The organism is Lelliottia wanjuensis (assembly GCF_030238365.1).
GTDB classification, from domain to species: Bacteria; Pseudomonadota; Gammaproteobacteria; order Enterobacterales; family Enterobacteriaceae; genus Enterobacter; species Enterobacter wanjuensis.
In genome coordinates this window covers 55213-170555 of the sequence record NZ_JASSOT010000055.1, presented here as the reverse complement: position 1 = coordinate 170555, position 115343 = coordinate 55213, and the positions used below count along the sequence as shown (strand labels likewise).

Annotated in this window: 96 protein-coding genes and 32 pseudogenes (1 of these 128 running past the window's edge); 57 read left to right on the top strand and 71 right to left on the bottom strand. The window is 49.2% G+C overall.

Features of this window, described 5'->3' with window-relative positions; genetic code table 11:
* The first annotated feature begins 699 nt into the window (after positions 1-699).
* The 3 genes and pseudogenes from QQF33_RS25770 to tnpC (QQF33_RS09535) all read left to right on the top strand — a co-directional run bounded on the left by QQF33_RS25770 (position 700) and on the right by tnpC (QQF33_RS09535) (position 3086).
* A pseudogene (locus tag QQF33_RS25770) lies at positions 700-1174 on the top strand (transposase).
* Positions 1113-1463, top strand: coding sequence for an IS66 family insertion sequence element accessory protein TnpB (gene tnpB / locus QQF33_RS09540; protein WP_285149588.1), 351 nt, complete (start codon positions 1113-1115; stop codon positions 1461-1463). The pseudogene QQF33_RS25770 and the gene tnpB (QQF33_RS09540) overlap by 62 nt, the downstream one beginning before the upstream one ends.
* A 30-nt stretch (positions 1464-1493) precedes the next feature.
* A complete protein-coding gene (gene tnpC, locus QQF33_RS09535; protein ID WP_285157723.1) occupies positions 1494-3086 on the top strand; it encodes an IS66 family transposase in 1593 nt (530 codons plus the stop codon).
* 364 nt (positions 3087-3450) lie between these two features.
* Here the strand turns inward: tnpC (QQF33_RS09535) and QQF33_RS09530 are convergent, their stop codons facing one another.
* From QQF33_RS09530 to QQF33_RS09420, 23 genes are all read right to left on the bottom strand, one after another.
* The gene (locus tag QQF33_RS09530; protein WP_285157722.1) at positions 3451-4887 is read right to left on the bottom strand and encodes an FKBP-type peptidyl-prolyl cis-trans isomerase; all 1437 of its coding nucleotides are present in this window, start codon (positions 4885-4887) and stop codon (positions 3451-3453) included.
* Positions 4874-5344: a hypothetical protein gene (locus tag QQF33_RS09525; RefSeq protein ID WP_285157721.1), complete on the bottom strand. Its 471-nt coding sequence runs from the start codon at positions 5342-5344 to the stop codon at positions 4874-4876. Before QQF33_RS09525 ends, QQF33_RS09530 begins: the two co-directional genes overlap by 14 nt.
* Before the next feature lie 48 nt (positions 5345-5392).
* Positions 5393-5815 carry a hypothetical protein gene (locus QQF33_RS09520; RefSeq protein ID WP_285149592.1) on the bottom strand — a complete coding sequence of 141 codons (423 nt, stop codon included), beginning with the start codon at positions 5813-5815 and terminating at the stop codon, positions 5393-5395.
* Complete coding sequence (locus QQF33_RS09515) at positions 5808-6446, bottom strand: HAD family hydrolase (protein WP_285149593.1); 639 nt, start codon at positions 6444-6446, stop codon at positions 5808-5810. The genes QQF33_RS09520 and QQF33_RS09515 overlap by 8 nt, the downstream gene beginning before the upstream one ends.
* Complete coding sequence (locus QQF33_RS09510) at positions 6443-7075, bottom strand: PI-PLC domain-containing protein (RefSeq protein WP_285149594.1); 633 nt, start codon at positions 7073-7075, stop codon at positions 6443-6445. Before QQF33_RS09510 ends, QQF33_RS09515 begins: the two co-directional genes overlap by 4 nt.
* Positions 7076-7090: 15 nt before the next feature.
* Positions 7091-7816, bottom strand: coding sequence for an ABC transporter ATP-binding protein (locus QQF33_RS09505; protein ID WP_285149595.1), 726 nt, complete (start codon positions 7814-7816; stop codon positions 7091-7093).
* A complete protein-coding gene (locus QQF33_RS09500; RefSeq protein ID WP_285149596.1) occupies positions 7813-8634 on the bottom strand; it encodes an ABC transporter permease in 822 nt (273 codons plus the stop codon). The genes QQF33_RS09505 and QQF33_RS09500 overlap by 4 nt, the downstream gene beginning before the upstream one ends.
* Positions 8635-8648: 14 nt before the next feature.
* A complete protein-coding gene (locus QQF33_RS09495; RefSeq protein WP_285149597.1) occupies positions 8649-9656 on the bottom strand; it encodes a WavE lipopolysaccharide synthesis family protein in 1008 nt (335 codons plus the stop codon).
* A 429-nt stretch (positions 9657-10085) separates the two neighbouring features.
* On the bottom strand, positions 10086-11816 hold the full coding sequence (locus QQF33_RS09490) for a hypothetical protein (protein WP_285149598.1): 1731 nt from the start codon (positions 11814-11816) through the stop codon (positions 10086-10088).
* On the bottom strand, positions 11813-12583 hold the full coding sequence (locus QQF33_RS09485) for a glycosyltransferase family 2 protein (protein WP_285149599.1): 771 nt from the start codon (positions 12581-12583) through the stop codon (positions 11813-11815). The genes QQF33_RS09490 and QQF33_RS09485 overlap by 4 nt, the downstream gene beginning before the upstream one ends.
* The gene (locus tag QQF33_RS09480) at positions 12577-12924 is read right to left on the bottom strand and encodes a cupin domain-containing protein (RefSeq protein WP_285149600.1); all 348 of its coding nucleotides are present in this window, start codon (positions 12922-12924) and stop codon (positions 12577-12579) included. Before QQF33_RS09480 ends, QQF33_RS09485 begins: the two co-directional genes overlap by 7 nt.
* Positions 12917-14635, bottom strand: a complete 1719-nt coding sequence (locus QQF33_RS09475) for a PglL family O-oligosaccharyltransferase (RefSeq protein ID WP_285149601.1) — start codon at positions 14633-14635, stop codon at positions 12917-12919. The genes QQF33_RS09480 and QQF33_RS09475 overlap by 8 nt, the downstream gene beginning before the upstream one ends.
* A gap of 123 nt (positions 14636-14758) precedes the next feature.
* Positions 14759-16393, bottom strand: a complete 1635-nt coding sequence (locus QQF33_RS09470; protein WP_285157720.1) for a PglL family O-oligosaccharyltransferase — start codon at positions 16391-16393, stop codon at positions 14759-14761.
* 33 nt (positions 16394-16426) lie between these two features.
* On the bottom strand, positions 16427-16717 hold the full coding sequence (locus QQF33_RS09465; protein WP_285157719.1) for a hypothetical protein: 291 nt from the start codon (positions 16715-16717) through the stop codon (positions 16427-16429).
* A gap of 16 nt (positions 16718-16733) precedes the next feature.
* Complete coding sequence (locus QQF33_RS09460; protein ID WP_285157718.1) at positions 16734-17213, bottom strand: hypothetical protein; 480 nt, start codon at positions 17211-17213, stop codon at positions 16734-16736.
* A gap of 10 nt (positions 17214-17223) precedes the next feature.
* The gene (locus QQF33_RS09455; protein WP_285149605.1) at positions 17224-17748 is read right to left on the bottom strand and encodes a fimbrial protein; all 525 of its coding nucleotides are present in this window, start codon (positions 17746-17748) and stop codon (positions 17224-17226) included.
* A 134-nt stretch (positions 17749-17882) separates the two neighbouring features.
* Positions 17883-18350, bottom strand: a complete 468-nt coding sequence (locus QQF33_RS09450) for a fimbrial protein (RefSeq protein WP_285157717.1) — start codon at positions 18348-18350, stop codon at positions 17883-17885.
* Positions 18347-18856 (bottom strand): fimbrial protein, encoded by a 510-nt coding sequence (locus QQF33_RS09445; RefSeq protein WP_285157716.1) that lies wholly within the window; start codon positions 18854-18856, stop codon positions 18347-18349. Before QQF33_RS09445 ends, QQF33_RS09450 begins: the two co-directional genes overlap by 4 nt.
* Before the next feature lie 15 nt (positions 18857-18871).
* Positions 18872-19360: a fimbrial protein gene (locus tag QQF33_RS09440; RefSeq protein WP_285157715.1), complete on the bottom strand. Its 489-nt coding sequence runs from the start codon at positions 19358-19360 to the stop codon at positions 18872-18874.
* Between the two features lie 24 nt (positions 19361-19384).
* Positions 19385-20134: a fimbria/pilus periplasmic chaperone gene (locus QQF33_RS09435; protein WP_285149756.1), complete on the bottom strand. Its 750-nt coding sequence runs from the start codon at positions 20132-20134 to the stop codon at positions 19385-19387.
* A gap of 47 nt (positions 20135-20181) precedes the next feature.
* Positions 20182-22701 carry an outer membrane usher protein gene (locus QQF33_RS09430; RefSeq protein ID WP_285157714.1) on the bottom strand — a complete coding sequence of 840 codons (2520 nt, stop codon included), beginning with the start codon at positions 22699-22701 and terminating at the stop codon, positions 20182-20184.
* 44 nt (positions 22702-22745) lie between these two features.
* Positions 22746-23183 (bottom strand): fimbrial protein, encoded by a 438-nt coding sequence (locus QQF33_RS09425; RefSeq protein WP_285149610.1) that lies wholly within the window; start codon positions 23181-23183, stop codon positions 22746-22748.
* 167 nt (positions 23184-23350) lie between these two features.
* Positions 23351-23878, bottom strand: coding sequence for a fimbrial protein (locus QQF33_RS09420; protein WP_285157713.1), 528 nt, complete (start codon positions 23876-23878; stop codon positions 23351-23353).
* A gap of 339 nt (positions 23879-24217) precedes the next feature.
* Here QQF33_RS09420 and QQF33_RS09415 point away from each other — a divergent pair, with 339 nt between their 5' ends.
* Positions 24218-25117 carry a helix-turn-helix domain-containing protein gene (locus tag QQF33_RS09415; RefSeq protein ID WP_285149613.1) on the top strand — a complete coding sequence of 300 codons (900 nt, stop codon included), beginning with the start codon at positions 24218-24220 and terminating at the stop codon, positions 25115-25117.
* Between the two features lie 611 nt (positions 25118-25728).
* Here the strand turns inward: QQF33_RS09415 and QQF33_RS09410 are convergent.
* Entirely contained in the window at positions 25729-26538 is an 810-nt protein-coding gene (locus QQF33_RS09410; RefSeq protein ID WP_285157712.1) for a hypothetical protein, read from the bottom strand.
* A gap of 188 nt (positions 26539-26726) precedes the next feature.
* Between QQF33_RS09410 and QQF33_RS09405 the strand changes: the two are divergent.
* From QQF33_RS09405 to QQF33_RS09385, 5 genes and pseudogenes are all read left to right on the top strand, one after another.
* A pseudogene (locus QQF33_RS09405) lies at positions 26727-27255 on the top strand (integrase core domain-containing protein); the annotation flags it as partial.
* A 74-nt stretch (positions 27256-27329) separates the two neighbouring features.
* Positions 27330-27928 (top strand): annotated as a pseudogene (locus QQF33_RS09400) (tyrosine-type recombinase/integrase); the annotation flags it as partial.
* Positions 27929-28405: 477 nt separating this feature from the next.
* Positions 28406-29278 carry a RepB family plasmid replication initiator protein gene (locus QQF33_RS09395; protein WP_390888468.1) on the top strand — a complete coding sequence of 291 codons (873 nt, stop codon included), beginning with the start codon at positions 28406-28408 and terminating at the stop codon, positions 29276-29278.
* 762 nt (positions 29279-30040) lie between these two features.
* A complete protein-coding gene (gene sopA / locus QQF33_RS09390; protein ID WP_285157711.1) occupies positions 30041-31207 on the top strand; it encodes a plasmid-partitioning protein SopA in 1167 nt (388 codons plus the stop codon).
* Positions 31207-32175, top strand: coding sequence for a ParB/RepB/Spo0J family plasmid partition protein (locus tag QQF33_RS09385; protein ID WP_285149616.1), 969 nt, complete (start codon positions 31207-31209; stop codon positions 32173-32175). Before sopA ends, QQF33_RS09385 begins: the two co-directional genes overlap by 1 nt.
* A gap of 445 nt (positions 32176-32620) precedes the next feature.
* On the opposite strand, the pseudogene QQF33_RS09380 reads toward QQF33_RS09385, so the two are convergent.
* Positions 32621-33524: pseudogene (locus tag QQF33_RS09380) on the bottom strand (DinB/UmuC family translesion DNA polymerase); the annotation flags it as partial.
* A gap of 295 nt (positions 33525-33819) precedes the next feature.
* Positions 33820-34607, bottom strand: a pseudogene (locus QQF33_RS25855) (alkyl sulfatase dimerization domain-containing protein); the annotation flags it as partial.
* On the opposite strand from QQF33_RS25855, the pseudogene QQF33_RS09365 reads away from it, so the two are divergent.
* A pseudogene (locus tag QQF33_RS09365) lies at positions 34596-35266 on the top strand (IS3 family transposase); the annotation flags it as partial. The pseudogenes QQF33_RS25855 and QQF33_RS09365 overlap by 12 nt on opposite strands.
* A 154-nt stretch (positions 35267-35420) precedes the next feature.
* On the opposite strand, the gene QQF33_RS09360 reads toward QQF33_RS09365, so the two are convergent.
* Positions 35421-35945: a rhodanese family protein gene (locus tag QQF33_RS09360; RefSeq protein ID WP_285149618.1), complete on the bottom strand. Its 525-nt coding sequence runs from the start codon at positions 35943-35945 to the stop codon at positions 35421-35423.
* The gene (locus QQF33_RS09355; RefSeq protein WP_285149619.1) at positions 35935-36252 is read right to left on the bottom strand and encodes an ArsR/SmtB family transcription factor; all 318 of its coding nucleotides are present in this window, start codon (positions 36250-36252) and stop codon (positions 35935-35937) included. Before QQF33_RS09355 ends, QQF33_RS09360 begins: the two co-directional genes overlap by 11 nt.
* A 158-nt stretch (positions 36253-36410) precedes the next feature.
* Here QQF33_RS09355 and QQF33_RS09350 point away from each other — a divergent pair, with 158 nt between their 5' ends.
* Positions 36411-36995, top strand: coding sequence for a cytochrome b/b6 domain-containing protein (locus QQF33_RS09350; RefSeq protein ID WP_285149620.1), 585 nt, complete (start codon positions 36411-36413; stop codon positions 36993-36995).
* Positions 36996-37151: 156 nt separating this feature from the next.
* Positions 37152-37517, top strand: a pseudogene (locus tag QQF33_RS09345) (ATP-binding protein); the annotation flags it as partial.
* A 603-nt stretch (positions 37518-38120) separates the two neighbouring features.
* Here the strand turns inward: QQF33_RS09345 and QQF33_RS09340 are convergent.
* On the bottom strand, positions 38121-39248 hold the full coding sequence (locus QQF33_RS09340) for a VasL domain-containing protein (protein WP_285157710.1): 1128 nt from the start codon (positions 39246-39248) through the stop codon (positions 38121-38123).
* A complete protein-coding gene (locus QQF33_RS09335) occupies positions 39245-40378 on the bottom strand; it encodes an AAA family ATPase (RefSeq protein ID WP_350319009.1) in 1134 nt (377 codons plus the stop codon). Before QQF33_RS09335 ends, QQF33_RS09340 begins: the two co-directional genes overlap by 4 nt.
* Positions 40379-40597: 219 nt before the next feature.
* On the opposite strand from QQF33_RS09335, the pseudogene istA reads away from it, so the two are divergent.
* Positions 40598-42097, top strand: a pseudogene (istA, locus tag QQF33_RS09330) (IS21 family transposase).
* Positions 42094-42836: pseudogene (istB, locus tag QQF33_RS09325) on the top strand (IS21-like element ISEc10 family helper ATPase IstB). The pseudogenes istA and istB overlap by 4 nt, the downstream one beginning before the upstream one ends.
* A gap of 609 nt (positions 42837-43445) precedes the next feature.
* On the opposite strand, the gene QQF33_RS09320 reads toward istB, so the two are convergent.
* On the bottom strand, positions 43446-44822 hold the full coding sequence (locus tag QQF33_RS09320) for an RCC1 domain-containing protein (protein WP_285157709.1): 1377 nt from the start codon (positions 44820-44822) through the stop codon (positions 43446-43448).
* 99 nt (positions 44823-44921) lie between these two features.
* Positions 44922-45065: pseudogene (locus QQF33_RS09315) on the bottom strand (IS3 family transposase); the annotation flags it as partial.
* 128 nt (positions 45066-45193) lie between these two features.
* On the opposite strand from QQF33_RS09315, the pseudogene QQF33_RS25765 reads away from it, so the two are divergent.
* Positions 45194-45969, top strand: a pseudogene (locus QQF33_RS25765) (helix-turn-helix domain-containing protein); the annotation flags it as partial.
* 243 nt (positions 45970-46212) lie between these two features.
* Here QQF33_RS25765 and QQF33_RS09305 read toward each other — a convergent pair.
* Positions 46213-47007 (bottom strand): annotated as a pseudogene (locus QQF33_RS09305) (AraC family transcriptional regulator).
* An 87-nt stretch (positions 47008-47094) separates the two neighbouring features.
* Here QQF33_RS09305 and QQF33_RS09300 point away from each other — a divergent pair.
* Positions 47095-47908, top strand: a pseudogene (locus QQF33_RS09300) (MFS transporter).
* A 77-nt stretch (positions 47909-47985) separates the two neighbouring features.
* Here the strand turns inward: QQF33_RS09300 and QQF33_RS09295 are convergent.
* Positions 47986-48918: a LysR family transcriptional regulator gene (locus QQF33_RS09295; RefSeq protein ID WP_285149625.1), complete on the bottom strand. Its 933-nt coding sequence runs from the start codon at positions 48916-48918 to the stop codon at positions 47986-47988.
* Between the two features lie 128 nt (positions 48919-49046).
* Here QQF33_RS09295 and QQF33_RS09290 point away from each other — a divergent pair, with 128 nt between their 5' ends.
* The 5 genes and pseudogenes from QQF33_RS09290 to QQF33_RS09270 all read left to right on the top strand — a co-directional run bounded on the left by QQF33_RS09290 (position 49047) and on the right by QQF33_RS09270 (position 54400).
* Positions 49047-50444: an amidohydrolase family protein gene (locus tag QQF33_RS09290; RefSeq protein WP_285149626.1), complete on the top strand. Its 1398-nt coding sequence runs from the start codon at positions 49047-49049 to the stop codon at positions 50442-50444.
* A gap of 14 nt (positions 50445-50458) precedes the next feature.
* Positions 50459-50926, top strand: coding sequence for a DMT family transporter (locus QQF33_RS09285; protein ID WP_199982051.1), 468 nt, complete (start codon positions 50459-50461; stop codon positions 50924-50926).
* A gap of 57 nt (positions 50927-50983) precedes the next feature.
* The gene (locus QQF33_RS09280) at positions 50984-51748 is read left to right on the top strand and encodes an SMP-30/gluconolactonase/LRE family protein (RefSeq protein ID WP_285157708.1); all 765 of its coding nucleotides are present in this window, start codon (positions 50984-50986) and stop codon (positions 51746-51748) included.
* 365 nt (positions 51749-52113) lie between these two features.
* Positions 52114-52721 (top strand): annotated as a pseudogene (locus QQF33_RS09275) (integrase core domain-containing protein).
* Between the two features lie 671 nt (positions 52722-53392).
* Positions 53393-54400 (top strand): acyltransferase family protein, encoded by a 1008-nt coding sequence (locus tag QQF33_RS09270; protein WP_285157707.1) that lies wholly within the window; start codon positions 53393-53395, stop codon positions 54398-54400.
* Positions 54401-54438: 38 nt separating this feature from the next.
* Here QQF33_RS09270 and QQF33_RS09265 read toward each other — a convergent pair whose 3' ends face one another.
* The 3 genes and pseudogenes from QQF33_RS09265 to QQF33_RS09255 all read right to left on the bottom strand — a co-directional run bounded on the left by QQF33_RS09265 (position 54439) and on the right by QQF33_RS09255 (position 56015).
* The gene (locus QQF33_RS09265) at positions 54439-54822 is read right to left on the bottom strand and encodes a hypothetical protein (protein WP_285149630.1); all 384 of its coding nucleotides are present in this window, start codon (positions 54820-54822) and stop codon (positions 54439-54441) included.
* A 114-nt stretch (positions 54823-54936) separates the two neighbouring features.
* Positions 54937-55852: pseudogene (locus tag QQF33_RS09260) on the bottom strand (Arm DNA-binding domain-containing protein).
* Positions 55807-56015 (bottom strand): annotated as a pseudogene (locus QQF33_RS09255) (excisionase). Before QQF33_RS09255 ends, QQF33_RS09260 begins: the two co-directional pseudogenes overlap by 46 nt.
* Positions 56016-56610: 595 nt before the next feature.
* Between QQF33_RS09255 and QQF33_RS09250 the strand changes: the two are divergent.
* Complete coding sequence (locus QQF33_RS09250) at positions 56611-56967, top strand: D-Ala-D-Ala carboxypeptidase family metallohydrolase (RefSeq protein ID WP_285157706.1); 357 nt, start codon at positions 56611-56613, stop codon at positions 56965-56967.
* Positions 56968-57035: 68 nt separating this feature from the next.
* Here QQF33_RS09250 and QQF33_RS09245 read toward each other — a convergent pair.
* Positions 57036-57227, bottom strand: a pseudogene (locus QQF33_RS09245) (IS3 family transposase); the annotation flags it as partial.
* Here QQF33_RS09245 and QQF33_RS09240 point away from each other — a divergent pair.
* The 14 genes and pseudogenes from QQF33_RS09240 to QQF33_RS09175 form a co-directional block, all read left to right on the top strand.
* Positions 57226-57420 (top strand): annotated as a pseudogene (locus tag QQF33_RS09240) (putative metallopeptidase); the annotation flags it as partial. The pseudogenes QQF33_RS09245 and QQF33_RS09240 sit on opposite strands and share 2 nt — an antisense overlap.
* A 3-nt stretch (positions 57421-57423) precedes the next feature.
* Positions 57424-57585: a DUF2280 domain-containing protein gene (locus tag QQF33_RS09235; RefSeq protein ID WP_285157705.1), complete on the top strand. Its 162-nt coding sequence runs from the start codon at positions 57424-57426 to the stop codon at positions 57583-57585.
* Between the two features lie 228 nt (positions 57586-57813).
* Positions 57814-58062: a type II toxin-antitoxin system HicA family toxin gene (locus QQF33_RS09230; protein WP_285157704.1), complete on the top strand. Its 249-nt coding sequence runs from the start codon at positions 57814-57816 to the stop codon at positions 58060-58062.
* Entirely contained in the window at positions 58055-58450 is a 396-nt protein-coding gene (locus tag QQF33_RS09225; protein ID WP_285157703.1) for a type II toxin-antitoxin system HicB family antitoxin, read from the top strand. Before QQF33_RS09230 ends, QQF33_RS09225 begins: the two co-directional genes overlap by 8 nt.
* Positions 58437-58814 (top strand): annotated as a pseudogene (locus QQF33_RS09220) (IS3 family transposase); the annotation flags it as partial. The gene QQF33_RS09225 and the pseudogene QQF33_RS09220, both read left to right, overlap by 14 nt.
* Before the next feature lie 593 nt (positions 58815-59407).
* Positions 59408-59818, top strand: coding sequence for a hypothetical protein (locus QQF33_RS09215; protein ID WP_285149636.1), 411 nt, complete (start codon positions 59408-59410; stop codon positions 59816-59818).
* Between the two features lie 129 nt (positions 59819-59947).
* Positions 59948-60189: pseudogene (locus QQF33_RS09210) on the top strand (type II toxin-antitoxin system RelE/ParE family toxin); the annotation flags it as partial.
* Positions 60179-60457 (top strand): annotated as a pseudogene (locus QQF33_RS09205) (helix-turn-helix domain-containing protein). The pseudogenes QQF33_RS09210 and QQF33_RS09205, both read left to right, overlap by 11 nt.
* A gap of 969 nt (positions 60458-61426) precedes the next feature.
* Positions 61427-62209, top strand: coding sequence for a fimbrial biogenesis chaperone (locus QQF33_RS09200; protein WP_455583679.1), 783 nt, complete (start codon positions 61427-61429; stop codon positions 62207-62209).
* A gap of 9 nt (positions 62210-62218) precedes the next feature.
* Positions 62219-64669: a fimbria/pilus outer membrane usher protein gene (locus tag QQF33_RS09195; protein WP_285157702.1), complete on the top strand. Its 2451-nt coding sequence runs from the start codon at positions 62219-62221 to the stop codon at positions 64667-64669.
* Positions 64670-64679: 10 nt separating this feature from the next.
* A complete protein-coding gene (locus QQF33_RS09190) occupies positions 64680-65654 on the top strand; it encodes a fimbrial protein (RefSeq protein ID WP_285157701.1) in 975 nt (324 codons plus the stop codon).
* Positions 65655-65740: 86 nt separating this feature from the next.
* Positions 65741-66283 (top strand): fimbrial protein, encoded by a 543-nt coding sequence (locus tag QQF33_RS09185; RefSeq protein WP_285157700.1) that lies wholly within the window; start codon positions 65741-65743, stop codon positions 66281-66283.
* 67 nt (positions 66284-66350) lie between these two features.
* Entirely contained in the window at positions 66351-66884 is a 534-nt protein-coding gene (locus QQF33_RS09180; RefSeq protein WP_285149640.1) for a fimbrial protein, read from the top strand.
* A gap of 194 nt (positions 66885-67078) precedes the next feature.
* A pseudogene (locus tag QQF33_RS09175) lies at positions 67079-67204 on the top strand (type II toxin -antitoxin system TacA 1-like antitoxin); the annotation flags it as partial.
* A gap of 459 nt (positions 67205-67663) precedes the next feature.
* Here the strand turns inward: QQF33_RS09175 and QQF33_RS09170 are convergent.
* Positions 67664-68137, bottom strand: a complete 474-nt coding sequence (locus QQF33_RS09170) for a hypothetical protein (protein ID WP_285157699.1) — start codon at positions 68135-68137, stop codon at positions 67664-67666.
* Positions 68138-68330: 193 nt separating this feature from the next.
* Here QQF33_RS09170 and QQF33_RS09165 point away from each other — a divergent pair.
* The 3 genes and pseudogenes from QQF33_RS09165 to QQF33_RS09155 form a co-directional block, all read left to right on the top strand.
* Positions 68331-68648, top strand: a pseudogene (locus QQF33_RS09165) (terminase TerL endonuclease subunit); the annotation flags it as partial.
* 156 nt (positions 68649-68804) lie between these two features.
* A complete protein-coding gene (locus QQF33_RS09160; RefSeq protein WP_285149643.1) occupies positions 68805-69092 on the top strand; it encodes a DUF3892 domain-containing protein in 288 nt (95 codons plus the stop codon).
* A gap of 119 nt (positions 69093-69211) precedes the next feature.
* Positions 69212-69590: pseudogene (locus tag QQF33_RS09155) on the top strand (IS3 family transposase); the annotation flags it as partial.
* A gap of 141 nt (positions 69591-69731) precedes the next feature.
* Here the strand turns inward: QQF33_RS09155 and QQF33_RS09150 are convergent.
* The gene (locus tag QQF33_RS09150) at positions 69732-70346 is read right to left on the bottom strand and encodes a helix-turn-helix domain-containing protein (RefSeq protein ID WP_285157698.1); all 615 of its coding nucleotides are present in this window, start codon (positions 70344-70346) and stop codon (positions 69732-69734) included.
* Between the two features lie 289 nt (positions 70347-70635).
* Positions 70636-71634 carry a tyrosine-type recombinase/integrase gene (locus tag QQF33_RS09145; RefSeq protein ID WP_285149645.1) on the bottom strand — a complete coding sequence of 333 codons (999 nt, stop codon included), beginning with the start codon at positions 71632-71634 and terminating at the stop codon, positions 70636-70638.
* Between the two features lie 240 nt (positions 71635-71874).
* Between QQF33_RS09145 and QQF33_RS09140 the strand changes: the two genes are divergently transcribed.
* The 3 genes and pseudogenes from QQF33_RS09140 to QQF33_RS09130 form a co-directional block, all read left to right on the top strand.
* The gene (locus QQF33_RS09140) at positions 71875-73026 is read left to right on the top strand and encodes a hypothetical protein (protein ID WP_285149646.1); all 1152 of its coding nucleotides are present in this window, start codon (positions 71875-71877) and stop codon (positions 73024-73026) included.
* A 528-nt stretch (positions 73027-73554) separates the two neighbouring features.
* Complete coding sequence (locus QQF33_RS25760; RefSeq protein ID WP_350318497.1) at positions 73555-73656, top strand: tlde1 domain-containing protein; 102 nt, start codon at positions 73555-73557, stop codon at positions 73654-73656.
* A gap of 129 nt (positions 73657-73785) precedes the next feature.
* A pseudogene (locus QQF33_RS09130) lies at positions 73786-74595 on the top strand (IS3 family transposase); the annotation flags it as partial.
* 75 nt (positions 74596-74670) lie between these two features.
* On the opposite strand, the gene QQF33_RS09125 reads toward QQF33_RS09130, so the two are convergent.
* Together QQF33_RS09125 and QQF33_RS09120 are read right to left on the bottom strand one after the other, a co-directional pair.
* A complete protein-coding gene (locus QQF33_RS09125; protein WP_285149647.1) occupies positions 74671-75774 on the bottom strand; it encodes a hsdR in 1104 nt (367 codons plus the stop codon).
* Positions 75775-75789: 15 nt separating this feature from the next.
* Positions 75790-76575 (bottom strand): tyrosine-type recombinase/integrase, encoded by a 786-nt coding sequence (locus tag QQF33_RS09120; RefSeq protein WP_285157697.1) that lies wholly within the window; start codon positions 76573-76575, stop codon positions 75790-75792.
* Here QQF33_RS09120 and QQF33_RS09115 point away from each other — a divergent pair.
* Positions 76546-76811, top strand: a pseudogene (locus tag QQF33_RS09115) (LysR substrate-binding domain-containing protein); the annotation flags it as partial. The gene QQF33_RS09120 and the pseudogene QQF33_RS09115 sit on opposite strands and share 30 nt — an antisense overlap.
* A 64-nt stretch (positions 76812-76875) precedes the next feature.
* On the opposite strand, the gene QQF33_RS25850 reads toward QQF33_RS09115, so the two are convergent.
* The 3 genes from QQF33_RS25850 to QQF33_RS09100 all read right to left on the bottom strand — a co-directional run bounded on the left by QQF33_RS25850 (position 76876) and on the right by QQF33_RS09100 (position 77876).
* Entirely contained in the window at positions 76876-77040 is a 165-nt protein-coding gene (locus QQF33_RS25850; RefSeq protein WP_390888467.1) for a CcdB family protein, read from the bottom strand.
* A 2-nt stretch (positions 77041-77042) separates the two neighbouring features.
* On the bottom strand, positions 77043-77306 hold the full coding sequence (locus QQF33_RS09105; protein ID WP_285149649.1) for a type II toxin-antitoxin system CcdA family antitoxin: 264 nt from the start codon (positions 77304-77306) through the stop codon (positions 77043-77045).
* A 315-nt stretch (positions 77307-77621) separates the two neighbouring features.
* Positions 77622-77876, bottom strand: coding sequence for a hypothetical protein (locus QQF33_RS09100; protein WP_285149650.1), 255 nt, complete (start codon positions 77874-77876; stop codon positions 77622-77624).
* Positions 77877-78322: 446 nt separating this feature from the next.
* On the opposite strand from QQF33_RS09100, the gene QQF33_RS09090 reads away from it, so the two are divergent.
* A complete protein-coding gene (locus tag QQF33_RS09090; RefSeq protein ID WP_285149651.1) occupies positions 78323-79207 on the top strand; it encodes a LysR family transcriptional regulator in 885 nt (294 codons plus the stop codon).
* Positions 79208-79536: 329 nt separating this feature from the next.
* Here the strand turns inward: QQF33_RS09090 and QQF33_RS09085 are convergent, their stop codons facing one another.
* Entirely contained in the window at positions 79537-79893 is a 357-nt protein-coding gene (locus tag QQF33_RS09085) for a hypothetical protein (RefSeq protein WP_285149652.1), read from the bottom strand.
* A 44-nt stretch (positions 79894-79937) separates the two neighbouring features.
* On the opposite strand from QQF33_RS09085, the pseudogene QQF33_RS09080 reads away from it, so the two are divergent.
* Positions 79938-80334, top strand: a pseudogene (locus QQF33_RS09080) (DDE-type integrase/transposase/recombinase); the annotation flags it as partial.
* Positions 80335-80591: 257 nt separating this feature from the next.
* Here the strand turns inward: QQF33_RS09080 and QQF33_RS09075 are convergent.
* Positions 80592-81917, bottom strand: coding sequence for a hypothetical protein (locus tag QQF33_RS09075; protein ID WP_285149653.1), 1326 nt, complete (start codon positions 81915-81917; stop codon positions 80592-80594).
* A 587-nt stretch (positions 81918-82504) separates the two neighbouring features.
* On the opposite strand from QQF33_RS09075, the gene tnpA (QQF33_RS09070) reads away from it, so the two are divergent.
* The 8 genes and pseudogenes from tnpA (QQF33_RS09070) (at position 82505) to QQF33_RS09035 (ending at position 90571) form a co-directional block, all read left to right on the top strand.
* Positions 82505-82882 (top strand): IS66-like element accessory protein TnpA, encoded by a 378-nt coding sequence (gene tnpA, locus QQF33_RS09070; protein ID WP_285149654.1) that lies wholly within the window; start codon positions 82505-82507, stop codon positions 82880-82882.
* Complete coding sequence (gene tnpB / locus QQF33_RS09065; RefSeq protein ID WP_285149655.1) at positions 82879-83226, top strand: IS66 family insertion sequence element accessory protein TnpB; 348 nt, start codon at positions 82879-82881, stop codon at positions 83224-83226. Before tnpA (QQF33_RS09070) ends, tnpB (QQF33_RS09065) begins: the two co-directional genes overlap by 4 nt.
* A gap of 49 nt (positions 83227-83275) precedes the next feature.
* Positions 83276-84814 (top strand): annotated as a pseudogene (gene tnpC, locus QQF33_RS09060) (IS66 family transposase).
* Between the two features lie 73 nt (positions 84815-84887).
* A pseudogene (locus tag QQF33_RS25845) lies at positions 84888-85052 on the top strand (IS110 family transposase); the annotation flags it as partial.
* Positions 85053-85649: 597 nt separating this feature from the next.
* Positions 85650-86894 (top strand): hypothetical protein, encoded by a 1245-nt coding sequence (locus tag QQF33_RS09050; protein ID WP_285157696.1) that lies wholly within the window; start codon positions 85650-85652, stop codon positions 86892-86894.
* 399 nt (positions 86895-87293) lie between these two features.
* Positions 87294-87428, top strand: a pseudogene (locus tag QQF33_RS09045) (IS3 family transposase); the annotation flags it as partial.
* Positions 87429-87499: 71 nt separating this feature from the next.
* Positions 87500-88600: pseudogene (locus tag QQF33_RS09040) on the top strand (IS3 family transposase).
* Positions 88601-88939: 339 nt separating this feature from the next.
* The gene (locus tag QQF33_RS09035; RefSeq protein WP_285149658.1) at positions 88940-90571 is read left to right on the top strand and encodes a BBE domain-containing protein; all 1632 of its coding nucleotides are present in this window, start codon (positions 88940-88942) and stop codon (positions 90569-90571) included.
* 34 nt (positions 90572-90605) lie between these two features.
* Here QQF33_RS09035 and QQF33_RS09030 read toward each other — a convergent pair whose 3' ends face one another.
* The 13 genes from QQF33_RS09030 to QQF33_RS08970 form a co-directional block, all read right to left on the bottom strand.
* Positions 90606-91370 carry a DeoR/GlpR family DNA-binding transcription regulator gene (locus QQF33_RS09030; RefSeq protein ID WP_285149659.1) on the bottom strand — a complete coding sequence of 255 codons (765 nt, stop codon included), beginning with the start codon at positions 91368-91370 and terminating at the stop codon, positions 90606-90608.
* A 1-nt stretch (position 91371) separates the two neighbouring features.
* Positions 91372-92007 (bottom strand): beta/alpha barrel domain-containing protein, encoded by a 636-nt coding sequence (locus QQF33_RS09025; protein ID WP_285149660.1) that lies wholly within the window; start codon positions 92005-92007, stop codon positions 91372-91374.
* Positions 92008-92457 carry a PTS sugar transporter subunit IIA gene (locus tag QQF33_RS09020; protein WP_390888469.1) on the bottom strand — a complete coding sequence of 150 codons (450 nt, stop codon included), beginning with the start codon at positions 92455-92457 and terminating at the stop codon, positions 92008-92010.
* Between the two features lie 110 nt (positions 92458-92567).
* Positions 92568-93374 carry a BtpA/SgcQ family protein gene (locus QQF33_RS09015; protein WP_285149662.1) on the bottom strand — a complete coding sequence of 269 codons (807 nt, stop codon included), beginning with the start codon at positions 93372-93374 and terminating at the stop codon, positions 92568-92570.
* 28 nt (positions 93375-93402) lie between these two features.
* Complete coding sequence (locus tag QQF33_RS09010) at positions 93403-94716, bottom strand: galactitol-specific PTS transporter subunit IIC (protein WP_285149664.1); 1314 nt, start codon at positions 94714-94716, stop codon at positions 93403-93405.
* Between the two features lie 16 nt (positions 94717-94732).
* A complete protein-coding gene (locus QQF33_RS09005) occupies positions 94733-95008 on the bottom strand; it encodes a PTS sugar transporter subunit IIB (protein WP_285149665.1) in 276 nt (91 codons plus the stop codon).
* A complete protein-coding gene (locus tag QQF33_RS09000; protein ID WP_285149666.1) occupies positions 95005-96114 on the bottom strand; it encodes a M42 family metallopeptidase in 1110 nt (369 codons plus the stop codon). The genes QQF33_RS09005 and QQF33_RS09000 overlap by 4 nt, the downstream gene beginning before the upstream one ends.
* Positions 96115-96391: 277 nt before the next feature.
* Positions 96392-97618 carry an amino acid deaminase gene (locus tag QQF33_RS08995; protein ID WP_285149667.1) on the bottom strand — a complete coding sequence of 409 codons (1227 nt, stop codon included), beginning with the start codon at positions 97616-97618 and terminating at the stop codon, positions 96392-96394.
* Positions 97615-99099: a sodium:solute symporter family protein gene (locus QQF33_RS08990; protein WP_285157695.1), complete on the bottom strand. Its 1485-nt coding sequence runs from the start codon at positions 99097-99099 to the stop codon at positions 97615-97617. Before QQF33_RS08990 ends, QQF33_RS08995 begins: the two co-directional genes overlap by 4 nt.
* Positions 99100-99132: 33 nt before the next feature.
* Complete coding sequence (locus QQF33_RS08985; protein ID WP_285149669.1) at positions 99133-99522, bottom strand: RidA family protein; 390 nt, start codon at positions 99520-99522, stop codon at positions 99133-99135.
* Between the two features lie 18 nt (positions 99523-99540).
* Complete coding sequence (locus tag QQF33_RS08980; RefSeq protein WP_285157694.1) at positions 99541-100977, bottom strand: N-acyl-D-amino-acid deacylase family protein; 1437 nt, start codon at positions 100975-100977, stop codon at positions 99541-99543.
* On the bottom strand, positions 100967-101617 hold the full coding sequence (locus QQF33_RS08975; RefSeq protein ID WP_285157693.1) for a 2-dehydro-3-deoxy-6-phosphogalactonate aldolase: 651 nt from the start codon (positions 101615-101617) through the stop codon (positions 100967-100969). The genes QQF33_RS08980 and QQF33_RS08975 overlap by 11 nt, the downstream gene beginning before the upstream one ends.
* Positions 101614-102645, bottom strand: a complete 1032-nt coding sequence (locus tag QQF33_RS08970) for a 2-dehydro-3-deoxygalactonokinase (protein ID WP_285157692.1) — start codon at positions 102643-102645, stop codon at positions 101614-101616. Before QQF33_RS08970 ends, QQF33_RS08975 begins: the two co-directional genes overlap by 4 nt.
* Before the next feature lie 502 nt (positions 102646-103147).
* Between QQF33_RS08970 and QQF33_RS08965 the strand changes: the two genes are divergently transcribed.
* The gene (locus tag QQF33_RS08965; protein WP_285149673.1) at positions 103148-103555 is read left to right on the top strand and encodes a helix-turn-helix domain-containing protein; all 408 of its coding nucleotides are present in this window, start codon (positions 103148-103150) and stop codon (positions 103553-103555) included.
* A gap of 19 nt (positions 103556-103574) precedes the next feature.
* Here the strand turns inward: QQF33_RS08965 and mobH are convergent, their stop codons facing one another.
* From mobH to QQF33_RS08950, 3 genes are all read right to left on the bottom strand, one after another.
* Positions 103575-105323: a MobH family relaxase gene (gene mobH / locus QQF33_RS08960; RefSeq protein ID WP_285157691.1), complete on the bottom strand. Its 1749-nt coding sequence runs from the start codon at positions 105321-105323 to the stop codon at positions 103575-103577.
* A 54-nt stretch (positions 105324-105377) separates the two neighbouring features.
* Complete coding sequence (locus QQF33_RS08955) at positions 105378-105593, bottom strand: toxin-antitoxin system HicB family antitoxin (protein WP_285149675.1); 216 nt, start codon at positions 105591-105593, stop codon at positions 105378-105380.
* Between the two features lie 67 nt (positions 105594-105660).
* On the bottom strand, positions 105661-106290 hold the full coding sequence (locus QQF33_RS08950; RefSeq protein WP_285149676.1) for a ParA family protein: 630 nt from the start codon (positions 106288-106290) through the stop codon (positions 105661-105663).
* An 894-nt stretch (positions 106291-107184) separates the two neighbouring features.
* Between QQF33_RS08950 and tnpA (QQF33_RS08945) the strand changes: the two genes are divergently transcribed.
* From tnpA (QQF33_RS08945) to tnpC (QQF33_RS08935), 3 genes and pseudogenes are all read left to right on the top strand, one after another.
* Positions 107185-107838 (top strand): IS66-like element accessory protein TnpA, encoded by a 654-nt coding sequence (gene tnpA / locus QQF33_RS08945; protein WP_285157690.1) that lies wholly within the window; start codon positions 107185-107187, stop codon positions 107836-107838.
* Positions 107835-108182 carry an IS66 family insertion sequence element accessory protein TnpB gene (tnpB, locus tag QQF33_RS08940; protein ID WP_285149678.1) on the top strand — a complete coding sequence of 116 codons (348 nt, stop codon included), beginning with the start codon at positions 107835-107837 and terminating at the stop codon, positions 108180-108182. The genes tnpA (QQF33_RS08945) and tnpB (QQF33_RS08940) overlap by 4 nt, the downstream gene beginning before the upstream one ends.
* 19 nt (positions 108183-108201) lie before the next feature.
* Positions 108202-109756, top strand: a pseudogene (tnpC, locus tag QQF33_RS08935) (IS66 family transposase).
* Between the two features lie 59 nt (positions 109757-109815).
* Here tnpC (QQF33_RS08935) and QQF33_RS08930 read toward each other — a convergent pair.
* The 7 genes from QQF33_RS08930 to QQF33_RS08900 form a co-directional block, all read right to left on the bottom strand.
* Positions 109816-110244: a DUF2913 family protein gene (locus QQF33_RS08930; protein WP_285149679.1), complete on the bottom strand. Its 429-nt coding sequence runs from the start codon at positions 110242-110244 to the stop codon at positions 109816-109818.
* Positions 110245-110579: 335 nt separating this feature from the next.
* On the bottom strand, positions 110580-111323 hold the full coding sequence (locus tag QQF33_RS08925) for a hypothetical protein (protein WP_285149680.1): 744 nt from the start codon (positions 111321-111323) through the stop codon (positions 110580-110582).
* Positions 111308-111703 carry a hypothetical protein gene (locus tag QQF33_RS08920; RefSeq protein ID WP_285149681.1) on the bottom strand — a complete coding sequence of 132 codons (396 nt, stop codon included), beginning with the start codon at positions 111701-111703 and terminating at the stop codon, positions 111308-111310. Before QQF33_RS08920 ends, QQF33_RS08925 begins: the two co-directional genes overlap by 16 nt.
* Before the next feature lie 450 nt (positions 111704-112153).
* Entirely contained in the window at positions 112154-112525 is a 372-nt protein-coding gene (locus QQF33_RS08915) for a hypothetical protein (RefSeq protein ID WP_285149682.1), read from the bottom strand.
* 203 nt (positions 112526-112728) lie between these two features.
* Complete coding sequence (locus QQF33_RS08910) at positions 112729-114243, bottom strand: conjugal transfer protein TraG N-terminal domain-containing protein (RefSeq protein WP_285149683.1); 1515 nt, start codon at positions 114241-114243, stop codon at positions 112729-112731.
* A complete protein-coding gene (locus QQF33_RS08905) occupies positions 114240-114557 on the bottom strand; it encodes a hypothetical protein (protein WP_285149684.1) in 318 nt (105 codons plus the stop codon). Before QQF33_RS08905 ends, QQF33_RS08910 begins: the two co-directional genes overlap by 4 nt.
* Positions 114558-114560: 3 nt before the next feature.
* On the bottom strand, positions 114561-115343 hold the 3' portion of the coding sequence (locus QQF33_RS08900) for an integrating conjugative element protein (RefSeq protein WP_285149685.1). 594 nt of this gene lie beyond the right edge of the window; 783 of the gene's 1377 nt are visible here — the last part of the coding sequence; its start codon lies beyond the right edge, outside the window; its stop codon occupies positions 114561-114563.

Below are 115343 nucleotides of genomic sequence, written 5' to 3'. Positions count from 1 at the left end.
TATCGATAAGAACTAATACTTTTACTATTAAGAAGTTATGTTCCAACACCAGATGTTTTAAATGATATTTACACGGTAATAATGCACATTAAATTTCACAATGAAATGTGTATTATTTTAATAATAAATCATAACTAAAATCATGCTAATCGAGATCAGGATTTTATAAAACTTGTGAAGGATGTCAAATTATGGAAAAAAGAACATGGCATGTCAGTCGACAGTAATGTAAATCCGATTTACGCTCAGCGTTAGGGCCGCGAGCCCTAAAATCATGGTAGATATAAAATCGCTTGGTTACATCAGCAAATGCATTAACAATAGATGGCAAGGCCCCAAGATTAGATATAACCTTAAGTTAGTAGTGTAGGTTGATTTTCATGGGTTCTCCCATTTCGCCAGTCCGCTTCAAATTCATCTATACCCATCGATCAGCTCAGGCTCGGCGCATCCGAGCGCAAAGTTAGAACTTACAGGTTATATGCAAGGGGAATTGGCTACAACGTTTTGTCTTCGCTTGCCCAGCAGTGATCCTTTTGCAGCGTCTATTTCAGTAATGATGGATGAAAATATAAAAAATTTCAGAGCCGGGAACAAATAAACAGTTTTATATCTCATTTTACAAGCCAATGCCGCCTGTGATCCCGGCCCCCGAATCGTTAGGTTAGAGCTCCTTCTAAACCAGATGGAGTTCTATTCATGGAAAGCATTGCTGACTGGCGAAATGAATCACGCACGGTCTATTCCAACGACTTTAAGCTTCGTATCGTTGATTTGGCTTCTCACCCCGGAGCCAATGTCGCAAAAATCGCGAGAGAAAACGGCGTCAATGATAACGTCATCTTCAAATGGCTGCGGCTCTGGCAGAATGAAGACCGCATATCGTGCCACCTTCCTGCTACCGTAATGACTTCATCACTACCAACGATATTGCCTGTTGAGGTGGTTCCTGATCCGACTCCCTCTTGGTGGGGTGAACACTGAGCAGGCTCAGTTCTCAGCGCTGAACGCCTCCTGCTGCTGCGCCGAGTTCCGCTACGGTAAAATGACGCTGGAGAACCCGTCACCAGTGTTGCTGGCTGTACTGCTACGCGAGCTGACCGGGAGAAGTAATGATATCCCTCCCGTCAGACCCCCGTATGAGGCTGGTTGCCGGCGTCACGGATATGCGTAAATCGTTCAATGGCCTGGGCGAGCTGGAACAGCACGCTCTCGATGAGAATCCGTTCTCCGGCCACCTGTTTATCTTCCGTGGTCGCAAAGGGGATACCGTAAAAATCCTCTGGGCGGATGCTGATGACCTGTGCCTGTTGACCAAACGTCTTGAAGAAGGCCAGTTCATCTGGCCTGAAGTACGCGAGGGTAAAATCGCCATCACCCGCTCACAACTTTCCATGCTCCTCCATAAGCTCGACTGGCGACAGCCAAAAACAGCACACCTTAACTCGCCGACAATGTTGTAAAAAAATAATAACCACATTATAAATAACCTTATGGGTCAGGACTATCTCGCCCGTATCGCCGCACTGGAAGAGGCGCTTCGCCAGAAAGACAACCAGCTCAGTCTCGTTGCAAAGGCTGAGTCGTTCCTGCGTTCGGCGCTGACCTGCGCCGAAGAGAAAATAGAGAACGAAGAACGCGAAATAGAGCACCTGCGGGCACAGACAGAAAAACGGCTACGGATGCTGTTCGGCACCCGCTCTGAAAAGCTTCATCAGCAGGTTGAAGAAGCTGAAGCCCTGCTGAAACAGCACGGGCAGCAAAGCGATCGCTACAACGGACAGGAAGACGATCCACAGGTACCTCGTCAGCTGCGTCAGTCCCGTCATCGTTGCCCCTTGCCGGAACACCTTCCCCGTGAGATACACCGGCTGGAGCCATCTGAAACGGGTTGTCCGAAATGCGGTGGCGATATGGCGTACCTCAGCGAAGTCAGCGCGGAGCAGCTGGAACTGGTCTCCAGCGCCCTGAAAGTAACCCGCACCGTCAGAGTGAAAAAGACCTGCGTCAGGTGCGACTGCATCGTTGAAGCCCCTGCTCCATCACGTCCCATCGATCGGGGCATCGCCGGAACGGGTCTGCTGACCCGCGTGTTAACGAGTAAGTACTGTGAACATACTCCACTGTATCGCCAGACTGAAATCCTGGCGCGTCAGGGTGTGGATCTGAGTCGGGCGCTGCTCTCCAACTGGGTGGATGCCTGTTGCCGGTTAATGGCCCCGCTGGATGAGGCCCTTTATCACTACGTGATGGACTGCCGCAAACTGCACACTGACGACAAACCAGTTCCGATGCTGACTCCGGGCAGAAAGAAGACGAAAACCGGGCGGCTCTGGACGTATGTGCGTGATGACCGGAGCGCAGGCTCGTCAGACCCACCCGCAGTGTGGTTCAGCTTCTCGCCAGACAGGCAGGGGAAGCATCCTCAGCAACATCTTCGCCACTATCATGGTGTGCTGCAGGCGGACGCCTTCGCAGGTTATGATCGGTTGTTCAGTCCGGAACGTGAAGGAGGGCCGCTGACAGAAGCCGCATGCTGGGCCCATGCGCGCAGAAAAATCCACGACGTCTATATAAGCACTCAAACAGCGACAGCAGAGGAAGCCCTGAAACGTATCGGCGAGCTGTATGTCATCGAGGAAGAAATACGCGGGCTCCCGGCAGCAGAACGGCTGGCAGCCAGGCAATCACAAAGCAAACCACTGCTGGTATCGTTGCATGAATGGCTGGTAGAAAAAAGTGCGACGCTGTCGAAAAAGTCCCGTCTTGGCGAAGCGTTCTCTTATGCCCTGAACCAGTGGGATGCCCTGTGTTACTACTGTGATGATGGTCTGGCAGAGCCTGATAATAACGCAGTCGAACGAGCTCTTCGAGCCGTCTGCCTTGGTAAGAAAAACTACATCTTCTTCGGTAGCGATCACGGTGGCGAGCGTAGTGCACTACTGTACGGTCTGATCGGTACATGCAGACTGAATGGCACCGATCCAGAAACTTACCTTCGCTATATACTGAGCGTACTCCCGGAGTGGCCGTCGAACAAAGTGGCCGAACTCCTGCCATGGAATTTAGATCTCACCAATAAATAGCCGTCAATACGGCGCTCACTTAACGCTTACTAATAACGGACTGGAGGTCGAACATTTCATTCTGCAAAGACATATTGAAAGCCAAAATCTGACTGTTTATCAAAAGTAATACAGTATCTTTAATTTAGGGCATTAATGGCTCATAAGGTGGGATTTAGTTCCACCTCTTGAGTTAAATTGGTGTATCAAGCTGTCCGTTTGATGTTTTGCTTATCTTGTACATACGGACAGCGCATGAAATGGATGCGGAAGGTGGACAGCACTGGATAATTACATTCTCTGCCGCCTACGAGTCCATTTAATAGAAATTTTATTTGATAAGACTTCATCAGATTAAACAATGATATACCGGTGACTCTTGCCGTTACCCTTTTTGAATATTAACAACTTTTATGTCATAAACCATTGTTTCATTGGGCGGAACTTTAGGTGGCCTTCCTTTTTCACCATAAGCAAGCTCAGGAGGAACAACAATACGTATTTCACCGCCATTACCCAGTAACGCCAATGAGCCCTGGAATAGAGGAGGAAATTTCGCAAATTGTAGGGTGAGTACAGTTCCCTGTGACAGCATATCACTTATCACTTCCCCATCAGGCAAGCTTTCACGCACCACGATCGATGCGGTATCACGTTTACTAATCTTTCCCTCGCCGGGTTCTATAATCAGATAATCAAACCCCAACTTCGCATGTTTAACCCCAGGATATTTTCGGAATGCTGATAGATAGTTCTTTTCAGTATCCGACGATTGCGCCCTGCCTTGATTATTGCTGTCGCTTTCAGCGTAGAGTTTTTTCAGGACGCTTGCGAGCTGTTGGTACGGCAATTTTAACTTATTATTAAACATATCAGCTGCTCCACTGAGGACCTGCTGCTGGCCGATATGATAACCGGACTGTGCTTTTTGTTTCATCATACCCATCATTTCCTGCGCCCAATATGCCCCGAGAGCATAGTCTCGAATCTCCGCTTCTGAATGCGGAGATGGCGAAAGAGTTGATGCTGTTTTCTGGGCATTCAACTGCTGCGATTTCTCATCCAGTTGCTGTTGCACTTTACTTAGCAAAGCTTCAACCTCAGCGACACGAGCAGTAGATGCCTTCAATTTCTCCTGCAACGCTGTCTGAGATGCTCTCCCAGCTGACTGATACTCACTCAACTGGGTAATCTGCTGCTCAAGCGAAGCAATGGTTTTCGCATCCTGGGTTTTGTCTTGGTTGAATTGCTGCTCTGCATGCTCATATTTAGTTAACTGTACCGCAACATTATGATTGTTGTTTTCATTATCTTTGATCATCGCAGCGGTCTTTTCTTCAAGCGTCGTCTGGGTCAGTTGGCTCTGATTGAGTTTTTCCTGTAGCTCTGCATTATGGCTATTCGCCTGGCTCAACTTTTCCGACATCGACCTGAGTGACTGCTGCATTTTTTGCATCTCTTCGCGTCCATTTTCGAGGCTATGTTTCATTAATGCGACCTGATTCATATCATCAGAAACGAGAGGTTTGCTCACTACAGACTTTACTTGGGTCCGAAGTCTCGGATGATGTATCACATTTCGGACCACTTTTTTTTTCTCAGTTAGGTCTGTCGGGTGCGTACTCACTCGTCTGATCTTCGGCAAGGCCAGGGGTGCCACAGAGAACAATGCGGGTTCTTCTGTCGCTTCTTCTACAAGCATATCCAATGAAGAAAGCTGCGACAGTGGATGTTCAGCACTTAAGGTCGGACAAGACACAGCCGTCAGTACGACAAGGCCAACCGCACTAACAATAAAAAGGGCATGATTAGTACTCGCCACGTTTGTCCTCCATGCCTATTAACCCCCTCTGCAGCGACAGCTCAATTTCGGAACATAAGTTCATCAGTTTAAATTTATAAAATGAGTCCATAATTTCCCGGGAATGAGCATTAATGCTCTGGCGTACACTCCTGTATTCGTTAGCGCTATGTAAAAGCATTTCGAATGACCTTCGTTTGGGATCATAATCACTTGGATTAATAGTTGCTAACGAAACAAGCTCTTTCTGGCAGGTTGTCGCAATACCATCATTAACCTGTTCTGCTTCAGGTTTCGCTGCCGACACAGGAAAATTTGAATGCGCAGGAGCCGTATGCACTTCTGATGTAGTTTTCTTCTTAATAAAATTTTGACATCCGGCTAAGGAAAAACATCCAGCAATAAGAATCAAGCTGATCAAGTGGTAGCTAATTATTCCTGTAGACGTATTTTTGTGGCCAGTCATAATTTTCATCATATAATCAAGGTCCTGTTTGACAACACTAATCAATATCTGCACATTCATTTAGCCAGCCACCAGACCGGATAAAATTGCCTGACACCAGCAGTTTTTGAGAGATGGAACTCCTTTCTGTGGATCATGCACGCGAATTGCGTCCATTGCACATTGTCGAAATGTTTCAAGGGTTGGAAAAAAAAGCCAACCACTGTCATTATCTATTAATCCCTGTTTTGGCTCATTGCCTTTTATTGCAAGATTACTATTACTAATGGACTGAGTTGTCAGTAAAATAGATGAAGCCATATCAAGATTGGCACATGCCAGTATTGCCCGACACAGTGGAGATATATTTTCGCCAGGGAGTACAACGGTTTCTTCTACACCTTTGATGAGCAAAGAAGATGTCTCCACGCAACGAATAATACGGGAAGAGTCATAGCCCTGCGCCGAAGCTGATTCATTTAACAGAAGTAAGAGACTATTCATTGTTTTCCTGCTGGCATTGATCAATAAAATGATGTATCGCTTGTAATGTGACATCTTGCGGGTTTTGTACTGATAAAACGTGAGCACCTGATGCTCTGGCCGCGGCAATCCCATGTGGATTGTCTTCCACAACGACACACTCATGCGGTAAGAGATTTAATCGAGAAAAAGCTTTCAAATAGATTTCGGGGCTAGGTTTCCCTTTTTGAACATCTTCATTTGATAAATAGAAATTGAGATAAGGCAACAATTGTGCCCGACCTAACATCATTTCTATACTGTCACGAATTGAATTGGAAGCTACCGCCAGTTGATACCCCTCACGTCGCAAACTGGCGAGCGCATGTTGGTGTTCAAATACTGGCCAGCAGTGCTGACCAATCAGCTGCATAGTGTATCGCTGCTTCATCTCATTAATAAAAGCGTGTAATGATGACGGCAGGCCATTACGAAGTGTTAGTCTTCGTAATTTCTCACGCGTAGGTAAACCGTCAAATTCACCAAGGTGCTCACTTCGACTGATAGTTAACCCAAACAGCATCAGAGCCTGATTCAGTGCCTGATAATGCCATTCACGCGCATCAATTAGAACACCATCCATATCAAAAATGACACCACGAATTACCGTCACTTGAAAAACTCCCTTGCCAGTTCCGGATGATCAGTACAAATCATCAGTCTCGGGCAATTAAGGAGGGCTTCAGGTAACTGTTTAAGCATCGTCCATAATATTTTCGGGTCGCGGCCATGAAGTTCTGGAGACACTAAACAGACCGATTTATTCCGGGTGAGCCAACGCATAAGATCTTTTATACTGTAAGGGAGATAATTAAAACCATCAACCCATATCATGGCCGTCTCTTTGCTCAAGATACCTTCAGGTTCCAATTCACTGATACGCGAAGCAGTAATAACTTTCTGTTTGATATAATGAAGCATATCCGGGACGGACATATCAAAGCAAAAATAATTAGATACACCATACTCTTTAAGCAGGTTATCCAGCGAAAGAGTTAAGCCGTCAGACTTGATATTTAACGCCAGGGTCGCTGTGCTTCCTATTCGCCGATAATCTTCTAATAGCGTTTTTAATAGCAGTGCATTCTTCCCCGGCATATCATGGCTAATGACAAGCTCTCCATCCAGATCACGGATATCTGTTTCAATACCGAAACCTGACTCCAGCGCTGAAAGCAGAGCTCCGCGACTATTTTTTTCGGCCGGGGAAAGCCAGATGCCTCGATGAGCGAGTATTTGCATAGTTAAACCTGTGTATTATATTGACAATGAATATTGATGCAATGCTCTGGTTAAACTTGCATCCATAATAAGTTTCCCATGCGCCATGAGTAACCCCCGCTGGCAAACGGCTTTCAGTTGAGATTCATCGTGGCTCACTAATATGAGGGTTCCGCCACAAGCATTGAAATCGCGAATTTTTTCATAACAACGAATCTGAAATTCTCTGTCGCCAACTGCCAGAGCTTCATCAATGACTAAAATATCGCTATCCAGGTGGATACCAACAGAAAAAGCAAGGCGCAAAAACATTCCCGTAGAATATTTTTTTACAGAAACATCAATAACATCATTCAAACCAGCAAAGTCAACAATAGCGTCAAATTTTTTCCTTATAACATGCTGTGGCATTCCGAGAATGGCACCCGATAAAAAGATATTCTCCCGGCCGCTCAGTTCATGATGAAATCCTGCGCCAACCTCCAATAAAGAAGAGATCCGCCCATGAACCCGAACGGTCCCACGACTAGGACGAGCGACACGCGTCAGGAGTTTCAGAAGTGTAGACTTGCCCGCACCATTAGCCCCCACAATACCGACCGACTCACCTTGTTCGATAGTAAAATTAATATCATGCAGAGCTGTAAATTCAGGTTCCGATATACTCTTTTTTTGCCTTCGGAAAGACAGTAATGCTTTAAAAGAATGACCTGTAGTCACCTGTTTGGGGTATATTTTATCAACATGTTCAAAAATAATCATTCTCTGTCCATGACCCCCGCCTCACTATAAACAAAGCAGATATAACCCACTACCGCCAGCAAAATGCAGCTAAAACTACTAAACACAACTAAACAGGCAGCAGGCCGTTCACCTCCCAAAAGGGAGTAACGAAATAATGGAAAAATCCCACTGACAGGGTTGAGCACCTGCAATCGTTCGAAAGCGGCAGGAACGCTCCCCGACGTCCAGACGACAGGGGTCAAATAAAACAATGCTTGTAAGATAAAAGGAATAAGGTGTCTGAAATCACGAAACTTTAAACGTAATACCGCAAATACACACCCTACCCCCCAGCCGCTTAGTACAACATTCGCCGCACCAAATAATGCTAGTGGAATGTAGGTCACTCTAAATTTAACATGAAAGATCAGCATCAGAGTCGCCATCCAGATTAACGCCAGAAGGAAATCGAAGATACAGGTTCCTGTTGCAGCAATCGTCAATGCGACCCTTGGGAAGTAAATTTTCTTAACCAGATGAAGGTTATTCGTTAATGATTCACTCACCACATTAAAAGTTGATGAAAAAAGCATCCATAGCATTAATCCGCTGAGCAAAACCCAGCTGTAATCACACGGATACTCCGGTGCCTGCAACCTGACCATCAATCCAAAAACAATATAATAGAGCGTCATGTTCAAAGCTGGATTAATGATAGCCCATAACCATCCCAATAATGTATGGTGATAACGCACCGAAAAATCCCTGGCCATTAATTGTCGGATGAGATACCGAGAATGCCAAAGCTCTGCAAGCGTCGAATGGCTCCGAGAATGTGAAATAAAATAATCAGCCATAATATTCTTTTTTGTTATCTATGTGAAAAAATACAAAGCGCTATACGTCTAATTGTCGTATTTCTCAGCAATCTTACCCGGAAACGGTATCCCTGCCGCCAGATAAAAATAGGCACACTGAAAGTAGCACCTAAAAGCCTCTCTCTTTTTGTGCCGAATACCTGATTGTAGCAATATCTCCAACGACGATAGTTATATGTACTAAACAATCCCCGGCAGAGGTATTTGCTCCTGTATTTCGGCCAGTGCAGTGCAAGCTGCCGAGGGTTAAATACAATAAAGTTGCTCAGAAAATAACGTTCTGACCGTTCGATCAAATCCGATGATGTCGAAAAATTCCCATCAAAAACCCATTTCCCCCGCTGTTTAAAAATTGCATTAACCCATAACCATTGTTCCGGGACATATCTCCAGGCACACCACATTCCGGATGTCGTCACAGGCGAAAAAATCGCTGTGGTTGCCAATGGCGCAGAAAAATAAAGACGAACATCCTCTGTTCTGCCTGCAATAAATATGTCACCAGGATGAAATAGATAAGGCAAGCTACCTCGAGCATCTCTGGTCACCCAGCTTGAGGTGATCAACTGCCGAGAGAACACAGCGTAGTCATGCTGACGATGCAAAACCATGTCGTCAGCAAAAAACTGATTCAGCAAGCCAATAATCGCGCGGCCAGATAAAAAACAGTCCGAACGCATTTTAATCGTTAATGGCCGCGTCACTGCCGCCAACCCGGCCTGAGTTGAAACCAGTAATCGATTAATATTATTTCGGTACTTTCCGCTACCATCCGTACATTCCAAAGGACCAGGATCGGGACTTTGAATCACCTTGATGCCCATTACTTTTAATTGCCTTTGTCGCAGCCACTCTTCATTAGGAGTAAAGCACCAAGTAGACAGAATGATTTCCGCCAGAGGAAAAAGCACACGCATTTGCCTGAGACGCTTCATGATCACTGGTATTGAACACTCGGATGTTTCAATAGGCCCCTGGATCACAATGCTCAATGCCTCCATGACCGCCTCCTGAAACGTCGTACGATAGACCGGGTTAATCGCCAGAGGCACCCATTGCTACTGGTGATAATGGTAGCAATGCTGATTAGTATTAGCCGACGAGCGGGAAGTTCACCTTCCGAAACAAACTCAAGCAAATTACACCAAGCTGCCCGTCTCTGTAGCAACATGCAGCCACAGAGGACAATAAAGGCCTCACCGGTTGCAGGTATCAGAGCACGTAACTCAGGCCAGTGACGGGCCGGATATTCCGAAGATGCCGACTGCTGCAAAATGATGACTAACGGAGCAACCGGCTCTTTTCTTCCAGAACGACGACAGTGCTGAACCTTATCGCCACACAACGAGTACCATACCTGCCGACATTCGTTGGCAGGCGGTAAACCGGCCAAAACCTGAGGTACTCCGCTTTTCCAGCAGAACAACTCATCAAGCTTTGCGTCTATTACCTTCACGGTTCACCTCCTCTGGTAGAGTTTGAATCATGCGCCATAGTTCTTTAACAGTGAGTCTGAATGCAGTATGTCGACAAAAAAACTTCAACCAGACTGCGGATATCAGGGCACCTATGCATTGCCGGCGTCGCTGTGGATTGCCACCAGAAATATCGGGAAATGGCATTGAGAAGAAATTGTTATAGAGCTGTATAATCAATGTTGGGTGACGCAATAAGAAAAGCTTCTTTTCATAGTTTGTCAGTAAAGTGTCCAGCCCCCCCTGAAGAGACTGTTGCTCTGATTCGGTAGCCGCTTCACACAAGATCCATTGATTCCAGTCCTTCACTAACGATCCCATATCGCCTTGCGCTTGCCATAATAATTGGCAAATAAGCTGATAGCGTCGATAGCCACGCAATGATTGTCTGCACATCCGTTTAACCAATGCATCGTCACCGACATATCGACGTGCAAAAAGCGTCAATCTCTGCTTCGCCTCTTGTTGGGTCAATGTGAATGACGGACGACGAGGGAACCCCCACCACTCCATTGGTGCTCGCTCCTCCACGATTTTTCCACGCACATTGGCACCAGACAAAATGCCAAAGCGATGAAGGATGCTACGATAACCCTGAGATTCAGTCAGCGCATATGGATTGATTCGCGAAGGTATCCCTGCCATTCCTGCACGGATGCCATGCTCTATATCTTCATATTCATTCCAGTAAAGCGACTCATTTTGTGGCAGGTATTGCCACAAAATGCGCTTAGAAAGGTATAAGCTTCCCGTGAGGTAATCTCTGCCAAATGAGGTCCTTTCTGGATGCTGGGCAGCAAGATTCATTCGCCCGAAATCGGCAAGATGTTCCCGACCAGGACGTTTTTTCCTAAGCAATGCAAACGGTAAGAAAGATGCAAAACCAAAATCCGAATATCGCCTTGGTACCGCACGCCATGTATCCGCAAACCAGAATGACTGAAAGCCAGTAAACGGATAATCATCGCCGAAGCGCGTGACAGCCTGCATAAAATCGTGAGGTAACAACACTCGATCGTGCAGAATACAGAGATTAGGGTAGCTTGCTGCTTGCACCAGTAGATTCTTTTTGCGGGTAATGTGGACCGCCCCTTCTGGCGACGGTTCCGCAAGGACACGAACCTGCTCCGGGTAAAGAAATCCTTCCGGTACCGTTCCGCAAAGAATAACTTCCGCATCCTCAAGCCCGAACGAAAGAATCCGCCCCACACATTGATTCAGAAACGAAGGATCTGTCCCACCTGTTGGAATGCAAAAACTCCAGCCATTCAGACCGCGATCCTGCTCTACAGGCAAACACTTCGACTTAACAAAAACACGCATCTTGTCTGTGGTAGATGCCTCTTCATAAAATGCATCACGGTAGTAGTGCCGGTTAAGAAGATCAGCAACATTTTCCGACATATGTAAATAGAGCCGTGCCCCCACCACCATCTGGTGAGTAATATCCCACAACAGATGTGCCGCCAGCGGTGTAACCTCCCAAAATGAACAAATCACATCACCGGATATATCCTGTTGCACACGATCGAACGCACTGAGTTCCTGTACGGGCACAGAGGCACGAGCAAAGGTAAAAACAGTTGTCCGCTCTGGAGATGCAACATTCATTAGCTCCGGCCTGTACACTTCACGGCATACTGGCCAGCCCAGTTTTTTTTTGTGACGATAAGCAATGACGTTCATGCAGCCACTCGTTTAACAGAAAGGGCACGCTCGAGTACCGGGTGATGCAGGAATGTTTGCAGATCAGCGGGTGTGCCAAGACCGTGCATCCCGTTTCCTTCTACGCCGATATTCTGTACGCGAATTCGATTCAGGCCCGCCTGAGCCATCAACGTGTATACCGGCGCAACATAAAATTCACCCTGGCTACGCAGATTGTTTGCTATCATCCGCCGCGCAAAGCGGCAAAAATCGGTTCCCCTGGTAAACCCATAAATACCGACAGTTGCTTCATCAGAGATGACTTCTTTTTCCACTACCTGCGTCACCCATCCATCGCTATTCAGCTGAGCATATGACCACTTTGCGTCGCTGGCTTTCATGGTCATCACTAGGCCGTCCAACTGCTCTGTGGTCAGACATTCAACAAAGGTATTAATATCGCTATCGACCCACTGATCAGAGTTCGCGATAATTAACGGTGAATCATTATCGATCCAACCCGCCGCCTGCATGACCGAGCAAAGTGCACCATCGGTCTTGCCACTAAGCCCAATCACTTCACATCCAGGTGCCAGCGTTGTCAAAGAAGAGCGGAAATCGTATCGTTGCAGATGCTCCTGCTGGCAGACAAAAATAAAACGATGATCGTAATCAGGGCGTAGATTACTAATAACTAATTCGATCATGGGCACACCAGCCACATCAATAAAGGGCTTAGGATCAGCATAACCCGCGTTCGCGAATCGACTACCTTCCCCGGCCATTGGAATCACGATATTTAACATTCGGCCACCACAAATTTGTCATCTAGTACACCAGGAAGCTTCACCACAACGGTGATACAATCTTCCAACGCTTCAAAAGCAGATATCGTTCCTGGCGGCAGCGTGACGATTTCCCCAACCTGTATCTCACGCCCTGCCATTCGGCAACGCCCGTGTAAAAGCAACGTCACTTCAGTCGCCTGACGATGGAAATGTGCAGCTTCATGGCTGCCCGCCGAAAAATGCTGTACAGCGACTTCAACACTTTGGGTACGAAAGGCGACAGGTGAAAAATCGCCGATAAACCAACCTCGAACCATGTCATCAAGCCTTGTAACAGCCAGCGTGTCGCAGTTATTCATCTGTCATTCCTCCCTTCCAGTTACAGGTGAAGCGCGGATCCTGCGGGAAACTCATACAGCCGCGCTGATTCCAGAACCCTTTTCCTGACTCATCCAGAAAAACCCCCACCTGAACCATGGTCGCAATTAAATTTGCATCGTTATGACGGCTTAACCATTTGTCAGCCTGTTGCCGGAAGTCCTGAAGCAGAGCGGGATCACGCCGAACATTGAATTGCACGAGATCGCTTATTGCACGGTCAAACCGCAATCGGTCAGGCTGTGCCCAGGGGTTACTGACCGCAGTCAGCAATTCAGGGTGGGCAAACTTCCCATGCTCAAACTGAAAGATTCGTAATGCGGATTGCAAGCCGGTTGACATAAAAATTACTGCTGCTAAACCTGCAATCAAAATGCCCATTTTGATCCCTCGGTCAACCACGGGGGGAAGCGGTTGAAAGGCTTTATCGTCGCCCTGAAACGCAGCACAAAACAATATGACCAGCATCACCGCATGCACAGCAGAGAGGTAGAATGGATACTCAGTCATCATATGCATCAACAAAGGCAGCATCAGGACAGCACTCGACGCACTTCGCCAGCTGAAAAATGGTCTGGTAAGCACAAGTAAGCAGAGCAATAGCCCAACAAATGCCAAAATCCCCCCTTCACTCCAGACGTAGAGCAGTTCGTTATGAGGATGCGCAACAGTCACGGTAAAGGGGTTACGCAAACCATGGATCGCCAGGGTCAATGGGAACTGCGATTCAAAACTACCAAGGCCAAACCCCAGCATGGGACGTTGAGCAATCATGATTAGGCTACCTGCGATCATTACCCGACGCTCTGCTCCCGAATGCTGGCGGTTCCATTCCATCCGTTCATCCGTATTGAGCGGACGATGATCGGTTACTGTTGATAACTTTCCGCCCGACGAGACAACCTGAGCAGAAGCCTTTAACTGGTCGGGGCGCAGCATTAGTACACCTTTCCCTGCAAGCACGCCAAAGAGCACCGCAAGCGTGATAAAAAAACATACACGTTTGCTGCGGCAACTGATCAGAAGGCCAATGAGGCCTATTGTGGCTCCCAACCCTCCGGTACGAGATTCAGTGATGGTCAACCCTGCAACGATCAGGATTGCACTCAACCACCACCCACTCGCATATTTACTGGCTCTGATAGCCAGCCAGAACGCACATAGCAATCCGGTAGCAAGAAATGACGCCAGAAGATTAACCTGTAAAAAACTGCCCCATGGGCGACCATTTGCCAGTACAAAGTCATATCCTGGATATATCACGGCTGAATATGCCCCCAGGATTTGCCAGGCTGCCAGTAACGTCTGAACAAGGCCAAGCAGAACAATGACGCCATAAATAGCCTCTCTTCCTGCTCCCGTAAAGGAACGTTGCATAAGCAGGAAGGCAAAAACGATCATTCCCCACAAGGCCGCCAGCCGGTAGCATGCCTGGTACAAATACGTTGCATCCGTCCAGAACGCTGGCAGCGTCATAAATAGCGCACCAGCGAGCAGCAAAATAACGGCTTGGTTTGATTTTAATTGACTACGGCGAAACTTAAATAATAAGAAAAGAGCACAACATGATGTCCATACCCAAACAAAAAGATTAACCGTTAAGGTAAGTCCTTCACCGGGAAGGGTTGGCCATGGAAATACCAACACCACGCACAAAGATATGGCGAAAAATACAAATTCATATTTTTTCATAAAACAAATTCTAGACAATTTTCAATCTCGCATTCAGGCGAGCCTGATAATAACGTTGGGAGACTAAATTATTCTATTTTTGTTTTTTTACATGAGAAAAAAAGGTTATTTATAACATATTATTTACCCACGCGGCCCCTGCTGCACAGGTGATTTGATCACGTCGTAGAGATGCTGCATTTCCTGCGCACCACGAATATCGCCTCGGTAACGCATAATCATGATCCTACTGAGCAGCACATTAGTATCGGTATTCCGTTTTATCCATTGGGCCGACCAGACCATAAAACGGCTGAGATCAGCTTCCTGGTGTGTTACGTTGTAATCAACCAGTAATGCGACCATAGAATCAAACTCAGCACGCCTCGGTTGCGTATAAAAATACCACGGTAACGTTGCCGGGAAATCGGCTAGCCCCACTCGCTCATAGTGTGTCAGTTGCGCATTGGTATAAAGACCTATAGCACTATATCCCACTAATACAACAGCTGACACAGTGGCAACCAGTGAACCGATCTTACCTGTTTTGTACCTTTCCACGCTTTCCCAATTGACTGCCGATTCCACCATGCCCAATCGGAGCAGCAAAACAAAGACACCTAAATGGAAAAAGGATTGATAAAAAGGATATTCAAGATTCAGATGTACACCTAACGGAATGATCAGCAATGAATAACCCGCAGCAAGCTTTCCCTTTTGCAAGGCCACGACCATATTTTTCAGCCATCCTAGCACCAGCAGGACCACACCGGAAAACGCTATTACTCCCCCCTGAAACCAGGCAAATAACAGTTCATTATGTGGATGGGGGATCCATCCCCCCAGATGACCCGGGTTTAGCTCAGGATGAGCAGCCATATAACGCGTGAACTGCGCCGAAAATGCGCCATACCCCCAACCCATCCACGGTTTATCCATGATCATCTGCCAGGTCACTTTCAGAATATTCATCCTGATGTGGGTTGAAGCCGAATAGTCCCGTCCCAGGGTGTAAAGCTGTCCGTCAACATTGACGGTGATGTGATGAACGACCCAGACACCTGCCAGTGCACATACCAACATTGGACTAATACTTGCCAGCACTCGAGACGGTTCCTGAAAGGTAAAAAGCAAAGCCAGCAGTATTATGATGAGAATGGCCCCCAACTGCCCAGTCCGTGACTGATTCAGCATTAATATAAATGCCATCAAACACAGCCCACATACATAGCTTCGGCGCAAGAGAGCACGTTTCTCTTGGACTAGCAATAAAAATCCACACCCCATGCCAGTCGCCAGAAAACTGCCAAACAGGTTAACCTGCTGAAAAATACCAAAGGGCCGTCCCTGATTACGCAGCCAGTTATATTCAAACCAATGTAGTGCCAGGTTGGGCAGGAAGGTTTGGATCAGACCAATCGCACACTCTACCAGAGCCAGCACAAATATCGCCTGCAGGATCTTTTTTTTACTGCCTGCGCGTATTGAGACTCGACTTAACAACCAAAGCGCCACTCCGGCCAGCAACAAAATAATCACACCAGGGCTACGTTGAACTGACACTAGCCAGGGTAAAAGCAGTAATAGATATCCCAACTTAATAAATGGCTGCGGGTTAACAACACGCCTCTTATTTGATGATCGCCACAGCATAATGATAGCGATACCATAAATACCCACCATCACCAGATTAAAAGGGAAATAAACACCCTGACCACCAGATGAGGGAATATAAAGACACAATGAAATGAAAATACTAACAAATAAAACAATTACCATCGTAACAACCTAAAATTAATAAGGCATCATAACTTAATAACTTGCCCCGGCATTAATACTTTCTGCTCTTATACCTGACAATGTTGACAGTATTGGAAGTAATGTGGAGCCTTCTGGAAGATCAATCTCGGTAACAGGTGGTTTATTATCCACCTTGATTTCAGCACGCCCGGAGGGTTCAAAAACGATGTGGTTTTGTGGTTGAATTAGGCTGAATGCTACTGTGGTTGGTGCAACACCGCTTACGCCCACGTTTTGCGTGGTGCTATTTCCATTTGTTGCTCCCATTCCCATCGTGCCATGGTCAATTAATATTGTTGACATATTAAGTTCACACCAGTCATACATAGCCAGACGAAACGGGTATGCATCCACCAGGAGAAATTACATCTGCCCAAGGAACATTGCCTGAAACGCTAGGTACAAATGCGTACGCAATACAGCTAGAAGTTTGGTTATCTAAGAGTGTCGCCGTATTCAACTGAGCACTAGGCACATCTGTATATAATCTCACAGCTGCTTCTGCATAAGTTTCATCAGTATTTGCGACTATCTTTGTACCTAAATTAGTAGTGTAAGCATACTCGTGAGACGTTCCATTACTGGTCTTGTTTATTTGTTTCGTGCCAATCGTAACCAGCCGATGGCCACCATCAACAATCTGATCAACCATACCACCCATTTCAGCCAGTTTTTGCTGATAAGTAAGGGAAATCTGACAACCCGGACACTGTGTTGATTTTAGATCAGTAATAACAGGGTGCTGAGATGCCTCAACACTCCAGCAGACAAATATAATCAAAAAGAGTATTTTATACATTCCCATTTACCTACTGATAATTTAAAACAAATGTCGAGGTCAGACTAAAGTCGCCAACGACAATCTGACGATTGACCAACGCGGATGGTTTCGCCTGAATATAAGCAGCAAATGAGTAATCATTATTACCTGGTGAAATAGTATAATATCCACCGTCTTTATTGAGTGGCAGCAAAGTCCCCTCGGATGTGGTGATACCCAGCGCAATACCTTTCGCCACACTTGTTGGATCCAACGCTAATAGCTCTGGCATTTCGCTATCTTCAGCTCCCTGGAAGGTAAACGCTACGGAATTATAAACCGTGGGGTCACAATCCGTTAAATGGATAGTAAATGGTTTACTGGCGGTGCGCTGATACTCATATAAATAGCTTTCAATAATAGTACCGAAATCAAGATGAATATTGGCATTCTCATCAGTCAATGTACAAGGTTCAGCAACCAACGCACCGGAAAAATGCACATTATCGGACACTGCATAGCATGAAAAGGCACTCCCAATCAGGCACAGTACCAGGAGAGGATATTTCATCATGTAATATTCCTGAATATTAGAGTCGGTAACAGACGATCTCTGAATGGTTAAATTATCGCCGCTCTGATGACCCTTATCTAGTATTCATTTTGACGATGAAATAAAAAGATCAGGAATTACAGCCCAGCAACAACTTACAAATAATCAGTTCTCAGCGTCATGGTGGCTGAAAATGCCCCTTCCTCCAACACCAGGCCGGGTTCCTGGACGGGAACCGCTTCCAGTAGTGGCGGAGAAAACGGATCAACAGGCACACGCCTCCCGAATTCGATGCCTTGCCCGTCAAGAAGGATACGGATACCCAATCCGGTTTTATCTGTAGCAATGGCTGAGGAGTCATACGTTGTCGGCCGAGAAGTATCTACTACCAGCGCCAGATTATTGGGGGCATAGCTATTGTCGCACTTGATGCTGTAGTCAATTGTTTTTCGATAGTTGCTGCCGTCTATTTTGGAGATCCCCAGCTCATCGCCAAATGCCACCTCAATGACTCTTCCTTCGTTAATTGTACATGGCGGTTCAACCAAGGTGCCGTGGAAAGCCATATTGTCTGCGTATCCAGGAGCTGAGAAGACCATTGCGATCAAAAGGAGTTTTTTCATTGATACGACACCGTCATGGTAGCCCCAGCGGTAAATTCCCCCGTTGGCAAGTGAGAACCTGGTGCTTGCCGCAGAATGGCTTCCAGTTCCGGTTTGTCCGTGGGGCCAGAAAGCACCAGTTTCTCATTCAGGGGAAGCTTAGTGCCATTAGCCTGAATTTCAATCCCCAACTCAGGAATAGATGCTCCCAGTAACGTATCATCAAACTCCGCCCCAGCTCCAGAAATTCCGAGTACCAGAGTTTTATCTGGATCGCTGTCACCACAGTCCAGTGTATAGTCAATGGTTTTATGCACCAGTCCAGCCGCAACATCGGTCACCACCACATTATTACCAAAATCGACGTCAATCATCCGGTTTTCATTAATAATGCATGAATCTTTAGTCACCGTAACGGTGACGTTAATAACGGCCGTGTTATTCCCTGACGCGCGAGCCTGAGGTATTACCTCCATTGCACAAACCGCGATGAAACAGAGACATAATATCCAGGGACTTAATTTCATTCTCATTTCACTATCTCACCGGTAATCCAACGCAAGCGTCATTAACACGTGTACTGTTTTATCCGGAGCCAACCCGGAGGTAGCGTCAATAGTATAGCGGATACGATTCTGCCCTGCATAAAGTGGCACATCAGCCTTACCATTCAGGATCGGGATTTCTCTTCCCTCGTTATCAAGCAGACGCAATCCAATCTCATTCATACTTCCGACCAGCGATGCTGTATAAACAGGGTTAACTTGCCCGCGAAAATAAGGCGCTATTTCAGCCTCAAAAACAGTAAGCGGCGGTTCTGGACAGTCGGTTAACATGATCAGCATAGGCGTCCTCCCCTGGCGCAAGGTTACCGCCTGCCAGGGCGATGTCATTTCGATCTGACAGGACATTTCCTGAAGCAGTCCGTGAACAAACAACGCCCCGACATCACCGCGTTCTTGCTCTTGATCCTGCGCCCGAAGAGACAGGGTAATAAGACTTAACAGACAAATCAGAGCAGTGCGCTTCATTATTTTCTCAGGCCTATGGCGTTATTAACTTTTCACCAGTTTGCCCTGGCAGGTGCTTCCCGCGCAGGTGAACTGAAGTTTCGGACGACCGCCATAGTCGTTGATATACGAAATGACAGGAGCATTGCCCAGTTCGTTTGCCGAGGCCTGAAGTTCAGCGCTACCTTTAGGGTTTACCATCATTGGGGTAAGGTGAACTGGCGTTCCTTTTACCGATGCACGACCTTCTACCACGGTAAAGAAATAAGGCGTTGGGTTGTTAACAATATATTTATCACCCTGGCGCTGAAGCGTCACTTTCTCTACCCAATCCCCCGTAGCGGCTTGTGTTTTATCCAATGCGATTGCCGCCGGGCGATAGAATAATTTAATGCGTGTCTGCAAGGCAATCTGCAAGGTATTTGGCGTCTTGCTTCGAGGCGGAATTTCACGCAAATTAAAATAGAACAGCGATTCGCGATCCTGAGGTAACCCGCTGACCGCTGGTGACGTCTGGATTTTCACCTGGCTTTTTGCCCCAGCTTCGATGCGCTGCACCGGCGGTAATACCGTCATCGGTGAGGTGATTTTGTTGTTCTGCGCATCTTCGATCCAGCCCTGAGCCAGATAAGGAAGATTTTTGTTCTGATTGCTTACCGTCATACTGACTGAGTCTGCACCACCGTTCACCACCACTCGGGTACGGTCTAACGCAATCGCCGCATTCGCTTGTTGCGCCAGCAGCAGCCCGAGCAGTGTAGCCGTGGTGATCAAACATGATTTTTTGCATTTCATTACGTACATTTTTGTTACTCAATTAAAGTTTATCTGCGCCACCCGCCTTAATGGCCGCATGGCAGTAACAGATTTCCGTTCTGATCTAATCCTGATATTTTGTCCGGGATGGTGATAACGCACTGCATCTCACCTTCCCATTGCACATTCATTTTCTCGCCACTATGAAGACCACTCAGATAGGTTTGACCATCATCATTGACGATCCCTACTTCCTGATCTGCGGCATTACGGACGCTGGCACCAAACGGAGGGAAAGAGCCGTCGGCCAGGCGAATAATAGCCATCGCTTTTTCACCGGAAATAACATCGAACTTACGGTAGCCGATCGCCCCCTCCGTTAGTGTTGCCTGTTCTACGGAACCGTGAGCCTCTGCATTTTTCGGTAGACTGTTAATATCAATACTCAGGTTGTTTTTGGTGTAATTACTGACGTCTGTGATGACCGCTTTGCCAAAGTAGTTAGTCTGAGTTGAAGAGCCAAATCCCTGAACCGGAATATCAGACGCAGCACCAGTGTCGACCATGACACGTGTCCCCCCCATACCATTCACTCGGTGTAATGCCACACCTTTCGGTGTCGCTGTAATGCCTCCACGCAGGGTCATACCAAGGGAGTTATACTCACTTTGCTGATAATCCAGATTGCCAATAATTTCACCTTCGTTACCCATGTGATCGTAATACCCACTGACGTTCGCCTCATGTTCACTGGCACCAACTGCCATCTGATAATTATCACCATTATCCAGATGGTCGAAATAGCCCAGTCGATTGGAGTTACTGCCTCCTCCTGAGGTCATGTTGTAACTGACAGTGCCGCTGTCACCCCATGGAACAGACATCGAGAGATATGCACCATCGTCCGTTCCCTGGGAAAACTCATTACGGTACGCAGTCAATGACATGTTGATGTTCTTCCAGCGGCCAATATCAAAATTACGAGATAACGACACGCTGTAGCGATCTTCTGCCGGAGCGTTCCAGTAGGTTTGATGCGAATAGTTGAGATACGCACTTAACCCCAGTTTTTTTAACTGCTGACTGAAAGAGATGGTGTACATCTCTTTACTCTGCTGGAATGAATCATCCGTTGACATGTAGTTAAGGAAATCATTGAAACTCATGAAGTTTTTTTCAGAGAAGCGATAACCCGCAAACGTCACCTGGCTATCGGTTTCATCAAAGCGTTTTGAGTAACTCAAACGGTATGACTGACCCTGCCTGTTGACCGTATCCAGTTCCGCATTGGAACGCGTAACATCCAACGCCAGCGCCCCCAGCGCTAGCAGATCGCGGCCTACCCCAATGGCGGTCGCGCGATAGTCCTTGCTTGCAACAATACCGCCATACAGAGACCAACCGTTGTTGATCCCCCATGACATTTCACTGGAGGCAAAATCCTGACCTTCAACGGAGTGTTCTGTGCCTAATGGCTTACCTCCATACAGCTTGTAACGCACGCTACCTGGTCGGGTAAGATACGGTACACTTGCCGTATTGACCTTATACTGCTGGTTCGAACCATCCTGCTCTTCAACCCGCACATCCAGTGTGCCGGAAACTGCACTATTAAGATCTTGAATTCTGAACGGCCCCGCAGCGACCTGAGATTGATAAATGATGCGACCCTGCTGCGAGATAATAACCTTCGCATTCGTTTTGGCTACGCCTGTCACTTCAGGTGCGTATCCGCGCAGGTTTGGTGGCAACATATTGTCGTCGCTCACCAGGCTTGCCCCGATAAAGCTAAAACTATCAAACAGGTCGGAGTTGAGGTAATCCTCTCCTAGCGTCAGCTTCGCGCCCATTGAAGGAATTGCGCGATACAGATATACACGGTTCCATGTCCATTCTTTCTGACCGCTATCTGTGCCATCAGCATTATTTTCATAGTTGGCCTGCCAGTCTCCTCGCAGACGCCACGCACCAAGGTTGGCCCCCATGGTACCGTTGCCAGAAATCGTTTTATCACTCCCGCTCTGATCATTATTTTTGCGGCTCGTGACATCAACGCTGTAATCCGCCAACAATCCTGGAACCCCGTTATCCCACATACTAGTAGGAACCCAGTTGTCTGAGGTATATTCCAGATAGGCTTGTGGGACGTTAACATTTAAAGTGTTTTCCCCCATATCCGGACGGATATCAACCCCCTTTAGCGAGGTGATGTCTACACACTGGTTTTTATGCCAGAGTGGAAATTGACTGAGAAACTCTTCTTTAAATCCCATTTGCTGAACAATTTCAGGTTTAAAACAGGCCAGCGTTTGCTTGCTGTCTGTATCAGAGACATAAACCGGTATAGGCTGCTCTTCCAGTTCGTTCTGGTTAACCCTGATTTTAAAGCTGTAATCCCCGGGCATGATGTAGTTGCCCTTAGAAAAACGGCTCAAATCAATATTACTTTTATCTTTAACATCCAGTATGTCAGTATTGAACTCAATACCATCGTCAGCCCTAGCACAGCCATACAAGGTGCTGTAAATACTTATTGCCAGAATAGATATTTTTAATATTCTTTTTCGACTGGAACTACTGTTTTCCTGCATTGCTAACTGCGTCATACACTCCGCCAGAGATACCGTCGAATGGCATTTAAAATTAAGATTCAGAAATAAGTAACACGATATTTAATCACGGAAGAATACTCTCCAACGCGTAAGTGATCGTGCGTTGTTTTTAGCTGCAATACATAATCCAGACGAATGCTTTTATTATCAATGCGAACATAGGACATCGGCCGCCCCGGAATGGCGCTCTCACCATATTTATTTGTGAGTTGTAACGCAATACCGCCAGCGCTTCCTGAGATATCAAATAACCCGTTGTTGCTAATACCATCAAATGTTACTTGTAGATAATGCCAAGGCTCAGAATTAGACAAACCATCCTCGAGTGAGCACTCCGTCAAATAGATTGAAAATTCTTTACGTTTTCCCTGACCTGTACGACGCATTTTTTCAATGTTTTCGCTCCCCATATTAATTGACTGGTATCGACTTTCCATCGCCAGTGTACAAGCGTTGGCCAGAATAGAACCTTCCATGTTGACCTGCCCGTCCAGGCCAATATCGTACGCATAACACGTTGAATCAATTAAAATAATAATTAGATATGAAAAAATGACAAATAACTTTTTGATGTGGCCTCCTTTGAGTCAGAGGTATTGATACGCCTGAGTAACAGGCGTATCCGGCTCAGAAAGCGTCGAACTTACTGGTATGCCATTGTGAAGTCAGCGATAGAGCTGAACTCACCAGGAACCACTTCAGAAGCGCCATCACCCTGCAGATAAGCAGAGAACATCAGTGTGTTAGAACCATCCTGCAGCATATGTTCGTTAGTCGGTTTGCCCAGAGAAATCGGATTACCGCTACCATCAGTCAGTACAATGCTGGCACCAGAGGCGGTACCGGTGATCCCCAGGTGATCAGCAACTGCACCTTCCGCACCGGTAAAGGTGGTCGTCACTGTTTTATAGGTACTGGTATCGCAGTTTTCTAATTTAATTTCAAAAGGACGAGGAGTAGAGGTACCTGTATTTCCGTTAGCATTTAATGCAACGTTAGAGATTTCACCCAGTTTAACTGTCTGACCATCTGAGTCTGGGGAAATTGAGCACGGTGCATCAATAATAGAGCCGATGAAGTTAATAGTACCATGGCCCTGATCTTTCGCCTGAGCCACAGATACAACGCAACCAGACAGCACAATTGCCGCCACAAACTTGTTCAGTTTCATTTTTTTTCCTAACACATATAAGACATCATTAATTTAAACATGGTGCCAAATAGCTATTCCAATAGCACCTGCTTGAGTTGAATTATCCAGCGGATGCATTCGATGTTCAATAGCAACGCTCGCCAATGATATAAATAGATCGTAAAACACAATTCATTAACAAACAAGGACGTAAACTTCATAACTCACACAGAATTTTTCGGTCTACCTTGATTTGTATGCAATTTATGACTACATTTAGCATTCCCAAGATTTAATATAATAAGATATAGTTATTCACTTTTTACCATTGCTCAGATCGCTTCTTATACCAGCCAGTTTCTAACCGATGAGGCTTACTTGCGCAAAACATTCATTATCGACCTGCTGCGCTGGATACACAGCAACCTCGATCGTGACATTAGCATTAGCGAAATTGTTCAACGTTCAGGTTACAGTAATGCCCAGCTGAACAGGATTTTCAAATCCGACGTAGGATGCACATTAAAAGAATATGTCACGAATTGCCGTCTTCAGCGGTGCGCCATTGTATTAAAATTTACGTCTACACCTGTCCATGAACTTGCCAGCCGTTATCACTATTCCAATCAGCAGGCATTTAGCCGTTTCTTTAAATCTTTTTATGGCGTAACCCCCCAAGAATTTCGGCAAAGCAAACACTTTGATTTTCACAATCTTTTTGCCTGGAAGCATCGCCACGAATTCGAAATAGCGGGATGTCAGGTTGAATTTATCCATTTTGAACACCTGGAGCTTGTGGGCACTTCAGCACAATACGAACTCTCAATTACTGGAATTGGCTCTCCACATACAGAAGCTCGTGCCGCCGTAGAAGCTGCATTTCAGTTATCGACTCAGAGACCTGTCGATGAAATTTACACGCTGTGCAGGCCAGTGAAACGAGGGGAAAGGAACGTTTGTTTTGATTATCATGTCGGAGTGGAAAGGGAAAAGCTCACAGCACATTGCGATTTACTTCCTTTACCGAACGTTACCGGAGACTATCTGAAATTTAGCTTTAGTAACCCCTCCTTCCGCCCCTATGAGTACAGCGCCATTGCTTACTGGGGATTCATCTCAACTAACGGGATCAAACGAAGGGATGGCTATGATGTAGAACATTTTAATTTTTCGCATTCTAATGAGGCGGGGGGTTACGCCTATACACTTTATATTCCCGTGCTCTTCGATAACAGTCTCATCGATGCATTGCTTCTTGCGCGTGAGGGATGGATCTGAGCGACATGTTTTCACGAAGAAAACACGATATGTCGTCGCGCACTGAATTTGACTACTTGAATTGAAAAATATTCAGACCGACAGTGGTAAAGCGGGTCAGTCCGAGACATAGCCATTTCTTCGCTGGCCAGACCCATTACGGTTATTTGTAAGCCACTTCATACGTAAGCGTTATGTGAGCGCCGTATTGGCGGCTGTTTTGAATCGCCACGGGTAATCTAGACACTTCCGAGCCTTTGATAATACTGGTTTTTATATTCTGCCGGTGACATCTGATCGCTAGAACCATGTCAGCGAACTGCTCCCCTGGCGCATCACACTGCCAGTTGAATAACGCATCCCTGTCAATACGGCTCTCGCTGTACGCTTACAGATTTCGGGTATGTATCTGTGCATATCATTTATCATCATGTAAAAAATAATATATGCACAGATATAATCTGTGTCGGCGTAAAGGGAAGAGGATAGGAACTTCCGGTGAGATAATATAGAAACCCTCACAGTCAAAGGTGATTTTTCACACTCCATCAGCCAACTTTTTTCAGCATATAAATATGAAAGGATTGTTAAAAGACTAATACCCATGGCAGAAACGCTATCTGAATTATATATTAAAATAACGCCATGACTAGAACTGTGCTAGCGCTGTTCACCCCTTCTGATGTAACTCCTGTGAGCTGATCGCTAATTAATAGCTCAGAATCACCGGCAGGGAGATCTATACTGCTTCCTAACGGAAGATTATTCACTTTTATTAAACTCTTACCTGATGGTTGGAGATGCAAATAGCCATCAGGATCTAATATATCAAACCTGACATTAGTCTCTGAAACACAGTTTACACTCATCATCTTTTTACTAACATGACCTTCAACCTTATCAGCGGAAAGGGTGCCATGATCTAATGTTATCTCCGGCGTTGTTATTTCACACCAGTCAGTTGATGGTGGCGCATAGACACATCCGGCAGGGTCGGAAATAACGCTACCGCTAGAGGCACCTTTTTTGTAATAATATGCAACACAAGCTTTATCAACTGGGCTTGAACCCTCAGATCCTGTATTAACAACGGTGCGATCTATATTTAATTGGTAAGCTTCATTTGCTAACTGGCTTTGAGTTTGACTGCCGTCAGAGGTGGCGCATCGACCGCCACTTACAGGGTAGTACTCATCCCAGTTAGATATATAATAATTAATGCAAACTACATAGCCTTTTGGAGCTATAGCATCAACTTCTGGGCCAACCTCAATTAATTGTTGTTTGATATATATCGTCCCATAAGTCATTGACTGTATTGTACTGGTGGGGATAATTGCAGGCCAAGTCCCCGCAAAAGATACTGAACTTGCTAAGCACAAGATGAATAATATAACATACCTAACCATTTGAATTCTCTGTATTCTATAAGAAAATGACATAAGCCACACTAATCCTGCAATCATATTATTTTTTTAATAATGAATGAATTTTATTCATCCATCATGATATTTTTAGAGCTACAATAGAAATTGCGTAACATTTAGGAAACAGTTTGTAGGATTTTAGATATCTATATCTAACAAGTGGTCTAGAGGTGGTAATTGCAGGGTGGCTAGTGATGCTGGTACGTAACCCGGCATCACTGGCCATGCCGGAACCGCTAAACCAGAGCTGATCCATCGGTTTTATGCAAGATGTGCTGGTCTGTGGCCGACGCTTCCGTACCTTCAATACGGTGGACGATTTTAACCGCGAAGCACTGACGATAGAAATCGACCTGAATATCCCGGCGCAACGGGTCATCATTGTGCTGGACAGGCTCATCGCAAACCGTGGATATCCGTTAAAGATGCGGATGGATAATGGTCCAGAATTTGTGTCTCTGACGCTTACGCAATGGGCTGAAGAGCATGGCGTGGCGCTGGAATTTATTAAGCCAGGTAAATACACAGAACGGCTCCATCGAACGGTCCTACCGGACAGAAATCCTGGATTTTTATTCGTTCAGGGCACTGAATGAAGCACAGGAAATCACGGCGCGCTGGCTGGCCGAATATAACAGCGAGCGACCTCATAAATCCCTGAATAAGCTAACGCCGGAAGAGTGCCGGCTGATAGCTGAAAAACGGCTACTCTCAAAAAGTGCGTGGAACTAAAAGAGGTATGCTTACATCATACCCTCCGCACTGTATAGCACTCATCATGAAGCACAACATTATTACCCCAACACGCCCTACTCCACTATGTGTCCGATCTGCATCGTAAGATGTTGCTGGCAACACACTGGAACACGGGCGCGCGTATTAATAAGGCGCTGGCTCTAACCCGAAGTGATTTTTCCCTTGCACAACACTCCCCGTCCGTTCAGTTTGTTACTCTCAAGCAGCGAAAGGAGAAAGCGTCCAGAACCGCTCGTCGTGCTCCCGTTGGCTGCCAGGTTCAGTGGCTGGTTCCGTTTTTGATGCGAACTTTGTCAGCCAGCTGGAGATGATGGTGGTAACGCTGAAAATACCCCTCAGGCGTCGCAGTAAGCGAAGCGCCAGAACCGGGAGAGCACGCATTTGGGGCATTGTCAGAACTTGGCTGAATGAAGCTGTGTACGCTACTGCAGCAGACGGCGTGTATTCTCCGTACTGATCAACCCCCATTCCCACTCCTACGCCATGCACATGCTATATGCAGGGATACCGCTGAAAGTGTTACAAAGCCTGATGGGGCACAAATCGGTCAGTTTGACGGAAGTCTATACGAAAGTACCTGTGCTCGCTGTGGCCGCCTGGCACTTCCATGCCGAAGGCTAAAGCTGTAGCGATACTGCAAGTCAGGTAAGTTATTTCATTATTTTGGATATCAGAGAAACGATATGGACTGGAATCAGGTCGTTCAGATTTGTGCTACATAAAAGAAATCAAGGTGCAGGGGTTTACCTGCCATATTTCACGTAGTTGGATTTTATTGGAAATTAACCAGCCCCTAATAGTTATCCACATATACAGTAGAAAGATCCAAGTTTTAAGATCCAAAATAGATCCTGATCGGATCCATACAGAACCAAACAGAACCAAACAGATCCCCGATCGCTGAGAGCCGCGTCTGGTCTGGCTTCAGTGATGGTTTAGGGGAGCTGTGGAGGGATGAAAGGGAGTTGAAACGGGATGTGAGGGAGCTATGGTGGGTGAAAAGGGAGTTGTGAAGGGAAAAAAGTGATTTGCAGAGGGATAAAAGGGAGTTAAAGTGGGAACAATAGGGAGCTGTAGTGGGAAAAAATCCTGCTCTTTTGCATATATTATTCACAAGGTGGATAAGTTGGAAAATTCTAAGAAAAACATATACTTCTTTCCTGATGCGATTCCTGATTCAGATGAGGGAGAAGGAAAAACATTAACAGTTACCAGTAATTCGAGCGTTCAACCAGCAGCCTTGATGCGTCTGGGGATCTTTGTTCCTACAAATAAAAGTGGTGATGCTGGCGATGCCATTGACGCTAGTGAGATATTGTCGTCCTTAGAGCTGTCCAGATCTGAAGGCTATACGAAGATCATCATTACCGGGCCCAGACTTAACCTCTCTACAGACTTAAAGGTTTGGATGGGAATCATCCACGCGTTCTCAAAATACGGCATTGCCAGTAATGCTATTACCCTTTCATTTCACGAATTTGCCGGCTTATGTCAGATACCGTCAAAACGACTGGATTCTAGGCTCCGCGGAAACATTCGTGACTCCCTTACGCGTATTCGAGGCAAGACCATTACGCTGAGCACTATCGGTTCAAAAGGGGCATACGTCACCGGGTTATTGAAAACCGGGCGTTTCAACTCAGACGAAGATACCATCGAACTTGAGGCTGATAGCAAGTTGTGGGAGCTGTATAGGGCGGATTATCTTACTCTATTACGTAAGAAGCCGCTGAATGCTCTACCGCGGCAGGAGGCGGCCCAGGCGCTCTACACCTATTTGGCCAGTCTTCCAGAGCGTCCTGCGGACATCTCGTTTACCAGACTGAGAGCTCGTCTAATGCTAACCAACCGAATTAGTGATCAGAACAAGGTTATCCGCGCTGCACTTGAAAAGCTGAAAAGCATTGGCTACTTGGATTATCTTCTTAAAAAAGAAGGGCGTGAAACGATGGTGCGCGTTCTTAGTAGAAACCCTGCCTTGAAACCTGGTGACCTGTAGAGGGAAAACGTGACCTGTAGAGGGAAAACGTGACCTGTAGAGGGAAAACGTGACCTGTAGAGGGAAAACGTGACCTGTAGAGGGAAAGCGTGACCTGTAGAGGGAAAGCGTGACCTGTAGAGGGTTACGAAGATATGTAAAGGGGAGCTGAAGCGGGATGTGCTTTGAAATACGTAAAAGTGACCTGAAGAGGGAGGATCCTGACGGTAAAAGGGCCTGGAGAGGGATTGGATTAGTTTCAGCTGAAGGTTTCAAATCTACAGTGACCTCCAGCGGGAGAAATTAGTCCCTGGGATCTGTAACTCCATACACATATCACCCCCTTGCCTGCTACAACTCCCTTCTTTGACCGCGCTTTCCCTTTTGGGGTCACTTTGGCTTAAGTAAGTTACCCGCTGTACGTCTCGGTAAAACTCCCGTTATAGCTCCCTTTTCACTTCCATTATTTCCCTCTACAACTCCCCCAAGCTTGGGTATACATTCCCCTCTCTAGCTCCCTTTTTGACAAGTGCATAATTCCCGCTTCAGCTCCCCTTTAAACTGTTTCTATTCTTCTGGTCATTGATCTATAACTTTCAATTCTACTCTTCCTGTACAAATGCTTATCCGTATTAGCCACTTTTGTAAGGCGTGTGGTGTGTGTAGTAAGACGTTTTTTGACCAACTTTGCAAATTTTGACACGGTTTGCGATTTCAGTGTTGCTTTGCTTAATTTTTCAAGATTTAATATAATTATGCAAAGATGACTGTAAGGAATATACGATGGGATTAATGGATACTCTTGATCAATGCATAGCCGCTGGTCATGAAATGACAAAGGCTATTGCTGTTGCTCAATTTAATGATGACAGCCCAGAGGCAAGGAAAATTACACGCCGTTGGCGCGTTGGTGAGGCTGCTGATCTGATAGGCGTTTCATCACAAGCCATTCGCGATGCAGAGAAAGCTGGTCGTCTCCCCCACCCCGATATGGAAATGCGTGGACGGGTCGAGCAGCGCGTTGGTTATACAATTGAACAAATTAATCATATGCGGGATGTGTTTGGTACACGTCTTCGCCGTCCAGGCGAAAGTGTTCCTCCCGTCATTGGCGTAGCTGCACATAAAGGTGGCGTTTATAAAACTTCTGTCTCTGTACATCTGGCTCAAGACCTAGCTTTAAAAGGGCTTCGTGTTCTTCTTGTGGAAGGTAATGATCCTCAGGGGACCGCATCGATGTACCATGGTTGGGTTCCAGATTTGCATATTCATGCCGAAGATACTTTACTCCCATTCTATCTGGGAGAGCATGACGATGCTTCATACGCTATAAAGCCTACATGCTGGCCCGGCCTCGATATTATTCCTTCTTGCCTGGCATTACATCGCATCGAAACAGAACTCATGGGGCGCTATGACGAAGGTAAATTGCCCACTGAACCTCACATGATGCTCCGCCTGGCCATCGAAACCGTTGCTCAGGATTATGATGTTGTTGTAATCGATAGCGCACCTAACCTTGGTATTGGCACGATTAATGTTGTCTGTGCGGCTGATGTATTGATCATCCCTACCCCTGCAGAGCTCTTCGATTACACTTCAGCACTACAATTTTTTGACATGCTGCGCGACCTGTTAAAAAACGTAGACCTTCAGGGATTCGAGCCTGACGTGAGAATTCTTCTTACTAAATATAGTAATAACAATGGCTCGCAATCCCCCTGGATGGAAGAACAGATTCGTGATGCCTGGGGTAGTATGGTTCTCAAAAATGTTGTTCGCGAAACAGATGAAGTGGGAAAAGGGCAGATTCGAATGCGCACAGTATTTGAACAAGCCATCGATCAGCGATCATCAACTGGAGCCTGGCGAAATGCACTCGCAATCTGGGAGCCTGTTTGTAACGAAATATTCGATCGCCTGATCAAACCTCGCTGGGAGATTCGCTAATGAAACGCGCACCAATTATACCTAAATCCTCTCCTGCACTCGTTCCAGCTGAACCAGCATCTGCGCCTGCAGCTCCGATGGTTGATTCACTTATTGCTCGAGTTGGAGCAATGGCAAAAGGGAATACCATCACCCTCCCCGTTTGTGGCCGTGATGTGAGATTTGTTCTGGAAACGATTCCGGGCAATGCAGTTGAAAAGTCGACAAGTGTCTGGGCTGGCAATGAACGTGATCAGGAGTTTCTCACTGAGGATGCACTTGATGATCTTATTCCTTCATTCCTGCTGACTGGACAACAAAATCCTGCGTTCGGAAGGAAATGCAATGGTGTAATTGAAGTTGCTGATGGAAGCCGCCGTCGTATGACGGCTATTCTGACCTCAAATGAATATCGGATTCTAGTTGGCGATCTTGATGATGAGCAGATGGATTCGTTGTGCAAGACTGGTAACGATTATCGACCTACAAGTGCATATGAGAGGGGAAAGCGTTATTCACTCCGTCTTGATAATGAGTTTAAAGGTAATATTTCTGCATTGGCTGATGCCGAAAATATCTCTCGCAAGATCATTACACGATGTATCAACACGTCCAAGCTTCCGCGCAAGTTGATCGCCCTCTTCTCACATCCTGGTGAACTTTCTGCCCGAGCCGGTGATACTCTAAGCCGTCTTTTCAATGAATATGAAGCGTCACTACTTGGCAAAATAGATGACTTAACAGAAAATCGTAAAAATGGGATCGTATTTGAAACGGAAGACATTATTCAGACATTGACTGAGGTAGTGAAAGTCTCAAAGAGCACAACCTTAGTTGCACCGATAAAACGAGAATTCGTACCCGGTGCTATCGCTCAATACAAAGGTAACAAGGTTGTGTTCAGTCTGGACCGGGCAAAGATTCCTGAACAATGTATTGAACAGATGGAAGAAATTCTAAAGCAATTAGTACAGTCAGAAGCTAGATAAGTCGGAACTGTCAACATAGTTGAATTCGACCGTGGCCCCAACCACTTAACTGGGGCCACGGCCCCAACCACTCAACTGGGACCGTGGCCCCAACCACTCAACTGGGACCGTGGCCCCAACCACTCAACTGGGACCGTGGCCCCAACCACTCAACTGGGACCGTGGTCCCAACCACTCAACTGGGACCGTGGTCCCAACCACTCAACTGGGACCGTGGTCCCAACCACTCAACTGGGACCGTGGTCCCAACCACTCAACTGGGACCGTGGTCCCAAAGAGTCAAACTAAGATAAAATGTTGGGCGCGGTGTAGAAGGAAAATTGCATGTAATCACCTTTGGTATTTCCTCGCTCACTCGCGGGATTATCCCTGTCATTCGACTGTGGCAAGCACTTTCGCCATCTTGAAAAAGGATTTACTTGATTATTACTCTGGGAATATCACCTCACTGAGTGGTGTATGACTGAGAAAGCACCTGTCGTTTTATCTTCCATTTCGGCGCTATCCCACGCCCTGCAAATCAGACTTTACCCAGTCCTGAATGGTTAATCCCGTTGAGGGCTTTCATCAGTGAATTGGTGTGCGGACGTGGCTGGGTTTATCCAACAGGTACAGCTGAGATACCCTTGCTGGAGTAAAATAGTTGAGCATAATGTCTCCTTTGGCGTAGCGATAGCCATCGAGCCAGATGCATTCAAGACTCTTCATTGCGGCAGCCACAATGTCACGAGTATCCCGCGTGGGAGTAGACAGTTCTTCGCTGGCCATGTTGCCATAATAAGGTTCGTATTGTGCAAAGGGTTACGTTTCGACAAATACTGAGATGTGGCGACAGAACTAAAGTTTTCCCGTAGTTTCTCAGCTGCACGCTCAGTGTAATGACAGACAGTCAGGTTCAACTCCTCACGCGTAGTGATCCTGTATCCAAATGATCGGGCACACACAATTTGCCGTTTAGGTGAGGGGGACTTCAAAACTGATGCAACTTTCTCCGTTAAGTTCCCGTACTGTTCTTCCCAGCACAATGCTGAAGGTTTTTCGGATAAATGAGGGATTCATATGCGGCAGCTGCCCGCCAGTTTTGATGTCCATGACAGCCAATTTTTTGATATTCTGCGGCCTACATCCCAAACTTCCTCGACCGGTTGAAGTGACCACATTTTACTGGCCCGTTCTGATTTGGCATGCGAAATGGCAAGCACACCACCAAACTGTTCATACTCCTTGCAGGCCCACTGGCAGCTCTTAGCTAGAGTCGTGGCTGGACCCATACCAACATTGCTCGGGAGAACGGTTACCGACTTAACATGCTCGCGCATCTGATGTCCAAAGTCTTCGAAATCGATACAAAGGAGAGGTGCATGTCTGTGGACAAGTTCTAAGGTCAGGTCCAGCGCTGTTCACGTTGCAATGCTATGTGTCCATAGCAAGTGGAAGCCTCTTACATATTAGACCTGATAACGTCCCTGTCCTGCTTTGAAGCATTATTCTCTCAGGGGATTTAGGGCAGGGGAGTTATGCCTCTTTTAACTCAACGGAGCATCGTGATGTTAAACCTATCGGCTAGGTCCATTTTGTGCCAATAACGGAAGTTTTTATGTGAAAACCCTGCGGGCGGTAGACTCCGAACGCAGGGTGGTGGATTTACAGTGTAACAATGTTGAACCAGAATTCGAATTTATCCATATAATCGAGCATGGCATCAAGCCTGGCACCATCACCGGTTATCTTCACGTCTCCGCTTTCTTGTGCATGTTTCAGAGTCACTTCCTTGAGGATGATTTTGTTAAGCGTATCTCGATTCAGTGTGATAGTGGCATCGGCGTCTTTCGCTTCGGCATTCGCCGTGTGGTTCTGCACGCCGTTTTCCAGTTCCAGTTTATACTTGCCGCCATCGTTGCCAAGATCGATATTAAACACCGATTTCGCATCCCCGGCTTTCTGGCTGTTGATATGCACCGCCAGATAGTCGAAGAACATCTCCGGGGTCATTGCCCGCACGGTATCGGGCTGACGGTGTTCGGCGTTGGGCCTTTCACCACGCCGTTACGCAGCCCCTGCACCCCGGCCAGGTAGAAGTTACGCCACGGGCCAGACTCCGCCTGATAACCAAGCTGCTCCAGAGCGTCGGCTTCCAGGTTACGTGCCGCCTGGTTGTTCGGGTCGGCAAATACCACTTTGCTGACCACCTGCGCCACCCAGCGATAGTTACCCTGGTCAAAGTCAGTTTTCGCTTTGTTCAGGATGGTATCTGCACCGCCCAGATAGTCGACGAATTTCTTCGCTGCCTCTTCAGGTGGCAGCTCATCGAGTGTCGCCGGGTTGCCGTCGAACCAGCCCAGATACAGCACATAGGTGGCTTTCACGTCGTGGCTGACTGAACCGTAATACCCGCGGTTCGCCCAGGTGTGCGCCAGTGAGTCCGGGAGCTCCAGCGTCTTCTGGGTAAGAAGAAAATGGAAATTGAGATCCTGAACGAAGCGGTGGAGTACGGCCAGACGCGAAAATGGATAGCGCACGCGCCCTTGTTGCCAAAGGACGGGGAATAGCCCTGGTCAGCCGCACCATGGGCGTGTCGCGTGCGGAGCTGTCACTGCGAATTAACCGTTCTGCCGACTGGCAGGACAGGCGCTGTAACCAGCGTAATGACGAAGCAGACGCTGAAATACTGCCCGCTATCCTCGACATGCTCAGCTACGGCTAACGCCGTGTATGGGGCATCCTGCGTAAGCAACGTCGCTCAGAGGGGTTGCCGTCGGTCAATGCCAAACGACTTTAGAGGATAATGCGTGAGCATAACCTGTTGTTACTGCATGAAAAACCAGAGAGACCGAAGCGTGAACACAAAGGCAAAATCGCGGTAGCAGAAAGCGATATGCGCTGGTGTTCCGACGGCTTCGAGTTCGGCTGCGACAACGGTGAAAAACTGCGGGCCATGTTCGCGTTGGACTGCTGCGACAGAGAGACCATCGACTGGGCTGCAAGCACCGGGTGCTATGACAGTTCGACGGTGCAGTACGTGATGCTGAGGTCAGTGGAAAAGCGCTTCGGCGACAGGTTGCCGGACACACCAGTGCAGTGGCTGACGGATACCCTGATGTATCAATTGACCTGCTTGGCAAATAATCGTGAGAACAGTTGCGAACTTCTGCTTCTCGCTCAAGGCGATATATTGATTCTTATTTGGTTATTAACAGGCTTAATGAAAGCACGCCTCTTTTCCTGGCGGGCTCCTGATATTCCAGTTATCGATTCCATGGCATGACTGCCAGAAATTTTGCCATGCCACACCACCCCGTAATACCGGCAAACATAAGACCCGGCCCCACAAAACCTGGAATAATATAAAAAGCAGGACTCAGTACAGCCCCGGCAACTGTGCCGCACAATACCAGCGCACCAGCGGTGATTTGTACCTGTCGCATCACTGGCAGCGGCTGACGGCTGTCAACCTGAACCGGATAACCGGCTGCTTTCCAGGCATTAAGGCCGCCCTGCATAATCAATGCTTTTGCCGGATGTACTGCGTTCCGGAGATGAGCTGTTGCGCTATTTGTCCTCATACCGCTCTGACAAAGAAATACCACGGTATCGCTTTCACTTAAAGATCCCTCGCTGAAACAGCCAGGCTGAAGTTGTTCAAGTGGCAGGGAACGGGCACCGTAAATATGTTCCCTGAGCCATTCATCGTGGCCGCGAATGTCTATCAACATGGCATGGCGCTCAGACAAAACGTGAACTTCAGCAGGTGTCACAATATCAGAGGACATCTTCTTCTCCAGGACAATAAATATTCTTAAGTGTCTGCACGACGGCAAAAATCGCTTCATTCTTGATGCTGTATCTGACAAATCTGGCCTGGCGGATACCTTCTATCAGGCCTTCTGATTTCATTCTCGCCAGATGCTGAGACGTGGCAGAAGGGCTGAGACCACTCAATCTGCTCAGTTCCCCTGCTTCTGTTCCGGGGTTTCCAGTCAGCATGCACAAAATCAACAGGCGCTGCGGATGGCTGAGTGTTTTAAGCAAGGCAGCCGCACTTTCAGCCTGGCTTTGCAGCAGATTCAGGTCGCTCATAGGTGATAGTTTATGCTTTTCTAAATTTAGATAATGCTAAAGTTACGGTGTGTTTGTCAAGCAATCCCTGCGCTGCCACAGCGATACAGAGATTAAGGTTCTGTTAATCATTACCTGTCAGAGTGCCAGAATCTTCCACAGGCAAAGGTACTGAAATAATGGCTGCCAATTTCCGTAATGTCCTCCCGCACCAGGACACTCCGTTCCTGCGGGTTCTGCATATTATTGTCGCGGTGCTGGTTCTGGCTCAAATCATTAATTCTAACCTGACCGAGTGTGAGGCTCTGGGGCAATTCACCCTGGCTGGTGTCGTCACCTGGCTGCACATCATTTCAGGATTTGGATTACTGTTTTGCGGCTTCTTAATGCTGACCTGGATGCTAAGCAAGCGCGGCTTTCGATACTTCTTTTCGTGGGCGCTTATGGATTTTCGCGGCGTTGCGGACGATTTCAGGACACTGCGGCAACTGAGCTTGCCCGAAACTCATTCTGGTGGAATGGCTGCGACAGTGCAGGGGCTTGGTGTGGTGTCGCTGCTGGGTGTGGCAGCATGCGGAGGACTCTGGTTCCTCCTGAATACGATGTATGGCGCTGAAACCTCCCTGACGCGTCAGGTTTTGCATCTGCATAAGTTTTTGACGATATTTATTGAAACCTACTTCTGGGCTCATGGTGCTATGGGATTGCTCCATATAGGGCTTAAGTACCATGCTGAACATCGACATCAGATTCCCGGAGGATAGCTTCGCTGATGCGGAGGGGAGGAAATTCGGCGTTAAGTGGCTGGATGTACAGGGCGGCAGGAGGTTACCTATAATCTCAGCGCTTTTTCTGACAGAGAAAATCGTCACGAAATACCAAACCTGCTCTCTATTCAGCTGTGCCTGGTGAGCCTGTGGTTCCACAGCGCTGGCAAGTTGCTGCAGGAGCTGCGTAAAGCCCGGTCGTTGCTGTGGCTGAACGAGATGCTTCTGAAACTGAAACGCTACCGGGTGATAGTGATAGACGACCTGGGCTATGTCGAACGGGATAACGCGGAAACGGGCGTGCTGTTCGAACTTATCGCGCATCGGTACGAAAGAGGAAGCCTGATCATCACAAGTAACCTTCCGTTCAGCACGTGGGGCAGCATCTTCGTGGACGAAACAATGGCGGTGGCAGCGGCCGACAGGCTGATCCACCACGGGTATATCTTCGAAGTGACAGGAGAAAGTTACGGAAAGAAAACATCAAAAGCAGCCATCCAGCAGTCTGCTAAGAAATAACTCAAAGGCGGCCAGAGTAGTTGACGTCTAATAAGAACACTAATGTTTGGAACCCGTGAAGAATTGTGTGCATATTGAAAATATGTTCACCTTTGATGAACCCCTGATCCTGCTGGTCTGGAGGGAAGAGGGCGTAAGCGCATCCTGTTGCACCCGTACTCACGAACGCTATTCAGACATTGAGGCAGGGGGCTGGCAACAATCTCGGTCTGTGAATACCGGGACACGGCGTCGGATAGCGCGATGCTGGAAAGCGCAAAAGCGATGATGGAAGTGCTCGATGCCTGTCCGTCATTTGGTGCACTGGTCGCACACCCAAAACGCATCACCGATTAATTCTGAGTGCCGTGACCGGATAGTCCTCCGGTCACGGCGGACTATCACTTAAACTAAGAGGTAGACTCCTTGAAGCCTGCCCGTCAGACCGTAAATCAGGCCATCAGCATGGTGGAATCCTCACGTGAATGTGGCTCACGGCTGCCTGCTAACAGAACGTCGTGATTTCGCTAAGGCGATTCCTGAAAGAGAATCAAAATATTATTTAATTGGAATTCACAAATCACCTTTTTAATAAATAAGTTGGCTCCAAGAATGTTGCTGAGATTAATTCCTCAGTAAATTTTCATCATCAAACATTTCTTCATCTGTGAGATATAGAAAACGGCTATTTAATGCCTCTCGTTTGAGTGATAAAGACATTAAAACTTCCGACGGTAATGGTTGATGGCGATCCCGTAATGTTTGTACTTCATTAAGCTGAAATTCATAATTTTTTTTCTGGCCATCCAACGTTTGCTGCATTTGATAAACGTGGGTTTTCAGTTCGGAAACAGTCAGGTAAGGCTTACGCTTTTGTTCTGCGTCCAGCAATCGCTGCTCAAGGGTATTGAGTTGTTGATTGAGTCGTTCGTAAGTTTTGTTTACCGGGAACTTATTGCTCTCTTCCAGCAGGTTTTGTTTCCAGTGTGCAAAAAGCGGGTTTCTCGGCCAGATCCGGTTTGAAAAATTCAACGCGACAGGATCATGAATTCCTTGAATTATTCCTACAATGCTTAGGGCCATCAAGGCACCAGCCATTCCCCACAATCCTTTAGCCTGCCAGCAGGTGCGAGCAGGAGGAAGGGGTAAAGAGAAAAGCAGCGCAGAGGCATCAGTTGAAGGCCTGGATGTGTGGGCAGGCGAAGAGGCTTGTTGCTCAATCGCTTTAATATTGGTCGATAGCCAGGCAGACATCTGCTGGAATGCCGTAAGCTGTGTAGACTGTAATGCTGCGGCATGACCCTGAAGCAGCGTCATGGCGTTGAATATTTGTTGCAGGATAAGCGTGTTATCAACCGGCATGGGTAAGGCAAAGATCAGGGGCTGGAGGTGAATGCAATACCCCTCCAGGATCTGGCGGCGCAGATCCATCGCCGCAAGCGGTGGCCAGCAAGGAGGCTGCTGTTTAGCAAAGCCATTTGCCAATAGCAGTGATGCATTGGCAATGCCTTTCCAGCCCTTTCGCTGGCAGGCAATCAGACAGTACCACACGCCACTTTGCAGATCGTAGCCATATTGCTGAAACAGCCCAAGGCACTGCTTTTCTCTTTCCAGCCACCAGCCCGAGTTATTAGCATATATCTGCCAGTGATTCATAGCGTTGCTGAACTGCAAAAAAGCCTGATGCCCGCGCGGGTCGTGGCAGTTGATCTTCAGCGTTTGAGAGTGGGAGGTCATCTGTGTGGAATTCATACTTTCCCCTTTTCGGCACGCAGAATCAGTGCATTTTTGCTGACATCGATTTTAAACGCTCCGGCTACTTCGCCCTGTAATACCCGCGCCGCGAGTTGTGGCAACAGATGCTGGTTCAGAACCTGATCGATATCCCGTGCGCCACTCTGTCTGACCAGGCAATGCTCTCCCACCCAGTTCACCATTCGCTTACTGAATGTTGGCAGGATCTTGCCCTCGCTCGCTTGCTGATAACGCAGACAAAGCCGATGCAGCTTTAACTCAATGATCTGCGCCAGTGTCTCTGGCTGTAACGGCAGATAAGGAATGAGCGTTATACGACCCATTAGCGCAGGACTAAATACCCGTTCGAACTCAGGACGGATCAGGTTGCAAAGCGCTTCCGGGTTGCTTTCCCCTGCTTCAACAGCCGTCATCAGCGACGTGCTGGCTAAGTTAGACGTCATAATAATCAAACTATTGCGGAAATTTATGGACTGGCCTTCCGCATCCTCAATCATGCCCTTATCGAAAATTTGATTAAACAATTCCATGACATCCGGGTGGGCTTTCTCCACTTCATCCAGTAGCACGACGCTGAACGGATTACGCCGCACGGCTTCGGTCAGGACGCCGCCCTGCCCATATCCCACATATCCCGGAGGGGAACCTTTCAGCCCTGAAACCGAATGTGCTTCCTGGTATTCCGACATATTGATGGTCAGGAGGCTTCTTTCGCCGCCAAATAACAGTTCAGCCAGTGCCAGTGAAGTTTCTGTTTTTCCTGTGCCCGATGGCCCGGCCAGCAGATACACGCCGGTCGGTTTGAGCGGATCGCCCATGCCAGCCCGACTGATACGAATTTGCTGCGCCATTTTTTCCAGCGCGTGAGGCTGCCCGATAATTCTTCCGGCCAGCCGCTCAAATAGCGTATCGAGCTGCTGATGTTCTTTCTCCAGCATTCGGCCTAGTGGGATACCGGTCCAGTCTGATACGACGTCCGCTACGCAGGTAGCATCCACGCATTCAAACACCATGGCGTGCTGTTGATGGCAAACCGCCAGCGTTTCCCGCCCGCGGGCAATTTCGTTGGCGTCCTCACTTTGCAGAAGCTGCTGAACCAGCGCATTCTGACGTTGCCACTCCTCCATTAGTGTATCGAGGGTGGCTTGTAGCGAGGTAGCCCGCAGGGTTAGCTTTTGTTGCCGTTCCGTGGCGGCCCCCTCGCGTTTGAGTGCTTCGCTTTCACTGTAAATAGCCCGTAATTGCACGGCTATGTATGAGACGACAATAACTCAGTCCGGTTGGCGCTGATTATTCTGGCCGATTTGTAATCTGAGCATCATGTTCATGATCCCACAGGAAATGGCGTGACGCTCAATACTCATCAGGTCAGTTATTACATGACTCAGCGTAAAAAAGGTGTAACCCAGCATATCTCGGCCATGAAGGCCGGTATCTCTGTTCGCTCCGGCCGCAGAATAGAAAAAGATCAGTGGTCAAAAGCCGGTAATCGTCACTGGCGGACACGTAAAGATCCGCTTGAGGCCGTCTGGGACAGTGAGCTTGTTCCCCTGTTGAAGGAAAGACCCGCTCTGATGCCCACAACCCTGCTGGAAACGCTGCAGGATAAATATCCCGGTCAGTACCCCAGCAGCCTCCGCAGGACTATGCAGCGGCGGGTCCGCGAGTGGAAGCTGCAGTATGGTGCCGAGCAGGAGGTGATGCTCCGGGAACTTCATCAGCCTGGCCTGCGCGGCCTGTCGGACTTCACCGAGCTCAAAGGTGTAGTTGTCACCATCAGCGGCAGGTTATTGACGCATAAGCTGTACCACTTCCGCCTTGAGTGGAGCCACTGGAGCTGGATGCGGGTTGTGCTGGGTGGTGAAAGCTTCTCTGCCCTGGCTGAAGGCCTGCAGGAAGCCCTCGGGCAACTGGGCGGTGTACCAACAGAGCATAAAACTGACAGCCTGCGGGCAGCATGGAAACAACAGGGTGAAGACGGGCGCCGCGGGCTGACTGAGCGCTATGCTGCCCTCTGCCAGCACTATGGCATGCAGGGCGTGCACAATAATGCCGGTCGTGGCCACGAAAATGGTTCGGTTGAAAGCGCCCATGGGCATCTGAAAAGACGGATCCGCCAGGCACTGATGCTGCGGGGCAGTAACGACTTCAGCACCGTGGAAGAATACCAGGCCTTCATCACTCAGCAGGTCATGCGGCACAACCGCAACAATCAGGATCTGGTGAAAGAAGAGCGCCCTCATCTGAAACCACTGCCGCTGCGTCGCAGCGCCGACTACGACGAACTGACGGTGAGGGTCAGTAGCCGCAGTACCATCAACGTCAGGCACGTCGTCTACAGCGTCCCTTCCAGACTGGTCGGTCAGCTGTTACGCGTCCGCTTATGGGATGATCGCCTGAGCTGTTACGTAGGCAGTAGTGAAGTGATGAGCTGTACCCGCGTCAGGCCAGAAAAAGGCAAAACCCGGGCCAGGCGCATCGACTTCCGGCATGTGATCGACAGTCTGGCGAAAAAGGCCGGAGCGTTCTGCCATGCAACGCTGAGAAATGACATCCTGCCGGACGATGAATGGTGAAAACTGTGGCGTCGCCTGTGCAATCATCTGGAGCCTGAGATGGCCGGTCGCCTGATGGTGCACGCACTGAAACTGGCTGCGGGCTATGACGATATATCTATCGTTGCGCGGGGGATGGAGCAGATGCTGAATACCCCGGGTGAGCTGGATCTGCACCGCCTGATGCGGTTCCTGGGGATAAAGGAAAAGGAGCTGCCGGCCGTCAGCGTGGTTCAGCACAACCTGAGCAGTTATGAGCAGTTGTTGCGTGGCAAAGGAGGTCTGCAGTGAGCAATATCCACCTCCTTGAGCGTTGTCTGCGCAAACTGCGTCTGACCCGCGTCACGGCTGAATGGCATGCACTGGAGAAACGCGCCCTGGCAGAGGGCTGGACCCCGTCACGCTACCTGCTGACGCTGTGCAATGAAGAGCTCCTGTGGCGCGAGAGCGAAAAGCTGCGCCGCTATAAAAAGGAAGCCCGGTTGCCGGTGGCGAAAACGCTGGATGAGTATGACTTCAGTCAGGTGCCGGAACTGAATAACGCTCAGTTCCGGCGACAGACTGGGTTGATGCCGGAGAAAACGTCCTGTTGTTCGGTGCCAGCGGCCTGGGAAAAAGCCATCTGGCGGCGGCGATCGTGGATGGTGTTGTAGGGCTGGGCTACCGGGCCCGGTTCTACAGTGCCGGAGAGCTACTGCAGGAGCTGCGTAAAGCGCGGACACAACTAAAACTGAACGAGCTTCTGCTGAAACTGGATCGCTACCGGGTGATAGTGATAGACGACCTCGGGTATGTCAAACGCGACAACGCGGAAACGGGAGTGTTGTTCGAACTGATCGCGCATCGGTATGAGCGCGGCAGTCTGGTCATCACCAGCAACCATCCGTTCAGCACGTGGGGCAGCATCTTCGTGGATGAAACGATGGCAGTGGCAGCAGCCGACCGGCTGATTCATCACGGATATATGTTCGAGCTAAAAGGAGAAAGTTACCGGAAAAAGACAGCGAAGGCAGTAACCAGCGTGGCTTAAAACCACCTATCAATGGATGCGGCCAGAGTAGTTGGCGCCAGTCGGCAAAACTAGTTGACGTCTAATACTGAACCGCAGGGCATCAGGCAGATAAGAGCGATAGTAGGTAATATCTTTATTTGTCCGGGTATTCATCGTTCGTGTCCATCACTATAGATGGGCGCGATTGTTGCCAGACAGGACAACTTTCACAAGATGTCGCAGATGGTGCGCTTACTTATAGACTGAGCTATTTATAAGTACATCGTATGATGCAGGAATCCGTTAAGGATTCCTGCTATTAACAAAATGAACCAGTGTGCTGTAACCATGCAATAACGTATGGCGACGAGTAGAATTTCTGGTTTCTCTGACTTGCTTACAATCACAACCTCTTAACGTGAGTTCTCGTTCCTGTGCGGTGCAGTCTCCCTCCCTTATAGTACAATAGTTACTTTTCCCAAAACGGAACTCATATTGCAGGTATTCAATCAACCTACATGATACAGAAGGGCTAATTTTAAAATCCCACCGACGAAATATTATCACCGTCAGAGCAATGTTGTCTATCAAGTGGCTAAAGTCTGTCGCTGTTTATACAAAATAACCCTATAATGTATTTATATAAGGTCAATATTGATATGTGACATTACCTTGTACTTCTACAGGAATACTTGCATTATCTTCCTGATAAGAAGAATTCCCCCAAGCGATAAGAGTTTTATCTTCTTTCAGAGCGATGAAACCATCATAGGTTGGATAGATAGCTAAAATATCTGACAGTAGGTCGCTAACCTCTGAAATATCGGCACCCTGTCCAGTTCCCCATACGATAACCGATCCATCCTTTTTAAGAGCTGCAAAGCTTCCATAGCTGCTTGTTAATGAAACAACGTCGCTAATTGGAGGGGCTGGGATAAGGTCGCCATAATCATTCCAGAGATAGATTGCTCCAGAACTATCAATAGCAATGTGTATTGAATCATCTGTACTTTTAACGTATTCAATATTAGTAAGAGTTTCAGCTGCCGAAGATTGCCAGCAATATTGCCCCCAAAACATCAATGTTTTATCTTCACGAAGCGCAACAAAACTTATAGGGGTGGAAATGATCGTATGAATGTCAGATAAAGCTGATACACGTTCTGGTAAGACTCCACCATCGTAGGCTTTCCCCCAGGCAACTACCTGACCGTTTTCACGTAGAGCGAGGGCTGAAGCAGAGTTAATACAAACATCTTTGATATCATTCAGCGCTGCAATTTCATCAGGTAAAACCATAACCGTTGATACTCCCCATGTATAGATTGTACCAGTGTCAGTGAGTGCTACCTGAGTCGTGCCATTAGTCAAAATTTTAGTGATATTTTCCAATGATGCAATGTTATCTGGCACATCATTACTGCCAGTCCCATACGATCCCCATTGAGATACTGTAGGGATGTTTTTTCCCAATAACATCCCCATACCGAATTCCATGCGTATATCTCGCACATCATTTCTTTCAAGATCGGAAGGTTTTAGCATTCCCCCTACGAATGGGTCACCCCAGGCAAATATAGTGTTATCGCGCCGCAGCGCAGACATTGCCTTAACTCCGGTGTAAAGGTTTGAAATGTCATAGTTGTTTTCATCAGGGAATGGGTACTGAGATGCACTCGGTCCCCACTTGCTAATGGTATTGTTATCTTTTACTACAAACATAGCATTTGTTGGTACGCCTGAAATATTACCATAATAAGCACAATTGCTAATGTTTAATGAACGTACTGTAACACTTTGGTAACCAGCAGAAGAAACAATAAGCTCTTTATTTGGATAGTTATCAAGAAAAGTCGTGCTTGTTGTACTGTTTGATTCTCCAGAGTATGTCCAGGAAGCTTCAACCGGTTCAAGGGTATCTGCATCAAACACCATCAATCGATTGGGGCAATTTACTGCATATGAGGGTGTTAGTAATGTACGATTTCCCATGACTTTCATTTTGAGTAAGTCTTCTTTAATCATTTTAATGCTCCTTTTTAATGGGGTCGTGAATAGATTATCATTGGTTGATGTATAGTAATGAGCAGAAAATGCACATCAATTAGCTATTATAAGCTACGTTTAAGAAACTGAATCGCCGTGGATAAGCTGGACACTTCCGGGCCGTTGATAATACCGTTTTTTATATTCAGCCGGTGACATCTGATCGCTCGAACCATGCCGACGCTTACTGTTATAGAACATTTCGATGTAATCCAAAGTTTCAATAGATATGAAGCATGATTGTATAGTGTTTGCTATACAATGCTGATGTGCTGGATTGGCCCCTATATTTCCATACACTTTTATCACTTAACCTATTACTGGTTCGCCGCCGCAGATATTCCCGTTGCGAACGATATAGAAATGAAGGGCCTTCCGGTCTAGTTTCCCGCCGACGTGGAAAGCGTCCCAATAATTCCTTTTCTACCGAATTCAGAGCAACAGTAATTTCACTCCTCAAAGGCCGCTACGCTGATTTTGGACCTACGCTTGCGTGCGAAAAATTGCGCGAGATACACGGCTTGTGTTTATCCATTGAGACTCTCAGGAAGTGGATGGTAGAGGAGGGCATATGGCGCGAACGTCGTCGTAAGTTTGCCCGAATTTATCAGCGCCGGATGCGGTGCCCATCCTACGGTGAACTCATCCAGATTGATGGCTCGCCTCATGACTGGTTTGAAGGTCGGGGCTCCAAATGCACACTGATAGTCTTTATCGATGATGCTACCAGCGCTCTGATGGCGCTACGATTCGCTCCTGCAGAAACAACCCGGGCTTACATGGAAACCCTCCGGGGTTACCTTAATGATCATGGCGTACCACTGGCTCTCTATTCTGACATTCGGTTGTCACGGTATGCGAAAGCTTTAACGGTGAAATTAAGGTTCTGTATGACGGGAAAGCGTTGGGATGGGAAAAATATGTTGATGGCCCGGAGCCTATACCACTGGATGATGAAAAAAGTGTCCATGAACGTGTGGATAATGCCCGTTTTGATTTACGCTCAAAATTCTACGTAAAACCTAAAGCTGACCATCCCTGGCTCACGCGCCGCACGCAAAGTAATCAGCAAGTGAAGCCCCCTAAATTACCCAGAAAGAAGGCTGATCCCGATAAAATGGACTGAAACCAGGCGTTATTCAGTTGAGTGCATATCCAGTCATAGGATAGAGTCATACGTAGCGTTTCTGGCGTGCATTTTCGGGTGGTTTGTTACTGTTTTTAACGGGGACATGCCAGAAACGCGCTCAGACCGTCTGAGCGGTACGCGTAATGCGACGTTATGGTAAATCGGCTGAGCTAATGTCCGCAAAGAGCGAAGAGCGGACCTTGGCGTTCTTTATAAAAATCCGGTTTGTGTTGTTTTGCATTAGTTTAGAGACGAAAAATATTGCGTCGGTGATTTACCCAGTGCTTTTCTGAACATCGTAATAAACGCGCTGACCGAATCATATCCCAGCATTCCGGCGACGCGCTGCACAGACTGACCTTCTGCCAGATGGCTCAGGGCTATCATCAAATGCAGTTGCTGACGCCAGCGACCAAAGCTCATTCCTGTTGCCTCTTTTATCCGTCTGGCCAGAGATCGCTAGCTGATGGCCAGATGAGCAGCCCATTGCTTTAACGTTCGCCGGTCATCAGGCTCATTAAAAAGTGCCTCAGCCATTTTCCGGATTTTAGGATGCTCCGATACGGGAAGATGGAGCGCTTTAACCGGCACATCCGGAATATTTTCCAGCAGCACTGCCGCGAGCCTGGCGGTTTTACTGTCAGGAGAAAATACCTGTCCCTGCTCTGCAAGATACAGAACAAGCTCGCGGACCAGAGGCGTAATCGCCAGGGTACAGCAGATTTCCGGCATCACCGCCGCGCCGGGTTCGATAAACAGAAAGCAGGTATCTGCATTCTTCGTAATCCGGCAACTATGAGGGATTTCACCCGGAATCCAGACTGCATGTCCCGGTGGAACAAGCCACAGCGCATCCTCAACCTCACAGCTCACTGCACCGCGCAAAGAGAGGATAAGTTGTCCCTTGCGATGAGTGTGCGGACTCTGCCCGGCATACTCGCCTGACGATGATACATGCAGGGCAATAGCAGCCTGACTGAAAGCATCGGCGTTAAACTCCTCCGGCGAGGTCACGGTTTTTTTATTAACTGGCATAATTTAGCTATATGTTGTCAGGTTATCTATATTCTGTAAATCATGCTTTCTTTAAAGTCTTTCTTTTTTCCAGAGAAAGCAAAATTTATGTCCCACACGACGAACAAGTGGTCTTCAGTCATACTTGTGACCGGCATCCTTTTTATCGCCATTAACCTGCGTGTTCCTTTTACCGCTATCGCACCCGTTTTAGAGTCTATTCGCCATGGTTTTGGGCTAAGTATCACAGCCGTTGGGTTGCTTAACTCGCTACCTTTACTGGCCTTTGCCGCCTTTTCTCCCCTGAGCGCATCCATCTCCCGCAAGTACGGCCTGGAACGCACCCTTTTTGGTGCTCTGGCAGTGATTTCTGCAGGCATCCTGCTTCGCTCCACAGGCAGCGTCTGGGCGCTTTATGGCGGAACCATATTAATAGGTATCGGGATTGCTCTGGGCAATGTCCTTCTGCCAGGTCTTATCAAGCGTGACTTTTCCGGCAACGTGGCTTCCGTGACGGGGGCGTATTCCATTACCATGGGTGCCGCGGGCGCCATTGGTTCAGCCATTATCATTCCTCTGACGCAGAGCTGGGGATGGAACATCGCGTTATCTGCCGGGTATGGCGATGCTGTGGGCCGCGCTTCTCGGCTTCGGCTCAGGTGCCAGCATGATGCTGGGTCTGACATTCATCGGGCTGCGTACTAAAAACGCGGGTGATGCCGCCGCCTTGTCAGGCATGGCGCAGAGTGTCGGTTATCTGATGGCAGCGATGGGTCCGCTGTTGCTGGGCAAAGTACAGGAGTTGTCCGGAGGCTGGACGGTGCCATTACTGATGACCGCAGCAATCGCAGTCGCAGGTGCCTGCACCGGAATGGCTGCCGGACGAAACGCTCACCTGGAATCTGCACTGCAGCCGGGCTGAATTCACAGACACAGCAGGGGAACGTTCGGTTCCTCTGCTGAGGGGGTTATTAATTGTCGTACTGAAGAGCCGTCCTCTTACCGGAGCCGTCTTTTACCGGAAAGACCTTTCTCACCTGCGCCTTCGCTGAAAAGTCCGGAGATCCAGTCAGCAAAAGCACGCACGGCGGGAGAGAGAAAACGCTGATGCGGATAGAGTATCGTTACCGGCACGGAGGGGGGCTGCCAGTCTGCCAGAACCTCGATCAGTTTGCCTTGCTGCAGATTCTCCGAAATCACATTCTCAGCGAGCTGCGCCAGCCCAAAACCTTCAAGACACAGTCTGATGTAGAGTCCCGTTTCGTTAACGGCTGCATCCCCCTCAACCGGAACAGAGAAGGCCTCAGTGCCTCGTGTAAAACGCAGTTCACTAGTGCGTCTTCCAGAACCGGAAAAGTAATGTATCGCCCGATGTTGTGACAACGCTTCAGGCGTCTCAGGGACACCGAACTTCCTGAGATAGTCCGGCGAGGCGCAGGTCACCCAGCGAAACCGGCCAAGCGGACGGGCAACCAGTGTGGAGTCCGTTAATTCACCGGTTCGTATGACGCAATCCACCCCTTCCTGCACAAGATCGACCTGCCGATCGCTCACGCCAATCATCAGGTAAATATCCGGATAAAGCCGGTAAAAGTCTTTCAGGTTGGGCATGACGATGAAATGGGCGATCCCTCCAGGCATATCAACCCGCAGCCGCCCCTGAGGGCGTCTGAGGGAATCAGTCAGGCTGGATTCACTATGTTCAATCAGCGACAGGATCTCCCGGCACTGCGCCAGATACTGCAGGCCTTCAGGAGTAAGGCTGACCCGTCTTGTCGTCCGGTTAAGCAAACGCACCTGCAGGTATTTCTCCAGGTTTTTAATCGTGCTGGTGACGGTGGAAGAAGGCAGTGAAAGTGTTTCTGCCGCGCGAACAAAACTCCCGGCTTCAGCAACCCGCGTGAAAACCTGCATAGCCTGAATCCGATCCATCGTTCTGCTCCAGGTAAAAGTGAGTCTGATTATTCGAGAATTATGAATTATGAAAACACTTTACGCATCTTTTCCAGGCTAATGGTGTGGCGTATCGTTTCCTCATTGATCAGGAAAGAGGCAAGTTTATGGCCGGTTACATCAGAAATATTGTTAACAATCAAAATGTCACTTCACAGGCTACGCTGATTCGTGGCGCGACGATACTGAGCATGGATGAGAACATCGGTAATATTGAGCGTGGTGATATTCTCATCAACGGCTCAACGATTACCGCCGTGAGCCAGAACCTTGATGTGCCGGGGGCGCAAGTCATTAATGCCACCAATATGATTGCCATGCCGGGAATAGTCGATTCTCATCGTCATGCCTGGGAAGGACAGCTGCGCCGCATTAATCCAAACGCCACCTGCCTGGACGACTACAGCAACGCCACACACTTCTCGTTCGCTAAATATTACCGTCCTGCCGATATCTATATCGGTAACCTGCTGACGGCGCTGGGCGCTATTGATGCGGGCATCACCACGATGATTGATAACTCGCACAACAGCCGAACTGCAGCGCATTCCGACGCTGCAGTCGAGGCTCTGCTTGATAGCGGCATTCGCGCCATTCATGCTTCCGGCGCACCGGTTGCGGGTGAATGGGATCGTGCGCACTGGCCAGGTAACTGGCAGCGTCTGCAGGAAAAGTATTTCAGGGATAACCCTGAGGGTCTTGTGACTTTGGGGGTTATGGCTCAGCTGGAGCCAGAATTGTGGGCCGAAGCGCGCAGGTTGGGGTTGCCGATCGTGACCGAATTCTTTGGCGTTGAGATGGCCTCCGAACTTGAATCGCTGCATCAGCAGGGTCTGCTTGGCCCGGATAATATATTCAACCACTGTACATCACTGCCTGATGAAGGCTGGGAAATCCTGCGCGAAGCCGGTGTCCGGGTAAACGTCTGCCCGCGCTCAGATTCACACTACGGTATCGAAAGCGGGATGTTCGCCATTGAAGCCGCACAGCGTCATGGAATTAATCCTGGCCTGAGCGTGGACAACGAAACGTCTTACAGCACTGACATGTTTATGGAAATGCGCGTGGCGTTCTATCTGCAGCGTGTGATGGGTATGCATAAGGAACACTGCGGCGATTCAGCGCATTCGCTGACAACGCTTCCGGCTGCGCAGTTGCTTAAATCGGCAACCGTTGATGGCGCGGTTTGTGCCGGACTGCAGGACAAAACAGGGAGCCTGACGCCAGGCAAACAGGCTGACCTGGTGCTGATTAACGCCAGTGATCTTAACCTGTACCCGTCTGGAAATGCCTTTGGCACGGTGGTACATGCCGCCGAGCGCAGCAACATCGATACCGTCATGATCGGCGGGCGCATCGTTAAACAGAACGGTAAGGTGCTGGGCGTAGACAGCGAGCGACTGCGTGCGGCGATTGATGAGTCGCGTGAGCACCTGTTTGCCGCCTCTGGCAACCAGCCTGACATTTTTGCTGACGCTTTCCTGTCGCTGGAGCAGGCAGACTAACCGGGATGAAAAGCATGATTTATTACGTAATCGCGTTTGCCGCAGGTCTGGGGATCACCCTGCAGACAACCCTGAACAGCCAGCTGGCAAGGGGACTGGAAGGTGATCCGGTCACTGCGGCGCTCTTTTCCTTCACGGCGGGCGCGTTCAGTCTGGGGATTTACGCACTGCTCAGGGGCGGGCTAATGACATCGCTGGCGGCGATCCCGTCACAACCCCTCTGGAGTCTTGCGGGCGGCCTGATAGGCGCATGTGCCCTGTTCAGCTATGTAGTGCTGGCGCCGAAAATCGGATTTTCAGCTCTGCTCGGGCTGGCGATTGCCGGACAGTTACTTTCCTCTCAGATGATTGACCATTTTGGCTTGCTTGGCGCTGTGCAGCGCCCGGTTTCGTTAGTCAGGCTGGGGGGAATGGTTGTCATGCTGGTCGGACTTGCTGTCATGCTTTTCGGCGATCGGCTCTCTGCACGTTTTTTGCAGTAACTGCGTTATCCACTTTTGCCATCGTGCAGTACGATCTTTTATATCCTAAGGATTAACATGTTTTCAATTGCAGCTGATGTCAGGAATACGCTGGGAGAATGCCCGCTGTGGTGTGAAAGAACCCGCAGGCTCTACTGGACTGACATTGAAGCCAGTGAACTTCTCGCCATAGAAGAAGGTATTGATGTTGTGATGCGCTGGTCGCTGTCTGAACGTCTCGGCTCCTTTGCCCTGACTGAACAGGATCACATTCTGCTGATGGGATTCGCGACAAGGCTGGCTTTCTATGATCTCAACAGCGGATTAATTATCCCAGTGGCTGCTTCACCGGGAGACACCGGCACCCGCATAGGTGATGGACGGTGCGACCGTGCCGGTAATTTTGTCTTCGGGACGATGGATGACGATTATCCCGTTAAAGTCATCGGTAAGTTTCATCGACTCAATGCGGCAACGCTGACTGTTGAGACGCTTGCATTGCCCGATGTCGCTATACCGAACAGCATCTGTTTCAGCCCCGATGGTAGCACGCTCTATTACTGTGACTCGCTGCAGGGTCGGATTATGTGCTGCGATTACCTCTCGCTGCAAAACCAGCGCGTGTTCACCAAAATCGAAGGCGACGGCGCACCTGATGGTTCCTGCATTGATGCGCAGGGCTATCTGTGGAACGCAGAATGGGGCGGCAGTCGGGTTGTCCGATACAGTCCGGGGGGAGAAATACACAGCATTCTTTCTGCTCCAGCCCTCCAGACAACCTGCCCGGTGCTTGGTGGTTCGTCACTCCATACACTTTCGGTACAAAGTTTGTTTACTCAGTAAAACCAGATGCCGTGGCACCAGCCGTCAAAACGCCCCCGCCAGCGTCTGATAAATTCACTGCCGAATCATCGAGGCGATCCCCGCATTTGCCAGCCGCCCGGATGACCTGCAGATCCCTTCATCGCGTTTTATCTCAAGCGAAATCCGCCGCACAAAAGCAAAGCTGTTGAACCTGTAAAGGCCGCAGGCTGCGCCGCCACAAAAATCTTCTGTTGAGCCAGCAGCATGACTGATTTACTAAAGTGCCCAATTTGCGGCAATGCACGGGGTGATTTCGATATCACTGTGTAAGCATCCCTGTAATCCGAACCATTCACTTTTAGAGATCTTCCGACATACTGATTATGTCCCCTGAGGAGATCGCCATGCGCAAAGCCCGATTCACCGAGCACCAGATCATTACCGTACTGAAGTCCGTCGAAGCAGGCCGGACCGTCAAAGATGTCTGTCTCGAAGCGGGAATATCTGAAGCCTCGTACTACAACTGAAAAGCAAAGAGTGGCGGGATGGAGGCTTCAGATATCAAAAAGATGAAAGACTTTGAGGACGAAAACCGTCGTCTCAAACAGATGTTTGCCGATCTCAGCCTTGAATGCCGGGCCCTGAAAGACGTTATCTCAAAAAAGCTTTAAAACCAGCGATAAAGCGGAAGTTCGTCAGCTATCTGACGGCACAATTTGGCATGAGCATCCGCCAGGCGTGCGGGACATTATCGCTGAACAGGACGGTGTATTTTTATCAGCCCGGCAAGCCGACGCAGAATGCCTTTATCGAGCGTTTTAACCGGACGTACCGGACAGAAATCCTGGATTTTTACCTGTTCAGACCCCTGAACAAAGCACGGGAAATTACAGAGAGCTGGCTGATGGAATATAACAGCGAGCGGCCTCATGAATCCCTGAACAACCTGACGTCGGAAGAGTACCGGCTGATGGCTGAAAACCCGGAAATCTCAAAAAGTATGTGGAACTAAAATAGGTGTGCTTACATCGAATCATTTCAGTACAAGGGTTGTTTTTGACGTTAAATTGAGGTTGTGAAAGGGTAAAAAAGCCTAAGTCCTCGTACTGTAAGGCCTGCACGACATGTCAAGAATTAAGAAAAAAATTCAAAATTTGATCGAGTGCTGATTTCTTCAACGAGAGGTCTAAATTGCGCAACATGATGCTGCGCAAGCCCTGGAAGAATTGCTGGTAATTGCCGTCTTTTTAGAGTGATTGTTAGGTACAGTGCTAACTGACATGGTGTATTTTTTGTTGCGAAGAGAGGTTGCGTTAGGAGGTGAGAATTGTCTGTTGTAGCGATACCATCTCTTGCATCGCATTTAAAATGCATAAACAACAAGGGGTCGACATTTGTCGCCCCTTAAAAGGGAGGGGGATTTGAATCCGCGCCAGAAATTTCTAAACCATCTGATTTATTGGACTATTATCATTATCTTACACAGTAAGTGCATAAAAAGTGCATTCTGCAGTCCCTGCGTGGTCGTTTTAAAATGAAATACATTCATGTAAATGATGTGTTTCCAATAATTATTTAAATGGTGTATTTATTTCCGTGAGAGGAATTTGTTTCAAAAAAAACATTCAATTAACGCTGTCTTGAAGCTATATTTTTAGTGTTTTAGTTTTTTATAGGTAAAAAATGGAATTCCCAAGATATAATAACTTCAATTTTTTAAGGTTCTTTTTGGCTCTAGGTGTTATTCTGGTGCATAATGGAGGGATTACAGGTTCTGATAAGCTCGGATTTATTTTACAATTTATCAATGGAGATATTATTGTAGAATGTTTTTTTGTCATTAGTGGGTATTTAATTACAAAAAGCTACCTAAAAAAAAGGGACGGGTATTTTTACAGGCGCGGATTACGATTGTTGCCAGCTTATTATGCGTGTATGATATTTATGTTTGTCATATCAGCTTTTATATCCACGTACAGTTTTGAAAAGTTTATACTTAATCATGACATTGTTAAATACGTATTAGCAAATGTATTTTTTATAAACTTTATCCATCCTAATCTTCCTGGTGTTTTTACATTCAATCCTTTATCTGCTATTAATGGCTCTTTGTGGACACTTAAAACGGAAATAATACTCTATGTTTCTGTTCCATTTTATATATTCTTCTTTAGATATATAAAAGGTTATGTGTTTTTTATAACCATGATAGTATCTTTAGCATGGCTATATTATTTTAAAGTTGTGATTGCTACGCCGGCATCACGAACGATCGCGATGCAGTTTGTAGGCATGGCTGCATTCTTTTTTGGAGGTGCTTTATTTTCAATATATGCTTCATTATTGAAACAACTGCCTAAAATGACATTGGCATCTATTGTTTTGTATTTGATTTTTAAAGGGACGGGGTTTTCTGTCGTTGTTGAATGGGCTGTAATTGTACTTATGGTGTTGTTCTTTTGTTTATGCTTGCCATTAACTTTCATAAAAATTAATAATGATTATTCTTATGGTATGTACATATATAATTTCCCTATAATTCAAATTCTCTGTTCTTTTGGAATGTATAGAACGCAGCCTTACCTCGCATTTTTTATGTCAATATTATTGACAATGATAATGTCTTTTTTTTCATGGCATTACATTGAAAAGAGATTTTTAGCTCTTAAGGATAAAAGTAATTGGAATTAAGAAAATACCCGATATTTGTTTATCGGGTATGCGTTATTTTACGCTTGACGTATAAATACAATTTGTTCGGATGTTTTAAACGAAGTAACACCATCGCCATTTATATAGGATTGCGCACATGACATAATCAAATTTTTCTCTTTATCCATTGTTCCCGCCCAATAGTCGAAAAGAACGTCAGACCAATCATCATTTCTGTACCAGATATATATTCCTAGTCCTGCGCCTTCATTGTTTTTTACGAAGGCGTAACGAGTGTTAGCATTGTTGAGCTCTGTAGTTGTTTCACCTATAATTGTTGATTTGTTAACAAACGTTCCACTGAAATACCCTTGGGAAGAATCGCTGTAAACTATATCGAGAGTTTGATTACCATCTTCACTAACATAATTACCTGCCATGTCAATACCAGTTAATTTCATTTTTTAGCTCCTTGGATAGTTGATGCATATTAAGGACAACATTTTCTCTTTAAATTAAAAGAGAGTTTGTGTTTTTTTGAGAAAAACATTGTATATATAATGTCCTTTTTGTTTTTAATTGTTGTTAATTATTTTTATCATCGACCTTCTATCGTATTCAGCCAGGTATCGACCATAATGCCGGACCAACATTTCCGGCCTTTTATGTCCCATTTGCACGGCAAGCCAGAACAGGTTCACGTCCTGGTTAATATGGCGTATGACAAAAGTGCGGCGTGTCTGGTAGGGGTTCTCGATGAAATCGATATCGCCCCAACGCAGAGCGCACAATCCAGAGCTACGGAGGCCGGTATTGAAGCCAAAGCGGAACATGTTCTGCCATTCCTGATAAATCGCGTCCTTTTCGGCTAGTGTGAACGGGTCTATTTCATAATCATCATTATTTGGGGTGCTGTCGATCTCGTGGTATCGGCTGGCGCTTACCAGCGTTACCGGGTTGATTTGCAGTAGGCCGTCGGTCATTGCCTCATCGATGGCGCTGCGCAAAAATGATAGATGATTCCTGATCGTCTTTAGCTTGATTTTACGAGTCGATATCCAGTTTTTTAAGTACCAAAGGGGTTAGATCAGTCACCTGCAATTTATGTATTGAGGAAAACGCCTGCAGGCATTTTTCATAGCCGCTAATTGTTGAGGAGGAGAGGTTGCGGTTCTCGCAGATTTTTAAATATTCATCCAGATAGGATTTAATGATTTTAATTTTTTTACCTGTCCAAACAGTGCCAGCTTTTTGGAGCCTGGGATATATTATTGAATAATCAAATGTGACACCTGCGATTTGATTCTGAATTTCCCCCAGCAAACGTTCTGCATACTTCATGCCGCGGGGGGAAATATCCACTTTAGAAAGGGGTTCACGACACAAAACCCCTTTGAAGGCGAAAGTAATAACCAGCATTGAGCCAGTCTTGTGTTGGCGTAAAGTTACGCCTCTTGGGAGTGAGCAGGATCCTTGTTCTGCCTTGCCCACTTTGCAGCCTCCGATAAATCGATCCAACGTTCATTTACGCCATCGATTTTTAATACATGGCAGCCCTCAACCCATTGCCCCTTTGTATCCGTTTGTTTACGGCTTCGACCGTTTCACCGGAGTCCTGGCAGTATTTGGAAATTGGTACGCAATCAAGCCCCACGATTCACCTCCGCAACCGTTAAGGATCTTGATAGTGCATCTGGTTTGGCTGTTAATATTAATTATTCATGCATCTATGAAAGGTGTTTTTCATATTCATTGTTGCGCCTGAAGAATGAAAAGTAAAACATATTCAGGATATCAATCAATTGACTAAAATAACTCTTCCAATGTTTCATTTTTAAACATTGTACTCACGGTTTTTTTTTAATACTGATGCCCGCCGCTGTGCGGGCATTTTTTATGGATCAAACAAAATACCACACAAAGCAGGCTCATTCTGGGAGTGGCTCCAGCTGCTGTTTTCTACCCCTCATGAAGTCTTAGACATTGCATTAACCCTGATACTGGGCGAGCTGGGCCGCTGGTGCTTGGGTGACGGTAAATTCCGCGAGCGTCTGGGGGATCTGATTGTCTGCCTGATGTTGTTTTATTTAGTCCGGCCGTGGTTTCAACAATCCCGCCAGTTTTCGGCGTCAAGATTCTGCCTGGTGCTGTGGCAATCGCCATCGCGCTGCTGGGTAGGCACGGCGTCGGCCAGATCCTTGCTTTCTACTTTAAAAAATGAACAGGCATTAGCCTGACAGGAGAAAAGAATGGGTAATGTATCGCCGCACTTTAGCCGCAGCGAATTTGCATGTAAGTGCGGCTGTGGATTTACCGCAGTAGATGTCGAACTGCTGGATGTTCTGGAAGATGCCCGCACGCACTTCGGCGCGGCTATCACTCTCGATTGTGCCTGCCGCTGCGCGAAACACAATGCGGAAGTAGGCGGCGTCCCTGATAGCCAGCACCTGCAGGGCATTGCTGCAGACATCAAAGTGGCCGGTTACTCTCCGGCGGCCGTCGCTGATTACTTCGAGAGTCAGTACCAGAATAAATACGGTGTGGGGCGTTATAGCTCGTTCACGCATATCGATGTTCGGCCGGGTCCGGCACGCTGGAACGGTTAACGCCACCCGATTAAAAATTAACAGCCTCGCAAAAAATGGACTGACCCCATAAAGTTGGACAGTTCATGTTAATCGGCTATCGGGGTCTGAGTTCGGTATTCTACCGGACTCAGGCCTTTTAATTTTAGGCTGGTCCGCTCGTTGTTATAGTAATGGATATAGTTCTCTATCGCCTTCCTCAGTTCATTCAGATTGCTGAACCTGTTCAGGTAAAAACACTCCGATTTCAGTGTGCCGAAGAAGTTCTCCATCACCGCGTTAGAGCATGAGCTTTATCACATTGTTCAGTCTGTTGATGAATTTGGCGCGCCGAAATTTAATCGAGATACTGGCATGCCCACACTGACGTTGCGCGGCCATGATGTGGAAGAATTTGTAGGTGTTGTACGGCGCTATGGTGCCAGGGCATGTGGAACATGCATATTAAAGATAGTCAGGTTTGGACGAGATTAATAAATGGCCGCTCTTAAATCAGAGGTGAGAGCCTATATCGTTCAGATGGTTGCTTGCTCTGACTCCCCATCTCAGGTGATAGAGTCCATCCAAAAAGAGTTTGGGATGCAGCCAGTACGCCGAAACAGGGTCCAATCTGATGTCTCGCATTCACAATGCCGGTAATAGGACTGGCATTGTGAAGTTCGGTGTTTTTTGGAATTAGTTCTCTTTGCCTTGCAATTAGAATTGCTGCCTAAGCCTTGAATGCTATCCTCCTTTCTGGTGCTATTTCTGCGTCGTTCGTATGCAATACAATCTGTTCCAAGTGCCGAGACTCTCACACTTCTTTGTTGGACCGTGCTCTGCAACTGATTTTCAGTTGCTATTGAATGGTGAAGGGATATACTTCAAATGAGTAAAAAAGAGAAGTTGAGGGAGCGTCTGGGCCTGCTTCCGAAAGATTTTACATGGGATGAGCTTGTCATACTGCTGGAGCAGTATGGTTTTGAAATGCTCACCGGATCAGGTTCCAGAAGAAAATTTACCAATTGCGATGGGAGGCTGGTGGCTTTCCATCGTCCGCATCCCGGTAATATCGTTAAAGGGTACGTACTCAAGGAAGTGAAAAACCTTTTAGATGAGATAGATAGCTATGATTAACACGCTGAATTATAAAGGTTATTTTGGGAGCGTCGAAGTTTCTATGGAGGATGAGACCCTTCATGGAAAGATTCAATGCGTAAACGACATTGTAACCTATGAGGCGGAAACCCCAGGGGGATTAAAAGCCGCCTTTGAAGAAGCTGTAGATGATTATCTTGAAACATGCCAGCAACTTGGTAAGTCGCCCGATAAGCCTATGAGCGGAACCTTCAATGTTCGAATTGGGCCGGAGTTACACAAAAAGGCATTTCTTGCTGCTGCTGCCGATAAGACAACCCTTAACGACTATGTTCGCAAGGCTATTGAAGAAAAAACCGCAGGTAAAAAGGAGTTCCACTTCCATATCGAAAAAACAGAGACAATGGAACTGTTATCAAGTGGATAACCGGCCAAGTTATCAGATGGTCGACCTGATGCTGACAAAAGCGACAAGGCGACTTGGAGAGGATGAAAATCCTGTGCTGCACTCGGATCAGGGCTGGCAGTATCAGTCAGGCCATTATCAGCGAAAGCTTGAGCAGTATGGCATCACTCCGAGCATGTCACGAAAGGGGAACTGCTATGACAATGCGGTGATTGAAAGCTTTTTTGGGACGTTGAAAACAGAGTGCTGTAGAGGTAAAAATTATACCGATATCGACAATCTGATGGCTGATATTGATAAGTACATTCACTATTACAACCACGAACGCATCAAACTTAAACTAAACGGCCTGAGTCCAGTACAATACCGAACACAGGCTATATAGCCCGCTAAGAAAACTGTCCAACTTTAAGGGGTCAGTTCACCTGGCGGGTTTTTTTACACCCGACTTGACCCCATGCCCACAGATGATGCTGTATATATGCAGTTAATTAAGGGCAAAGGCGATGGCGGAAAAGACGCGAAATACAGATCATCTATCGTGGGCTGCAGCCTGAATACTATCACCCCGGCGAATGGGTATGCTGTGCGAATGCTCCGTGCGGGAAGGATTGTTTCACGGCGCGCGTGATAAACGGCGACCTACTGCGTCAAAAAAGTTTGTGCATCCATCTGTAGCCTTTGAAAATGAAATGGCCCGCCATCAGTAACGCCACAAAAAAGCCGCACGGCGGCGGCCTTTAACTTTACTTCACGCCTGATACTCCGAGAGCGTTCGCGTTTTCTATAGCTAAGGATTCGGCGGAGGATTTTGTCCCGTCGATACAGCTTTTCTTTTGCACAAACGGCAAGTTTTCGCAAAACTCAAGGCTGCGGCGCTTCCATACTTCAGTGCAATGAATGTTTCGCGAGTGTATATTGACTCATGATTTGTTTTAAGTATACATTAACTCATTGTGGATGGGGTGGAATACTCAAATGAAAATTAACTATGTCCGTAGGAACAGTGGAAAAAGAACAACAATAATACTGCCTGATTCTATATGTGAACTATGGCTTACAACTCGCCCTTCAGTGAGCGAGGGCGGTGCACGCAAAGCACTCTGTGAATTGCTCGAACAACAAGACGACCCAAAGCCTGGAGTCACATTCCAGTCTCAGGTGGAACGGGCGATGCTTGATGGCATCCGCTCATATCAGAACCGACTATTAGCAAGTAACGATGAGCTAAAGTGTCGCGTAATTGACTGGATTACTTGTATGCTTCCGGGGATCACACCCCCAACGCCTCAGGCGTCAGACATTTTAGCCGAACTAGACAAGTTAAAACTGATTCCATGGGAAATGCTTGAAAAGTGCGATTCACTGGAAGAGCAAAGATGGAAATAGGGACCAGTTAATCAATCCGGATAAATTTAGTCCTTACCCCAACTGAGCTAATGGCCTGAGTTGCCACTGAACACTGACCTGTGCACGTGTTTTTGGCATACTTTTACACAGTGCCATTTTTCATTAGTTAGGCTGTTACAGAAATTAGAGCATGACCCTCGCCAGTTACGGGAACCGATACCAAGTCGCTAGGCGATGGGCTCTTTGAGATCCGTACAATGGGAAGTGATATTGCGCGTGGGCTGTGGGTTTATCAGTCTGGCCAACAAATATTCATGCTACGAATTTTTATAAAAAAGACCAACAAAACTCCTGCTGGAGAAATGGCGCTAGCCTGGGCTAGATTGAAGGAGATGCAAGATGAAATATAAAACCCTCGATCAGATTCATGCGGATGCTATGCAGGATGTTGAATACCGCGCCGCATATGAGGAAGAAAGCACCCGCGACCGCTTACGTGACACTCTGGAGGGCTGGCGAAAAAGTGCTGGTCTCACGTCTGCGCAGGTTGCATAAGGCATGGGTGTTAAGCCGCCCGCTGTTTCACGTATGGAAAAAAACGCCAGCAAAATGAGCTTTGAGACGCTAACTCGTTATGCCAGGGCCTGTGGCGTTCACTTCAAACTTCAGATGCTTTAACAACAGGGGAGATTTATTCCCCCTGTCAAACCGGTACATCATCGAACTCACCAGCTCTGACATCATTACTGTATGGATTATGAATCCCTTAATTTCGATGCCTTCCTCATCATCAGATAGCGCTAGAGTTCTCGCTGGAGAGCATCTTGAAGATGCCGGGCAGGGTACAAACACAACCTCACGAGTCTGAATTCCGCTTCCAGGATACCATCCAGATAGAACGCTAATCCCAATACTGGAAGAGAATACTGATGAAACTGAAGACATTAACCGCTTTAATAGTTACAACATACATTAGCTTTTATTCTGTGGTGCAGGCTTCAACTCCTCAGCCGATCTTCACGCCCGAGCAGGAGGTCAGGATTAGGGAAATTGCCGCCAGATATCTCGTAACCCACCTCGAAATACTGGTCACAGTTTGTCAGATACTGCAGGCGTAGCCGTAGCTGCCCAGGCAGAAAGTGGATGCCATGAACGCGGTGGATCATCAGACCGAATTACTGAGTGACCCGGATACGGCGGCGACCGAGCAGAAAAGCGCCAGGGTAGCCGTAATCTTGTTCTTTGACTATCTGTGTGTTGTTGCAACCAAGTTTCAATCAGCTGATTGAAGAAGATGTGATCTTCGCAGTATAAATAATACATCGCTCCTCACTTCCGAAACGGTAAATATGATGCGCATCTATTTTTTGTTCACATAATATGATTATGGAAGTTTAAGAATGAATGTCTGCATCAGAGTTTATGAAGCCATAAAAGGGCTCCGTTTGAGTATTGTACGTTAAGTGGATTTTTGCACTGCCTGATAGCAACTGGCTGTACAGGTCGGTGCTTTCCTCAGCCATTTTTTATTTTTAGCCCGATATATTATCCCGTCAGATTAATATGATCCCAACCCATCGGAGATGGGCGTAACCGAGTTTTGTTGATGCGATCAAGTTATAATTTGTCCAGAAATGGACTCGGATAATGCTACTGTTTTTCTCGATATCCATAATATTATGTCACAATTGTGACCGTTATAATTGCGAGCGTCTATCCAAGATGAACAAGTCATGCATTGCCATGTTTTTAGCTTTAATGACATTATCAGCAACTGCACACAGCGCCCTGACTCTTAACGCCGACCGCCTGATTTACAGTGAAAAAGAAGGCGACGCGACGGTCATAATTCACAGCAATGAAAACCGGGCTTATCTGGTTCAGTCCTGGCTTGATGCAGGTGACAGTTCTCAAATTAAAAAATTGCCGTTCGTGGTGACACCGCCACTGTTCAGGCTGGCCCCGAAAAGCGACAACGTGATTCGGGTCGTCTATTTGGGCAGCGGCCTGCCTGCCGATCGCGAAAGTCTTTTCTGGCTCGATGTGAAAGGCGTGCCCGGCCTGAATGAACAAGAATCAAAAGTCGAAAACCGCATGGTGCTGGCGATCAATAACCGGATTAAATTCTTTTTCCGCCCGGCGGGTTTAAAGGGCGATCCGGGGGAAGCGGTGAAAAACCTGAGCTGGAGCGCATCCGATAAAACAGTGGTGGTAAAAAATGCATCTCCGTTCAATCTGGTGTTGAGCAAAATCTCAATCGATAAAGAAACCATCCCGGTTTCGGTGGTCGACAATAATACCGTCATTGCCCCTTTTTCGAATAAAACCTATCAGCTTAAACATGCCCCTGCCAGTGGCTCAGCCGTGGAATGGGAAGCGATAAATGATTTTGGCACAACGTCTAAAACCTTTACCCAGAAAATCAATTAACAAGACGTTATGCGCTGTATCAATAAGCTATACCTGGCTGTTTCTGTGATAATTTCGAAAACAGTGTTTGCCGGGGAGTATTTCGACCCCGGCTTATTACAGTCGGCAAACGGCAATACAGTGATTAATGACACCAGTCTCCTCAGCCAGGGCGTTCAGCCGGCGGGGACTTATCGCGTCCGGATTAAGGTCAACGGAAAGCCATCCCTGGTTTCAGATGTCCGGTTTGAACTGAATGACAAAAAGGAGCTCGTTCCCTGTCTCTCTTTTCAGACCTATCAGAAACTCGGCGTGGATTTGAAAAAGGTCGCTTCGAATGCTGAGGATAATAGCGTGAGAAATGCCTGCACTGACATGCAAGAGCAGCTTCCCGGTACGAAGGCTGATTTTGATTTTTCAAAACTGACGCTGGATATTTCTCTCCCGCAAACCGTGATGCGCGATGAGTCGCTGACCGGCGTGCCGGAGGAGGAGTGGGACGACGGCGTGCCCGCCCTCATCAGCATGTACCAGCTTTCCGGGCAGCAATACCTACATCGCACCAGCGACACTCAGGACACGGTATTTGCTAATCTGACCAACGGCTTTAACTTTGGCCGCTGGCGCTATCGCAATAACGCCACCCTCAGCAATGACGATGGCTGGAAGACGCTCTCAAACTATGTCGAAACCGCCGTCCGCTCCCTGAAAGGGGAGCTGACCGTGGGTGACGCCAGCACGCCGGGCGATATTTTTGACAGTCTCGTGGTGCGCGGAGTCCAGCTCAATTCCGATGACGATATGCAGCCTGACCAGTTAACGGGATTTGCCCCCCTCATCCGCGGCATTGCGAAGAGTAACGCCCAGGTCACCGTACGCAGCAACGGCTACATCATCTACCAGCGCTCGGTTCCGCCAGGCCCGTTCGTGATCCAGGATCTGTCGTCCGTGTCAAACGGCGGCAAGCTGGATGTCACCATTACCGAGGCCGACGGTTCAGAAACGCACAGCACCGTCTCTTACTCGAACGTTCCGCAACTTTTACGCGCGCATCAGATGAAATACAGCCTGGCGGCGGGGCGCTATGTGACGAACAGCAACAGCGTGGAAGAGACCCCGGAAATACTGCAGGCGGCGATCTCCTGGGGGCTGCCGTTGGATATCACCACCTACGGCGGTATCCAGTATCAGGAAAAATATAAGGCGGCGAGCCTGGGCGCAGGTTTTGACCTGAAGCGTGTGGGCGGCATCGCCATTGATGTCACTGAAAGCCAGGGCCAGCGCGGTAATTCGCCAGAGTATAAAGGCGATATGCTGCGTCTGACCTACCGCAACGGCATCCCGGAAACCGGGACGCAGATCCAACTGGATAACCGCTATTACCGTCGCAACTATTTATCGTTCAGCGACTGGGCGGACGCCGAAACCCTGTTCGAAGACTCGCGGTTAAAACGCGAATACAACCTGACCCTCAATCAGACCCTGACGGACGAACACAGCTTCTTTGCCACCCTGTCCCGCACGGCGAATCAGGACAGCTCGGTCTCGCGCTCCTGGCAGCTCGGCTGGAACGGCTCCTGGGAACGCGTCAGTTTTTCACTCGCGTGGAGCATGACCCGCAGCGAAGGGATGTCCGACTGGGATAAACAGCTGGCGCTCACGTTGTCTGTTCCGCTCGGGAATCTGTTCCCGGCCACGCAGCCGATGGTCAACTACAGCGCCACCACGGGCCTGAAAGGCGATCTGACTAACCAGGTGGGAGTGTCGGGTCACATGGGGGAAGGACAGGATCTGAGCTGGAATACCCAGGTCTCTTACGCGTCGCAGAACGGACAAAGCGATACCCAGAGCGGCTCCGCAGGCATCGATTACCAGGGCAATCGCGGTGAATTTAACGTGACCTGGAACGCCGACCGCAACCAGTACCTTTCCTGGAATGCGTCCGGGAACTTACTCGCGCATAAAGACGGCATCACGCTGGGGCGTTTCTCCAGCGGCAGCCAGGCGCTGGTGGCGATCCCTGGTGCGGAGAATGTCGAGCTGGGCAGCAACCAGAACATCAGGACCGACTCCCGGGGCTTTGCCATCGTGCCCGATCTCCAGTCCTATCACCGCAACACCATGACGGTTGATCCGCAGAGTAATAAAGAGGTCGATTTTGTCAGCACCTCCTCTGAGGTGATCCCGACGAAAGACGCCATTGTGCTGGCCCGTTTCAAAGCGATCGGCGGACGCAAAGTGGTGATGAACGTGAGCTACAAAGGCCAGCCGTTGCCTTTCGGTGCGCGGGCAAGAATTGAGGGCAATGACGATACCTGGTATGTCGGGGATCAGGGCCAGGCCTACCTCAACTCCGCCCCTGACAGCGGCACGGTGAATTTCAGCTGGGGTGACAAACAGCAGTGCTCCGCGCCATTCGCCATCCCGACAAAAGCGTCGGTGAAACTCGCCATCGCCATCCTGAACGTCGAATGCCACTGAGGAGCGCCCGATGAAACCTTTTTCCTGCTGGCGAATCGCCACCGTCATGATGTTAAGCGCCGTTGCGTTAACCGCCCGCGCGCATGACTGCCAGAGCCAGGAGCGTCAGGCGCCGTTAAATCTGACGATCCCGTTAACCGTTCAATTGCCGGACAAAGCGGGCACCGCGCCGGTGGGGACAGTTTTGTCGGTGAACGAAAAATCCCTCGCGCAACTGACCGGGTCGCATCATGCGATCGCTCCGGCGTGCCAGGGGAAGGTACAGCGCATCCTGAACGGCAGAATGAGCACGGCGCAAAGCGGGGATCATATTTACAGCACTTCGCTGCCGGGCGTCGGTGTAAGAATTACGGTTATCTATGACCAGCCGGGTAGGGCAAGAAAAGAGTGGGTATTACCTTTTAACACGCCTTTTTCGGAGGTCCCGACGCATCCGGTCAGCACTGATGATATTAAATTGCGCATTGAAGTAATCAAGACCGGCATTATTCAGGGCGGCACGATGACCATTCGCCTGCCGTCCCTGGTCTCGCTGAATGATAATTCTCTGGTGGTGAACCTGGTGATGACGGTGTTAGCCGCCAGAGCCCACTGTGAAATTCTGGTCGACCAGCCGCAAATCGAATTACCGCCGATTAATGTGAAGGATCTGGCCAGCAGCGCGATGAAGAAAAACTATCCGGTCGGCGTGAATCTGCAGTGCATGAACACCACCCGGGCCAGCATCAATATCGAAGGTGCTACCGGGCCACAAAATATCACCGTATTTAAAAATGTCGCACCCGAAAACCCGGCCTCCGGCGTGGGCATCGAAATGCTCTATAACGGCAGCGTGATGACCCCTTTCCAGCCCATCGATATGGCATTGCCCGTGCAGCAGATGAATATCCCGGTTCCGCTGTCGGTTCGCTATGCAAAAACGGATCAACCCGTCAGCGAAGGGAAAGTGAAAGCCCAAATTACGCTGAGAATTAATTATTTATAACGAAATAGGGAAGGTTTCTTTTTTCATTCTGAAATGAGAAGACTTCGCCTCTTTTATTAAGATACACACCTATAAGGATATTTTTAATGAAAAAGTCAATTTTAGGACTGGCTGTCTCCGCATTGTTTGTGATGGGCGCAGCTCAGGCTTCAACCAACCCTGATGACGTTTCAGCAACCCTGACCGTTTCCGGCACAGTTACCCCATCTCTGTCACCTTGCACCGTTAACCTGGGTCAGTCTTCAATCAATCTACACGCTGATATTTCCACCCTGGTGACTCAGGGGACTACTACGACGCCGATGAATACTGTGGACCTGACCGTCACTGGCGATGAGCAGTGCGCAGACCTGGTTTCTCAGGGTAAAATTGCCTACAAATTCCTCGGGACTGCAGATAGCGCAATGGGCAGCGTCCTGGCGAACACGGCGACGGGTGAAGGCGCGGCAAGCGGTATCGGTATTGCTCTATATGACAATGCGGGTCAGAATCTACTCATTAACAAGGATACAATGACAGCGACACCAGGTGTCTCTCATTTAGGCTTGGGCATGGTGAAACTGGCAAGCCAGACAGCAACTGCCGGCTCTGTACAGGGTTCGCTGACCATTCAGATCGAACGCCTGTAATAAATTCCCCATCGTTTACACGATGGGGAATTCTATTCCGCGTGTCCTGACAATTACCGAGAACACCATGAAAATTTTCTACTCTGTATTAATACTCTCCTCTCTGATGACGGGATTTGCAGCGCAGGCTGAAGATGTTTCCGCCACGCTGTCCATTACGGGTGACGCCACCAGTGGGCCGACCGGTTGCGAAGTAAATATGAATCCAACCACCATCGCTTTAGACACTATCGATCTCGATGCGTTGCCATGGCAGGGGGGGAATACCATCCCGAAAAATCCTATTAATCTGAGTATTTCCGGCAGCAGTGAGTGTTATGCATTAGTCTTGGCAGATCGTATGGCCTACCGATTTGTGGGCACACCTGACGCTGGTGAGGGGAGCGTCTTAGCAAACATAGATACTTCGTCTCAGGCAGCAAAGGGCGTAGGTATTGGCATATTTGATATGCACGGTAAATTCCTTGATATCAGGAAAACCGTATCGGCGCTGGATTTGCAGCGTATTACTATGCAGGTGGTATCACTAAAAGGAACTGAACAAAAACCGACCGAGGGTCATGTTAGCGGCAATCTCACGGTTCAGATTGAGCGTCTTTAAATTGTTTAAACTGTGAATAAGTTTTTGGTACACAGATGAATAAACAATGTAATCAACAGACTGATGTTGATTATACCTATAATGTATCAATCTAAATCGAACATGTTGTTACGTTAGCCCGTCTTATGGCGGGCTATAATTATTATCTACGGTTAAATTGACTGTAACCCATTTTCAATTTCATGAGTGCACTCATGAAATCAGATGATCAACTTAACCCTAGAGCCAAGGAATCTTTGAGGGCGCTTGTCGATACCGCTGCAGAGATTCGCCATAAACCACTTACAAACTTCATCCTGGAAATGGCATGTGTAGTGGCACACTGAATTTGGCCACCTGAACAGAGGTGTTAGGTTTACCTCAGAGCAACACAGTTGCTGCAATGAAAAAACTTCAGTCCTGATTTCAAACGCGAATCCGCTCAGTTGGTTGTCGATCAAAATGATAACGTTTATGTCGCAGCTAAGGCTATGGATGTTAGTCTTTCCACGATGACATGGGTACAACAACATCCGCAGCCGCAAGGCCAAAGGTGAGCCATGCAACCGCTCGTTACTCCGGGATGATACGGAAGCCATGTTAGGAGAAAAGGCCCGTAGATCGTTTCACAGGTGGTTTGACAAATTGGTTACGGACGAGCTGATCGGCATCAATGATGCTGGTGAAGTGGTGATGTTAGGAAAGGAATAAACGCGGCAAAAGTGCGGCATAAGGGACTTTCTACTTGATGAAAAGAAGTGACTTTCTGGGAAACGGCATGATTTGCTCAGACCGATATATTAGTAAAAATAGATATCAGACTCTCTAATAAATTCCTTGCGAATACTATGAGCTTCTGCGGGACATGAACCATTCTCTGTTAATTTATTCCAGAATGATTTATCATATTCCTCTTCAAGAAATAGATATCGACTTATACGCAATAATTTCCCTCTAGTCCATCCTGAGGTACTGTGACTGTAAACATGTAATTCATCTTCCAGACCATAAAAAGTTAATTTTTCGTTGTCATCGTAAGCTTTATTAAAACGTTTTATTATAAATTCAACTTCGCCTTCTGAAATTCTAAATAAATCTTGATAAAGTTCGTGTGGTTTTTTATCTACGCTACCGTCTGTGCCGTCAAAGAAAGGATAAACCCCGCGCTCCCAAGCATATAGATAGCTATCGGTAAATTCTCCGTAGTGCTTTCCTAAATGAAGTATTTGTAGGCGTTGCTGAACAAACAGCAGCTTTTTAATATCTGTATCCATAATAAAGTCTCCTTAATCAAAACGATTAGTGAATATGATAGGCGAGACTTTGTAAATTATTAGTTCGTAATTGTTTGTTGCTGTTTTGGAATCTTTTGGACTGTTTACTAAAATTTCCTTATGTATATCTTTAATGGTGGCACTCAGATGTGAGCCGCCACTGATCGCCCGGTTTTCCTTACCGTCCGCATACGGACTGGACGTCGAGCCATTCCCGCAAACGTTCGCCCGATTTAACCCGGTAGCAAAAAGCTTGGAGGTGTTCGCCGCCCGTAAGCGCATTGAGCACAACGGGGATCCTGTGTTGGCCTGGGCTATGGGTAACGTGGTGATGATGGTTGGCACGAACCACAACATTAAACCGAACAAGATTAAAGCGCCCAACAAGATAGATCCGGCTGTGGCTTGCATGATGAGTTTTGGCACATACCTGCTGGAGCATGGTGATGTAGATGTGGCGATGAGTGAGGAACAAAAAGCACGGTTGGAGGGGATTAGAGGTGGGATATGAAGAAGTGTTAAATGCTTACGCGTTTGGTAATTAATTAATAATTTTTGTAATTTTGAGATGCTCGATTTAAATTGATGTCCTGCTTGATGCTTTTAAACTTCATTAAGTTATAACAGTGCGGCAGTAATATTGCTGTATATCTATAAGTTTTTTTGTATGTCTACTTATTATGTATATGCCGTGCATTATGATTCAACCCATTCGCATATTGAACAATTGAAAGTTGCTCAGAATGGATGCAGTTTTATTTATTGGAGTCGACAGGAGGTTGTAAATAGAATTTACCGACGTACTGATGAATTTATTACAGCAGTTGCTACCGGAAACGGAAATTATGAGCGTGGCGCTCTTGTAATAATTGACCCTGTTGATGGTATTTATTATCTGAAAACAGTTGCTGATTGGACAACTAGAGATAACCTCGGCTCGCTTCCGGAGTATTAATCAGAAAGCCGCTTAGCGGCCTTTTTTTGGTTGTGTATTGCAATGTATATAGCTTCTAAATCTACATATCTCACATAACGCTACTTTTCCCTTACGTTACATTAAGTTAAAAAGTTCTTGCAATAGGTATCACGACTATGGCAATCCTGAGAGGCTTCAGAATGGAACGCTGGCTTGCCAGCAGGCTCATGAAAGAACTGGGGCTGGTGAGTTGTCAGCAACCTAACCACCGGTATAAACGTCGTAGTCATGAACACATCGTTATCCCGAATCGCCTTGAATGACAGTTCGCAGTGACAGAGCCTAACGCTTCTTCAGAAGTCTGAAAACGAGTGGGTGCCAGTGACAGGTTATATAAACTTTAGCGAAGCTGCTCATACGATCACAGACTAAATCGTTTGGTATTACAGCTCACTAAGGCCGCATGGCTATAACGGTGGGTTACCGCCAAACGAATCGGAAAGTCGATATTGGATAAGCTGTAGCTCAGTGGCCAGTTTACGTTGGCCATTACACTGCTGGTCTCTGTATTTGCAAAGCATGTGCTCCACATTCATCAATCATGGTACCTGTGCGAGGCTTTTCAGTAAAAGAGATACTATTCATCGGCTAAGGTCAGATGGGAAATAGTGACGAGACTCAATATTTTAGAGGCAACTGGTTGATATTTATGAGTCTGCCTTTTTCTATATCGATATAGCCTCCCTCTTTTAAATCCTTCAAAATAGACATTATGCGACTTCTGGATATATTAGTACGGGACTGAATATAATCACATGCATTTATTTTTGTTTTTATGTCATCTGTCTGTGCCATCAGTTCTATAATGGAGGATCGTATGATTTCGTATGTTCCCCTTCCGACTGCCTTCGAATGATCATTAACCATTAACTTCATGTTATACATTAGGATGTAGGATAAGTTCTCCCAAAGATTCAGGCTTTCAACTCTCTTCATTACCTCCTCCAGGGGGATAAGTTCATAAGCTATCTCTCCATTGGCTTGAATGATGAATTGATGGTTGAAATCTATAAATTCGTTAATACCAATTATAATCGGTGCGCTTGCATATCGCATTAGCAATTGATCGTCAGGTCTGAAGGCGGCTATATTACCTTTATGAAGAATAAAACATACAGATACTGTAAGGCGTTCAAAAGAAATAGTCCTTTTGTCTTTTTCAATGACTATATTGTTTTTATTGGATAACAAATTTATAAGCGATTGAATATGTGATTGCGGTTTCATTTTCATCTAAAATTGAGAAGAGACTTGTAATATTATAGCCTGAGTTTCTTGATGAGGTGAATTTTTTTTGAATAAACAAGGAGGCACGTATGTCCACAACTGACTAACTTCTACTTTCCTTACTATCTTTTAAAAGTCCCATTAAGGGCTGTTGCACCTTCCACGTTTGTGTGAATTCTACCCTCTGGCGCAATAGATCCTGGCACGCCCAATAGTAGTCCACTTGTAACATTCTCCATTTATAAGTCACCCCATTCGTTCCAGAGACTCCGCGTCTAGACTCAGTGGCAAATCACTACGTTGATAAGTGAGAGATCAAAGTCAACCTATCTCGGGCTGCACGCAGCCGCTCTTCGCCGCGCCGGTCGTACTGTTGGGTGGTGGTGACGCTGGCATGACCCATCGCATCTTTAACGGTAATAAGATCTTCGCCATTATCCAGCATCGCCGTTGCAAAGGTCCGTCGTAAATCGTGCGGTGCGCATTTCTCAATTCCGGCCTGGCGCTGACGCACGTGCAGAATATGGTATACCGCCTGATCGGTCAGCCGGTCGAGGGTCAGTGTGTCGAAACGTCGGATTCGGGTGAACAACGGACCGGGGCCTGCACCGCGCACCTGTTCGGTCCAGTGCATCAGCCTCTGCCAGGTCCCGGCCGGCATGTACGCCAGCCTTTCCTTGTTGCCTTTACCAAGCACTTTCAGCGCCCGCCCCTGCGTGACAATGTCACTTATTCTAAGGCCTACCGCTTCGGAACGGCGCAGACCACAGCCGAGGATCACCGCCAGCAGGGCTGCGTCACGCGCCCCCTGACAGCTGCTGTCCGCATCGCAGACTTGGAAAAGCTGGCGGATTTCCTCTGTCGGTAGCGCGCGACCGCGCGGAAGCCGGCTGCCGCGCAAATTCCGCACGGCCCTGATGTGCTGGAAACTCTCGACATCCATCAGCTTCAGCATCCAGGCTTCCTTGGCCACGCCTTTCAGTGCCGAGAGATAGGTGTTGACCGTGGCCGTGGCCCGGCCGGTGTCGCGCAGCAGTTCAGTAATCCCCATCACATGATGACGCCGCAGACTGCCCCAGCTGCAGGTATCGAGTGAGCCGGCACCCAGCATACCGGCGACTATACCAAGGAACGAGGCCATGGTCTGACGACTGCGCGGGGAATTGAGTGATAGCAAATAGGCCCGGGCCGGGTTAAGCACAGCGTCATTCCCGGCCAGCGCCGGCAGGAACTCCTGATCCCTGAAGGCCAGAGCGGGCTGTGTATCGGGATGGTCATCCGTCAGTGGGGTCATCTCAGGCTCCGGGAAGGCCGGAGACCGTCCGGCGCGCTGGGTAAAAAATCGGAGTAATGCTACAGATGAAGCGTATCGCAGAGAGTCTACTTTTTCAAACGTACATTTTAATAAGTAGAAAAAAAATTACTTTCACAGAAGGGAACTGACTTTTGGTAGCCTGACTGAAATCCGGTAGGTGCCTTAACGTTGTGTAGCTGATAATATTTACGGATATAAGTGAAACCTTAAGGAAATTAAATGAATGAGAAATGGCGGGTGCTGTTAATTTCTGTTTTGACACCCTCAGGTGTTATCACTGCAGTATCACTCTTTGTCATATGGGGATATTTCAGTCGTCTAAACAGGCTGGATGTATTCTTTGAAGTTATGAATATTCAAAGCATATTTGCTCTTATTTTCTGTGCGGTCATTCTTTCATTACTGTTTCTGCTTAGCATTTTCTTTGTATCCTCCGTGTTTATGGCTGTTGTTATTCCGCAGGATGTCAATAATCTTCCGGGTTATGATAAGATGAAAACTAATTTCTTATCTGTGCTGATGATTGCCGGATTATTTCCGACGACATTTATTTATATTTTTTATTATGCACTGGACCTCAGTCAGGGCGTAAAAGACAATTCTGCATGGATATCTATGTTTGGTATAGGGCTGATGACGGTTGTAGTATCCGCCCTGATAAACAGAAAGCATCTGGAGAAGGATCTGTCGAGCAAAAGGGCTGAGGTGAAACGAACAAGACGATACCAGTTCTACCTTGGCATTCCACTGAGTATCGCATTGCTGGCACATTTACAGGTATTTCCGCTTGAGATCGTATTCAGAAATATTAGCGCGTCCGATGAAAAAGTTAACTTCTGGACGATAACCGGGCTGGCATTTATTTCATACATGGTGTATTTCTTAAGCCTGTTCCCGGGCCTCGTGTACCTGCGGATGGGAACGCATGATAAGATGTTAAAGAAGATTAGCGCCTCTTTCATCGTGTCACTGATGGTTTTACTAATCATCTCCACTAAAATAACCGTTATTCCGGTTATGTTTACGCATTCTGTTATCAAACTCTCCGGGATAAGTGACTTCACGGTTCACCGCTATATCATTAAATCTTCTGAATATCCGGAAGAGTTTTTTGCCAGCGCCATATGGAAAAAGAAAATTATCAAGGCAGAACAGTATTACGCGGTGAGTGCCGTGTCCATGTTTACAACGAACCAGTTTAGTTTTCTTTGTCCTGAGACGATTGTAAAGTCCTATCGGGAAAGCTGGAAATTTAATCCATGGGACTCTGCATTCGATACCACAGTCAGGCACAAACTTCAGGAACAAGCCGCTGATTGTGTGCCTGTTTCAGCGGCAGCTGTTAAGCGATGGGATATATCATTACACTGACAGACGTTTAAAAATAAACGGGTATAAGCGTATTGCTTATACCCCACATTATTACTTACCAGTTTATTTGCTGGGTTTTAGTCCGGGAGTGTTACCGGGCGTATCCTTGTTTTCACGTCGACGTTGATCCGTTTTACCCTTTGATTTAGCGATCGGCTTAGGGCCTGGTTTTAGACTCATAATAGATATTCATGTTCTACTGAGGGACATCCTCAATATGAATATGCGGGGTGCTAATAACAGTATCAGGGGTCAGTTTGGGAAAAGGAAATCATTGTACGTTCAGAGCATAATTTAACCGTTTCTGATAGGTAACTACGGATAATTATCAGCGATTGTACCAGGTGATTACTGACCTCAGAACCGCTAGAAAGATCGCTCAATACGGTTTTTTTATGATGAATCCCACCGGGATATTTACCCTCTCAATATATTGATTCCCTGTAGTTTTCTGTAACAGAAAAATGATTTTAACACCTGATTTTGCTAATAAAATTACCATGCTCATAACATGGATATTGGTGTTTTATGGCGTTCTCTGGGAACGGCATCTATCGCAATAAAGGCGCATGCCGGGCGATTAAAGGTGATGGTCCACTGCCACCGGGCAAATACTGGATTGTTGAGTGAGGTTCCGGTGGTTTCTTCTCCGGCATTAAGGCAAAAACACAGGCCACCTGGAACAAATACAAACACGGCGCGGCGTTCGGGCGTGATGAATGGTTTGCATTCTACAGGGATGATTGAGGTATCGATGACGGTACATGGCAACGTCGTGCCTGCTGGCTTACAGGTTTGTCCCTGTCGACCTGCCGTTATGATGCTCAGCGTCCGGCTGCTGATGCACATTTATCAGGGCGTATTACTGAGCTTGCGCTTGAACGCAGACGTTTTGGTTATCGGCGCATCTGGCAGTTGCTGCGCAGAGAGGGCCTTCACGTCAATCACAAGCGGGTATACCGTATTTACCACCTTAACGGACTGAGCGTAAAACGCAGACGACGCCGTAAAGGGCTGGCGACCGAGCGGTTTCCCCTTCTGCGCCCGGATGCGCCGAACCTGACCTGGTCGATGGATTTCGTCATGGACGCACTGGCCACCGGTCGCAGGATCAAGTGCCTGACCTGCGTGGATGATTTCACGAAGGAATGCCTGACAATTACCACTGCATTCGGGATTTCAGGCGTGCAGGTCACACGTATTCTGGACAGTATCGCGCTGTTTAGCGGCTATCCGACTACGATAAGAACCGATCAGGGTCCGGAATTCACCAGCCGCGCACTGGATCAATGGGCCTTTGAGCATGGCGTGGAGTTGCGTCTTATCCAGCCGGGCAAGCCGACCCAGAACGGATTTATTGAGAGTTTTAACGGACGGTTCAGAGATGAGTGCCTGAATGAGCACTGGTTCAGCGATATTGTTCACGCCAGGAAAACGATTAATGGCTGGCGGCAGGATGATAACGAGCACCGGCCACATTCATCGCTGGATTACCAGACTCCGGCTGAATTTGCAGCAGGCTGGCGAAACGGGAAATATGAAGAAAAACCAACCGACATTACTAACTGAAGGTTGTATCTAATCCTGGGGGCAGGTCACATAGGTAATTCAAATGAAATACAAATGTATGTCTTAAAATGCAATTCAGTCATCATGATAGCGGCTGTCACCATCGCAAAAGTCACATCCCCTGTAACGACTAAATTCAGGAACGCTGTCACTCAGGTGGTTGCAACATTCACACTCGTCCAGCGCGGTATAATACGATAAGCACTGGGTGCAGAGGTACCCATCACCATGCTGGCAGACGCTGTCCGGGATCATGCAATTTGTGCATCCGGCCGGGAGATTTGACAATAGCGGCTCATCGACGCTCCGGTACGTTTCTTCATCAAGCAGCGTCATCCTGTCTTCCGTCGATTCACAATTTTCGCAGGCAAAGGGCTCATCACCTTCAGTCAATGACTGCCGTTCGTCGCAATCAGGGCAAATGAGAGAAATATAACGGTACAAATCCGTGCAAACATAGCAGCGCGTAACAAACAATGTATGCTTCTCACTGCCCGTTGTTTGTGTCGATGTTACCAGCGCCTGTTGCTTGCAGGTTCCACAGATGCCTATATCAATCCCTATCTTGGCCAGAGAATCCAGTTCCTGCTTTACCTGTTTGAGTCGTACTGCAGCATAAAACTCACTTCCCCTGAGCAAGCGGGTTTCACCGTGCGCAAGCTTCCAGCTGTAGCTGTTTTTAGCGCCAAAGATTGATTGCCACTCATCCCGCATCAGACGATTGAGGGCGAACCAGGCATCTGCCTGTTCTTTTTGAATCTGAACCTGATCTGCTGCGGTAAAGGCTGAATGATAAAAATGCACTACGCGGTTACGGTGCTTTCTTACCTTCTCAAACACATTATGCGTTTCCGGGGTTAGCGGTTTTTCCAAAACATCCCGGAGTAAATTGCGGGTCTCTTCATACGTTATCGACTGAAAGTCGCCGTCGCGATAGGCCTGCCTTTTTGGTGAGGTCTTTTTGCTACAAACAAGACTCCAGTGTTCGTGTACGAGAGGGACTTTCAGCAGGATCTCAACAGCAGTCCAGAAGCTGACAACAGAGAACTTCGCTTTAGAAGCCTCCAGTTCTTCGCGCGCTTTATCGAGAAATTCAAGTCCATTATTGATCAGGGCTTGAACGTCCTGACTTAGTTCAGGTATATGGGGTTCCTGGCTCACGTCATCATCATCGATCATTTGCTTATCCTTGATTCAATTAATTCCGCGCAGCAGCTGCAGCGCATCCGGAGTGTCGAGTGAGAACCGGACCTGCTGGCTGGCGGCCACATCGAGCGCAAATATCTTCGTGTAGACCTCGGTACTCTCAAACTTCTCATGCCCCATCAATCCCTGCAGGATCTTCGGATGAACATGGCCATATAGAAGGTGCATAACAAAACTGTGCCGGAACGTGTGCGAGCTCACGGCAATACTGAACCGGACTCCGTCGCGGCCAGCTGCATCGACCGCGCGCTCGAGCCAGTTTCTCACCGTCCGGTCTGAAATCCCCCAGGCCGGCATTGCCCGGCGTTCTCCGGTAATGATGTCTTCTTCAAACCGCTCGCGGGTGCTGGCAAACAGACGGCGTATCTCATCCACATAACCCGGATCGGAGAGCGGCACGACCCGGTCAGCACTTTTCCCTTTACGCGGTCGACCGCCGCTGGCACGACGCTGTTTGGCCGTGCGAATGACCACATGCGGGATCTCCTCGTTCAGATGAAAATCCCTTCTTCTTAATGCCAGCGCTTCGTTAAGGCGTGCGCCGGTGTTCCACAGCATATTGATGAAAGCATGCTGACTCCAGTCCGGCAGGTAATGCAGCAGACCGGCCACTTCCGGTGCCAGTCGATATTTCGGCATCTCGGTGTAGCGCCGCGCCATTTCGCGCAGGGAGAGTGCCCGACCGTAATCGAACGGCGCTGCTGCGCCTGGTACCTGCAGGGCAGGGGAGTGATGAAGGAAGGCGGGCAGCTCATTTTTAATACATCTGAACATATTGTCGATGCAGCGCTTGCGGGACTCGGGATTGCTTATTTGCCAGAAGAGAGTTTGAAACTCATATTTAAGACGGCAGGCTGGTTCGTGTGCTGAAGCAATGGTGCAAACTATTTCCTGGTTACTACCTATATTATCCCAGCAGGAAACAACCTTCGCTGGCATTCTCACTGGTCGTTGAAGCACTTCGGGTAAATCGAAAACGCATACCTGCCAGTGAGTCACTGGTGGTGTAGCTTTTGATCCTAAATTCAATAATCAGAAAGATTATAAATTTCAGGTAGCCCTCAAAGGTGGAACCTACGAATGCAAAGTAGCTTTTTCAAAGGCTGATATGGTTAAAAAATAGCCGTAACGTACAATATTTTCCGTTTCCCAAATGGAGCCCATGATATCGCTCTGGACATCCAGCAGATACGGGTAAACGGCGCTCTTGTTCGCGTTGCGATAAACCGTAAATTGCATGATCAGAATGTCCGGTATCCATCAGAAAAGCTGCCATGTTCTTCCAGAAAGACATTGAGGTTTGCGATACCTTCTGCGTTCTCTTCTTTCCAGCGTGCAGCCTCGTGTTTACGCAACTCGGCATCAATAGCAGTTGTGAACGTCTGGGATAGATTGATACTCAGGGCGCGTGCGCGACTCAGTAATTCACGATCAATGGTGACATTAACGTTTGGTGCAGTACGTTGAGTAGCAATGTTCGGCCTCCTTTGCTTGAATGTGTTCATTATACACACATCAATTACACATCCCATCATTGCTCAATGCGCGGTTGCGCTGACGGGGGCGCTCCTGTTGCTCACGATCCCGCTGAGCCTGCCGCTACTGATAGGTGGGCTGACGTTTGCCCAGGGGATTTTTCTGGAAGACAGATCCCAGAAAATGATTCCGGTGAAGTACCGGCAGCATCTTGGGATCACAACATAACAGTCCAGGAAAACAACCGAGGCCCGAGACGAACATCTCAATTTAGCTACTACAAAGCGTGTCAAAGCTCAGTGAAAATGTCTAATCACTGGCTCGCTAGAAATGTCCATATATGGTCAAGTAATTCTGGCCACGGTTTTATGGTAAGAGCGGTATTTGTTCTCTGATTCTTCAGGCATCAGACCGCCATTAATGCTAAGTGGCGCAGGCCTCCATAGCAACAAGAGTTCCAGGTCAAACTGTCGGATAGTATCCAGCAATTTAGAACGAGAAATTTTTATGTTCCATGAGATGGAGCCATTGACCATCCAGATGCAGACCTGAAAAACTGATTTGGCGATATCAATACCAACAACTCTGATCGTGTTCATGTGATTTACTCCCGTAGTAAACGCAGACAGTAAAAGTATGGCACTGGCTGCTTCAGGAAAGGGCGTCCATCACTTCACTACACATCCAGGTCCAGGCTCCTTCAATTCATGACTCCACTGTAAATATGCCCCGGTCGATTCATAGCAGCTTGAAAGAATACCGCAACACTCCAGAATCGCGCCTACGAAGGCTGCACACCACGGTGTTTCATCGTCTCTAATGCCGATTGTGGAATAAATCGCAAAAAGTGGGGCACCGTGAACTTAGTGCTATTATTGCACATTTGCAAAGTATCTTTTGAACTAATGAGTTAAACCATACGAGTATTTTAAATTAAAATGTAAACGGGAAATAATAGCTAAAGCAATTCTGCAAGATTATTAACCTGTATTGCTATGCAGCACGTGAGATAGTTTGCAGGCATAAATTTTAACAAGGAATCAACATGACATCACTGATATCAAAAAAATTAAAGTATTTTGTTACATGTTTTGAATCTCGTTGTATAAATAGTGCAGCGGATCTCCTGTGCATAACACGCTCTCCATTAGTTCGAGTTATTTACGAGCTTGAAGAGAAAACAGGAGGAAGATTATTTGTAAGGAAATATAATAATCTTGAACCTACAGAAACTGCTATCTCACTTTATGAAAAAGTAAAGCCAATATACGAATTACTCCATGCGATAGAAATTGATTTTAATTTTGGTAAAGATAAAGGGATTGGGTTATTGTGTGACTTAAGTGTACCTTACGTAATTTATCAGCATATCGAATCAACGCTAAAACTTCAGCATTATTCTGTTAAGTGCCTGCGGCAGAATATCGAAAGTAGTGAGGTGAAATCGCTCATTGCAAATCCCAATACTATTGTTTTGTCATTTCGAAATATTTGTTTCCCAGATTGTTTCACTTTCCACAAGATCGCTGATGAATCAATGTACCTTTTTATTCCTGAAGCAATTTCAGATAAAGACCTTACTGACTATAATATTACAAAAGACATAAAGCTTTTTATAAAAAAAGATGTTTTCTCAGCCGAAGTAAAAACAATTGTAACTCGAACTCTAAAAGATACTATTCCTTATGTTGAGATAAAAGAATCTACCTATGATACGCTGTCTCAACTTATGCATGTTGCAGCTGGGGAAGCGATGATGATACTCCCTAAATGTTTAACACCTTATTTTTCACCACCTAAAACTCGGATGGTTAAGTTGCAAAACATTCACGTTCAGGTTGGTATTTATGTTAATGTAAACTTTAAGAATAAAACCGACATTAACAAATTAATCAATGCTATATCATCATCTATTATATGGAATAATTAAAGGCGAGTAAAAATATTTAATCTTAGTCAATTGATGCTCTGATGCATGCTTGTCAATCGGATGCGTCAGGGTTTCATTATTGTCAATAAAATGATTTTTAATTCGCACCATTAATTATCCCCAGAGAGAACAGGAGAGTAAATTATTATATTCGCTATAATAATTCATTATGTCGCATAGATGCAATATATCTCACAAATCTTTAACTCACCATATCGAAATATTCCATTGTAGAAAATACATTTATACAGTGATGTCTGCACCAGAAATAATTAAGTCAAATCATTCGCGAATGTTGTTTAAAACAAGATTAATATCTTAACAAGACACTACGATTTGTTGCTTTTTCCTAGCAGTTCACTTAAATCAATACCGGTTCTTTTCTTTATGGCGTAAAATAGCATCTGGCCAATCCCATGTGCACCAAGCAGAGAAATAATAATAGCTATTGCGCCTGGTGATATATCAACACCTAACGCTGTAGCAATGTTTTTTACATGAGAGCGTATGAGATAAAATAGCATCAGACAAAGGATAAGATCGCCACACCGTTCCCTGAATCGCCCCCCACCATATAGCCACCGGCCAAACTCTCCCAAGGTAATTATGATGACAATTCTAACCATTTCCACTGGCTGTGATATAATCGTTCCCAGTACTTCATTTAATGTTAATTTATGGCTCATACGTAACCTCGATTATTTAAAATGGGTACCTTAATATGCATGTCGCCCGCAATGTAGTGGGCTGGCCGATGAAGCCCACTCTCTCACGCGAACTGGCACTCGACGCGCTGATGATGGCTGTCTGCGTCGAAACCGGGCGGTGAGGTCATCGTACATGGTGATCAAGGCAGCCAGTATTGCAGTGGCGACAGACAACGGTTCTGCCGGGCCAAAAACCTGGTCTCAAACATGAGCCGGCGTGGCAACTTCCGGGATAATGCGGTGGCTGAATCGTTCTTAACTTCGCTGAAAAAAGAACGGATCAGAAAACGCATATATAAAATCCGGGATCTGGCCCGGGCCGATGTCTTCCATTACATTGAAGTCTTCTATAACCCGTCCCGGTTCCACAGTCACCTCGGCGGTGTCAGTCAGGAGGCCTTTGAACGGGCCTCGTCATGAGGACAGGAAATGTCTACTGCTGTGGGATCAGTCCAATTAGGTCTGTTACCTCCACTTCTATTCTTTTCAATTTTCTGCTGTTTTCAGAGGAAGATATGGCAATTGCATATCTTCCCCGGATGGAAACAGCGGTTACTCAACATTCGCCATTTTGTCATCAATCAATTTGAGAGTTATAATTTATAATTCCCTTGCGAATGAGCTCCCGTGAAACTATCTAACATATCTGATAGACCTTATTAAAGAAAATTTATTTGTTAATCAGTTAATGTCACGACCCAAGAACCATCAGATTGTTTTTCAGCAGAACTGAAGCTCCACTCGCTTGGTAAAGAAGATGAAAGAGGTGTAACGACTGGCACAGAGTTTATCACATCGAATGTTACTGCTCCGCTACCGACCTCCACGAAAGAATAATTATCATCAAGATATCCATACAATACAGTGTAGCTTCCGCCTGATATATGTCCGATATACAAGTTGTTTGTGCTGCTACCAAAATAAATCTCATCAGCATAAATTGACACCAAAGCGGAATAATTGGTGTTTGTTGTAGCAACTTTAATCCAGACATCACATTCATCATCTGCATGCCACACAAGATCACAAGGGATGTTACAGTCTCCGAAATAAGATGGTAGATCAGGAATATCCTGATCGGTCATAAAGCTTTTGTAATTCTTTAAAGAATAGCCAGGAGAAAGTGACTCAATCACCGAATATCCCATTAAGCGACCAAGAGAATGTTCACGGTTAATTTTAGCGGATGAAATACGAAACTCTCCTAACTGATTAACAACAGTCCCTATCATTGAATAATCACTTTCATAAGGGAATGGCTGTTGTTGCCCTCTATAATTCTCAAGTTCATAGAGCTCTGCGCATAGCGGTCCATTTAGGCCATTTGTCACATTAATCATAAATGAACCGTCAGGTAAGGTGGTGATATCACTTAAATTCCAGCTCAAAGGCAATGTTTGGCTGACTACAACTAAATTGTCGTTTTCTAACTTAAGGACAATTTCTGCATCTTGGTTCCACTCAATTGTATTCTTTACTTTATCCAGATTACCAATTTTAAGAGAAATAGATACTGTCGCACCTTCGTCTTTCCCAATAAAGGCTGCGCCAGACCCTTCGTCGTTACCGAGAATAAGGCTTTCAAAGCTTTGTTGAGTGCCAGGAATGATTGAGTTAGTCGCGATAGCATAACTTTCGTCATCTACGAATAAATTCATAATTGAAAGATTAATGAGAGTAGCCATTGACTTATCAATGCAATAATATTCTAGAGGATACTGCGCAGATGGGAATTTAGTTTCCAGGAAAGACGTAGTTTCGCGTGAGAAATTTTCAACATGGCCAAGATAACTTTGTAAAGGATCGACAGTGTTAAAATCACTCCTAATATATAATCCCATGGTTGGTGATTTCTCCATAGAGTTATATAACCAGTTGTCAGCAGCTGTAGCTAAAACGCCGAAACTTCCATGTGTAGCAACTGTTGTTAAATTTACAAAATTTTTGGTTTTATATAAAAAGCAAACATCTAACGTTGTATCAGCCTTCATTTGATTAGTCATAATTTTTCCTTCGTTGTCGTATGTGTTCGTTTTGAACCATTGGAATCATACAATCAAGAAATAGAATTATTTCACTAAAAAAAGCTAATGATTTTGATATTTAATAACCAATCTGTGAAGCCATCTGAGTCGTCGTGCTTGGGCAGTGAGTTTTAGTCTGGATTGCGCGGAGTGAACGGAGTAAATGTGTATTTTTTAGCATCGTTTAGGGCTGGAGTGGTTTTTTGAGTAAATCAGATGTCGGGTATGTATCAGACGCTAATTTTTATGTTGGGTAGAAAATCTATCCAATTATCAATGTATTGAATGGAAAGTGTGTTGTGAATATAGTCATTCGCACGTAGATGTTTACACTTTTAATTTATTCAGAGTATGTGCTAACTGGTTACGAATATTGAGAGAAAATAATGTGATGATCGCCGAATCAGTAGGTTTCCACGTTCGCTAACGAATGCTTAGGACATGCAGATAAACTGCTGGCTTTATATCTATGCAGTAAGCGTACAGCGTGAACCGTCTGGTCATAATCTGATGCATCCGACAAAGTGGTGTCCACTAAATAAGTAGTGGGAACCAAAGTGTCAGAGATGCAGAAAAATATGACTCCTGGCAGGCGTAAAGGCTGCCCTAATTATTCTCCTGATTTTAAACAGCAGCTCGTTGCTGCCTCCTGCAAACCCGGGATATCCATCTCAAAACTGGCGCTTGAAAATGGCATTAACGCCAATCTGTTGTTCAATTGGCGCCAGCAGTGGCGCGAGGGAAAGCTGCTATTACCTTCCTCAGAGAGCCCTCAGTTACTTCCTGTGACTCTTGATGCCACCGCCGTACTGCAAGAACCGCCCGCTGAGGACTCAGAGCTCAGCATCAGCTGTGAGGTAACGTTCCGGCACGGGACACTTCGCCTCAACGATACGGTCAGCGAAAAGCTCCTGACTCTGCTGATACAGGAACTTAAGCGATGATCCCGTTACCTTCCGGGACCAAAATCTGGCTGGTTGCCGGTATCACCGACATGCGCAACGGCTTCAACGGGCTGGCCGCAAAGGTGCAGATGACTCTGAAAGACGACCCGATGTCCGGCCATGTCTTCATCTTCCGGGGCCGCAGCGGCAGCCAGGTAAAACTGCTGTGGTCTACCGGCGACGGGTTGTGCCTGCTGACAAAACGGCTGGAGCGTGGGCGCTTCGCCTGGCCGTCAGCCCGTGATGGCAAAGTGTTCCTGACCCCGGCACAGCTGGCGATGCTCCTTGAGGGTATCGACTGCCGGCAGCCTAAGCGGCTGCTGACCTCCCTGACCATGCTGTAAATCTCTTTATCCTGGTTGTCGCAGAATAAGCCTGGTAAAATGCGGGCTTATGAACGACACCTCTTCTGACGAAATCCTTCTGCTGAAACAGCGGCTTGCCGAACAGGAAGCACTGAACCGCGCCCTGCTGGAAAAGCTGGCCGACCGTGAGCGCGAAATAGACCACCTGCAGGCGCAGCTGGATAAGTTCCGCCGGATGAACTTCGGCAGCCGCTCTGAAAAGGTCTCCCGACGTATCGCACAGATGGAAGCTGACCTGAAGCGGCTTCAAAAGGAAAGCGATACGCTGACCGGCCGGGTGGATGACCCGGCAGTGCAGCGCCCTCTGCGGCAGACCCGCACCCGAAAACCGTTCCCCGAGTCACTCCCCCGCGATGAAAAACGACTACTGCCGGCAGCGTCATGCTGCCCGGAGTGTGGAGGCTCGCTGAGTTACCTGGGTGAAGATACCGCCGAACAGCTGAAGTTGATGCGCAGCGCCTTCCGGGTTATCCGGACCGTGTGGGAAAAACATGCCTGCACAAAATGCGACGCTATCGTGCAGGCTCCTGCGCCTTCGCGGCCCATCGAACGGGGTTTCGCCGGACCGGGGCTGCTGGCCCGCGTACTGACCTCTAAGTATGCATAGCACACCCCGCTGTACCGGCAGTCTGAAATATACAGCCGCCAGGGTGTGGAGCTGAGTCGTTCACTGCTGTCGGGCTGGGTGGATGCGTGTTGCCGGCTGCTGTCACCGCTGGAAGAAGCCCTTCAGGGCTATGTCCTGACCGACGGCAAACTCCATGCCGATGACACCCCGGTCCAGGTGCTGCTGCCGGGTAATAAGAAGACGAAGACCGGGCGGTTGTGGACGTACGTTCGTGATGACCGCAACGCCGGATCGGCAGTAGCGCCGGCGGTGTGGTTCGCTTACAGCCCGGACAGAAAAGGCATCTATCCGCAGACTCATCTTGCGGGGTTCAGCGGTGTACTGCAGGCGGATGCGTACGCCGGGTTCAACGAGCTGTACCGCGATGGCCGGATAACGGAAGCCGCCTGCTGGGCTCACGCCCGCCGCAAGATCCATGATGTGCACGTTCGCACGCCATCGGCACTGACGGAAGAAGCCCTGAAACGTATCGGCGAACTGTATGCCGTGGAGGCGGAGATAAGGGGAATGCCGGCGGAGCAACGCCTTGCTGAACGTCAGCGGAAAACGAAACCGCTGCTGAAATCACTGGAAAGCTGGCTAAGTGAAAAGATGAAAACGCTGTCACGACACTCAGAGCTGGCGAAGGCGTTCGCGTACGCTCTGAACCAGTGGCCGGCTCTGACGTACTATGCAGACAATGGCTGGGAAGAAGCCGATAACAACATCGCTGAAAATGCGCTGCGGATGGTCAGTCTGGGTCGTAAAAACTGGTTGTTCTTCGGCTCGGACCACGGTGGTGAGCGTGGAGCGTTGCTGTACAGTCTGATCGGGACGTGCAAACTGAACGGCGTGGATCCAGAAAGCTACCTTCGTCATGTGCTTGACGTCATAGCTGACTGGCCGGTCAACCGGGTCAGCGAACTGCTCCCCTGGCGCATCACACTGCCAGTTGAATAACGCATCCCTGTCAATACGGCTCTCGCTGTACGCTTACTCTATGCATACCAATCCCTGTGAAGAAAGGGGGGTAATGACTATGACTAATCACTTTGTGGCCCTACTTTTTCTGGTCTGGCCAGATACAAAAGTCCATGTCTTTGTTCCGTTTAAAAAAGGCAAACACATATTCTATGTGATTGAGTATATAGCAGAAGGGCTTGATGTCTGGCTTACCGAGTTACACCAAAAGGTGAAAGCAGGATCGCTATTAAAAACCGACTGGTTTCGGAGGTCGAATCGCCACAGTGCCTGCAACCCGGTCGTTTCCTCCATTCCTTGGTTAACATTGCATTTTCATGGTCTATTATCCGGATTCCTGGCCCCCCCTCTGAATAAAGCGGTTTGCCGCGCCACCTGAACAATAGCGATCTAATTCATACATCATCCGAGCCACTCTTGTATGTACCGCTAAAACAGCCCTAGGGCATTTCTGGTGGATAACCGGTAAAACAGGTAATCCATCAGAAATTCGCCAGAAGCGCACGGGTAAATCATACCCGAATGAATGATCATGCTGCCATAAGCATGGACCTTCTTTTGGGGAAGAATGCGTGGCGTAAGCCGTATTTTCGACATAGTTTAAATGCCCCTGATGCGGCAGCTGTCCGCGCTAACTGTGAGCATTCACCTTTAATTTATCTACAGAAAATTAGCATTCAATCTATTAGCTAATGGCAAATAAGAACAATAAGTATGCCAAAAAAGCACACACATCAATTATTAGATCGCTTACTATGATTTTCCACTGGTTCTATCAAATGAAATGTAAACTAGTAACTTAAAGAGGTTTAATATGAAAGTATATGATACTGAGATGCCATCATTCAAATTTGACTACATACTTCCATCCGATTTGTATGATATTAAAAGTGTAGAGACCATGTTCCGTTTTAATAATTTTTTTGGCGACGGGAGCATTAATGGATGGCTTCAGCCCATGCCTGATCCAGAACTTTCAGTTTCTATTGGTTCAGAACAGATGATAATCTATGCGGATGACCAGGAATATAACTCTGGAGGGAGTATGGGCAATTCTGATCAATTCTGCAGAATTTCTTGGGGCATTATTGACGCTTCTGAAAATACCCCGTTAAATCCAGGGACGACAGTTTCCATCTCTGGACGATTTCAGCAAGTATCATATTTTAGCTTAGCAGTATACATTGTGTATGGGGATGATTTAATAAGATATGTTACTATCCGAGCAAAGGATATGAATGCCGTCCCACCTGGTCTAAATCCATATACTGAGGGAAATCCAAGTGTTTTTGCATATCCCGCGCCACAGAAAACCGATAAGTTGTTGCCGACTAAATTAATCAAAAATGCTTTAACTAGACAACAACCAGTGACTCAGGGCGAAAGTAATATCTACGAAAATGGATGGGTGGATATTTATCGTATTGATCGCCTCACAGGAACAACGGGCTCACCAGATGGAATGGAGGCCGATGGATGTGCAGACTATTACATTACATATCATGATGATCTTCCTTACTCGGCATTCATATTTAGAATTAAGGTCCCCGATACATTTGTAAAAAATGGTTCTCCTGATAAAATTTACGGCTCTTATCAATGTAGTGAATACATTATTAGCTCTTATCAAACTCGTCCAGCTAGTGTTCCAATTCTACCATACTGGGAGACTTGCAGTCGTCAAATGTATGAGAATATTGATGACAATGGTTATGCTTACGTATTCCTTTTATCTGATGAATATGTCCAGTCATTAATTGAAGAACAGCAAACCCCTTATGCCACTCCCCCCATTGTTTCCTGGGGTAACTTTAAAGGTCCTGCTTTAGGTTTACCCACACGCCACGTGTCAATTCGATTAAGAGGGCCGTCAGAAAACTGGGCTGGGGCACCAATAAACACCGCTTGTTATTTCACCCCCATCGATAATCAACCACTGACAGCAGAAGCTTTGGGCGAGTGGCTACCGGAACTTTATGGAGATACATTTGCTAACTTCTTAAATGGCAACATTGGTGCAGTATCTAATGATCAACCATGGCCTGAATCACATTCATAAGTAGCTGTTGCACTTATGGCGGTATATATTCTGAAACACTTTATTAATATATTCGTTGTTCTCTGAAACCGAAAACGTTCTGGCTAGAATATACCCATGAAAATATAAAAAGGGAGTATGCTCTCCCTTTTTTCAACTAACTTCACGTAGAGATTCACTCATTGTTTCATTTGAAATAGATAATCAACGCAATATATCCTCTTGAAGTTTATCATAAACAAATTCAGCTAAATGACAACTATCAACCCCATAAGTATGCTGGTTAATGTTGTTGTTAGATTTGCTAGCCGGAAAGACAACATGGCGAACTGATGTAACCCCTGAAATACTTGACAGTAGCTTTATCTCCAGACAAGGAATAGAATGGAATATATGTCTTGTACTAACGCCAATTTTGTGATGCTTAGGATCCTGTTAGGGCAAGAATCTCGTAAACGCAAAAATCCTCAGGAGAAGATCGTCATTATCCAGCAGACAATGGATCCGGGTATGATTGTCTCCCACATCGCATGCCTGCATTATATTGCCCCAGCCACCTCTTTGAATAGTCACGAGTTTAACAGGCATTTCAGACTCATTTAAGATGACTTAAAAGAGAAGTGCCCATGAATGGTAAACGTTATCCCGAAGAGTTCAAAATTGAAGCGATCAAACAGAGTGTTGATCGCGGCCATTCCATCGCAATCGTCGCCACCCGTCTTCATATCACTACGCACAGCTTTTATGCCAGGGTAAAAAATATGGCCCTGATTCATCAGCCACTAAAATGCAGTCCGTTGCCCAGTCTGAGATCCGGTGACTTCAGAAAGAACTGAAACGGGTTACTGAAGAACGGGACATATTTAACAACTTTGCAAAGCTGTCCGACTGAGGTACGCCTTTATCCGTGACAACAGCTGTTGCTGGCCTGTTCGTCTACTGAATGTTCATCCGAGTGGTTTTTACACTTGGCTTCAGCAGCCGCATACACCACGGCATCAAGGCTGACAGGACAAATCAAACAGTTCTGGCTGGAGTCTGGTTGCGTTTATGGCTATCGCAAGATCCATCTCGACCTGCGAGATAGCGGGCAATAATGCGGGATTAACCGTATCTGGCGTGCCGGGATAAAGGCTCATGTCGGATACCGGAGCCCGCGGGCACGTAAAGGCGAGGCCAGTATCATGTCGCCCAACGGGCTCCAGCGACAGTTCAATCCGGATGCTCCGGATGAGCGTTGGGTAACGGATATAACCTCCATCAGGACCCACGAAGGCTGGCTTTATCTTGCCAGGGTGGTTGAGATGTTCTCCCGCAAAATTATCGGCTGGTCACTGCAAACCCGGGCGACAAAAGGAATTGTCCTGACCGCATTACTGAGGGCGGTATGTCGGCGTAATCCTCAAAAACAGGTACGGGTTCACTCTGTTCAGGGCAGTCAGTACACAAGTCATAAGTGGCCGTCGCTCCTGAAATCTCACGGTCTGGAAGGCAGCATGAGTCGTCGCGGTAACTGCCACGATAAAGCGGTAGCAGAAAGCTTTTTCCAGCAACTGAAACGCGAACGGATAAAGAAAAAGATCTCCGGAACGCGGGAAGAAACCCACTGTGATGTTTTTGATTACATCTAAATGTTTTATAACTGCAGGCGTCGGCATGGTTCAAGTAATCAGATACCACCGGGTGAATATGAAAACCAGTATTATCAACGGCTCGGAAGTGTCTAGATTATCCGTGGTGATTCACAGAGCATTATTAGCCATAGCATTCACCACTTTACTTACCAGAAAAGATCCTGTGTGCCCCCCTCAGCGACTGTGACCACCAGTGAGAATTACAACCATAATCCAGTCCGTTTCATTCTCTTGAAATGACATCATTACATTTTTTATTCAAAATGTGGTTAATTGTTAATAGTTATATCTTTAAATGTTTTTTGTAAAAAAACTCGCTGATTCACGAATTTTAACTTTACCAAAGGATATTAACATTATGTCACCTCACGGGATAGTCACCCATGACTGTCTCCTTGTCATGATATTGCTAGAATAATCTGAGGGGTTTATATGTCAGGTTTTTCGGTAGTGAATAATACGGATGCACGTTTTAAAACGTTGCAAAAAGGGTTTAATTTACGCTGGCCTGATGTGGGGGCCGAATATATTTACCTTTGTGATTCAGCACAGACGGTGATCGATGCGACAAACGATGCGTTGTCGAACGGATATCGAATTACTGTGCGCAGCGGGGGAAGTTGTTATGAGGGGCTGGTTGCCAACAAATTAAGCGAGGATGGCTGTAAGGCGCTGGCAATAATCGATCTCAGTGAAATGAAGGGGATGCGCTACGATGAAACCGGTAATGTAACATCCCCCTGGGATACCTCTGCACATTATAAATTTTCCATTTCCAGCGGCAACCAGAACTGGGACGGTTATAACAGCCTGTACAAAGCGGCAAACCGCACCATTCCGGGCGGTTCCTGCTATGCAGTCGGCGCAGGCGGGCATATTGCCGGTGGGGGTTTTGGCCTGCTGTCCCGGATGCACGGTACGACGGTGGACTGGCTGTCCGGCGTCGATATTCTGGTGCCGGACAGCAGTGGCACGAGACTGGTGGCAAAACATGTCAACCTGAACAGCACCGGCAGCGAGCGGGATCTGTTCATTGCCTGTCGCGGTGCCGGGGGCGGCAATTTTGGCATTATCCTGAATTACTATTTCAGCGAACTGCCCGTCGCCCCGCAGACGGTCTATTTGTTGACGCTGGCGTATCCCTGGAGCAGTTTCACCACGCAAACGCACTTCGATACGTTTATGCGCACTTACTGGCAGTGGTTTGCTGACAATGATGTGAACTGGAACAGCAGCGATCCGGCGCTTGCCAACGGCGGGCTTTTTACGCTGCTGAAGGTGCAGCACCGGGCCGCTGGAGATATCAAACTGGTCATCCAGTATACCGGTATGGGCGGTACCGTGGGCGGCGTCCAGGATCAGCCGTTTATTGATTTTGTGAATACCATGAACGCGGCGGCTGGATTTACACCGCAGGTAAACGAAGAGGTGAAAATGCACGGGCCAATGCTGGAAATCAGCCAGCCCGTGAGGCTGTTGCGCGATCCGGTAGGAGATGCCCGCCTGATGGACTGGCTGTATGCTACCCAGACTATGAATACGTCAGGTGATAATCGTCGGGGTAAATATAAATCGTCATACCAGAAAGGGCAGTTCGGGCAGCAGGAACTGAATACCTTATGGCGCTGGCTGAATAATACCAGCGAAACACGCATCAATCAGATGCTGGTGCAGTATGACAGTTACGGCGGTTGCATCAATACCCATGATGAAACGACTGACCCGACAGCGATACACCAGCGTCGTTCAGTACTGAAATCCCAGTTTCAGATCTACTGGCTGGATGCTGCCGACGATGAGTTTTATCTCGACTGGATGTGGCGCTTCTATGCTGAATATTTTGCCGACTATGGCGGCAAACCTTATGAAAGTGATAACTACGAAGGGTGCTATATCAACTATCCGGATGTCGATATGAAATATACAGACCAGGCCAAAACGGAGGTGGATCCAAAATGGCTGTCGCTCTATTACGGCGATAAGGTCGAGATGCTTCAGGCCACCAAAGCCAGCGTCGACCCCAATGATATCTTCCATTCAGAATTATCAATCACAGCTGTGTAATCGTACCTTCAGCCCATGCCACTGGCATGGGCTGTTAGCGAATAATATTGATCCCCGCCTGTTTATAACGTTTATAAATAGCATCCGGGAGTGCTTTGTCAGTGATGATGCAGTGCATACAGGAAAGGGTGCTGATGGTATACGGGTTAGTTTGCTCAAATTTACTGTGGTCAGCCAACAGAATGATTCTTTTCGCGCGCTGGATGATGGCCTTCTTAACACCCACTTCAAAGAGCGTGGCGTTGGTAATACCGGTGTCCAGCGACAGCGCATCACAGGAAATAAACGCCTGTTCCACCGAGAAGGTGTTCAGCATTTCCGTTGCCAGGCTTTCACCGACGGTAAAATAGCCTGAGCGGATCATTCCGCCGATAATATAGCTTTCCACATGGCTCATTTGCGCAAGGCTGTGAGCAATATTCACATCAGTTGTCACAACGCGGGCGGGAATATCCAGTATGTGCGCCAGCTCAAGGCAGGTGGTACCGGAATCAAGAATGATGAAGTCGTTGGGATTAATGTACTGGCGCGCCAGCCGGGCAATCTCCTTTTTGGCATCGGTATTGATGCTCTTTTTCATGTCGAAAACGAACTCTTTATCCGCACTGCTGACACTAAAACGCAGCCCTCCGTGGTAACGCTCCATGCCGGGATAGTGGCTGGCAATATAGTTAAAGTCCCGCCGCAGTGTAGCCAGGGCGTAGTCCAGCAGCTCATGAGCCTGCTGGATACTGAGCTGGTTGTGTAGCCAGAGGTAATGCAGAATTTTGCCGATCCGTTCGCTGCGCTGCTGGCTCATGCTATTCCCCCGCAAATGCCTGTAAGGCCCGGGATATATCGCTGTGGCTGAAGACGGCTCGCCCCAACACCAGGTGCTGTGCGCCACTTTTCCGTAGCGCTGGCGCAACGGCGGGATCCACACCACCGTCGGCCCAGATGGCGGTCTTTGGGAAGAGTGTGGAGGCATCAGTCACTTTGTCCACCATCGCCGGAATAAAACGCTGGCCTTCACCATCGGGTTCGCTGGTCATGATAAGCAGGCCATCCAGGTGTTCGCGCAGGTAGACGTAGTTGGCAACGGGTGTGGCCGGATTTAACGCCAGCCCGGCTTTGGCTCCGGTGCGGTGAATGGCGGCCAGGTCTTCGGCAGGATTAGCCAGCGCTTCCGCGTGGAAAAAAATCCAGCCAGGTCTGAGGGGGGCAATCCACTCAAGCCACGGACGTGGGTTGGCCAGCATCAGGTGAAAGGAAAGAAGGTGCTGCGTGCTGTGGGCGACAGCGTTGATGGTTTTCATACCGAAGGTGATATTGCTGATAAAACTGGTGTCTTCAATATCAATGTGTAGCGTGCCGATGGGCAGGACATTCAGTCGGATGAGGGTTTCGCCAAGGAGCAGCGGATCGACAGAGGCCAGGGACGGATGAAGTGTTTGCATCTATTCCTCCTGATGTTCACAGGCGTTCAGCAAAGACAGCAGATGGGTGTCGGTGCGCGCTTCACGCAGTTGTGCCAGCAGGTCCTCGTCGGCAAGCAGCGCGCTGATGCGCTGAATGGTGGCCAGATGGGCGCTGGCGTCGGTGGCACACAGCGCAAACAGCAGCCATACCGGGTCGCAGTCTTCATGGCCGAAATACACCGGCTCCTCGAGAGTGGTGACGGCGATACCGTTAGCCTTGGCACCCTGTTCCGGCCTCGCATGGGGCAGGGCGACGCCGGGGGCGACGATATAATACGGCCCCCATTCCAGTGTATTATCGATAACGCCCTGGCAATAACCGGCGCGGGTATAGCCCGTGGAATGCAGGGGACCAAGCGCCACTTCCAGCGCCTGTCGCCAGTCTGTTGCCCGCTTTCTGGCCTGAGCCAGACGGGAATGCAGGATCAGCATATTGACTCCTTTCACGTAATAGCGATTAATAAAGGCCCGGCGAACTTTTGGCGAAGGAGCCGGGCCGTTGTCATGACGGGGCGGGGCCGTTGCAAAACGGCCTCGTTTTATCCTCTCATCTGATGCACTTTCTCCATAAAGCGGGCCACCCGGGCCTCATCGACAAAGTTGTCAAATACACCGTCTTTTTTGAAATGGGTTGCGGTCACGCAGCCGTCGGCGACAGACAACTGTTCCTCCACGTTCTCAAGACACACTCCGGTGTTGGCGAAAACGACCGTTTCCGGTACCGTCTCTTTAACGATCTTCAGGATCGTCGTATCCGTTTTGCTGCCAGCCGTCAGGCCGGAGACGCACAGCGCGTCCGGGTGGTTGTTGAATACCGTTGATTTGGCGATGGCGCGAATATCCCGGTTACCCAGATACACAGCGGCTTCCGGTACGATATTGAACAGCGTTTTCACCTCGGATGCGCCAATGCGGTGCTGGTGGCGGATAGTCTCGCCCACATTGGTATCCCAGATGCCGAAATCGCTGGCATAGGCACCGGTAAAGATTTCACGGATAAATTTGCCACCGGTCGCCATCGCCAGATCGAAGGACGCCACCGGATCCCACAAAACATTCACCCCAAAAGGTACGCGAATTTCCCCCATCAGTTGCCCGATAATGCGCGCCATCGCGGCGGTGGTTTCCGGTTTCACGCGGGTGAGGTAGGGCAGGCTGAACTCATTGGAGAACATCACTGCATCCACACCACCGTTTTGCAGGGCCATCAGATCGTCGTGCGCTTTGTCGATAACCCAGTTCATGCCTTTCTGGTGGTCAAAACCCGGATCGCCTGGTAGCGCACGCAGGTGACACATGGCAATGACCGCTTTCTCACTACCCACAACATTTTTAAGCCAGGACATACTCTACTTCTCCTTTAACAGATAAAAATCAGGCGGACAGTTCACGGTTACGCAAGCCGATAACGACGAGTGCGGTGATGACCACACAAACGATGATGCCGATAATCCCCATACTCATGAGTTCGCTAATCGACCAGCCGAACGCATTGCCGACCGACAGCGCCGTGATTTTCGCCCCGTCTTTAGCGAGATTAAACCCGCCATTAGCGGCCATTTCGGTAAAGAACGGTGCGAAGTGGGTGGAAATCAGCAGGACCATTATCATGGTGATGATGCTGGTTACCAGGGTACGCAGAAAATCGCCGCGATGAATCACCGTTGCCATACAGACAAAGAACGGGGCAACGGGAAGATCCGCCAGGGGCAGCACCCGGTTGCCTGGCAGGAAACCGGCGATAATCAGCATGACGGGGATCAGCAGCAGGCCCACGGCGATGGTCGTGGGATGGCCCAGAGTGACAGCGCTGTCAAGACCGATATACAGCTCGCGGCCATGGAAATGTTTCTGAAGAAACTGGCGTGCGCCGTCGGATATTGGCAGTAATCCTTCGACAATCAGGCGGATCATGCGCGGGAACAGCACCATAATGGCGGCCACGGTGATGACCAGATTCGCCAGGTCTTTAAAGCCGTATCCGGCAGCAAGGCCAAAGAGAATGCCCAGGATCACACCAATGATCACCGGATCGCCAGTCATGCCGAAACGCTTCTGGATTTCACTGGCATCGATGTTGTTGTTTTTCATAAACGGGATGCGCTGGTATACCCATTCCAGCGCCAGCGCAATGGGCACTGAACTGCTGCCCCAGCCCTGAGGGATTGAAATCCCTTCAAGACCGACGATGCTTTGCACCCGTTTAGCGCTGAGATCGGCCATTTTCAACGACCACGTCGCGTGGCACATGGCCGCGACTGCGCCCCAGACCAGGCTGCCGGTAAGAATATTGACGATGGCCCCGGTAATGGCGTAGTGCCAGTAGTTATAGATATCCACGTTCATAGTTTTTGTGAGCCGCGTGACCAGCAACACAATGTTGAACAGGAAGATAACCGGGATCACGATAGCGCCAACGGCGGTGGCATAGCCCACGCCGGATGCCGGGCCAGCCCCCACGTCCAGCAGATTCAGGTGCAGCCCGAAGCGGGCGATCATCAGTTTAATTGCCGGGCTTAAGCTGTCTATTGCCATCACAATCACCAGCCCCATACCGACAAAGCCAATGCCGATAGTGACGCCGGATTTCACTGCCTGGAGAAACGGGATGCGGAAAATCAGCGCGATAATAAACATGATGATGGGGACGAATACGGTGCCCCCCAGAGACAGAAAATAATCAAGCATGATGGTTTCCTCCCGCTTATTTCAGCAAATCAATCAGTTGTTGCTTGATTGCTGCGTCGTTAATCCCCGTAAGAAACGGCGCGCCATTCAGGGTCGGAATGCCGTAATCGGTACTGGTTTTCATGGAGGTGACGATGAGAACGACCCCCTGTTTATTAAGCGGAATTTCACTCAGGCTGCACTGGCTGGTGGAGACCTGAATATGGTTATCAGCCAGAAAATGGGTGATCTTCTGGGCAATCATGGTGGACGTCGCCATGCCGGTGCCGCAGGCGACAAGGATCTTTTTCATAATGAAGTCCTCAGGGATTTTGCAGTTAACGGGAAGGTGTTGGCTTTTGCCAGAACCAGACAGGCCAGCAGGTCGATGCTGTGTTGCAGGTCGCGCAGGCTGGCGACTTCAGCCGGTGAATGGGTGTAGCGGCAGGGGACAGACAGCCCGGCGCAGAGAATGCCCTCCTGCTGGAGCTGGATATACCCGCTTTCGGTAATGACGCCCGGGGAGACTTCACGCTGAACCGGGATCTGGTGCGTCGCCGCCGTGCTTTCCAGCCAGTTGAGTACCGCAGGTGAGGTGATTAGCCCGGCCAGCGTGCCTCGTCCGTGGTAATTGAGGCAGGTAATACCCGGCCCTTGGTTAATCTCCAGATCGGCATAATCCGCCAGATCCGGAGTGTCGCAGGAAGGCGTAATATCAATACCGATGGTCAGGTCGGGTTGCACATAATGGATGGCGGGCAGGATGCCGCGAATATTAAATTCTTCCTGGACAGCGGCGACGATAAATAGCGCGATATCCAGCTTCTGGTCGGCAATTTTATCTGCAAGACCCAGCAGGGCAGTGCATCCCAGACGGTTATCCAGCGCTTTGCTGCAAACCAGATCGTTACCCAGCAGGCGTGGGGGATTATTCAGCGTAACGGGCGTGCCGACGTTGATGCCCATGCTGAACGCGTCCTGTCTGCTGGCTGCGCCAATGTCTATCCATAAATGGTCAATGGATGGCGGCTGAGTGCGCTCATCGCCTTTGCTGAAATGGTAGGATTTGATGCCAATACAGCCAGGAACGCTGCCTTTGCTGCCCTGCAGGTTGACCGTTGAGCCGGGCATGGTGATTTGTGCCGGGCCGCCAACCCGCTCAAAACGAATAAACCCGTTGGCTTCAATTTTGCGCACCATAAACCCGACTTCATCCATATGTGCGAATACCATGACCCGAAGTGCGTCGGGTTCCTGACTGCCATACTGCGCAATGACGTTGCCCAGAACATCGCGTCGGGTGCGGATGGCATGGCGGGCAAGCTGTGGCTCAATAACATCAGCCACCGGGCCTTCGAAGCCAGGAATGGCGTCCAGGGACAGGAGCTGTATCAGGGTGGAACGGATATCAAATGACATAATCGGTCTCGGTGAGGGATACACGGTCGTGTTATCGGCTGAAACTGATTGATAAAATGTGATGGCAGTCACTTGTGAGTGTGAAATAAACACTATTTGCGGGGACATGTGAGCATAGTAAAAATAATTCGCTCATTTTAAATGTGCATTCAGAATAATCGCTCAGTCAGGTTGCGTGCTTTAAGCCGGAGCCTCCGTCTGTGAATGTCAGTGCGTGAAGGCCAGCTCCGAAAAAATGAACTCCGGTCTGGCCTGTCAGTACTCACTGGCGTGACTCTTAAAAAGCGGTGCTCACTTCCTCCTGTACCCGGTATTCATCATCAACCAGCAACAGTGTTTTCCACTTGTCGAAGGTCAGGCAGGGATGGGAGAGGCCGAAGATAAGGATATCGCCCACACGGACGTCGCTGTCTGATGCAAGGCGTAACATACAGTGCTGATCCATGATGCCTGTGCTGACGACAGCGCCGGTTTTCAGCGCCAGTGCCTGTCCCAGCCGGTAATGGGCGATCGCCTGCGGCAGACCCGCGTCAAACGCCGCATCGCGTTTACCAAAATTCGCCACCGCCATATCCGGCTGGGGAACCGACTGCACCATCGCTACCAGCTCCAGCACCGGTTTCAGTTCACCGCCCACCTGCCGGGCAGTCGCATCACGCGCGATGATCGCATCCTGTGAACTCTGGTAGGTACCGTGATCGAGGGTGATATAGCACCCAGGGCGTATCACCACCCGGCAGCGTTCAGGTTTGCCAGCCGCCAGCCAGACGTTACACACCACGTCATACCAGACGCTGCCGCCCCCTGTGAGGATAAATTCGCCGTCAACAAACGACGCCATCCGGCAGGCCAGTGCCGCCGCGTCGCGCAGGAAAGCTTCAGTCTGTTCCCGGAGGTTATCGCCATGCAGCACCCCTTCATACGCTTCCAGCCCGCGCAGGCGCAGTCCCGGTAATGCGGCGATGTCCCGCGTCAGTGCCAGCACCTCTTCCACTGTGCGACAACCGCAGCGCCCGTCCGGGAGTCCCAGTTCCACAAGGACATCCATCTGTTGGCCTCTTTCAGCAAAGAACACCGATAGCGCGCGGGCATTGTCCGGGCTGTCCACGCAGCACATCAGATCACGCTCCGGGTACTGCGCCTTAAGTTGTGAGGCCAGCAGCATACTGGCCCTGCCGGTGAGCTGATTGGCTATCAGCACGCGCTGCACTCCGGCCTCCAGCGCCACGTAGGCCTGCCAGATACTGCCGGTGCCGATGGCCCACGCACCCGCCGCCTGCTGGTGACGAAAAATCCACGACGTCATGGTGGTCTTGCCGTGCGGGGCGAGTGAGACGCCCCGCAGGTCGGCATAGCGCTGCATCCAGCGGATGTTGTTGTCCAGCGCGGCGGTGTTGATAACCGCTGCAGGCAGGCAGACGTCCTCCTGCAGCAGGTTTGGCTGGCCGTCGCATGAAGCTGACATGATGGCGGATTTATGCGGTGCACGACTTAAAGCATTCATCGCACGCTCCTCGCTGGCTCTGTGGTGGGGGTGAGGGATGCAGGTGTGTTTTCCCGCTCGTCAGTGATGGCCTTCAGCACCGCTTCGCGTGACAGGGCGTTTTGGGGTGTCAGCAGCGTGGTTATCACCGCCGCCACCAGGCTGACGGACAGCGCCGGAAGTACCGGGTTGCCCAGCGCCGCCGACCAGGCGGGCGTCAGAATGACCCATAGAGAGGTCAGGCTGCCGCCCAGCAGGGCGGCGATGCAGCCCGGCGCGTTAAACCGCAGCCAGAACCGGCCCAGCAGAACGCTGATGCACAGGCCAGACATAATCATCGAAATCATGCGGGTGATGTAATCAATGATGTCGCTGGACACCAGGGCGAAAACCAGCGCCAGCAGGATCACCAGCACCAGGAACAGGCGTGAGAGCATAATGGCTTTATCCGGCGGCGGCATTTTTCCGGTCACCAGGGTGTAAATATCGCGCAGAATAATGGAGACCCCGGCGATGGCGTCCGAGCTGCCGGATGACATATTGGCCGACATCCCGGCAATCAGTACCACCATCGCCAGCACGGCAGGCAGCGCCCGGGTGGCGTACAGGAATGCAAAACCGGGATTATCCAGCGTCGGGGTCATTGCATGCGTTGCCATACCGATAATAGCGGGCAGGAAGGAGAACCCCAGATACAGCAGCCCGGTGATCATGAAGGACTGGCGGATGGCCCGGGTGGAAGCCGCCGAATAGATGCGCTGACGATATGAAGGTGTTGCCAGCACGCCGATACCAATCACTACTGCCAGCGACAGTGCCGGAAGCAGGCCGAGCTTGCCGGCCCCGAACAGCGTTAACGCCTGCGGATCAGTGCGGGCGACTACTGTATCCCAGCCCCCTGCGTAGCTCACGGACATCACCGCCAGCAGGATAAAACCGAGGAAAAGCACGACGGACTGCAGGGTGTCTATCCACGATACGGCTTTATAGCCACCAATGCCGACGTAAAAGATAAAACCGATGGCGATGATGATTTTAGCCGTAGCAATATCGATATTCGCCGCCCAGGCCAGATAGAGCCCGCCGCCGAGGATATGCGCACCGAGCCAGCCAATGGAGGCCAGGAAAATCAGTACCGCCACCAGATTTTTGACGATACGACTGCCGCCGGTGTAATAGCAGATTTCCTCGCTCATGGTCATAAAGCGCAGGTTCCGTACCGGGCCGAACAGCCAGGCGGTCAGCAGCAGGCCGGTCGCGCCGCCGACACCATACAGCATCCCCGCCCAGCCGTTACCGTAACCAAAGCTGACTGCGCCAATGCTGGAGCCGGTGCCGACCATCGTGCCGACGGTGGAGCCGAGGGTAAGCAGCAGCGGCAGCTTTCTGCCGCCGAGAATAAAATCCTCACCGGTTTTCTGGTGGCGGGTGACGTACCAGCCGACGGTCATCATGACGAAGGCGTACAGCAAAAACCACATCAAAAATGCGTTCTGTTCCATACTCTGTTCCTTGCGTGAAAAAGACGGGGAGTGTCAGCGTTTTACGGCGTTAAAGCAGGTGACGTCCACCTCCACCCGGCAGTCAACCACCAGGTCTGCGACGCAGCAGATGCGCGCCGGGGGCGCATCGCCAAAAAAGCGCCGGAATACCGCGTTAAAGGACGGAAAGTCGCGCGCATCCGTCAGAATGACTTTCATATGCACAATGTCCTCCCGGCTGAATCCGGCCTGGGCCACAATGTCGAGGCAGCGCTGAATCGCGAGCGTGGACTGCGCCACAATGCCGCCGTCGATGATTTCGCCGTCCAGCATCGGTGTCTGGCCGGAGACGTAAAGCCAGCCATCCGCCGCTACCGCGCTGGCAAAGGGCAAAGCCTGCCCGCCAGCACCCTGAGAGCCCTCAGTGCCGTACCGTGTAACCATGTTGTTTACCTTCTGTTGTTAAGACATTCTGTCCAGGAATCTGCCGGCCCTGTAGCCAGTCATATGCCCGTGACGCCAGGTCATCACGCCGTTGACCAGAACGAGGTCGATGCCTTCCGCCTGCTGTTTCGGGACCGGAAAAGTGGCGGTGTCGCGAAGGGTGTCGGGGTCAAACACCACCAGGTCGGCGAAGAAGCCTTCCCGGATGAAGCCGCGCTGCGACAGCCCGAAGCGGGTGGCGGACAGACCGGTCATTTTGTGAATGGCTGTGGTCAGTGGAAACAGCCGCTCATCGCGGGCGTAAAAACCGAGGACACGGGGAAAGGTGCCCCACAGCCGCGGGTGCGGATTCGGGTCGCAGGGCAGGCCGTCAGAACCCACCATGGTGGCGGGGTGCGCCAGCACGCGCCGGACATCTTCCTCATCCATCTGAAAATAGATGGCCCCGGCAGGCAGCAACCGGGCGGCGGCCTCATGAAGTCCGGTCTGCCACAGCGCCGCGATATCTTTCAGCATTTTCCCCGCCATCTCCGGGTGGGGTGATGACCAGGTGACAAGGATGTCGAAATCGGCGGTGACCTGCTTCAGGTCAAGGCACGACGAACCGGCGCGGTAAGGGTAGGCGTCACAGCTGATATCCTGATGCTGCTGATGGCATTCCATCCGGGTCAGGATTTCAGTGCTCCGGCCCCAGTTTTTTTCTCCGGCGCATTTCAGGTGCGAGATTTGTACCGGGACCCCCGCGTGACGCCCGATATGGAACGCCTCTTCCATGGCGTCAGTAATGCCGTCGTATTCGGTGCGCAGATGGGTGGTATAGATGCCGTGGTATTCAGCCAGCAGTTCCGCCAGCGCGCAGATCTCTTCGGTTGAGGCGTTCACTGCGCTGTCATAGGAGAGGCCGGTGCTCAGCCCCAGCGCGCCCTGCTCCAGCGCCTGGCGCAGCAGGTGCCGCATGGCGGTAATTTGCGCTGCCGTGGCCGGACCGTCCAGCGTGTTCATACAGGTGTTGCGCAGGGTGGTGTGGCCGACCAGAGAGGCGACGTTAACCGACGGTGTGGCGACATTCACGGCGTCACGGTAGTGAGCGAAATCCGGGTAGCAAAATTCATCTCGTTCCCCCAGCAGCCCGAGTGGGTCGGGAACACTGTCTTTAACCACCGCGCAGGCAGCGCTGATACCGCAGTTACCGGCAATCACGCTGGTGACGCCCTGAGAGGTTTTTTCGGTGTAACCCGGCCGTTTAATGACGGTCAGGTCATCATGGGTGTGGACGTCGATAAAGCCCGGTGCGAGTATCCGGCCACGGCAGTCCACCACGTTATGCGACGCCCCGGTTATCGCCGGGGCGATACCGGTGATGCGGTTGCCGCAGACCGCCACATCGGCGATATACGCCGCTGCGCCGGAGCCATCCATCACAGTGGCGTGTTTAAACAGCCAGTCAGTTTTCATACCTGCTCCTTGTTAACGGTGTACCGGTGGCAAATGTCTGGTATGCGGTGATAAACGCCTGCGCCATGGTTCGCGTCTGCTCCGGCGTCTGGCCCGGCTGCCAGAGGCTGTTACCGGGGGCGACACCCCGACAGCCTGCCGCCAGATACCCCCCGAGATTTTCCGGGGTAATGCCGCCGACGGCGTACAGCGAGGATGACCTGGGCAGCACTGCTTTCAGCGCGCGGATATACGCGGGACCAAAGAGGCCTGCCGGAAACAGCTTGATATCCTGTGCTCCGGCGTCGATGGCAGTGAATGCCTCCGTGGGGGTGAGGCAGCCGGGCAGCACCTGCATCCGGCAGTCCTGTGCCCGGTGAATCACCTCCGGGCAGATATTGGGGGTAACCACCAGACGGCAGCCCAGCTCCATCAGATGTTCTACCTGTCCGGGATACAGTACGGTGCCACCGCCGATTAGAACACGGTCGCCATATTGGTTTGCGGCCCGGGCCAGGCTGATCTCCCAGCCGGGGGAGTTGAGCGGAATTTCAATCGCCTGAAACCCTGCCGCCACCAGCAGCGGGATATGGACAGCGGCTTCCTCGGGTGTAATACCGCGCAGAATGGCGATGAGGGGGATGGAAAAATTCAGCGTCATAAAACGTCTCCTGTGGCGTGGTGTAGCCTGTCCTTAAGGGCAGAAATATGGTTCAGAACGGCTATCGCACCCACGCCGGAGAGTGGGGTTTGCTCGTCTTCCTCAATCAGTAACGGGGCAGCTGTAAAGAACGGGTCGGCGTTAATCAGCGTTGTCAGCGCCTGTGCCAGCGGCGGTTTGCCGCAGATAATGAGTCGGGTATCTGGTGTCATTGCCAGCGCCGGGCTGGTTTTCAGGGTCTGAATATCGGTGCTGAGTGCGGCCCCCAGAAGCCAGCCCGCTTTCTGGTCGTGGGTGGCCCTGGTAAACAAATCCAGCAGACGGACGGAGAAGCAGGCGCGGGTTAAGCCACTCTCACGGCAGGACTGTGCGCCCTTAAGCAGATAATCGGTGTCCGGGCTGTGGGAAAACCGGCTCTCCAGCGATGCCGCCAGCAGGGACTGGCGGGTCAGCAAATCCAGTAGCTCGCCGGTCATACTGGTCGCGCAGGCGGTAATGCGCTGCTCGCTGTCGATACGAACGAATTTGGTGTGCGAGCCGGGCAGAATAATCACCGCCGGGCCGGAAATGGCGTGCAGCGCAAGCAGGCCGAAGGTCTCCACCTCCTCGCCGCGCATCACATCCATCATCCCGATATTGTCGGTGCTGATATCCGCCAGCGTGTTCCTGACGCCAGGGATAAACCAGACTGGGTGAAGTGCGATATCAGGAATATATCTGGCAACTGTCGCTTGCGCGAGGTCTGCCAGGGAGACCGGCGCGCGCAAATGGGGAAGCGGGCATAAACCGGCATCAGAGGTCACCATGCCCGAGGCGACAATAATGTAGTCATCGGGTAGCGCATTTTCGGCCTGCGCCATCGCCTGCATCAGTGCATGGCGAATGCCCGCCGCTAATATCGCGTGGTTTCCCACCCTGGCGGTGTCACGAACACCCACAGGTTCGCTGGCCTGAGCCACAACAACGTTATTGCGCCAGACCCGTACCCGTGTGTTGGTGGTACCGCAGTCTACAGTGACTACCGACATGCTGACTCTCCTGTAGAGGGGCGGCGGATCGCCGTCCGGGTAAATCGCAGGAGAAGGGAGTGGTTTCCTGTTGCCGGGAAACGCTGAACAAAAGCCTCAGCGAGGCTGACCATCCGCATAAGATTGTCCTCCGGTTAAAAGTTTGCGGAGCGCGCAGACTTACCGGACGGCTATAACGGCAGGACTGGCTTAATGGTCTGCGGCTCCGCGAAAGGTGATACAGAGTGATAACATTGCCTCTTCCGGGTACTCCTCTGGTGTTGGTGCTGTTTTCATTATGTTTTTGTGCAAGCGATGCCGTTTTCAGGGCGAGCGAAAGCGTGGCAATTTCGCCCTGGTTATGCGATGCTCGAGGGTCAGGTTTGCAGCGTAGATTGCCTGCAATTGAATCAACTTAACTCTACACAACAAAAGTTCGAGAGTAAAGCAAAATTCGATCTTTTAGTCGAGTTCGTTGTTTTGGGCTCATTTGAAATTGGATGGTTGCTGTTCTGGTGGTTTTATGACGAGAAGTGAAGAAATAAATTCAGAAGTCGATCGCACGAATTCGTTCCAATCCCGTCTGGCGGAGGCTATGCAGGGAGAGAGTAACTCATCCTTTGCTCGTAAATGTGGCATCACCGAAACGACAATTAGAAAATATCTCAGTGGTAAAGCTCGACCCAGATCAGCAACATTACAAAAAATAGCGCTGGCAACAGGTAGAAAAGCCTCATGGTTACTTGGTGAGGATGATACAAAAGTTCGAGACTCAGGTACAGGCAACAAAGACGAGGGAATGCTCAGAGATACAGAATTGCTTCTTAATCTTTTTAAATTTTTGCCCATTGAGAAAAGAAGCCAATTGCTGAAGCAACTTCTGGAGGAGGTTAAGTTGTGTGTTGAGAATGTCGAACGCTACAACAATTAATAGTTGTGGCGATGATCTGCTACTGCATTACTGACAGATACGGATTATCTTCCGGCACCGTCTGGCCAAAAATCTCCTGCGGATTATCCAGCAAAAACCCTTTTACTTTACGTACCTTCCGTGGACCACGAACCTCAATCGTCCAGATATTGATACCGTCGTCACCGCGGCGGTGCAGTTTCAGCTTCTGGAACTCTTTCTGAAGTCGACGCCACTCGTCGCCGGTTTCCCCGGTGGTGGATTTGATATACAGCTTAAAAATCTCCGGTGATACCAGAAACGCCGCTCCCTCCACCATATGCACGCGTGCCAGCGTGTCGTTCACCACCAGGCGATGCTCTGCCAGCGCCTGCCTGAGCCAGTCAACAAAACCGCGGGCTGACAGAGAGGTGTTCAGCGCCACGGTATGGTCACGGGTGGGGGCAGGGTTATCTTCAGTTGCTGCACCCTGTGAGATATTTTCAGCACGAAGGGCTTTATTCATCGTTGTTGCCTGTTGCGGTGAGCCCGGATCGCAGAACGGTGAATACGCAAACGCATCCGGCTCCTCGCTACTGTTTTCGTGAACTGGCGTTGTTGTGGCTGCAGGTAGTGCAGGGGTTTCCGGTGCCAGCGTTTTACTGGCAGGCGTCACGGTTCCTGCAAATACCGCCGGCCGGTTGCCGGTATCGGGCCAGACCAGCGCCGGAGCAAAACGCAGAAGCGTCAGCGGTGTACCGGGCGTCCAGCCGCCGTGAGCCGCAATATCACAGTGCCAGACCGCCTTATCGTCCGGCGTTGGCACAATCAGCCCGCAGCCCTGCATCTCATCAAATAACCGGCTGTTGCTGTCCGGTATGCCTGCGATACCGTGCTGCAGCAGCCAGGCGCGGATTTTATCGGCGCTGGTTTTGCTGATAAGCCACAGGGCATCCCCGGTAAACCAGCCGTCCGATCCCGATGCCGTATTGTTGAGCGTAAACGAGGTCCTGACCAGTTCGCGCACCGCGGTGGTGATTTGCCCGGCCAGTGAGGTCCGGGGGCGGGCCAGCGCACGGTGGGCATCGCCACCCAGATTCTGCGCCACCGACGACCGGTCGGCATTCTGCACCAGTTCGCCGGGAACACCGGCTTTATCATAATGACCGCTGATACAGTAGAGCAGGGTGCTGAACAGTGCCGGATACTGCGCCAGCCAGCTTAAGGCAGCGGCGGGGAGGATTTGCTGGCACAGCAGGCTACCCGCCACCGGATGCAGGTGATAATCACGGGAGACACGAAATTTCAGGTGGTACGGGCGGGTCAGCGCGCCCTGCCACGGATACCAGCGTTGCCCGTCATCGGTCACAATCTCCATATCGGTCACGATTTTCCCGCAGTCATGCAGCAGGGCAGCATAAATGACCACCGCCGTCCAGGCCTCGGCCTCTCTGGCCTGATCCTCCGGCGGTGAATCGGGCGGCAACAGATGGCTCTGGCGCATCTGAGCGGCAAAGGCCATCACTTCCAGCGTATGATCCAGAATACCGCCGGGATAGGCATGATGATGGCTCTCCGAGGCCGGTAATTGTTGCACCAGCTGTGCGAAACGGGACACCGGTTGCTGATACAGTTCGTCAAACAGCGAGCGGGGCAGGGCAGTGCGCTGCCAGAGGGTATGCAGCAGTCGTTGCCGTAATGGCGTACTGAGCAGACTTTCTGCGGACTCTGGCCGCAACCAGCCTGCATCCGGTGGCGCAGTGTCTGCAGCAGGCCGGGATTTTTTATGGCGGCTGAACCAGCTTCGCATCCTGTATATCCTCTGATATGGGTCATGCTTTCATGAATGCCGTCATTCATGACGCTATTGATGGAGCTGCCGGTAGAGCCGCCAGGCTTCCAGCAGCAGCGCCGTTATCGATTTTCCTTCCTCTGCCGCGCAGGCTTTGATCTCCCGGTGCAGGGCCGGCTCAATGCGGATCTGGATCGCTTTAACGCCACCCGCGTCATGTTGCGTCGTGGTGACATTCAGGGGCGGCGTCTTCTCCGGGCTGAGTTTGGGCGGCGATTTTCTGACCATGGTTGTCCTCTGGCTGACGGTGTGGATTTCATGAAAGCGGTATTTCCTGCATTCATGCTTTCCTGACTCAGGCGACGGCTTCCGCACGGGTACAGATTTCGCGGATAATATTTTCGGCATGACGGTTAAGGGAGGGCCAGCGGGTTTCGGTGACTGACTGACCGGCATCCAGCGCCAGGCTGTAACCGGCCTTAAATCGCAGATACGATTTGACGCAGCGAAACTGCCACGTGCTGATGGTCTGCATGGCCGAGCGGGCTTCGGCCCCCGTGGGCGCTTTGCAAATCACATACAGTATTTTTCTCAGCGGGATACCCCGGTGCAGCAGTTCCCGCCCCAGCAGCAGCGAGGGCTCCAGGTCATCCAGCGCGGTACCGGTGGCAATCACCACCAGGCTGGAGTGTTGGGCAATATCAAACGAGGAGATATCCACAAACGGGCGGGTATCGATAATCAGGCAGGCGTACTGGCTGGCGGCTTTCAGCGCCACGCTGTGTCGGCGGTAAACGGCGGTCTCAACGGCAGGGTGAATACCGGCATGGTCGCGGCGCTCGGCCCACTTTGCGCTGGTCTGTTGCTGGCTGTCGAGATCGGCAAGCAGCGTTTGCTGCCCGGCGCGGGACAGCTCCACGGCAGTGGCGCGGGCGAGCGTTGAGCGGCTGACGCCACCTTTCTGGCTGATGAAGCTGATAATCATAATGGCGATTCTCTGTGATGTATTCATGAAAGGAGGAAAGCGGGAAAGCAGGCGTTCTGCTGTCGGCGCTATCCTGTTCTGAATCCCGTCACGGGGCTGTAATCAATTCAGTCACCAGAGAAAAAATTGTTCATGAAGGCGGTTTTTCAGCAATGCGGGTTTTCATGAAAGCAGGATATTTTAGCGAGGGTATGGCCTTTTGGTGGCCTGGCGGGTGAGCGTTGGCGGCCTTTTGGGGTAAGCCTGTTACCCTTAAAAACCATTACCCTTCCCGGCCTTTTGGATTGTGGCCTTTTAATGAAAATTCCCCACCGGAATACCTCATGCTGACGACGGGTTGCTCCCCCGCGAGTGGAGGCTGGGCTCTACTGCATGTCAGCCCCTCACAATGTCGGACTATCGGGTTTTGACGGATCAACAGAAAGGTTTTAACGCTGTGCACTGGTGATGAAACTGCTCATCAGGATAGGTACTCGTTACAGGGTGAAGATATTTAATGTCAGTGCAGCAACAATCCTGAATATAAATTCAGCACCAAACGCTACCATAATCGACAACCTGATATGTGTCAGGAGCAGACATTGCTAATATGGTTGCGTATTAGTCGAGAGCGGCCAGTTTGCATGACATCAATACGGAGAATGGAGCATAGCTAAAAGGGCCAATCACTGCCTAGGTTCGTCACAAGGGGAAAGCTAATTGGTATAGCTACCACTTTGCTTGGGGTAGTGACCGGGTAGTTGCGATAACTGTCAACTTTCCTTTCCTCCGCTGTAACGCATAAATGGGTTCTACGTCGGAAACATGGATTTTTCTACGATCAGTAAAGGCAGACGCTGTGTAAGCGTCCCGTTACCGACGTCTGGTAGAAAGCTCCCTGTATGCTGAAAATTAATGTCCATCATTTTTCAAATTAATGGACATTACCTTATGGAAAGACAGCAGTGGATGGAAGCGCTTCTCCGGCTTCATTATGGGCAAAACTTCAGTCGTGGTACGGCATGCAAACAACTGGGGCTTAATGAATCCACAGGGTACAAATTTTTCCGGCGCTTTGAGGAAAGTGGCTTGCCCTGGCCCTTACCCGGCGAAATGACCGCCTGCGAACTGGAGCAAAAACTCTATTCTTCAGAACGTAATATCTCCCGCGCCAGTCAACCCTCTTCAGGAAGACGTCGCAGGCCTAACTTTACCCCGGAATTTAAACGGCATCTCGTTGAGCTCTCCATGCAACCCGGGATAAACATCGCCCAACTCGCGCGTGAACACGGGATCAACAACAACCTGCTATTTAACTGGCGGCGCAAACATCAGGAAGAACAGGGGGAAAACAGGCAGAATGCTGCCCTCGTGCTGATGCCGGTGGAGATCGCCGAGCCCCGGAGTGCTATCGTTGACGCCACACCGCTACAACCTGCACAGGTGGAGCCAGACAGCGCACTGTGCTGTGAAGTGGTATTACCCGGCGGCACTGTAAAGCTGAGTGGCGCACTCTCCCCGGCCTTGCTGAGAATGCTGTTCGACGAGCTGAAGAGGGAGCTCCGATGATCGCCTTACCAGCAGGAAGCAAAATCTGGCTTGTTGCGGGGGTGACCGATATGCGATGTGGCTTCCATGGGCTGGCATCAAAGGTACAGAACATCCTCAGTGCTGATCCATTCAGCGGGCACCTGTTCGTCTTCCGCGGAAAAAGTGGTGTGCTGCTCAAGGTTCTGTGGGCCGATCGTGACGGGCTGTGTCTGTTCACCAAACACCTTGAGCGTGGGCGCTTCGCCTGGCCGCTATCCCATGATGGCAGGATACACCTGACTCCGGCTCAGCTATCGATGCTCCTTGAGGGTATCGACTGGCGACACCCAAAACGCACGGAAAAGCCAGGACTACGCATATAACCTGCTGTAAAGTCGGGATATGAACGATAACCTCCCTGATGATATTAATCTGTTAAAAGCCCTGCTGCGTGAGCAGCGGGTGCAAAACCAGCACCTGTCAGGGCTGGTCACCAGCTACCGTCTTGAATAGACAAACTGAAGTCGCACATCGATAAACTACAGCGAATGGTGTTCGGTAGCAGGAGTGAGAAAAACCGCGATAAAGCCACAAAACTCCTCATAACGGTGGAGAAAAAGCTGACAGCGTTGCAGGCAGAAATGGATGTTGTCCTGGGGCCTGACCCTGATCCAGACGTTCCTCGTGTACTGCAACAGTCTGCCCGCCGCAAACCTCTTCCAGCCCACCTGCCACGGGAAACCCGGAGCCTTAGACCCGAAGCAACCTGCTGTCCTGAATGTGGTGGAGTGCTGAAGCCGTTGGGTGAAAGCGTCTCGGAACAACTGGAGCTCATCAGCAGCACCTTCAAAGTTATCGAAACGATCCGGCCTGTGGTCGGTGTGATCATATAGCGCAGGCCCCGATGCCACCAAAACCGATAGATCGCAGCTATGCTGGAGCGGGTGTGTTGTCACACGTAGCAGTGGCTAAATACGGCGATCACATCCCGTTGCATCGCCAGTCAGGAATCTATGCCAGACAGGGCGTGGAGCTAAGCCGCAGTACGCTGGAACGTTGGGTGGATGCAATAGCGTACAAGTTGCGCCCTCTGTACGACGAACTGAACCGCTATGTACTCCAGGCGGGAAAGGTGAATACGGATGATACAACCGTCAATCTGCTGGCTCCTGGCAACGGAAAATGCCAGACCAGCCGGCTATGGGTCTACGTCAGAGATGATCGCCGTGCCAGTTCGGAGATGCCCCCCGCAGCATGGTTCGCGTGGTCAGCGGACAGAAAAGGCATACATCCCAGGACGCACCTGTCGGAATACAACGGCGTGTTACAGGCAGATGCTTACGCAGGTTACAAAGCGCTCCACGCAGACGGGCAGATAACGGAAGCGGGATGTATGGCTCATGCGCGGCGTAAGTTCCATGATGTTCACGTCAGGACGCCCACAGCAATAACGACGGAAGCCCTGAAGCGGTTCGGAGAGTTGTACGCGATAGAAGCGGAGATCCGGGGAAGCCCGGCAGCTGAGCGTCTGGCGGTCCGGCGGGAAAAAAGCGTTCCGCTGATGGCATCACTAAACATCTGGTGGCGGGAACAAGCCGCGACACACTCATCAGTCTCAGGGCTGAAGGAAGCGTTCACCTACCTGAAAAATAACTGGCCTGCGCTGAATGAGTTCTGCCGTAACGGTTGGGTGGAAATAGACAATAACCTGTCTGAAAACGCCCTGCGAATGGTGGCGGTTGGCCGGAGGAACTATCTGTTCGTTGGGTCGGCCAGTGGAGGTGAAAACGCAGCGCTGATGTATACGCTGATAGTCACATGCAGGTTAAATGACGTAGACCCAGAAGCTTACCTGCGGTATGTGATAGGTGAGATAAGCGAATGGCCCTCAAAGCGGTTATGCGATCTTCTGCCCTGGAATGTGGAGCTTCCGCCAGCCAATGTCACCACACAGTGACCAGTCCCTCCGGCAGGATAATGTCCATTAAATAAAAAAGCATGTCCATTATCGACGATTTACCAGACGTCGATAACGGGACGCTTACGTAATGCCGGAATATCCCATTCTTCATCGGTGATAACCGCGTTGAGCCAGCCCTGTGCTTTCAGCGCTTCAATCGCGTAAGTCAGCCTGAACAGGTCAGACTGCTGCTTAGCCGGTGATGAGCAGGACTCCCACAGGTATTCCAGTCGCTGGTACAGTCCGGCAGCCAGACCTTTCTGACGCCCGAGCGACAGCAGGCTGTCGATATCTGGAGCGACGGTACGGGGAAAGCGGCGCTGCTTTTGCGCTGTCGCCAGCCAGCGTAGTAAAAACGTGTGTTCCATCAGCGGAGGCTGCGCCAGGCCGTTGCGTTGTGCGAAGCGCAGGGCAACAAGAGCGCACCAGGCAAGGTGGGCCAGGTCAGCGATGGTTTGATCGGGGGGCGTGTTGTGGTTGTTCATATCGGGCGGAGTATAACGAAACCCCGCAGGGCTGGAAAGACAGGTGAAGCATCGTCTTTATGATGAAAGTAGATAATGAGGAAGTTGTTTTGCTGTACTGGATGATTTTTAATCTGAGAACTTTACTTCCTTTCCGGCGCAGTCTGATTTGACTGGCTGCTTCGTGCCCAGGCTGTGTGAAAACTGCTGATCACTTTTTGGTCTAAGCAGTGGCTTTATATGATCAACCATTCTTGATAAACCCATGCGGTAACCTACTTTATTTAATAAAATTAAAAGAATACGAATAATATTGCGGGTGCAGTTCAAGAAGCGGGTTAGTAGATGGTCATGGCTCAGGGGATAAAGCCAATTCTGAGGCAGGTTCCTCGGGATATAATCAGCACGATAAATTTTTGAACTGTAGTTTGGAGCTGATTAGGGTCCCATTGGGAGGTGTCAAATAAGCGACCTCGGTTCCAGGGCAGGAAGCCGTTATGCCTACCAATACCTTTCTCGCCAAGCACATCTTCGAATGAACCGCCATTCTCATTATAGATTCGCACTTCACCAGCACGAATCATCGGGCCAGCCCAAATGCGCGCACCAGGTATCGTCTGCATATCATCACAAACTAAATGCTCATACCAGTTCAGCATGAAAACATATGTCCTGCTCATGATGCCTTTACGATGGCTCGTAGGCTGGATATAAGCTCCAGCGACCTGGAAACAATCTATGTCCTGGCCATCTTCAACGAAGCTATAGTTACGAAGCCCAACCCGTCCAGCGGTGACGTTATTAGCCTCATCAACGACGCCAGATCGGAGAAGTTCCTGAATAATGTCCTGCTCGTTTAGCCCGTCATCTTCGTAGTCTAAAATCATGTTGCTCAGTTCAACATCAGCGATGTTCGCACCTACACGCTCAATGAGAACGTAGCGAACGACATCATCCTCTGGTTCGATGATTTCGTGTTCTGAGATTTTGAAAAGTGACCTGGAGGCAAGGAGGAAGCCGGAACGAACAGAACGAGTGTCCCCTGTGTGAGGCCACCCGCTCAGATCTTTTCTGTAGGATTCTATTAGTGTAGGAGCCATTTCTCAGCAGAATCATTAGCTTTAATATTGCTCATGATTCTACCATTAGTATCAAAGAAACGACGAATAGAATGTTCAATAACCTCAACGAGATCGGCCATTGATCGAGCCATCTCAGGGTACTGTTTCGCAGGTTTAACAATGAAACGAACGCGATCACCAAGCAGGACTGCTTCTGCCAACGGCTTAACCGTAGCATCAGCATTGTCCACGTCATCTTTGAAGGTGACAATGAAGTGAAAATCTTCAGGCGCAGTCATCCCTTCATTGTCAAGTGTGCGCACCTGAAGCATATGCTGCTTAAAAGCGTACGTGGCAATGATGCTGGTATGATCACGAATTGTCTGAATAGAACGTTTTTCGTTCATTACGTCGTGCATGTGTCCACCTTAGCTGTGGGCCGCATTGGCCTCTCCAGCGAAAACCGCGAAAGCATTGCTTATGCGGTCAACTAAGCCGTGGGCCACATTGGCCTCTCCGGTGTTCTCCATCAAGGGAGAAAAGGCTACGAGTATGCGTAGGTCTACATTAACTACTGACGCATTCGTCAGCAGTTGACTAAATCTACGTCATTACTCAAAAATGATCAAGCCGCTGGTTGTCAGTTACCCAGCAAACAAAGGGGGTTTGCTGGGTTGTCATTGCTTTTTTGAAGCTAATAAGACATCCAAAATCATCACTTGTTGCGATGATTTGACCAATGGCACAACGTAGCATCTTGAACGTTGTGGGAAAGGATCTCACGTTTCGTTTCCTGCTTTAGCTGATCGCTATGGCTAACATCAATCAGGTTTGCAGCATCGCAAAACAACACCCCATGAGCCGGCGGCTTAATCACGCATCCAATCAGCGGCAAGCTGAGCGTCAACGGTAGTATCATCCGAGCTTCGGACTGCATTGATAACGTCATTTTTCACATCCAATCTGTGTCGCAGGCGCTTTCTGTCTTCACGCTCTGCTTTGATGTCCATTGACCGGCGAGCAGCCTGGCCACCGAGATAGTAGGCACCAGCAAGCACCATGATGACGGCTGCAGCCGTCAACAGGTACTGTCTGGCCTTAATGTAAAGGCCAGGAAGCATTACGCGATTCCCTTCTGGTATTTGCGAATCTGAGACCAGGCAGGCAATTTCAACTGTGGCCACACCGAACACAATCCTAATAGTGTCACCGCTGGAAATGTTGCCCTGAGCCTTATCCATTGCATGAATGATCTGCGGATGTAAGCATCCCGGTAAACCGGACCATTCGCTTTTAGAGAATATCCAAAAAAAAGTTTAGTTATCCTCTGTGGGGCCAATGTCCGCTCCTCGCTCATAACCGCCGGGCTGGTTAAGCCATGGTCAAATGCAGAGCACTGCCAGATCAAATTTGAGTCAATATAAATTGCACCCTCATTAACTTTTTAACCCCCGCCCGATCTCACCAGCTTCCCGGCCAGCTGCATCATAAGTTCCCGTGCCTTACCCCCGGCATTTTTAATATCAGCAGTCCCGTTGCGCAATGCGCCATCCAGCGCGCCCCCCAGCTGTATTCCCGCCCAACTGACCGCCGTGAACCAAAAGCCCGGCAGCACGATAAACAGCGTGCCGGTAACAAACATCATAATAAGATCATCCTGGGTATTCTGGATCCCCGCCATATTCCAGTAACTGTGGGTATCGCTGTCGTAGAGCAAACTGAGCAATGAGCCGTCCAGCCAGCGGGCCAGTTCCCACCAGAAGGTTAAAAACATCAGCGCAAACTGGGCAAAGGTCAGCGTCAGTACCACTTTCACGTTATACGCAGAAAACAGGGTAACCAGTGGAAAGCAAATCACCAGCGCCATCAGCAGCACCGCCTGCACCATCGGCAGCGCCTGGCGCAGTGAGTCAAAGGCCGGAAACGCCACCAGTGAGGCAAGAGCATGGCCCGCCGTCGCACCATTGCGGGTAATCTGGTTCATCACGGTGGTATCGATATTGCCCCCAAAGCCGGGATACACCCGCCCGGACTGCGACACTTCCATATTGCGCTGGCTGACCACCGAACGCAGCACCGCCTCTTCATACTCGGCCTGGCTGTAGCTCAGTTTCTGCAGCGCCTGCCAGATATCCGTCTTCACCAGCGCCAGCACCCGGGGCTTTAAACCGATATCGGAATCAGACCACCACTGTTTACAGGTGGGATAGCCGCCGTTACCGGTATCGACGAGCCCGGCATCCCTGTTCTCATCGTAAGGCCACCGGGAGAGGGGCGAGTAAGCACGGTCAGTATCGTAATAGCCGGGCTGCGCCAAAAAATACGACGAACCAATCCAGGCGATATCGTCAGTTTCCTCCTGCGACAGGCCGGTGGTGTGCTGCTTCAGACGCGCCAGCGACGGGGCATAGCAGGACTGGACAAAATCCTGTAGCTCCTGACCCAGCACCGGATCGGACAGCCGGGTGTGCTGCACCTCAAAGCGAATTTGCCGCAGGTCGGGCTGACAGGGCAGGGAAGCTGTAGCGGCATTGACCAGCCCCTTTGACAGGGTATGCACCAGATACCACCACACCGGGATGGCGGCGGTTTTGCCGCTCACCTCATTGATCAGCGGTTTGTAGCCGGTATCATCGGGCTGCGCCAGCGAGATATTGCACTGCTTCGAGCGCGTCATATCAAATTTCATCGTCGTGATATCGACATTCAGCAGCGGCACACAGGTGAACATAATAACGACCATCGCCATGTACACCATGTTCTCCATCCAGGCGACGGTGAGCGCTCCGGTATTGCCTTCGTCCACCCCCTGCTCACGGGCTTTCAGCCAGACGGCGACCAGCTTAATCAGCAGCGGCAGGGCAAACAGCCCGGTGGCAGTGAGGGTGTTCCAGATCCCGTTATTCATCAGCCAGCCCAGCAGGGTGAGGGCATATTCCAGGTAGCTGTGGGCGGTCATGGGGTATCTCCTTCCTGTAGCCCGTTGCTTATCTCGCCGAGCAACAGCAGGACGAGCGACCAGACCGCCATCCGGTTCAGCGCCGGAAGACGCGCCGGAGCCTGCTTCAGCCAGCGCTGGCGCAGCGACAGCCATAAACCGGCCATCAGGCTGTACAGGCACAGCCGCCAGATGAGCAGCGCGACGCGGGCCTGTTTCAGCGTTTCCCGCCAGTGGAGTGTCTGCCCGGCGAACCGGACGGATAAACCGGCGATGGCGGCGACAACCAGCAGCGCTGGTATCAGGGTCAGGATGTTTTTTACGCGGCGTCGCATGATTTACTCCTTCGTCTGATCCTGATGAAGCCCGTTAACCCGCGCATCGCCGTCATCCTCCACACCGATGGCCTGGCCCCGGGTGGTGTCGCGCTGAATTTTGCGCTGCAGAATGGTGCTGCCGGTATTGCTGGTCAGCGACTGGCGCATTTCCAGCTCCAGACGCAGCTGATCCAGTTCTCTGTCCAGCTGCATCGTGGCCTGGTTTAACTGCGACTGTGCCTCCTTTTCTGTGGCAATATTGGGTTCGCGCATCCCCGCCAGCAGGGTGCGACGGGCCGTGAGTGCCTGCTCCATCACCCGGGCGATCGCCATTTCCCCCGACAGCCGCTCCGCCAGGACTGCGGCATCCGGATCGTCCCTCAGCGCCTCCACCACGCCCCGGGTTAACCGGATCTGCCCGCCGCTGGCTTTTGCCAGATTTTCCGTTGTGGGCTTCAGGTTACCGTTGACCAGGTCGCTCAGTGCCTGGGCGATCTTTTCCTGCTCCTCGTCAATCAACGGCGTCAGCCCGGTGCCCGCCTGCGCGCCGCTGCGGTTACTGCCGCTGCCGGAGGTGTCATTTTCCGGCGATACATTGATGTTCTGTTCGCCAATCACGCGGGTCATCCATTGTGCGGCGTCGTCCGGGGAGGGCCACAGATGGCACAGCTCCCCTTCACAGGTGGTATCTGAAATCGTGCTCTGGTCGGTAACGCTGCGGCTATTCAGAATGTTGTAGCCTGCGGTGGTGGTATCGGTGATCACCCTGATGGGCGATTGTCCCTGACCGCCGCGCTGTTTGCC

Excerpts from the sequence above, each read along its gene's own strand:
- tnpB (WP_285149588.1), top strand. The coding sequence starts at position 1,113 with ATGATATCCCTCCCGTCAGACCCCCGTATGAGGCTGGTTGCCGGCGTC.
- tnpC (WP_285157723.1), top strand. The coding sequence starts at position 1,494 with ATGGGTCAGGACTATCTCGCCCGTATCGCCGCACTGGAAGAGGCGCTT.
- QQF33_RS09525 (WP_285157721.1), bottom strand. The coding sequence starts at position 5,344 with ATGATGAAAATTATGACTGGCCACAAAAATACGTCTACAGGAATAATT.
- QQF33_RS09520 (WP_285149592.1), bottom strand. The coding sequence starts at position 5,815 with ATGAATAGTCTCTTACTTCTGTTAAATGAATCAGCTTCGGCGCAGGGC.
- QQF33_RS09510 (WP_285149594.1), bottom strand. The coding sequence starts at position 7,075 with ATGCAAATACTCGCTCATCGAGGCATCTGGCTTTCCCCGGCCGAAAAA.
- QQF33_RS09505 (WP_285149595.1), bottom strand. The coding sequence starts at position 7,816 with ATGATTATTTTTGAACATGTTGATAAAATATACCCCAAACAGGTGACT.
- QQF33_RS09500 (WP_285149596.1), bottom strand. The coding sequence starts at position 8,634 with ATGGCTGATTATTTTATTTCACATTCTCGGAGCCATTCGACGCTTGCA.
- QQF33_RS09495 (WP_285149597.1), bottom strand. The coding sequence starts at position 9,656 with ATGGAGGCATTGAGCATTGTGATCCAGGGGCCTATTGAAACATCCGAG.
- QQF33_RS09490 (WP_285149598.1), bottom strand. The coding sequence starts at position 11,816 with ATGAACGTCATTGCTTATCGTCACAAAAAAAAACTGGGCTGGCCAGTA.
- QQF33_RS09485 (WP_285149599.1), bottom strand. The coding sequence starts at position 12,583 with ATGTTAAATATCGTGATTCCAATGGCCGGGGAAGGTAGTCGATTCGCG.
- QQF33_RS09480 (WP_285149600.1), bottom strand. The coding sequence starts at position 12,924 with ATGAATAACTGCGACACGCTGGCTGTTACAAGGCTTGATGACATGGTT.
- QQF33_RS09475 (WP_285149601.1), bottom strand. The coding sequence starts at position 14,635 with ATGAAAAAATATGAATTTGTATTTTTCGCCATATCTTTGTGCGTGGTG.
- QQF33_RS09470 (WP_285157720.1), bottom strand. The coding sequence starts at position 16,393 with ATGGTAATTGTTTTATTTGTTAGTATTTTCATTTCATTGTGTCTTTAT.
- QQF33_RS09465 (WP_285157719.1), bottom strand. The coding sequence starts at position 16,717 with ATGTCAACAATATTAATTGACCATGGCACGATGGGAATGGGAGCAACA.
- QQF33_RS09460 (WP_285157718.1), bottom strand. The coding sequence starts at position 17,213 with ATGTATAAAATACTCTTTTTGATTATATTTGTCTGCTGGAGTGTTGAG.
- QQF33_RS09455 (WP_285149605.1), bottom strand. The coding sequence starts at position 17,748 with ATGATGAAATATCCTCTCCTGGTACTGTGCCTGATTGGGAGTGCCTTT.
- QQF33_RS09450 (WP_285157717.1), bottom strand. The coding sequence starts at position 18,350 with ATGAAAAAACTCCTTTTGATCGCAATGGTCTTCTCAGCTCCTGGATAC.
- QQF33_RS09445 (WP_285157716.1), bottom strand. The coding sequence starts at position 18,856 with ATGAAATTAAGTCCCTGGATATTATGTCTCTGTTTCATCGCGGTTTGT.
- QQF33_RS09440 (WP_285157715.1), bottom strand. The coding sequence starts at position 19,360 with ATGAAGCGCACTGCTCTGATTTGTCTGTTAAGTCTTATTACCCTGTCT.
- QQF33_RS09435 (WP_285149756.1), bottom strand. The coding sequence starts at position 20,134 with ATGAAATGCAAAAAATCATGTTTGATCACCACGGCTACACTGCTCGGG.
- QQF33_RS09430 (WP_285157714.1), bottom strand. The coding sequence starts at position 22,701 with ATGACGCAGTTAGCAATGCAGGAAAACAGTAGTTCCAGTCGAAAAAGA.
- QQF33_RS09425 (WP_285149610.1), bottom strand. The coding sequence starts at position 23,183 with ATGGAAGGTTCTATTCTGGCCAACGCTTGTACACTGGCGATGGAAAGT.
- QQF33_RS09420 (WP_285157713.1), bottom strand. The coding sequence starts at position 23,878 with ATGAAACTGAACAAGTTTGTGGCGGCAATTGTGCTGTCTGGTTGCGTT.
- QQF33_RS09410 (WP_285157712.1), bottom strand. The coding sequence starts at position 26,538 with ATGTCATTTTCTTATAGAATACAGAGAATTCAAATGGTTAGGTATGTT.
- sopA (WP_285157711.1), top strand. The coding sequence starts at position 30,041 with ATGGGATTAATGGATACTCTTGATCAATGCATAGCCGCTGGTCATGAA.
- QQF33_RS09385 (WP_285149616.1), top strand. The coding sequence starts at position 31,207 with ATGAAACGCGCACCAATTATACCTAAATCCTCTCCTGCACTCGTTCCA.
- QQF33_RS09360 (WP_285149618.1), bottom strand. The coding sequence starts at position 35,945 with ATGTCCTCTGATATTGTGACACCTGCTGAAGTTCACGTTTTGTCTGAG.
- QQF33_RS09355 (WP_285149619.1), bottom strand. The coding sequence starts at position 36,252 with ATGAGCGACCTGAATCTGCTGCAAAGCCAGGCTGAAAGTGCGGCTGCC.
- QQF33_RS09350 (WP_285149620.1), top strand. The coding sequence starts at position 36,411 with ATGGCTGCCAATTTCCGTAATGTCCTCCCGCACCAGGACACTCCGTTC.
- QQF33_RS09340 (WP_285157710.1), bottom strand. The coding sequence starts at position 39,248 with ATGAATTCCACACAGATGACCTCCCACTCTCAAACGCTGAAGATCAAC.
- QQF33_RS09335 (WP_350319009.1), bottom strand. The coding sequence starts at position 40,378 with ATGGAGGAGTGGCAACGTCAGAATGCGCTGGTTCAGCAGCTTCTGCAA.
- QQF33_RS09320 (WP_285157709.1), bottom strand. The coding sequence starts at position 44,822 with ATGATTAAAGAAGACTTACTCAAAATGAAAGTCATGGGAAATCGTACA.
- QQF33_RS09295 (WP_285149625.1), bottom strand. The coding sequence starts at position 48,918 with ATGGATCGGATTCAGGCTATGCAGGTTTTCACGCGGGTTGCTGAAGCC.
- QQF33_RS09290 (WP_285149626.1), top strand. The coding sequence starts at position 49,047 with ATGGCCGGTTACATCAGAAATATTGTTAACAATCAAAATGTCACTTCA.
- QQF33_RS09285 (WP_199982051.1), top strand. The coding sequence starts at position 50,459 with ATGATTTATTACGTAATCGCGTTTGCCGCAGGTCTGGGGATCACCCTG.
- QQF33_RS09280 (WP_285157708.1), top strand. The coding sequence starts at position 50,984 with ATGTTTTCAATTGCAGCTGATGTCAGGAATACGCTGGGAGAATGCCCG.
- QQF33_RS09270 (WP_285157707.1), top strand. The coding sequence starts at position 53,393 with ATGGAATTCCCAAGATATAATAACTTCAATTTTTTAAGGTTCTTTTTG.
- QQF33_RS09265 (WP_285149630.1), bottom strand. The coding sequence starts at position 54,822 with ATGAAATTAACTGGTATTGACATGGCAGGTAATTATGTTAGTGAAGAT.
- QQF33_RS09250 (WP_285157706.1), top strand. The coding sequence starts at position 56,611 with ATGGGTAATGTATCGCCGCACTTTAGCCGCAGCGAATTTGCATGTAAG.
- QQF33_RS09235 (WP_285157705.1), top strand. The coding sequence starts at position 57,424 with ATGGCCGCTCTTAAATCAGAGGTGAGAGCCTATATCGTTCAGATGGTT.
- QQF33_RS09230 (WP_285157704.1), top strand. The coding sequence starts at position 57,814 with ATGAGTAAAAAAGAGAAGTTGAGGGAGCGTCTGGGCCTGCTTCCGAAA.
- QQF33_RS09225 (WP_285157703.1), top strand. The coding sequence starts at position 58,055 with ATGATTAACACGCTGAATTATAAAGGTTATTTTGGGAGCGTCGAAGTT.
- QQF33_RS09215 (WP_285149636.1), top strand. The coding sequence starts at position 59,408 with ATGAAAATTAACTATGTCCGTAGGAACAGTGGAAAAAGAACAACAATA.
- QQF33_RS09200 (WP_455583679.1), top strand. The coding sequence starts at position 61,427 with ATGCTACTGTTTTTCTCGATATCCATAATATTATGTCACAATTGTGAC.
- QQF33_RS09195 (WP_285157702.1), top strand. The coding sequence starts at position 62,219 with ATGCGCTGTATCAATAAGCTATACCTGGCTGTTTCTGTGATAATTTCG.
- QQF33_RS09190 (WP_285157701.1), top strand. The coding sequence starts at position 64,680 with ATGAAACCTTTTTCCTGCTGGCGAATCGCCACCGTCATGATGTTAAGC.
- QQF33_RS09185 (WP_285157700.1), top strand. The coding sequence starts at position 65,741 with ATGAAAAAGTCAATTTTAGGACTGGCTGTCTCCGCATTGTTTGTGATG.
- QQF33_RS09180 (WP_285149640.1), top strand. The coding sequence starts at position 66,351 with ATGAAAATTTTCTACTCTGTATTAATACTCTCCTCTCTGATGACGGGA.
- QQF33_RS09170 (WP_285157699.1), bottom strand. The coding sequence starts at position 68,137 with ATGGATACAGATATTAAAAAGCTGCTGTTTGTTCAGCAACGCCTACAA.
- QQF33_RS09160 (WP_285149643.1), top strand. The coding sequence starts at position 68,805 with ATGTCTACTTATTATGTATATGCCGTGCATTATGATTCAACCCATTCG.
- QQF33_RS09150 (WP_285157698.1), bottom strand. The coding sequence starts at position 70,346 with ATGAAAATGAAACCGCAATCACATATTCAATCGCTTATAAATTTGTTA.
- QQF33_RS09145 (WP_285149645.1), bottom strand. The coding sequence starts at position 71,634 with ATGACCCCACTGACGGATGACCATCCCGATACACAGCCCGCTCTGGCC.
- QQF33_RS09140 (WP_285149646.1), top strand. The coding sequence starts at position 71,875 with ATGAATGAGAAATGGCGGGTGCTGTTAATTTCTGTTTTGACACCCTCA.
- QQF33_RS25760 (WP_350318497.1), top strand. The coding sequence starts at position 73,555 with ATGGCGTTCTCTGGGAACGGCATCTATCGCAATAAAGGCGCATGCCGG.
- QQF33_RS09125 (WP_285149647.1), bottom strand. The coding sequence starts at position 75,774 with ATGATCGATGATGATGACGTGAGCCAGGAACCCCATATACCTGAACTA.
- QQF33_RS09120 (WP_285157697.1), bottom strand. The coding sequence starts at position 76,575 with ATGTTCAGATGTATTAAAAATGAGCTGCCCGCCTTCCTTCATCACTCC.
- QQF33_RS25850 (WP_390888467.1), bottom strand. The coding sequence starts at position 77,040 with ATGCAATTTACGGTTTATCGCAACGCGAACAAGAGCGCCGTTTACCCG.
- QQF33_RS09105 (WP_285149649.1), bottom strand. The coding sequence starts at position 77,306 with ATGAACACATTCAAGCAAAGGAGGCCGAACATTGCTACTCAACGTACT.
- QQF33_RS09100 (WP_285149650.1), bottom strand. The coding sequence starts at position 77,876 with ATGAACACGATCAGAGTTGTTGGTATTGATATCGCCAAATCAGTTTTT.
- QQF33_RS09090 (WP_285149651.1), top strand. The coding sequence starts at position 78,323 with ATGACATCACTGATATCAAAAAAATTAAAGTATTTTGTTACATGTTTT.
- QQF33_RS09085 (WP_285149652.1), bottom strand. The coding sequence starts at position 79,893 with ATGAGCCATAAATTAACATTAAATGAAGTACTGGGAACGATTATATCA.
- QQF33_RS09075 (WP_285149653.1), bottom strand. The coding sequence starts at position 81,917 with ATGACTAATCAAATGAAGGCTGATACAACGTTAGATGTTTGCTTTTTA.
- tnpA (WP_285149654.1), top strand. The coding sequence starts at position 82,505 with ATGCAGAAAAATATGACTCCTGGCAGGCGTAAAGGCTGCCCTAATTAT.
- tnpB (WP_285149655.1), top strand. The coding sequence starts at position 82,879 with ATGATCCCGTTACCTTCCGGGACCAAAATCTGGCTGGTTGCCGGTATC.
- QQF33_RS09050 (WP_285157696.1), top strand. The coding sequence starts at position 85,650 with ATGAAAGTATATGATACTGAGATGCCATCATTCAAATTTGACTACATA.
- QQF33_RS09035 (WP_285149658.1), top strand. The coding sequence starts at position 88,940 with ATGTCAGGTTTTTCGGTAGTGAATAATACGGATGCACGTTTTAAAACG.
- QQF33_RS09030 (WP_285149659.1), bottom strand. The coding sequence starts at position 91,370 with ATGAGCCAGCAGCGCAGCGAACGGATCGGCAAAATTCTGCATTACCTC.
- QQF33_RS09025 (WP_285149660.1), bottom strand. The coding sequence starts at position 92,007 with ATGCAAACACTTCATCCGTCCCTGGCCTCTGTCGATCCGCTGCTCCTT.
- QQF33_RS09015 (WP_285149662.1), bottom strand. The coding sequence starts at position 93,374 with ATGTCCTGGCTTAAAAATGTTGTGGGTAGTGAGAAAGCGGTCATTGCC.
- QQF33_RS09010 (WP_285149664.1), bottom strand. The coding sequence starts at position 94,716 with ATGCTTGATTATTTTCTGTCTCTGGGGGGCACCGTATTCGTCCCCATC.
- QQF33_RS09005 (WP_285149665.1), bottom strand. The coding sequence starts at position 95,008 with ATGAAAAAGATCCTTGTCGCCTGCGGCACCGGCATGGCGACGTCCACC.
- QQF33_RS09000 (WP_285149666.1), bottom strand. The coding sequence starts at position 96,114 with ATGTCATTTGATATCCGTTCCACCCTGATACAGCTCCTGTCCCTGGAC.
- QQF33_RS08995 (WP_285149667.1), bottom strand. The coding sequence starts at position 97,618 with ATGAATGCTTTAAGTCGTGCACCGCATAAATCCGCCATCATGTCAGCT.
- QQF33_RS08990 (WP_285157695.1), bottom strand. The coding sequence starts at position 99,099 with ATGGAACAGAACGCATTTTTGATGTGGTTTTTGCTGTACGCCTTCGTC.
- QQF33_RS08985 (WP_285149669.1), bottom strand. The coding sequence starts at position 99,522 with ATGGTTACACGGTACGGCACTGAGGGCTCTCAGGGTGCTGGCGGGCAG.
- QQF33_RS08980 (WP_285157694.1), bottom strand. The coding sequence starts at position 100,977 with ATGAAAACTGACTGGCTGTTTAAACACGCCACTGTGATGGATGGCTCC.
- QQF33_RS08975 (WP_285157693.1), bottom strand. The coding sequence starts at position 101,617 with ATGACGCTGAATTTTTCCATCCCCCTCATCGCCATTCTGCGCGGTATT.
- QQF33_RS08970 (WP_285157692.1), bottom strand. The coding sequence starts at position 102,645 with ATGTCGGTAGTCACTGTAGACTGCGGTACCACCAACACACGGGTACGG.
- QQF33_RS08965 (WP_285149673.1), top strand. The coding sequence starts at position 103,148 with ATGACGAGAAGTGAAGAAATAAATTCAGAAGTCGATCGCACGAATTCG.
- mobH (WP_285157691.1), bottom strand. The coding sequence starts at position 105,323 with ATGCGAAGCTGGTTCAGCCGCCATAAAAAATCCCGGCCTGCTGCAGAC.
- QQF33_RS08955 (WP_285149675.1), bottom strand. The coding sequence starts at position 105,593 with ATGGTCAGAAAATCGCCGCCCAAACTCAGCCCGGAGAAGACGCCGCCC.
- QQF33_RS08950 (WP_285149676.1), bottom strand. The coding sequence starts at position 106,290 with ATGATTATCAGCTTCATCAGCCAGAAAGGTGGCGTCAGCCGCTCAACG.
- tnpA (WP_285157690.1), top strand. The coding sequence starts at position 107,185 with ATGTCCATCATTTTTCAAATTAATGGACATTACCTTATGGAAAGACAG.
- tnpB (WP_285149678.1), top strand. The coding sequence starts at position 107,835 with ATGATCGCCTTACCAGCAGGAAGCAAAATCTGGCTTGTTGCGGGGGTG.
- QQF33_RS08930 (WP_285149679.1), bottom strand. The coding sequence starts at position 110,244 with ATGAACAACCACAACACGCCCCCCGATCAAACCATCGCTGACCTGGCC.
- QQF33_RS08925 (WP_285149680.1), bottom strand. The coding sequence starts at position 111,323 with ATGGCTCCTACACTAATAGAATCCTACAGAAAAGATCTGAGCGGGTGG.
- QQF33_RS08920 (WP_285149681.1), bottom strand. The coding sequence starts at position 111,703 with ATGCACGACGTAATGAACGAAAAACGTTCTATTCAGACAATTCGTGAT.
- QQF33_RS08915 (WP_285149682.1), bottom strand. The coding sequence starts at position 112,525 with ATGGATAAGGCTCAGGGCAACATTTCCAGCGGTGACACTATTAGGATT.
- QQF33_RS08910 (WP_285149683.1), bottom strand. The coding sequence starts at position 114,243 with ATGACCGCCCACAGCTACCTGGAATATGCCCTCACCCTGCTGGGCTGG.
- QQF33_RS08905 (WP_285149684.1), bottom strand. The coding sequence starts at position 114,557 with ATGCGACGCCGCGTAAAAAACATCCTGACCCTGATACCAGCGCTGCTG.